Below are 103773 nucleotides of genomic sequence, written 5' to 3'. Positions count from 1 at the left end.
ATACTGCATTTACCTTCCAACCTTAAAGATAAAATATATGACAAAACTTTTTTTTCATCAACCGAATTGATTTTTGAAGGGGCTTTATTAAAAATAATGGAGAGTACTGATTTCAAGCTGTTAATTGCATCATAAATAAATGTACGAGATACATTAAATTGTCTGGAAAGATTTGTAATCAAACCATATTGCGAATTTTGCATGGCTAAAAAACCGCTAACGGCAATATGGCCTCGGATAGCTTCAGTTATTTCTTTACGGCGTAAAAATTTCTTTCCTGTAAAAACAAATTCTGGTAAATTATTTATATCTGTGAGCAGCATATTTCCTCCTGTGTCTTTGTTTTTTTGTTCAATTCTAAAGTACACTAAAGGAACGTGCTGTTCACAGTATTTTTTTTAAAAAATAATTTTCAGCATCTCAAAAACACATTTTGATTTTACGAAGTGTCAAACGGAAAATGAAGGATGCCCATTTTTTTAACAACTTTTCAGGCGTACATCAAATGGGGAAGAAACAAAATAATGGCGGGAAAGGCAATAAGAATGATAACCCCGATAATCAGGGCAATCAGAAACGGGGTAATGCCCTTGAATATTTTTTCCAGGGCCACGTTATGGGACAGCACGTTTTTGGCCACCCCATACACAACATAGACATTGATGCCCACAGGCGGTGTGATAACCCCCATCTCCGTGACCATGACAATGATAATGCCAAACCATATGGGGTCATACCCCAGCTCCATGACCACCGGAAAAAATATGGGAACCGTGAGCGTAACAAAGGCCAGGGCATCCATAAAACAGCCGCCTATAAAATAGATAAAAATAATCACGGCAATGACCAGGGCCGGCGCCATACTTAGCCCGCTCACCCAGGATGCAATCTCAAAGGGAATCCGGGTAACGGCCAGGAATTTGCCGAAGATAACGGCCCCTGTGATCAGCATTAAAACCATGCAGGAGGTGGTCAATGTTTCCATTAAGGATTTTACGAACCCCTTCCAGGTGAGTTGACGTTTGATCACCGCAATGAGCAGTACACCAAAAGCGCCTACGGAAGCAGCTTCCGTGGGGGTAAACAGTCCGTAGAAAATGCCGCCCACCACCAGGGCAAAAATCATCAGGGTTTCGCTAAGGCCCAAAAGCGCTTTAAGCCGCTCTGTCCAGGAGAATGTTTCCCCGGCAGGCCCGGCGTTTCTGTCCATAAGACAGGTAAAAAAAACAGCGCTGATAAAAAGCATGGTAACAAGGAGCGCCGGAAATATACCGGCCACAAAAAGCTGGCCAATGGACTGCTCCGTTAAAATGCCGTAGATGATCAGCACCACGGACGGGGGCATGATCATGCCGATGCCGCCGCCCGAGGCCACAGAGCCCGTGGCCAGGGCATCATCATAGTTGAACCGTTTCATCTCGGGCAATCCCACTGTTGCCATGGTGGCGGCCGTGGCCGGACTTGAGCCGCATACGGCCCCGAATGCCGTGCAGGCGGTTACCGTTGCCATGGCAAGCCCCCCGCGCACGCTGCCCAGAAATTTATAACCCGCGGAATAGAGCCGCTTGGATATACCGGAGTTGAATCCAAGCTGCCCCATGAGAATAAACAGCGGGATAGTGGTCAGATCATAGGAGGCAAAGGTTTCATAGATATTCCTGGATAACAGCACAAGCCCGGCATCCGGGCTTGTCATGATTGAAAATCCCAAAAACCCCACCAGGGCCATAACAAACGCAACCGGCATCTGGGTCATGAACATGATAATCATGGCGGCAATGCCGACGATTCCTGCAACAACGGGGCTCATGTGGGTGTACCTTTTCTTAACTGGTTGACGGTGTCAACAATCTGCTGAAGGATGGTGCCTGAAAAAAAAGCAAGGCTCACGGCCAGGACAAGGACAATATAATGCAGCGGGAATTCCAGGTTCATGGAAACTTCGCCGGCCTGCCGCATGTCTTTGGCATAAACAAACATCTGCCAGGCAACCACTGAAAAAAGAATCAACGTCAAGGTCCGGGTAAACAGGTCCAGGAGCAGGCGCATCCTGCGGGGCAAAAACCGGGTGACGATCTCCACCCCCACATGTCCACCAACTTTATAGGTATGCGGCAGGGCTGCCGCAGCAACCGCAACGGCCAGAAATCCCACAATCTCCACAGATCCGAAAATGGGGTGTTTGAAAAAACGACCTGCCACATCAACCACGGTAATGAGCATCATCAGCGTCAATGCAAGGGCGCCGGCAGATTTGAGCAGGTTGGAAACAAGGTTTAAAAAACGGTCCAGCAACTTCATACAACGGCCTGTTATTATTGTAAGCGTATTAACAAAAAATTAGGAAGAATCCGCCAGGTAGACGGATTCTTCCATAAATAATTTCTACCGTGCCCATGGGCGCAGTTTATTTAAATTCAGATCCAGATATTACATGTTGGATTTAATAAAATCCACAACCGCCTTTCCATCTACACCCTTTTTAGAAACTTTTTTAATGTAGTTGTCAAGAACCGGCCGCGCAGCTTCACGCCATTTTTCAGCTTCTTCTTCTGACTGGGGAATGACAACCCCGCCTTTTTCCTTGAAAAACGCCATGCCGGCTTTGTCGGATTCGTCCCAGGCCTCTCCGTGTTTCACTGCCCACGCCAGACTGATTTCCGTAATGGCATTCTGCTGTTCCGGGGTAAGCCTGTTCCACTTATTTTTGTTCATAAAGACACCAAAGGTGGTGGTATAAGCGGTGGAAAAATTCTGAATCATGTAATGGACCACTTCGCCCAGTTTCCAGCCTTTGTTGGATTCCATGGGATGGCAGGAGCCGTCCACCACGCCTTTTTGCAGCATCTGGTAGCATTCCCGCATGCTTTTACCCACCGGCGACGCACCCAGGGCATCCATGACCAGGCCGCTGGTGCCTGTGCTCCTGATCTTAAGGCCCTTTAAGTCTTCGAGGGTGTTTATTTCCTTATCCCGGGTGTGGATCAGGCCCGGACCATGGGCATGGAAGAACAGGATATGGGTCTCCTTGAATTCTTCAGGTTTGAACTTTTCGTACATGGCATTGGCCACGGCCGTGGCCTGGACCCCGGAGGTGTACCCCATGGGCAGGTCAATGGCCTCTGCCACCGGAAACCGGCCCCGGGAATATCCCAAAGCGGTCATACCGATATCGGCAATCCCCTGGACGACCCCGTCGTAGGTCTGGGGGGCTTTGGTCAGGGTAGAGGCCGGGAAATACTGAATAACCACTTCCCCATGGGTTCTTTTTTCAACTTCCTTGCACCAGCTTTCAGCAAGTTGGCTTTGGATGTGTGTGGGCGGAAAGAAATTGGCGTATCGAAGAGTGGTTTTGGCTGAAGCATGGGATGCCCAGGACAGGCACAGTAAAAGCACGACGAACACAGACCATTTTTTCATGTTACCTCACAATTTAAAAGTGATTATTAATGTAACTATCAATAAGCTAAAGATATCGGCCTATACTATCCGAGCAACCCGGGAGTCAAGTAAAAAACCGCCCGAACGGCGGGCGTATCGCCCAAAGTTGGTTGCATCGTCAACCATCTCCTCTTTGAAAAAGCACAACAACAGACGTGCTTTAGGCTTGATTCTGTTGCCGGCCGTTTTTCGTAGGGGCAATTCCTCTGTGGTTGCCCTCGTTAGGGCAGGCAAGGTGGCCTTCACCTAACAGCGGCCGAGGTTAGAACCAATCCCTGTGCATTTATGAATGTTAAAAATCCAGCTTAATCGAAGCGGTTTTTTAACTTGAGATCTGATGGATAAATCCCTGGAAAAACGAATACATTTTTTTTAGCCAAAGCCATTATTCATTGCATCGTCAACAATAAGAAATCCATTATCGGCAAGCTATAAAATAAATAAAATATCTGATGGTCAGGCAAGGGTCGGACAATTTCAATTCTGAAATAATTCATTATGGCGTTGAATTATTTTTCACGAATAAGCGTTTGTGTCCGGCCAACATTCAAAACAAGGCCCTGGGGGGTCTCTTTTAGAAACGATGTCATCCGGGCCAGGGCTTTCTGGGTAAATTTAATCAAATGGGCGTCAGTTTCCATGTTTATGGTCTGGCATAAAAAATATCCCTGGTCGTCTTTTTGAATGGATTGATTGAAATAGTTTATAATTTTAGGATGTTCCAGTTTTCCGTGTTCATTGTGCCAGGCACCGTCTTTGTCCATCCGGAAAACAGCCTGCTCTTTGGGGATGATATTCTGTTTTATTGTCCGGGCCATGGGTTATCCTCCAAAAATTATTTGATTTTGATAATTTCCCGGACCAATTCCACTAAATCGGTTTTGTATAAATCCGCCGGGAAATAATAGGGATTGAATATTTCTTTTTTGCGTTCAATGCAGGCGGTCTTAAGTCCGGCTTTTTTCGCCCCGAACAGATCCCAGTCATGGCTGGCAACCATAACCACATTTTCAGTGGGAATATTTTCTTCCCGGGCTGCATACTGATAGATTTCCTTAAAGGGCTTATATTTTTGAACGGCGTCTACCGAGTAATAGGCGTGGAACAGGTCAATGATGCCTGCATTGGTAAGCTGCTCTTTTATCATTTCCCGTGAAGAATTTGAGACCGCAACCGTCCTGATGTTATTCTGATTCAGCAGCTTAAGTGCATCTGCAACATCTGAATAAGGGGGCATTTTCCTGAATGAGGTCAGGATTTCAGTTTTTGTTTCACTTGTCAGTATTTTGCCGTTTTCATAAAATAAACTCTCCAGCACAACACCGGCCAGTTCTCCAAAATTCTTATATTCATCCATCACACCCGTTACCGTGGATGTATGAAGTAGCTTGACGAACCAGTACTTCAGTGCATAGCTGTCTTCAAAATGTTTGTCAAAGTGCTCTTTGAGTACACTCAAATTGAGCAGCGTCTCATTCATGTCAAAAAAAACAGCCTTTATCATTATCTATTCCTCCGTTATTTGTTTTTTCAGATCCTGTTCCTTTCTTCTTACTCATTCTTACCCGTCGAGTATGAATGATGAGAAATTCCTGCTTCATAGAGTGTGCCCGAACAAACTGCTTAGGTCTCATTTCCTCTCCACAGGCTTAAAATTCCGTAGAACCTACGGTATTTACTACTTACTACTTTTTTGTGATGCACAACACAAAGCTTGGTTTTCGCGGTTGTTTTATGCACATAGCCCAAAAGATTTTACATGCTTCAGGTCTGTAAAGCATAACCCTATATCTTTTCAAAGAACTTAAGGAATTATAGCAGAGAGAATGATATTGTGAAAGTGAAAAATTAGTTGCTCAAAATGAAAAATAACAATCAAGTTTTAAAAAGAAAATGACTATAGTTGACCGCTCCCATCACTATTTACCCGGAAGAGACTTCAGTTTTAATTCCATATCCCACAATACACAATCCCCAAAAAAAATTGAGTAATAATTACTGCATGTTAAAAAAATCAAACAAAGTCGTTAATTTTCTTTTTATCGAATCGGATTTTCGGATTCAGAATACAAACAAAAAATAAAACCCCAATTGCCCTGACGGTCAAATCATGTACATACCAAAAGATAAACGGAAAACACAGAACGGATTGTTGGCAGCCACACAGGTGAGTGCGGGAATAGTGGCCGTGGTCATGCTATTAACGATTTAATATAGGGAGGTGATCATTTCATGACGTATGGTGTTGCAGAAACAGCCCGAATATTTGGAGTCGATATCCAGCAGCTTAAAACATGGGCATACCAATTCCGCGACAACCTTTCAGCTTCAACAGATCCCCAAAAGGGAATGCCACGTATTTTTACTGAGGAGGATGTGCTGACACTACTTTATGTAAATCATTTTTGGGAAGACGAACCAGATGTCGGAGCTATTGTTGCCGGACTTAATTCAGGCTGTCATTTTGAAGCCATCTATGTTCATACGCTTTGGAACCATACCGGTTTCGCCTCTAATAAAAGAATGGATCATGACCCTGCACCAGATGGATGAAACAGGGTGGCATTTCCGATACGAGCCTGAGACCGAAGGATTGATGGATGGTCAATGGCTTGATTGGTCACATTTTCGATATGCCATGGACACTCTTTTTAACACGCTTGATTCCGCATGGTTGAACATGCAGGAATCCTGTTAATTTTTCATACTGATTTAAACAAATTCTTATCATTAAATTTGCTGTAAGCATCAGCAAGGAAGAGTCTTGACCATTTCGTCTATTAACTGCTAAAAACGGATAATATCATTCACTCTAATGCAGGACGTATGATGACAGAAAATCAGGACAATGTGCTCACTATAGAAGAGTTGGCGGTCTATCTGAAAATCTCCAAGTCCTCCTTGTATAAACTGGCCCAGAAAGGCGAGGTTCCCGGCCAGAAGGTGGGCAAGCACTGGCGGTTCAGGCGGGATATTATCGACCAGTGGCTGGCGGACAGTCAAACTCCAAGTAAAAGGAAATAAAATCCATGCCGGATAAGGAACAAAGATTTCTCGATGCCCTGGATAAGAAGTTATGGAATGCGGCGGACAAGCTGCGCTCCACTCTTGATGCTGCCCAGTATAAACATGCGGTGCTGGGGTTGTTGTTTGTTAAATATGTGTCGGACGCCTTTGATATTCGGCGACAGGAGTTGATTGAGCAGTTCAAGGATTCGGAGCATGACTATTTTCTTGATCCCGGGGATTATGACTCCGAGGACGAATACCAGGCCGAGATTGCTGACGAGTTGGAGATTCGGGATTATTACACTGAAAAGAACGTCTTCTGGGTGCCGCAGCTGGCCCGCTGGCAGACCCTGCGCGACAATGCCACCCTTGCACCGGGCACCGAGATCGAGATCAAGAACGGCAAGACCCGCACCTACACCTTCCGCAGCGTGGGGCGGCTCATCGACGATGCCCTGGAGGCCATTGAAAAGGACAACCCCAAATTAAAAGGGGTGCTGAATAAATCATACGGACGCTTGCAGATCGACCAGTCCAAGCTCATCGAGCTGATCAACCTGCTTTCCGAAATTCCTTTTGCCCACGAAACCCTGCAGTCTAAGGACATCCTCGGCCATGTCTATGAATATTTCCTTGGGCAGTTCGCCTTGGCCGAAGGAAAGAAGGGGGGCCAGTTCTACACCCCGAAGTCCATTGTTTCGCTGATTGTTGAAATGCTGCAGCCCTTCGCCGGAAGAGTCTATGATCCGGCCATGGGATCAGGCGGTTTTTTTGTGCAGAGTGAACGGTTTATCAAGGCGCATGGCGGCAAGCTCGGTAATGTCTCCATCTACGGCCAGGAGTACAACCACACCACCTGGCAGCTAGCAGCCATGAACATGGCGATCCGGGGTCTGGACTTCAACTTCGGCAAGGAGCCGGCCAATACCTTTACCAATGACCAGCACCCTGACCTGCGGGCCGACACCATCATGGCCAACCCGCCTTTTAATATGAAAGAGTGGGACACCGGCGTCAGCGATGATGATCCGCGCTGGCAATACGGCAGGCCGCCGACGGGCAACGCCAATTTTGCCTGGCTCCAGCACATGCTTTATCATCTGGCACCCAATGGTTCCATGGGGTTGCTTTTGGCCAACGGCTCCATGAGTTCCAACACCAACACCGAGGGACAGATCAGAAAGGCCCTGATTGAAAACGATCTTGTGGAGTGCATGGTGGCTTTGCCCGGCCAGCTCTTCACCAATACCCAGATTCCGGCCTGTATCTGGTTTCTGACCCGCAACAAAAAAGAACGTAACGGCTTCCGGGACCGCTCCGGGAAAGTATTGTTTATTGATGCCCGCAACCTTGGCTATATGAAGGATCGGGTGTTGCGGGATTTCAAAAAGGAGGACATTGACAAAATTGCCGAAACCTTCCATGCCTGGCGGAAGGGTGAGGGATACGAAGACGAGGCCGGATTCTGCATGTCTGCCACTCTGGATGAAATCACCAAGCATGGCCATGTGCTAACTCCAGGCCGTTATGTGGGGGCTGCGGAAGAGGAGGACGACGGCGAACCTTTTACCGAGAAAATGGCTCGTTTGACAATTCAGCTTTCAGAACAGTTTGAGGAGAGTGGCCAGTTGGAAGAGCAGATTAAACAAAATCTGGCGGGGTTAGGTTATGAGTGCTGATTGGTCTTTTATCCCTCTAACAGAGCTTTATGAAATCAGATCTGGACTATCTAAATCCTCAAAAGACTTTGGTTCTGGTTATCCTTTTCTCTCTTTCAAAGATGTATTTTATAATTTTTTTGTCCCAGAAACTTTGACAGGGCTTGTGCAGACAAATGAGCGGGAAAGAGAGTCTTGCTCGATACAAAGAGGAGATGTCTTCCTTACACGGACCAGCGAAACGATTAATGAACTGGGAATGAGTTGCGTTGCCTTGAAAGATTATGAGCATGCTACGTTTAATGGATTTGCAAAACGTTTAAGGCCAAAAAGTGAGGTTGAATTACTACCAGAATATGTCGGATATTATTTGAGAAGTCCATCCTTTAGAAAATCAATGATGGCTTTTTCTACCCTAATGTCTACACGTGCCAGCTTAAACAACGAAATTATAGGCCGGTTAAAGCTACTTGTTCCACCTCGAAAGGAGCAAGAAAAAATTGCTCATGTTCTTAAAACTCTCGACGATAAAATTCAACTAAACAGCCAGATAAATCGGACCTTGGAGGAGATGGTTCAGGCCATTTTTAAATCCTGGTTTGTGGATTTCGGGCCGGTCAAGGCCAAAATCGAGGCCAAAGCCAACTGTCAGGACCCGGAACGCGCCGCCATGTGCGCCATCAGCTGCAAAACCGACGATGAGCTTGACCAGCTATCTCCAAATCAGCGAGAACAACTTGCTGCAACTGCTGCTCTCTTCCCCGATGAACTCTCCGAATCTGAGTTGGGTTTGATCCCGTGGGGGTGGGAGGTCAGAAAAATTGAAGACATTATAAAACGATTTCCAGTTGGCAAAAAATACTCTAAAAAAACTGCGTCAGAGCAAGGAGATGTCCCTATACTGGACCAAGGGAAGTCAGGCATTATTGGATACCATAATGATAAACCTGGGGTAACAGCCTCCCCTGATGAGCCAATCATAGTATTTGCGAACCATACCTGTTACATGCGTCTGATAATGCATAATTTTTCAGCAATTCAAAACGTGCTTCCGCTCAAAGGAATTGATTTCGACATTTATTGGGTTTATGGCGCAACATACGGCAAACAGGAATTCATTGAGTATAAAGGCCACTGGCCCGATTTTGTTATAAAAAAGGTTGTCGTACCGAATAATCAACTTAATAGCAAATATGGAGAGTATATTGGCACATTCTACAAGGCTATTTTTCAGAACGATCTTCAATCGTTAAGTTTGACAGAGTTAAGAGACACCCTTCTTCCTAAACTCCTTTCCGGCGAAATAGATCTGAGCCAGGTGCCCTAGTGGTGAATCATGAATAATAAATATTGGGAAAGCATACCAGTCTGGAAAGGAGATGGAAAATGTTTCGAGATTATGGCTGACCGTCTTAGCGGGCGTATTCCTGCAACCAGACTTGAACGCTGGCAGGATTTTTCCGAATTGCTGGAAAGTGACCTCTTCAACACCAACGGTGTTCAGTTTACTTTTCGTGGGCATCGGCGCTATGACTGGAGTCTGCTCCCCACCCTTGGCCGCTTGACGGAAAATGGCATTGTCAGTGCCGAATTGGCAGAAAAACAACTTGATCTTTTCAGAAGGGCGGTGCGCGGCAGATTGAAAGACACCTCTCTACTTGTTGAGTCTGAGCAGGAGGATGAACTCTGGTCCGTCGGCCAGCATCATGGTCTGATGACGCCATTGCTGGATTGGACCTATTCCCCCTATGTTGCCCTGTTTTTTGCCTTTGCCAAAGAGGATCAACAGGGAGAAGAAGATAATCCCTATCGTGCTGTATACGTCCTTAACAAATCCTTTGTGGCCGATGATGACCAGTGCCCGGACATTCGGCTGCTTGAACCCCGCAAAGATGATCATGGCCGCCTGGTGAACCAGGCCGGACTTTTTACTTTTTCCCCCACCGACGCGACCATTGAAAACAAACTTATCGAAACCATCTCTGACTTTGATGAATTCAAAGAGGCGGCGGAAGAGTCAGAAGCGGATGTGTTGGCCCGCTATATATGCAAAATTTACATCAGGAACGAAGACCGGGAAGGTTGCCTACGGAGTCTGAGACGCATGAATGTGCATCATGCAAGTCTCTTTCCTGATCTCATTGGGGCATCTGACTATTGCAATCTTCTAATGGAGGAGGCGCATCGGCAACAGGCCATTGAAGAAGGAGCAATAGAGAAAGAGGTTTCGGATACAGTTAAATTAGGTGACGAGGTAACCGCAGAAATTATTCCAGCAGAAGTCCCCGAAGACTTGAATGAAGTGGAAAGATTAACAGCTCTTTTGAATGGACCTGAGAAAAGCTCCCAGGTCGAACCCGGCCGTATACAACTCATTGCAAAACAGCTCAGCAAGGAATTTGAAAAACACAAGGTTGTGGATTGGGAAAGCCGGGATGCTATCCAGGCTAAGCTCCGTAATATTGCGCGGGTTATTTTGCGGAAATATAGCTATCCGGTTGCTTTACGAGATCCAGTGACTGAGAAAATATTAGCCGCTTTGTCGGAAGCCCAAAAAGATGAAAGCGAAGGAGTGCAAGAAGAGTGAGTGTCACCATAACCCAATTCGAAAAATGGCTGGACATCCCATCCGAGGACGAACACCTGGAATTCAAGGAAGCTAAAAATCGATTTGATTTTGAGAAACTGGTTGGCTATTGCGTTGCCCTTGCCAATGAGGGGGGCGGCCATATGGTGTTTGGGGTGACAGACAAGCCGCCCCGGCAGGTTGTAGGGACTGCTGCCTTTGAGAATCTGGAACGGACCAAGGCCGGTCTGCTGGAACGACTGCGCCTGCGAATTTTTGTCGAAGAAATTCTGCACTCCCAGGGACGGGTGCTGGTATTCGAGATCCCTTCGCGCCCCATCGGCATGCCTGTCCAGTATAAGGGGACCTACTGGATGCGTGGCGGGGAAGACCTGGTGCCCATGACTCCAGATATGCTCAAACGAATTTTTGACGAGTCCGGCCCGGACTTCTCGGCTGAGATATGCCCCAAAGCAACGCTTGCTGACCTTGCCCCCGAAGCAATTGAGAGGTTCCGCGCCGTGTGGGCGAGACGTTCAGGAAACGAATCCCTGCGGGAACTGCCGGCAGAACAGCTTCTTGAGGATGCGGAATTTGTTGTTGATCGCAGTATTACCATCGCTGCCTTGATCCTCCTGGGAACCACTAGGGCGCTTTCCAGGCATCTGGCCCAGGCGGAAATCATTTATGAGTACCGGTCCAATGAGGCCTCCATCCCCTACCAGCAGCGCAAGGAGTTCCGGGAAGGTTTTTTTCTGATTCATGACAAGCTATGGGAAACCATAAACCTCAGAAATGATCTGTTCCACTACCAGGATGGTCTCTTCCGGCAGGAAATCCCCACCTTTAACGAAGCCGTGGTGCGGGAGGCCATTCTGAACGCCATAAGCCACCGGGACTATCGGCTCGGCGGATCGGTGTTTATCCGCCAATATCCGACCCGGCTTGAAATTGTCAGTCCCGGCGGGTTTCCAGCCGGAATTACGGTGGACAATATTCTGTGGCGGCAATTTCCTCGCAACAGGCGGATCGCGGAAATTTTTGCCAAATGCGGCCTGGTTGAACGATCCGGCCAGGGAGCCAACCGGATGTTCGAGGAGTGCATAAAGGAAAGCAAGCCCATGCCGGACTTCAATGATACCGATGACTATCAAGTATCATTGACCCTGCACGGCGAAGTGCAGGACCCGCTCTTTCTTCATTTTCTGGAAAAAGTTGGTAAAGAGGTCTTAGCTTCGTTTACAACCAGGGATTTTTTGCTGCTCGATTTTATCCACAGGGAAGAATCTCTGCCTCCGGACTATTCAGATAGGATTCATCGCTTGTTGGACCTGGGTGTTATTGTCCGGGCAGGAAAAGGGAAATATATCCTGTCAAAGCGATTTTATGCCATGGCCGGGAAAAAGGGCGTCTATACCCGAAAGAAGGGACTGGACCGTGATACCAACAAGGCGTTGCTGTTGAAGCATATCATGGGCAACAAAAAGACAGGCACCCGACTTGATGAATTACTGCAGGTGCTCCCGGCTTTGAGCTATAACCAGGTGCAGACTTTGATGCGGGAATTAAAAAACGAAGGCGCTGCGCACGTGGTTGGGAAAACCAGAGGGGCTTTATGGTATCCCGGAGGCGAATGATTTTTTTTATGTTCAAAAATTTTTTGCAAACATAATTTACACGTAATTAAACATAATTTGGCGGCAAAAAAATCTTTGATATCAAAATGTTAACTATTATGTGGAATTGCGTTTTTTTTAAGCGTTAAAAATATCAGAAGATTTTATGGGGTATAAATGATCACCGAAGACCAGCTCGAAAAAATTTGCCTGGGGTGGTTTCGCGAAAGCTGCTATGAAACCGCATTTGGCCCGGACATCGCCCATGACGGAGAGATGCCGGAGCGGGTGGACTACCAGCAGGTGGTGCTAACAGATCGTCTGCTTGCGGCCATGCAGACGATCAATCCCCATGTTCCCACGCACGTTCTTGAAGAGGCTGTTCTTACCGTTATCAAGCCGGAATCGCCGGTCCTTATCCATAACAACCGCATCTTCCACAGGCTGCTGCTGGAAGGCGTGCCGGTGGCGTACAGTGATGGCGACGACACCAGGCATGACCACGCCCAGCTCATCGATTTCAACAATTTCCGCAACAATCAGTTCCTGGTGGTCAACCAGTTTACCATCCAGGGCACCAGGATGAATCGCAGGCCGGATGTGGTGGTGTTTGTCAACGGCCTGCCCATGGCGGTGATTGAGTTGAAAAACCCGAGCAACGAGCAGACCGATGTTTGGGATGCTTTCAATCAGCTGCAGACCTACAAGGAAGAAATTTCAGACCTGTTTGTTTTTAACGAGGCCCTGGTGGTGAGCGACGGCTGGACGGCCCGGATCGGTTCTCTGACCGCCAACAAGGAGCGGTTCATGCCCTGGCGCACTCTGAAACATGAAGATGACAAACCGCTCCTGGAATATGAGCTGGAAAAGATGGTCAAGGGTTTTTTCGATCCGGAACTGCTGCTGGACTATATCCGTTATTTTATCATCTTTGAACAGGAAGGCGATACCGTTATTAAAAAGATCGCCGGATACCACCAGTTCCACGCGGTGCGGGAGGCGGTGCGGGTAACGGTGATCGCATCAAAGCAGCCGGAAGACGGTCAGATTGCCGAGAATAGAGCCGGTTATGGGCAGGAAGTGGTGCCGGGATCGCGTAAGGCCGGTGTGGTCTGGCATACGCAGGGCTCCGGAAAAAGTATCTCCATGTGCTGTTATGCAGGCAAACTCCTGCAACAGCCGGAGATGAACAACCCGACCATCGTGGTGGTGACAGACCGGAATGATCTGGACGGCCAGCTTTTCAATACCTTTACAAATGCACGGGAACTGCTGCGGCAGACCCCGGTGCAGGCAGGCAGCCGGGATGATTTGCGGGAGATGCTGGCAGCTCGGCAGGCGGGCGGCATCATCTTTACCACAGTGCAGAAGTTCTCTTTGCTAAACGGTGAAGAGACCCACCCGGTGTTGAGCATCCGCAGCAACATCGTGGTGATCAGCGATGAGGCCCACCGTAGCCAGTATGGCCTGACGGCCCGGCTTGACACCAGGACCGGCAAATATATTTACGGTTTTGCCAAGCACATGCGGGATGCCATCCCCAATGCTTCGTTCATCGGTTTTACAGGTACACCGATCTCCATGGAAGACAAGGACACCCGCGCAGTGTTCGGGGATTATATTTCCATCTACGACATCCAGGACGCGGTGGACGACGGGGCCACGGTTCCGATATATTACGAATCCCGGCTGGCCAGACTCGACATCAACCGTGACGCCATTGAAGAGCTGAACGAGGAGGTGGAAGAGGTCATTGAGGATGAGGAAGACATTGCCGCACGAGAACGGACCAAGGGTAAATGGGCAGCACTGGAAAAACTGGTGGGGGCTGAACCGCGGCTGAAAGAGGTGGCCGAGGATCTGGTGACTCATTTTAAGGCCCGGATCGAGGTGACCCCCGGCAAGGCGTTAATCGTCTGCATGAGCCGGGAAATCTGCGTGCATCTTTATAATGCCGTTACCGCCCTGCAGCCGGTCTGGCATGATCCAGACCCTGAGAAAGGCGCAATTAAAATTATCATGACCGGGTCTGCCTCGGACCGTGAATTGTTGCGACCGCATGTGTACAGCCAGAAGATCAAAAAGCGGCTGGAGAAACGGTTCAAAGATGCGGACGACCCTCTGCAGTTGGTGATTGTCCGGGATATGTGGCTGACCGGCTTTGACGCCCCATGCTGCCATACCATGTATGTTGACAAGCCCATGCGGGGCCATAATCTGATGCAGGCCATTGCACGGGTGAATCGGGTATTTAAAGACAAACCGGGCGGTCTGGTGGTGGATTATATCGGTATCGGAAATGAGCTGAAACAGGCATTGAAGGATTACACCGATTCCAAGGGCAGGGGCACGCCGACTCTATTGGCCGAAGAGGCTTATGCTCTGCTGCTTGAAAAGCTGGAAGTCGTCCGGGCCATGTTCCATGGTTTTGATTACAGTGATTATAAGACCAATGCAGTCATGCTGCTCCCCATGGCTGCCAACCATATTTTGGGCCTTGATGACGGCAAGAAGCGTTTTCTTGATGCCATGGCCGCTATCACCAAAGCTTTTTCTTTGTGCAGTACCCTGGATGCGGCAGCATCACTAAGAAAGGAAATTGCCTTTTTTTCAGCGATCAAGGCGGCAATCATCAAACACACCACGGTTGATAAGAAACGAACCGAAGAGGAAAAGAATTCCGTTCTCAAGCAGATCCTTGATAATGCGGTGGTGGCTCACGGGGTGGCTGATATTTTTGCCCTGGCCGGATTGGACAAGCCCAATATCAGTCTCCTGTCCGACGAATTTCTGGAGGATGTACGACAGATGCCCGGCAGAAACCTGGCGGTTGAACTGCTTGAGAAACTGCTGCGTGACGCCATCAAAGCCCGCACCCGCAATAATGTGGTTCAGGAAATGAAATACGGTGAACGACTGCTGGAAACCCTGCGGAAATATCACAATCGGGCGATTGAAACCGCCCAGGTTATTGAAGAGTTGATCCGGATGGCCAAGGATTTCCAGAAGGCCATGAAACGGGATGAAGAGCTGGGGTTGTCTCCTGACGAAATTGCTTTCTACGATGCCCTGGCAAACAACGAAAGTGCGGTGCGGGAACTTGGCAATGAGATCCTCAAAAAGATTGCCCATGAACTGACTGAAAAGCTGCGCGCCGGCACAACAGTGGACTGGCAGGTGCGTGACAGCGTGCGGGCCAAAATGAGAAACATGATCCGGCGGCTGTTGAAGAAATACAAGTATCCCCCGGATAAAAGGGATGACGCTATTGAATTGGTGTTGAGACAGGCTGAAAAATTGTCGCATAACCGGACTTTTTAATCACACATAATCTGGGAGGCAAGCTGTGCCGGTGTTTTTTGGAAAAGAGCAACATGTGTTAATCCAGTTGGGAACCTGTAATGACTTACTGTGGACTACATCACAAATAAATGGAAAATGGAATCAAGACGACCACAGATGTCGTAAGAAGCATCATTGAAGCGGACCTGAACTCATAATTTTTTTTATTTACTTGGGTGCATATAATCTGCAAGAGATGTACCATTAAATCTCACTGATTCTTAAAAGGAGGTAAACATGCCACACTTACAATTTGAAATTAATCAACAGGTTGAAAACAGCATTAAAAATACGTTTGCTAATGAGATACGTGCCGCCTTTGCTGAAATAATGGATACCGGAACTGACCATATCGCCATATCAATCAGAGAATACAGTAAATACAATTTAACGATCGGTCGGGCCAATCCGGAAGATGAGATCTGTCTGATGAATCTTGATATCAGGGAAGGCCGTACCATAGCGCAACGAAGAGAACTGGCACTTCGATATATGAATATTGTTAAAAATAATTTCAATGTAGAGACTGAAAATCAATATATCACCTTCACCCAGCATCCGGGTGAAGATTTTCATCTGGTTGAAAAGTATCTGGCCGGCTGGGAGACTGGTGAAGACCCGTTAGCTGATTAAGGAATGAGTCCGAAAGAACCTGCTATGACCCGCCATGTGGAAAACGGCCTTTCAATGCTGCCACGCAAGGTAAAAGAGTTTCCCGGTATTTCAGATCTGCCCGTGGTGTCGGTGCTGGGGCAGATGGACAACGCCCTGGAAGAGAAACGTTATGCCCTGCTGGCAGCCCCGCCGGGGGCCGGAAAGACGACCCTTGTGCCCCTGGCTTTGATGGCTCGTCCCTGGTTGAAAAATAAAAAAATCATCATGCTGGAGCCCAGGCGGCTGGCGGCCCGGGCCTGTGCCGCCCATATGGCTGAACTTCTTGGGGAACCTGTGGGCCGGCGTATTGGATACCAGGTCCGCATGGAAACATGCATTGGCCCCAAAACCCGGGTACAGATTGTCACCGAAGGAATCCTTACCCGCCGGCTGCAGTCTGATCCGGGGCTGGAAGGGGTGGGGCTTGTTATTTTTGATGAATTCCATGAACGCCATATCCATGGGGATCTGGCCCTGGCCTTAAGCCTTGATGCGGCGGAAGGCTTTGCCGAAGACCTGCGCATTGCGGTCATGTCCGCCACCATGGACACCCGGGCATTGTCCGGTCTTTTGGGAAATGCCCCGGTGATTTCGTCCCAGGGCAAAACCTGGCCTGTGGAAACCATATATGTGGATCCGCACAATCAAAAGGGGGCTTCCGGTTCCAAGCCTGGATGGGCCGGTATTCTGCCCACCTGTCTGAATACCGTGGTCAAGGCCATGGCCTGCCATGACGGAGATATTCTGGTTTTTCTGCCCGGTGCCGCAGCCATCCGGCGTCTTGTCGGCAAATTAAATGAAAAATTTAAGCAGGATGCCGCTGTAAAAGTGATCCCTTTGTTCGGCAGCCTCTCTTTCAAGGATCAAAAAGCGGCCATTGAGCCGTCAGCACCAGGAAACAGGAAAATCGTTCTGGCCACCCCCATTGCCGAGACATCCCTGACGATCCAGGGTATCCGGGTGGTGGTGGATGCAGGCCTGGTCAACCAGCCTGAATTTTCACCGGGCCGGGGCATGACCCGGCTTGAAACCCGGCCTGTGTCCAAAGCGTCTGCAGACCAGCGCAGGGGCCGTGCCGGCCGCACCGCTCCAGGCATCTGCTACCGCCTGTGGCCCCAATATGTGCACCAGGGCCTTGTACCGTTCAACCGTCCTGAAATCCTCAACGCGGATCTGGCACACCTGGTCCTCGAGCTTGCCCTTTGGGGGGTGCGTGATCCATCCGAACTCAAGTGGCTGGACATCCCTTCGCCCCAGGCGGTTGCAGCGGCAAAAGACCTGCTTGTTTCCCTGGGCGCCCTGGACCATGGGGGCGCAATCACGGCCCATGGCCGGGAGATGCTGACGGCGGGTATCCATCCCCGGCTGGCCCATATGGTTCTGCGGGCCAAAAAGATGGGCCACGGCTTTTTAGGATGCTGCCTGTGTGCACTGGTTGAGGAAAAAGATATTGTTACCGCTGAATATGGCCACCGGGACCCCGATATCGTACTGCGCCTGGAGATGCTGGCCAAACTATCGCATGCCAGAACGCATAAAAGAGAGTTCCCCCATCGGGAGAGGGCCTTATCCATCCTGGCCCAATCCCGGCGGCTTGCCGGCCTGTTTAATATTCAAGGCCGGGGCATGGATATGAATGCGGCCGGAAGGCTTCTGGCCCAGGCCTTCCCGGACCGGGTGGCGGTAAGGCGCAGTGCCGGATCGTTGTCCTTTTTAACCGCCAAAGGCAGTGGTGTGTTTTTTGACACGAAGAATTCCTTGTCTGCCCGTGATTTTATTGTGGCTGTTGAGGTGGACGGCCAGGCAAAGAATGCGCGTATTTTTCTGGCCGCAGGACTGGACCGGGCAGATTTGGAAAATGACTTCCCAAGGGAACTGGCAACCCAGGACGTCGTGGACTGGGACCCGGGGACCGATTCTGTAAAGGCGGTCAGGCAAACCCTGTTCGGCCGGATTGTTGTCAGCCAAACGCCGTTGCCGGCACCGGACCCGGAAGCGGTGAAATCCGCCCTGATCAGGGGAATCAGGGAAACCGGTCTTCAGATACTTGACTGGCGGAAAAAAACCATGAATTTCAGGGACAGGGTGATTTTTCTGAAAGGTCTTGCCAAGGCCTTTCCGGATTTTGCCCGGTTGCCCGATGTGGGAGATAAGGCCCTGACAGAGACGCTGGCAGACTGGCTTGGTCCCTTTCTTTGCTGCGGGGTGACCTCTGCTGCCGGACTCAAGCGCGTGGACCTGGATGCTGCCGTAAAAGCGCTTTTTACCTGGGATCAGTTAAAAACAGTAGACCGGCATGCCCCCACCCATATCCGGGTACCGTCCGGATCAACCATTCCCATCCGGTACGCCGATAAAAACGGGCCTTTGGCATCTCCGGTGCTTGCGGTCAGAATCCAGGAAGTGTTCGGCATGGCTGCCACCCCTGTGATTGCCGCAGACCAGGTACCATTAACCCTTCACCTGCTATCCCCGGCATCCCGGCCGGTTCAGATCACAACCGACCTGGCTCATTTCTGGGCACATACCTACCAGGAGGTAAAAAAAGATCTCATGGGACGTTATCCCAAGCATTTCTGGCCCCGGAACCCACATACCGCTCAAGCTACGGCCAGGGTCAAACCCCCAGGGTCGCCCCGGAGGGGCGGTTCTCGTAAAAGCAGAACGGGTCACGGTCGGTGAAGACATTGAGTCCCATACCGTAGGCGACGGCCTGGCATCCCCGGCACACAGGGGAGAGGCGGCATCCCTTGCAGGCGGAACTGCCGTCCCTGTATTGTCTGGCCCTGGCAGATGTGTATATTTCATCCAGTGAATTTTCATTGATACTGCCGATATATGAGGGAAATTTTCGACAGGCATGGACTTCACCGTCCGGCAGGAGGGCGACAAAATTAAACGCCGCGCCGCAGCCGAATCCGGTACAACCGCCAAACAGATCCCGGCCTGTGTCCTCCTTTACGATGTTGATCAAGTTGTCTTTCATTCTGATAACCGGATTTGATGCGGCAGCCCGTACAAATTTTTGTAAGAACCGGCGGTAATCTTCGGGCTCCGGCAGGGTTAAGGCGGCACCCTCCCCGACCATGGCCAGCCGGTTAAAGGTAAAAGAATCGGTTTTTTCCCTCAAAATTTCAGCCAGGGGGAGCACCTGGTTCATATTGTCGCTGTTCAGGGTGAGCATGACCATGGAATAAACGTCCTGTTCCCGGAGAAGGTCCAGAAAATCAAGGGATCTTTTGAAATGGCCCTTACCCCGGATATAGTCGTTGTATGCTTCCAGGCCTTCCAGGCTGATTTGATAGTGGGTCAGGGGTTGGATCTCTTGAAGCCGTGTAATGGGTTCTTTTTGTGCGGGATTCCCAAGTATGGCAAGGGAGAATCCCCTTTGGGAGGCCTCGTAATAAAGTTTTTCAAAATCAGGATAGAGCAAGGGATTTCCACCAGTGAAGGTAATATGGCCTCTTACGTGTGCGGCAAGGGTGAAATCGAAGAAATCATCCAGTATCTCCATGGCCTTGGAAAAGGGGATCGAATGCCTGCTGCTCCTGTCGTAGCAATGCCTGCAATGAAGATCGCAGGCCTGGGTGATGTGCCATTGAAGGGTAAAACTGTCCGACACCATATAAGACTCAAACCCTGGGTTATCCGTTAATAGTTCAGGGTTCCGGCGGATAAGGGACTTAGGATTGATAAGAATGCCCTCATTGACGGCATGGTGGAAGACGGCCAGAATTTTGGCCCTTGACGTCTTGCCCCGGCGGGCAGCGGTGTCAAAATCAATTTCCTCGACCATTAGCTTTAAAGCCAGCAGGTCATCGTCGGTTGCATCCCGGCACATCAAGTGACAGGTTACAGGCTCCCGCCATATAAGGACATGGCCTTCTCCCGGCTCCGGCTTTTGCGGGGGCTTGTTACCATATCCGGCCATGGCATCGGGCAGGTGCTTCCATGACACGGGGACCAGCATCAGGTCGGGATTGACAAACACCGTTTCGCGCGGGGATAAATCGGATGGCTCTTTGTCGGAGAGTTTGAAAATTCCCTGCTCAATGCAGGCCAGATCGTAAATATAAGGCGCAATATCTTTGATTTGCGCCGTTGGATCAAGTTCGGAGGCATCCAGGAAGTGGATGAATGATTCCGGACTTGGTTTGCCCAATGCCGCAAGAATTCCGTCCCAGGTGATGTTGCCCAGAATCCTGCGGCAATTGGGGAAATGCTGTGTTAAAACGTCACAGGTTGAAAGATGGTTGTTAATTTTCACGGTTAACCGTCGCTTGGGTTCCTTGTTTTTACCGGCACTTCATGGGGCCGGTCGCCACGCGTAATGCATGCAGCCTGCATGCTTGATGTTTAGCCTCAGCCGCTTGTGCTTTTTTTCTCATCGGTGCCACCTGCACCGCTGTTATCATTACTTGAGTCACTCTGGGAACTACCTGTTCCCGAATTTTTGTCTCCTCAGCCACTTCCGTTCGTACAGCCGGACAGGGTGGCCGTAGACCCGGTGAGCAGCCCGGCAATGCATAAGCCGGCCAGCAGCTTTTTCAGTTCTTTACTGTCCATATCTTACCTCCGGAAAAGATGTGATACACATTTGCGGTTTTCTACCTGGGAAAAAAACCAACGCCCTTTGCCACAGCCAGAGCAGAGAGATTGTCGTTGGATAGATCGTGACTATAGATGCCGTGACATATTATAGATTTTATCAAATAGGGACCGTATTGCATAGATTTAATTTGGGCTCTTTTGTAATATTGTTAAAATTCATCCATCATGCTACATTTGGTTTTTGATTAAACAAACATGGAAACAATATGCGAATCGCCGTTATTTCAGACATTCATGGTAATATTGAGGCATTTAAAACAGTACTGAAAGATATGGCACTTCAGGCAGTCAATAAAATTATTTCCCTGGGGGATAATATCGGATACGGCGCTGATTCCGAGGCGGTTATCCAACAGATCATCGCAAGCAGGATACCATCGATTATCGGCAATCATGAACTGGCCTGTGTAAATAAAAAAGTGTATAAGTGGTATACTAGGGATGTAAAAAAATCTATAGATTACACCTTATCCAAATTGTCACCATCATCTATTGACTATATAAAAGGATTACCCGTCAATCTTTCTCGGTATCAGGCTTTTTTTGTCCATGGGTTCTGGCCGGATTCTGTTCGACATTATCTTCATCAAATCCCCGACGCTGAATTGCGCCATGCGTTTGGGCAGATAAAAGAATCCATCTGTTTTTTAGGGCATACCCACAGATTAACCCTTATTTTCCCTGAAGATGGCGAGATTCAGGTTCAACCATTGAATCCGGGGTTGACTCAGCTTGAAAAAAATAAAAAATATATGGTGAATGCCGGCAGTGTCGGCCAGCCCCGTGGCGGCGACCCCAGAGCCAAATATGTGATCTGGGATACGGAAAGATATTGTCTGGACATCCGGTATATAGACTATGACAATCAAACAGCCGCCCGAAAAATAGTGGCCGCAGGCCTGCCGTTTAAATATGCCCAGGCGGTAGATCCGGACATAAAAAAATAAGCCTCCCTCTTTTCTTTATTTTACACGCGATCATGAACTTAGCGCCCTTTGGGCGGGCTGTTAGGTGCTGGGTGCTGGGTACTGGGAAATGGAAATTCCTATACTCTCAAGTTACAGAACAGACCGCTTTGACAAAATTATAATCAAAAAGATCGCTGCAGGTCACAAATCCCATTTGAGCATCCACGGTCCAGACAGATTTTTTTGAACGGGTATCACTGCTCCAGAGCCACTTTTGATCGGGTGAGAATACAGGCTCCATGCAGAAATCGTCATCATGCATCGGGTTTACCAGGGAAAGTATTTCGTTAATGGTGGGCATGCGCCAGTTTCGATATCCGCCGAATCCGGATTCGGACAGCATCCGGATATAGCGTTGGGCCTGATCCCACATCATGGGATAGCGGGAACCGGATTGCTGCCAGACCAGGTTAGTGGCATGGTCTATCACCGTGGTATCATTTATTTTCTGAAACGCATTTTCAACAAAGACCGCCGGCTGGTGCAGATCATCCAGGTTGAAAACCGCCCTGGCATCTTTTGCAAGTATTCTGGACGATTCGGATCTGATGGGGAGCGTGGGTTTGATCTGCGTGGGTTTATTCTGGGAAGCCGTCTTTTTTTCCTGAACAATATCATCCGGCGCAACACATTCCCTTTGCCTGGCATTCTTATATTGCACCCAAAACGCCTTTAATCCTGCTGACATTGTGTCCGCTGTCTGAAACCGGTCATCCGGATGCGGGGCAATCGCCTTGAGAATGAACCGGTCACAGTTGCGATCCAATTGTGCATTTAATTCACTGGGCAGGGCTGGAATTTTATCGGGCAGATGACCTGTTAGCATCCGGTAAAGGATCACCCCGGCAGAATACAGATCTGCTCTTTGATCCACGGTTTCAGGAGAATCAATCTGTTCCGGAGCACTATAAAACGGTGTGCCGATGGTCAGTTTTTCTGCACCAAGAAATTGTTTGTCACCCCTTCGTCTGGAAAGACCAAAATCAACAATCTTCACCGTTCCTGTATCTGCAATCATAATATTAAAGGGTTTTATATCCCGGTGAATGATATCCGCCTCGTGCAGACGGCAAAGCCCTTCAATAATCTGGGCCAGGTAATGGCAGGCTTTCTCAACAGACACCGTTCTGGAGGGCCTGTCCGCCCAATAGGATTCGCCAATGAGTTGTCCCAGATTCCGGCAGTAATAGTCCATCAGGTAAAACAATTCCGCTGCTGTCTCTTCAAGACTCCAGATGCTCATCACATTGGGGTGCCGGATATTTGCAATCACCGCTGCCTCATGAATAAACTGCGCTCTGAGGCTTGTTAAACCAACCTTTTTAATCAACGACCGGCTGGGGGTGAACAATTTTAAAGCTGCCGTTTTTTCAAGCACCGGGATGGTGACGCGATAAACCCGGCCCATGGAGCCACTGCCGAGAAATGCGTTAATCTGATATTTGCCGATATATTTGCTGTTTTTACTGGTCATGATTCGATATGAGGTTAACGCAGGGCTTTCATGGCCCCCATATATCCACGCAGTTTTTTGCCCACGATTTCCACAGGATGGTTCCGGATGGCATCATTAACCTGGATCAGGCGAATGTTGTCCACACTGTTGTCTTCAAGGGCCAGGCCTTTGCCGATCACATCGGTATCAAGGCCTGCCATGAAATCTTTAAGCAGGGGGACTGCAGTATGGGCAAACAGATAACAGCCGTATTCCGCAGTATCTGAAATCACCACGTTCATTTCATACAGTTTTTTCCTGGCAATGAGGTTGGAGATCAGGGGCACCTCATGCAGGGATTCATAATAAGCGGACTCCGCAATAATGCCGGCGGAGACCATGGTATCAAAGGCCAACTCCACGCCTGCCTTGATCATGGCCACCATGAGAATGCCGTTGTCAAAATATTCCTGCTCCGGGATGTCTGCGTCCTGGGACGTCGATTTTTCAAACGCCGTATCCTGGGTCTGGTCCCGCCATTTGAGCAGATTGGCGTCATCATTGGCCCAGTCTTCCATCATGGTCTTTGAAAAATAACCTGTCATGATGTCGTCCATGTGCTTGTTGTACAACGGTGTCCAGAGTTCTTTAAGCTGCTCGCTTAATTCAAAGGCCTTGATCTTAGCCGGATTGGACAGCCTGTCCATCATGTTGGTGACACCACCGTGTTTCAGGGCTTCGGTGACGGTCTCCCAGCCATACTGAACCAGTTTGGATGCGTATCCTTCATCCATGCCGCCTTCAATCATCTTGTCATAGCACAGCAGCGCGCCGGTCTGCAGCACCCCGCATAAAATGGTCTGTTCGCCCATGAGATCCGATTTCACTTCAGCCACAAATGAGGATTGCAACACACCGGCCTTGTGACCGCCGGTACCGGCTGCATAGGCTTTGGCAAGTTCAAAGCCCTCTCCTCTGGGATCGTTTTCCCGGTGCACGGCAATCAGGGTAGGCACGCCAAAGCCTCTTTTGTACTCTTCTCTTACTTCGGTGCCCGGGGATTTGGGTGCCACCATGATAACGGTGAGGTCTTCTCTGATCTGCATGCCCTCTTCCACAATATTGAACCCATGGGAATAGGAAAGGCAGGCATTTTTTTTGATCAGCGGCATAATGGATTCAATGACATTGGTGTGCTGTTTGTCCGGGGTCAGGTTGATGACCAGATCGGCTGTGGGCAGCATCTGTTCATAGGAACCTACGGCAAAGCCGTTCTCCGTGGCATTTTTCCAGGATTGCCGCTTCCCGGAAATAGCGGCTTCCCTTAACGTATAGGATACATCCAGGCCGCTGTCCCTTAAATTCAGGCCCTGGTGCAGGCCCTGGGACCCGCATCCCACAATCACAATTTTTTTTCCCTTGAGTGCCTCAACCCCGTTAAATTCTGAAGGGTCCATGAACCGGCACTGGGACAGTTCTTCAAGTTGCAGCCGTAATGGCAACGTATTAAAATAATTGGTACCCATATCGTATCTCCTTTGTGTGTGAATAATGTTGTGAATAAAATGGCTTAAAACCACTGTTGCGTCAAATGAATCATTTGCAATTTCACATTGCAGATAATGAAATACTCTTTTAAAATACGCCAAACTGCGATCATTGACCACGTTAAGGCTGAAAAATATAAATGGATATACGCACCCTTAAATTATTTTACCACCTGGCCGGGTCCCTGCATTTTTCCCGGACAAGCCAGGCGTGCAATATTTCGCCGTCTGCCCTGACCCGGGTGATTCAACGCCTGGAAACAGATATGGGAAAACAGCTTCTTGTACGCGGCAACCGTTGTGTGGAGCTGACCTATGCCGGACAGGCCTTTAAAAAATATGCCGAGGATGTCATCGGCCGTTTTGAACGGCTCCAGGGGGAATTATCAAAGGATGCGATCCTGTCCGGTCAGCTTTCCCTTTACTGCTCGGTGACCGCCGCTTACAGTATCCTGCCCGGATTTATTCCCCGCTACCGGGCCATGCACCCCGGAGTGCAGATCCACCTTGAAACAGGAGACCCTGCCCAGGCCATGGATCGACTGATGAACCGGGATGCAGATGTGGTCATTGCAGCCCTGCCGGAAAAACCCGGTGTTCAGATCAGTTTTCTAAACATGGCCCTCAGTCCCCTGATTTTTATCGGAGCCAAAGATTATCCCGATGTCCTGGTCACAGACGGCAAAGGGAGACCGGACTGGAAAAAATTCCCTTTGATTCTTGCAGACAAAGGTCTAAGCCGGGAGCGTATTGATACGTGGTTTATTGAAAATGCCGTGGTCCCGCACATTTATTCCCAGGTTACAGGCCATGAAGCCATTATCGCCCTGGTGAACCTGGGATTCGGAATCGGCCTTGTACCCCGGCTGGTTCTTGAAAAAAGCCCGCTTTACCGGAATATTGTTGTCCTGGACAACATGCCGGAACTGCCTCCTTATGAAATAGCCCTTTGCACACGGAATGCAAATCTTTCCAACCCCCGGGTCCGGGCCCTGTGGGATATCGTTGCAGGGGCGTCTTCCCTTCCCCTTGGTAAGCCAGGTCCATGAATATATTAAAAACGTGGAAAGGTTTATTTTCGTTTAAACGAAAGAAAGATTGCCATGGGATTTACCGTCTCATAATAAATCAGGGTGGCCGGGTCCCTGGCTGTCTGCGCCTCAATGGAAAAAGCAGCTGCGTTTTCAATATTCAAAGGTGCCTTATCCGGAAAATAGATATCGGAATAGTATTCCGGATCATAGGGCGATAACACGACCTGCTTGGGCGTATCCACGGCAGTGACATGACAGGGGATGAAAAATTCATAACACACGGTTCCATTATCAAGCCATGCATTAAACGATTTGATGAACTTCACCTCAAAGGGCTTTCCGTCTATTCTGACATGGATGTAATAATTATACGGGGCAATATAACCAAAGGCTTTTTCCTTAATCACCGCCACCTCTGTGGCATCCAGGGCCTGATTATGGTCTGAGTCAAAATCCTCGCTGATCATGACGGAAAACATCTCGTCAAAGGTCCAGTTCACCCTGAAACCGGCCAGGCCCTTATCATCAAAAACAAAACCGGTGCGCTGGGAAATGAAGACATGGGGATGAGGTATCCCGGAAAGGGGAACCAGAATAATTAAAAAAACAAGCTGAAGCTGAAAAAGTAAATTGGGTCGGGGCATGACAGATCTTTCAACTTTTATAAAAAACCGGCAAGAAAACCCCTAAGTCTTTAGCTTCGGGGATGAATTGACGGATTGTGATGTGCTTTTTAGCCTATGCATTTCTGAAAAGCACTCAATTTAGGACAGTAGCATAGGTCTTTTGTCAACATGCCTTCAGTTGAAGGCAGTAGAGTTTTTGTAATAGAGACTCTCAGGCTCTATTCTGGAACTCTACAATAAACCAGTGATCCACTTTGCCAATGTTATCCGTAGGTTTAAAGTTTGCATCACTTCTCCTACCCTCAGAGATGTTTAAACACAAACCGCAGACTTTGGAACGAGTGGAGTATTCCAAGCCGCCTACAATATATTCTACAGTAACGTAGTTTTCAAAGAACTTAGGCTAATCAACTTGGCTTGAAAGTTGCCTCTCAAGCCACTCGGTCTTTAGCCGAGGGGTTGTTGACTGTGGACTGAATCACCGTGAAAAACCAGGTCATTCTGTGATTGTTATATATGTATCCGTCTATCTTTTCAAGGCGGGCTTCAGGACAATCGCAGAGTCCTTGCCGGCAGTTCAAGAGTATAGGAATTTCCATTTCCCAGCACCCAGTACCCAGTACCCAGTACCCAGTACCCAGCACCTACCAGCCCGCCCAAAGGGCGCTAATTTAATCTTGACATAGTTCGTTTCTCCTTATAAAAACGACAGGATTGTTTCTTTTCAAAGAAACATATTTATGCAACTAAAATTGATATCTATACCCTGAATAGAAAATGGAGTCGAATTATATGTCCACTAAAATTTTTTTAAGCGAAGATGAAATTCCCCGTCAATGGTATAACCTGGCAGCAGACCTGCCCGGTACCATTAACCCGCCCCTGGGACAGGACGGCAACCCCATCAGTCCGGATATGCTGGCCGCGGTATTTCCCATGAATCTGATTGAACAGGAAATGTCCCAAGAGCGCTGGATCGATATCCCCGAGGGAATTCTGGATCTACTTTACCGGTGGCGGCCCTCTCCCTTGCACCGGGCGATACATCTGGAAAAAGCGCTGGGTACACCGGCAAAGATTTTTTATAAAAATGAAAGTGTTTCCCCGGCCGGCAGCCATAAACCCAATACTGCCGTGGCCCAGGCCTGGTACAACAAGGAGTTCGGCATCAAACGTTTGACCACGGAGACCGGTGCCGGCCAGTGGGGGTCTGCGCTCTCCTATTCCTGCGCCCTGCTCGGTATGGAGTGCAAGGTGTTCATGGTCAGGATCAGTTTTGACCAGAAGCCGTTCAGGAAATCACTCATGCAGACCTGGGGCGGAGAATGTATTGCCAGTCCCTCAAATGAAACCCAGGTAGGCCGGGATATCCTGGCAGAAATGCCGGATACGCCGGGTTCTCTTGGCATTGCCATTTCAGAGGCCATTGAAGCGGCCGTTGCTGATGAAACCGGCAAAACCCGGTACTCGTTAGGATCAGTGCTCAACCATGTCATGCTGCACCAGACCATTATCGGACTGGAAGCAAAAAAACAGCTGGACAAGTTCGGCATAAAAAAGGTAGACACCGTGATCGGCTGTGCCGGCGGTGGTTCCAATTTTGCGGGTCTGGCCTTCCCCTTTGTCCTGGATAAAATCAACGGCGCAGATATTGAAATCATTCCCGTGGAGCCGGCTTCCTGCCCGACCCTGACGGCAACCCCGTTTTCCTATGACTATGGGGATGTGGCCCAGATGACCCCCATGCTGCCCATGCACTCTTTAGGGCACAAATTCATCCCGGCCCCCATCCATGCCGGCGGCTTAAGATACCACGGCATGGCACCCCTGGTGTCCCATGCCGTTGAAGCCGGGCTGATGAGCCCCATGGCCATCAAACAGCTGGAATGTTATGAGGCGGGCCTGATGTTTGCCCGCACCGAAGGCCTGGTTGTGGCCCCTGAAACCTGTCATGCCGTGGCCTGTGCCATCCGCTCTGCAAAACAGGCCAAAGAAGAAGGAAAGGAAAAAACCATTATATTCAACCTGTCAGGCCATGGGCTCATGGACCTGGCCGGGTATGAAAAATTCATGAAAGGGGAACTCCAGGATATTGTCATGTCTGCTCAGGATGTGAAAGAATCCGTAGGTATCAGCACTGCCGGGAATCCGGTCCCCAAAATTTAATCTGCTGTCCCCCCCAATTTACCCCGGCACCACCACTGTGATGTTACTGCGTAGTATGATCTGTCGCAACATCCTGATGCGCCGGGGTATATTTATGATTGAGTTTAAGGAAAACAGGTAATTATTTCCCTTATCCTTTTCTTTTATAGGAAGTTCCTGCCTCGTCAACCGTGATATTTTTAATTTCACGCATAGTTATATCTATCATAACAAATTGAAAATATTGGATATAAATCTATATATAGATTAAGTGGCATGATGGTTGCTTCTTTGACGGTAAAACCTATGAAAAAGGCCAATACGTCGATCATCGAGAATAAAGTAAAGGGGAGTCATGTTATCCAATGTTTCAGAGATCAATGCGTTACTGTCAGGAACTTCTTCAGGCGCCCTCGTGAATGCAACCGATAGCAGCGCTGTTTCCAAAGACAGTGGTTTTGCGGTATCCGCATTTCAGGCACAACTGGACAAAACCATGCAGCAGACTCCAAGCATGGCTCCAAGCATGGAACGCACAAATGAGATGAGAGGCGTTGTGGACGACACAAAGGGCGGCCTTTCAAAAATCTCAAAAGATCATAATATGCAAACGGAAGCCTCATTGCTGAACACTGCGCAAAAGCGCAATCTATCCATGGGGGAGCAGAACATTGAAATCGCTACCCTGGAAAACGCTCATTTTGCTGTCCGAACGACTAAACAGAAGGGGGCTGACACTGAAACCGAAATCTCACCCCAAGACATGGCGCAAGACCCCAATCCGGCCATAGGCGGGCGGAACATTGAAATCGCCACCCCGGAAAACGCTCATTTTGCTGTCCGAACGACCAAACAGAAGGGGGCTGACACTGAAACCGAAATCTCACCCCAAGATATGGCGCAAGACCCCAATCCGGCCATAGGCAGGCGGAACATTGAAATTCCCACCCCGGAAAATGCTCATTTTGCTGTCCGAACGACCAAACAGAAGGTTTCAAACATTGAAGAGGCGCTGGAAAATGGCGGCGGCACTGAATTCCTCACGCAATTAAAAAGTCTGCTTTTATCCCTTTCCGATTCCGATCTGGACAATCTATCCATAGATAAAGAGGGACTTGAAGCCCTTGGACATCTGCTTGTTCAGGCAGGTTTTGACCAGACTTCTGTTGAGGAACTGATGTCGAATTTAACCCTTACCCTCGAAGAGAAGAACGGCCTGATATCCGTGTCCGATTTCATGGGTGAATTGTTTGAACTGCCCCTTGCTGAAGATGAGGATATCACCCAGGCAGAGACGCTCATGCCCACCTCGGATCTGCCCTATATCAAATCACTTTTGTCAATGATGGGGGTGGATGCGCATAAAATCACCGCAATCATGGATGACGTCTCCGAAGGAACCCGGGGATTTGATTTTGATGGGTTTATTGAACAGCTTGAGCAGCTTTTGAATACAGCCGGTGAATCCGGCCTGACCTATCAGACAGATGGTGAGGATGACGCATATACCACCCTTTTAAAACAACTTGATCTGGATTCTTTTATTATTATTAAAGAATCCGGCGAGCCGTTGACCCTGACCACAGTAATTGATGCGTTGGGGCAAAAACTTGATTCTATAAAAGACGGCCGGGCTGACCGGCCTGAACAATCCGTATCAACAATGTTTACAACGGATTCCATTGACGCACTTGCAACCCCGTCCGGCCGTCATGGATTGCTTAATCAGCTTTTTTCCGGACTGAATATTCAAGAAAATAGTGAACAGGGTATTAATTCCACCCTAGCGCTTAGCGCAAGTTCAAATGCCATAGTCAAAGAAATTGAGGATCGGTTCCAGGTTCAGTTCATGGATCAAATCAGCAGGGATGACGTGAATACAACAAAAAAGACTGTCGATACTCCGGCATTTGGCAATACGAGATTCGCTGATATTCAAACAGAGAATACCGACTCTGATCGTGCATTTAAAATAGCCAATAATTTTTCAGGCACGGCTGGAACAAGCAAAGAATCGGTATCACAGGCTTCCATTAAAGCAGCCCAGGCCGATGCCGCTGCTCTGGAAAAGGCGGCGTCCAGCACCAATTTCCAGTCAGGGGACACAACGTCTAAAATATCAGAAACCCAACCCCTTGTCTTTGGTGTGGAAAAATCAATTACAACAACGACGGTGGGAGCGTCAAACACACAAAGAAGCGAGCAGGCCTTTTCTACACTGCCTGACTTTGTCACCCGACAGGTGGAAAAAAGCATTGTCCGGTCCATTAACACCGGTGACGACACCATCCGGATGCAACTGAAACCCGCTGAGTTAGGCCGGGTGTACATGAGTATTGAGCATACGGAGAGCACCATGAAAGTCAGCGTAATTACCGAAAATCAGTCAGCAAAAGATATTCTGGCAGCCAATGTTAATGAAATCAAAACCATGCTCTCTTCCTCGGGGATCAGTCTTGAAAGCTTTGAAGTTGATATGAGCAGCGATTTCCAGCAGTCCATGGCCGATTCCCGGGCCCAGGATCAGTCCGCCGGAAAAAAGCGGCTAAAACGCAGGGCCGGTGACGATGCCCAGGAAGATGGGGCAGATAATTTAACAGTTCAGCGCACTGTTAAAAATAACAGCGGAGCGCTGCACTTTGTTGCATAAGGCCCATAATCAAAATAATCAAAATAAACGCTCCCATATGGTTTGCCTTTTCATCCGTCTTCTTCGTTGTGACAATGAGTACATATTTCAATATGCATATGCTCCCATTGCCACGCCTTGAATACGAATGAAAATTCTAAACCATATTTGGGAAGATTTTATTCCGATCATGGGCCTAAGAGCCTGTCAAAACCTTGACACATTAATGGTAAACGTGACGGTTTTTTACCAGAATACTGTATGCGGATGACATCCTTTTTTTATATATAAAAATCAAAATAATTTATTGAATTAATTTCACATCTCGCCTTGGATTAAGTGTGCGTATCAATTAAATCAGGTTACACCCATAGCTGTTATTCAGCCTCCCCCCAATAAATAATTTTGCAAATATCTCTTCTTTCCTATAATCTTTATCACAATTTTTTAAATCCGCACGATTTAGGTAAAAAATAAAAGCAGGCTGGCATAAGGCTTGCTGTCATTTTTTTTACCTGTATACTTGTAACCTGAATTATTACAGTATTACAGGTATTGGCAATACAGCCTGCAAGAGCGGGGGCTGGGAAAAGAAACGACCAAATTATTTTGGGAGGTATTGTGGCTGAAGATCTGCGGGAAGAAATCGAAGGCGGGGAGCCGGCTGAATCCGTAGACAATGATAGCGGAGATTCAGATGAAAAATCGGTTAAAAAAGGGGTTATCGGCAGACTGCTGTCAGGGAAAAAAAAGCGGATCATGATTCTCCTGTTGTTTTTCCTTTTCTTGATCGGGATTGGTGCCGGTGTATTCTTTTTCCTGTTCAGCAGCAAGAAAGAAAACATTCCTGAACAGCCGGTTGCTGAAGATGTCGTGACCGAAGAACGCATTCAGGCAGCACTGAGAAAGCAGAGCCAAGCGATATTTGAGGATATTGTACAGCTTGAGCCTTTTGAGCAAATTTTATTAAAACAAGATTCACACATGCAGTACATATCCTTTGGTATTGCCCTTGAAATGATGGACCCCGGACTTCGAAGAGAAGTGTATACCATGGAACCCAGGATAAGAAAAATAATTGAAAGCCAGGTGCGACAGATGAGATGGATGGAACTGCGAAGTCCCCAGGGTAAACTTAAACTGAAATTTGCGCTTCTCACCCGAATTAATCAAATTTTTTCCAAAGTTGTCATAAGGCATATTTATTTTACTAATTTTTTAATGCAGTGATGGTATTATGAGTGAAATTCTATCCCAGGACGAGGTTGACAGTCTATTAGACGGACTGGATTCCGGAGAAGTAGAAACAGAAACCGATATTTCGCAGATTGATGAAGAGGCGGTTGAAGGGGGTATTAGCTATGATTTCACCAGCCAGGACAAGGTGGTCAGGGCAAGAATGCCTACCTTTGACGTTATTAATGAACGTCTGTCCAGAGAACTTCGGGCCACATTGTCTTCACTGCTCCAAACCAATGTCGATGTATCGGCCAATCCTTTTGATACCCTGAAGTTTTCTGAATTTGTGCGCAGTCTTCCTGTGCCTACAAGCCTTCACGTATTCAGGATGGAGCCATTAAGGGGACATGGTCTGGTGGTGTTTGAAAGCCAGTTGGTTTATAATCTCATTGATACTTTTTTTGGCGGCGCAGCCTTGGGAAGAGCAAGGGTGGAAGGCCGGGAATTTACCCGTATTGAAGAGGTGATAATTAAAAAAGCAGTGCTGGCCGTCCTGAAAAATATTGAAGCGTCATGGGCGCCCATAGAGCCGGTAAAGGCATCTTTGATCCGTTCGGAAATGAACCCGCAGTTCACGGCCATTGTGCTGCCCACAGATCTTGTCATCGTTACCCGGTTTGAAATCGAATTGGAGCAGGCCGCAGGTAATCTTGTGGTCTGCTATCCCTATTCCATGATCGAACCCATGCGGCATAAACTGTCGGCATCCGGTGTCCAGGCGGAAATTGAAGAAATCGATTATAACTGGCGGCGGATAATTAAAGAGGTTATTCTCAACTCCCAGGTGGATTTAAGAATTCTTTTGGGCAAGACCGAAATCACCGGTGAACGGCTTTTGTATATGCAGCCCGGTGATGTCATCCAGCTGGATAACGATGCATCTGCGCCGTTATCCTGCTTTGTCGGGGGGCTTGTGAAACTGACAGGTTTCGTTGGTGTTCAGCGGGGATTCCAGGCATTTAAAATCAACGATAAAATTACAACCGACTGTGAGGGATAAAGATGGTTGATAAAAACAACACCATAAATGATGAAAATCTTGACGAAGAATCCGGATATGACGAAGAGCATGGCGCAAGGGAACTGGATTTTATCCTGGATATCCCTTTGGAACTTTCCGTGGAACTGGGCAAAACCAAAATGCTGGTCAACGATCTCTTACAGCTGTCCCAGGGATCCATTATTGAGTTGAACAAGCTTGCCGGCGAGCCTTTGGAGGTCTATATCAACCGTAAACTCATTGCCCGGGGAGAAGTGGTGGTGGTTAATGAGAAATTCGGCGTTCGCCTTACCGACGTAATCACGCCCATTGACCGCGTCAAATCCCTGGCTGCGGAAAATCAGTGAATACGCAACCGGATATGTGGATGGAATTTGCCAAAAGTTTCGGCATGCTGTTTGTCGTTCTGGCTTTTTTCCTGATAGCCCTTTATCTTGTTCGCAGGTTCTCGGGCCGCTTCAGAACCAGAGGTTCGGTGGAACTGATAAAGGTGTTATCCGTCCATCATTTATCCCCCAAAGACAAACTGGTACTCCTGTCCGTCCAGGATGAATCGATTCTCATCGGGGTTTCACCGGCCGGCATATCGTCTCTGGCCCGTTTTGACGAGCCCCCCGGAACATCATTGGAACCTGCGGAAACCGACACGGGATTTCAGACCCTTCTCAAAAAAAAATTTGCTAAAAGCAACGGGTTGCACAAAATGCCTTCGAAAAATGATTCTGCCAATCCCCGTGCCGATTCCGGCAACGGAGACGTGTCATGATCAGATATGCACGACTGACCGGATGGTCCGGGTTGATTGTGGTTGCAGCCATGATGATCGCTGTCTTTGCGGATACGGCAAGTGCCGTCACCTTCCCGATTCCTTCCCTTGAACTCAATGTCGGCACGGCCCAGGAACCCGAAGAAGTCGCCGTGGTCCTTGAAATCATAGCCCTTTTAACCATTATCGCCCTGTCCCCGGCCATTCTGATTCTAATGACCCCCTTTACCCGTATAGTGGTGGTATTTCATTTTTTGCGCCAGGCCATCGGTACCCAGTCAAGTCCGCCAAACCAGGTAATTATAGGACTTTCACTTTTCATGACGTTTTTTATTATCAAACCCGTGGCTTTAGAGGTATACGACAAAGCCTTAAATCCCTATCTCGAACGTGAAATCTCTTATGAAACAGCCTTTGAGGAAGCCCAGAAACCCATACGAAAATTTTTACTGCGCAACACCCGGGAAGCCGACATTGCCCTGTTTGTCAAAGAGGCCGGCATGAAAAAGCCTGAAACCCGCGAAGATGTGTCACTTCTGGCAATGATTCCGGCCTTTGTGATTTCCGAACTTAAAACAGCATTTATTGTAGGCTTTATTCTGTACGTTCCCTTTCTTGTCATTGATATGGTCGTGGCCTCGGTACTGCTGGCCATGGGCATGATGATGCTGCCCCCGGTAATGATTTCCCTGCCTTTCAAGTTGATGCTCTTTGTCCTTGTGGACGGCTGGAACTTGATTGCAGGTTCAATGATCAAAAGTTTTGGAGTATAAAATGACCCCTGAATTTGTTGTAGCACTTGCCAAACAGGCTATCATCCTGACTATTATGTTATCCATGCCCATGCTGGGCTTAGGCCTGATTGCAGGTCTTGCCATCAGTGTGTTTCAGGCGGTTACCCAGATCCAGGAGATGACCCTGACCTTTGTACCCAAAATCATTGCCGTTTTTCTCGGACTTTTGTTTACTGCCCCATGGATGATGGAAAAAATGATGGCTTTCACCACCAATATTATTACCAATATACCCATGTATATCCGGTGATCGACAGGCTGTTACAGAATGCTGATTTTCCCAATTTCTGTGTTGGAATATTATCTATTCCGTAATAACCTGTCGAAAGGCAAACCCCGCTGTGGAATTGCTTGATCTTATTGATCCCATCCGCTTCAGAACCTTTATGCTGGTTCTGGCACGGGTGTCGGTTTTTTTATTTTTGTTCCCTATCTTTACGTCTTCCGCAATTCCAACCCGGGTGAAAGCAGCACTCTCGCTGGTTCTAACTTTAGTGTTTTATACCGTGGTGCCTGTGGATCCGGCCCGTTTCCCACGGGACATCCCCACCTTTGGCCTGATGCTGGGGGCAGAACTCCTGGTCGGCTTTACCCTGGGGCTTTGCCTGCGTATCTTTTTTGCAGGGGTTCAGATGGCCGGTCAGCTCATCGGCTTTGAAATCGGGTTTGCCATGATTAATGTCATGGATCCCCAAAGCGGTGAAAATGTATCCATCATGGATCAAATCGGCTACTGGGTCTGCCTGGTCATTTTCCTTGTACTCAACGGACACCATGTCATTATTATGTCCATGATTGACAGCTTTGAACTCGTGCCTGTGGGCGGATTTGTCATGCATCCTGCGATAGCTCCACGGGTTATGGATGTGGCAGCCGGACTGTTTGTCAATGCCGTTAAAATCAGTGCTCCGGTCATTGCCACCCTGACCTTTGTTAATGCGGGGTTTGGGTTGATTGCAAAATTTTCACCCCAGACCAATGTCATGATTGTGGCGTTCCCGGTGAAGATCGCAGTGGGTCTGATCTTTTTCTCCATGACCCTGCCCATCATCGTCATCGTCACCCGGGACTACATTGAACCGTGCAGAAAACTGTTTCTGGCATTATTATTTTATATGGGCGGAGGATAATATATGGCTGAAGATCCCGAGAGTGGCGGCGAGAAAACCGAGGACGCATCATCGCGAAAGCTCGACAAGGCAAGGGAAGAAGGCCAGGTTGCTAAAAGCATGGAAATTCCTTCGGTGTTTGTCTTGTTGGGCGGCGTTATCGCATTGTATGCCACAGCACTTTTTTTCTACCGGAACTGTGTAGACGTATTTCATTATAATTTTATGTTTGAAAGGGTACCGGAACTAAGCCCGGCAGATTTGACTGTGTTGCTGATCTATCACGCCAAAAAGATGTTTCTGATGTGCCTGCCCGTTTTTGCAGCGGTTTTCGTTGTGGCGCTGCTATCAAACATTGCCCAGGTCGGTTTTCATGTGTCCTGGAAAGCCATAGAGCCCAAACTAAGCAAACTTAATCCTATTAACGGGGTTAAACAAAAATTTACCTCCCGGGCGCTAATTGAATTTGTGAAATCACTGCTTAAGATTGCCGTGATTTCACTGGTCTGCTATCTGGCCACAAAAAATGAAATTTCAAATGTACTTACGCTGTACGATCAATCCACTGCTCAAATTCTTTTATTTTTTCTTATTAAATCGTTTTGGATTTTCATAAAAGTCTGTATCATAATGGCTTTGGTTGCCATTTTGGACTATGCGTTTCAAAAGTGGAAATTTTTAGAAGACCAGAAAATGACCCAAAAGGAAGTTAAGGATGAGCGTAAGCAAACAGAAGGCGATCCAGCGGTTAAATCCAAAATTCGCCAGCTCCAGATGGCTGCCGCCAGGAAGCGCATGATGGCTGAAGTGCCTGAGGCGGATGTGGTTGTAACCAACCCCACGCATCTTGCCGTGGCATTGCAGTATGACAAAAAAAAGATGGATGCCCCCACGGTTGTGGCCAAGGGCGCCGGGGCCGTGGCGGCAAATATAAAAAAAATTGCCCGGGAAAATGATGTGCCCATTGTAGAAGACAAACCTTTGGCCCGGAATTTGTATAGAGACGTAGATATTGATGGGCAAGTTCCCTTTGAATATTACCAGGCTGTGGCTGAACTGCTCGCCTATGTTTACGGGCTTAAAAACGGTTAAACACTAAAATAGTCAAATTCTTGGCACCAGGTGTCAAACATCCATTTACTAAGGAGGATAAATGGCGGCGGAAAACGTCGGAATCATGGCCATAATGAAAAAAGAGTCATCAGATATTTTGATGGTTCTGGCCTTTATCGGCATCCTTATGGCGATGATTCTGCCCTTGCACCCCATTATCCTTGATTTCTTTCTGGCCCTGAATATTTCCCTTGCCGTGGTGGTACTGATCACCACCATGTATACCCAGAGGCCGCTTGACTTCAGTATCTTTCCCTCGCTGCTTCTGATGCTGACCCTTTTCCGGCTCTCGTTAAACGTAGCATCCACCCGATTGATTCTTTTGCATGGCAGTGAGGGGCCCGAGGCTGCCGGGGCGATCATCATGTCATTCGGGGCCTTTGTGGTGGGCGGCAACTATGTGGTGGGCCTGATTATTTTCATTATTCTGGTACTTATCAATTTCATGGTAATCACCAAGGGTGCCGGTCGTATTGCAGAGGTGGCCGCCCGTTTCACCTTAGACGCCATGCCCGGCAAACAAATGGCCATTGATGCGGATCTCAATGCCGGTATGATCGACGAAATAGAGGCAGGCGAACGAAGGGCCGCCATTGCCAGGGAGTCGGAATTTCATGGCGCCATGGACGGCGCTTCCAAATTTGTCCGTGGTGACGCCATTGCCGGTATTGTGATCACTTTAATTAATATCGGCGCAGGCTTTATCATCGGTGTAGTACAGCAGGGTATGCCGCTTAGCGAGGCTTTGACCAATTACACCTTGCTGACCGTGGGTGACGGGCTTGTCTCCCAGATTCCGGCGCTTTTAATCTCTGCGGCCGCAGGTCTTCTGGTATCCCGTTCCGGCGCAGATAGTAAGATGGGAAAAGCCTTTGCCGAACATCTGTTTTCCAGTGCCACCCCGGTCATGGTGGGCGCTGTGGTTGTGTTTCTCATGGGTGCGATTCCGGGCCTTCCCACCATCCCCTTTATGACGTTAGGGATTACCATGGGAACCATTGCCTGGTATTTTTTAAGACAAGGAGAAAAAGCAGAAGACGAACAGCAGGCCGTGGAAAAAGCCCAAACCCAGGACGAGGATCAGGGCGACACGCCCGGAAAGCCCGAAGATGTAGATCATCTGCTGCGTCTGGATACCATGGAACTGGAAGTGGGATACGGCTTGATTCCCCTGGTGGATAAACAGCAGGACGGCACGCTTCTGGGCCGGATCAAGGCCATCCGCCGGCAGTTTGCCACGGAGATGGGTATTATCGTGCCGCCCATTCATATCCGGGATAACCTGAATTTAAGCCCGGCCCAATACCGCCTTATGATCAAGGGCGTTGAGGCTGCCGGTTCAGAGCTTATGGTCAATCACTATCTGGCCATGGATCCTGGTGGTGCGGCTCAAAAAATTGACGGAATTGAAACGGTTGAACCGGCCTTTAACCTGCCGGCTCTGTGGATACCCATGTCCAGGGAAGAGGAAGCCAAATTTGCCGGATACACCGTGGTGGATAACTCCACGGTTATTGCCACCCATTTAACGGAAATCATCAGAAACAATGCCCATAACCTGCTGAGCCGACAGGATGTCCAGCATCTTCTAGATAACCTGGCCAAGACCAGTCCCAAAGTGGTGGAGGAGCTGATACCCAACCTGTTAAGCATTGGCGCAGTTCAAAAGGTACTCCAGAATCTGTTACGGGAACGTATTTCCATAAGGGATCTGTTAACCATTGTGGAGGCCCTGGCAGATTTTGCCCCGGCAGGCAAGGATCCGGACCTGCTAACCGAATATGTCCGCCAACGGGTTGCTAAAGGCATGCTGGCGCCCTATCTGCAGCCCGGCAAAAAGTTGCAAGTTATGACATTGGACCGCAAGCTTGAAGAAATTTTAACAAAAAATATTAAACGGACCGATCACGGGACGTATCTGGCTTTAGAACCTGTATTGATCACAGAATTTGTCGGCGCTGTATCAAAACAGGTAGAAAAGGTCATTACGCTGAATACCCAGCCGGTACTCATGACCTCGCCCGCATTGCGCCGTCATGTCCGTCGTTTAATTGAGCCGTCTCTTCCCAATGTATTTGTGGTGTCCCACGCAGAGATCGTGGATGATATAAATCTGCAGGCTGTCGGAAAGGTAAATTTAAAGAATGGATAAAAAAATTTTCAAGGCATCGAATATACAAACGGCCATCGCCCGCATCAAAGAGGAGTTAGGGCCTGATGCCATGATTCTTTCCACCCGAAAGGAGCCGAAATCACCAAAAGATCCTTACGGAGAAATCATGTTCGAGGTTGAGGCCGGCATCCCTTCGACCGGTGAAGACAAACCTGAAACGCCTGTTCTGCAAGATGTGGAATCTCTTAAGTCAGATATTGCGGAGATAAAGGACATCCTTTCCGTGGCCGGTTTTGGTTCCGGGGTGCAGTCCATTTTGTGCAACCATTTTGAATCCGTGGGCGTGCTGGCCTCCCTGCTTCGCTGCGGTGTCAGCGAGCGCCTGGCGGTTGAAATTGTCCAAAAAGCGGCCGCAGAGCTGGATCAAAATCTTGATACGGTAACACAAATGAAGCAGTTGAAAAAAAAAGTTATGAACCTTTGCCTGGATCAACTTCGCATCAAGGATTTTTTCACCCGGCGGAACTCTTCGGGGCTTCCCCAGGTAGCGGCCTTTGTCGGGCCGACCGGTGTGGGAAAAACCACCACCATTGCCAAATTGGCCGCCTATTTAAGCTTCACCCGGAAGATGAAGGTCGGGTTGGTCTCCATAGACAATTACAGGATCGGGGCCTTTGAGCAGCTCAAAGCCTATGCCGGCATCATGGGGCTTGTCTGTGTGCCGGCCTTTTCACGCCAGGATTTGGCATTCGCCCTGGACCGGATGAAATCCATGGATATGATACTTATTGATACGGCCGGGCACAGCCATTATGACAAGGAAAAAATTGATAAAATCCTTGAGCTGATCAGAAATGATTTCCAGATCAGCGTTCATTTAACCTTGAGTGTTACCTCTGAATTGATTAATATGAAGGAAGCGGCAGATGCTTTTTCCGTATTTAATCCAGATACCTATATATTTACAAAAATAGATGAGATAAAAAGATGCGGGAAAATCCTTGATCAGGTGGCAGGCTATGACCTGCCCGTGTCATTGATAACCAACGGCCAGAAGGTGCCCGAGGATTTGATTATTCCGGACAACCAGGAACTTTTGAAAATAATTCTAAAAAAAGTGCCCAAAGGAGACTAGGTGGATCAGGCAAAAGGACTGCGGCAGATGGCCAGGACAAGTGCTATGAAAAAACGGGAACGGAACGGGGCTTCCAATGGCAGTTCATACCCCAGGGTGATTGCGGTGACCAGCGGGAAAGGCGGGGTGGGCAAAACCAATATTGTAGGGAACCTGGCCGTGGCCATGACACGGCTTGGAAAACGCGTGGTGATCATAGATGCGGATGTGGGGTTAGCCAACATTGATATCGTATTTAACCTAAAACCCAAGTATAATATCCGCCACCTGGTATCCGGAGAAAAAACATTGTCTCAGGTGATAGTGACAACGGATCATGGCATCGGCATTTTACCCGGCGGATCCGGATTTGCCGATTTGACCCGTTTCAGTGAAGGTGAAAAACTGACACTGCTGTCTGAGTTTGAGGCATTTTCCGATATGGCAGACATCATTTTGCTGGATACCGGGGCCGGCATTTCATCCAATGTGCTTTATTTTAATGCATCTGCAGACCAGTGTCTGGTGGTGGCGACCACGGAACCGACTTCCATTACCGATGCCTATGCCCTGATGAAAGTCATGTCCCAGGACTACGGGATAAAGTATTTCAAACTGCTGGTAAATATGACGGACAACCGGACCGGGGCCAAAAAAGTTTACGAATCCTTGAGCAATGCCATGGATAAATTTTTAAAAAATGTGGTTTTGGAATACTGCGGTGAGGTCCCCTTTGATCCGGCCCTGCAAAAGGCTGTTCGAAATCGCAGTATCCTTTTAGATACTGTAAAACAAAGTCCTGCAGCGAACGCCATGTCCGATCTTGCAAAAACACTGCTTAATGACAACAGAACAAACCAGAACCAGGGAAATTTAACCTTTTTTATGAACCGGGTGTTTGCGGCGGCCCAATGAAGGTCAATTTCCAATAATTTTGATTTTGATTGCGTGCCCGTGTTCGTGAACGTCGTTAAAAATTATTCCCTTTACGAGCAGGAAAAAGGCAAAAAAGCAAAAATATATATTTTATAAATTTAGAATTGTCGGAAGGAAATAAGAACATTTCCATGAAATACCCGAGTAAAAAAAATCAGGCGGCGTGGAAAGTCTGGCGGCAGGAAAGCATTGTCAATTATGCGTATCTAGTCCGACATATTGCCTCCCGATTTGCCATGCGTCTACCCGCCAGTGTGCTTTTTGACGAACTGATGTCAGCAGGTTCACTGGGACTCATTGATGCGGTGGATAAATTTGATCCAGGCAAACATGTCAGCCTTGAAACCTATGCCCGGTATCGTATCAAGGGTGCTATTCTGGATGAACTGCGCAGCATGGACACCTACTCAAGATCCATGCGGAAAAAAATACAGGACATCTCCCGGGCGGCAAAAACAATTGAAAATGAAAAGGGACGACCGGCTGATGACGATGAAATCTGTGCCGCTTTAGGCGTAGACCTGGAAACTTACCAGAATATGCTGACCGATATCCATGGGGCTGCTGTTCTCAGTCTGGATGATTTCATCAAAACAAAAAAAAATGATATCTCTTCCCAGACCCGTTTTAGCGCCGGCCTCAACAGTGACGAAAATCCCGAAGCGGACTTCTACCGTGCAGAACTAAAATCCATTTTGGTGAAAACCATCAAAAAATTAACGAAAAAAGAACAAATTGTTATCTCCCTTTACTATTATGACGAACTGACCTTGAAAGAAATTGGTGAAGTTTTGTCTTTGACGGAATCCAGAATCTGTCAGATCCATACCGCTGTGCTGATGAAATTGCACGCCGGCCTGGATAGTTATGGGACATAATTTGATTTTAGGGGGCGGTTATGTCAGACCCGAATTTAAAAGAAGAAGACGACGATCTAATTTCCCAGGATGATATTGATAAGCTGCTGAATATTTCCTCAGGAGATGACGCTGCCGGCGAGTTGTCCCAGGATGATATAGACAACCTGCTTAACGCGTCCGGCCCGGATGCAGATGGTTCAGGCGCGGGGCAAGAAGATGCAGAGGAACTTTCCCAGGACGACATTGACCGCATGATGGCGGGCAATGCCCTGGATGAAGATGCCCCCCCCCAAGATGACGACAGTGAATTATCCCAGGATGATATTGACGCATTCATAGATGATTCCCAGGATGCCGATGCCGGGGATGACGAGTTGATTTCACTGGAAGACATTCAAGGTGTAATGGCTGACCATACCCAGGAGAATGATGCAGCCGATTCTGAATCCGGACCGGATCCAATCCTGGAAGTGGGATCAAACCAAGAGGACGAGACGGTACAAAAGGCGGAAGATGCGACCGTTGACGATGCCCTGGTTATGGAAGCACCGGGACAGGAAAAAGACCCGTTTGATGAGCCCATAGATGAAAGCCAGGCCACAGATATAGCCGATTGTATGATCACCCAGGAGGCCATGGATGCCCTGATCCAAGCCGGTCTACCGACACCGGATATTTCGGAAGAAGATAATGTCACCCAGGAAGATATTGATACCCTTCTTCAACAGTCAGATGAGACAGATGAATTGCGGGATGACGATGAGGACATCCTTATATCCCAGGAAGACATTAATACCTTGCTCATGGCCACAGATCAGGAAGATGATGACTTGCTCGGCGATATTGACGGAGAAGATGATGCGTCTGATCTGGAGGATCAGCCCGATAAGGCGCTCGACGACCAGGAGTCCGATTCGAGTCAAGTACTCCTGGAAGGTGTTGAAGGTGCCGAGATCTCCGATAAAAAAGAATCTACGCCGGCGGAATCGTCTAAAAAAGGCGGAAAGATAAAAGCCCTTCTCAAGTCAAAGGTTCTACTTGCTGCCGCTTCCATCTTGCTGTTCATGGGTATATCCGTTCCTTTAATTTATTTTTTATTTTTTTCAGGTCAATCCATGCCACTGCTGGAAAGACAGACCGCCGCCTTGACTGAAATTGATCTGATCCGGGACGTGCAAAAAAATGTGTTTGCAGATAAGCCGGTTCCGCCGCCCAGCCGCAAGTCAGGAACAATTTTGTTAACGGATTTTATAATTCTTGCATCCGATCAAAGCCGGACCATGACCTATGTGTCTGCAGATGTCGCTATTGATTATTCCGATCAAAGGGCTTATGATGAAATAAACAATAATCTTGCCTTTTACCGGGATTTGATTTATGAAGCGATTCAGACTCGGCTGGTGTCGAAAAAGAACAATGAGGTGACCGAAGCTGATTTGATGTGGGGCGTAGAAGCCTCACTAAAGAAAGTATTGCCGCCCCAATATATTGACAAAATCAGTTTTAAATCTTTTAAGGCAACTTAGGCCCATGATCGAAATAAAATCTTCCAAAATATGGTTTAGAATTTTCATTCGTATTCAAGGCGTGGCAATGGGAGCATATTGAAATATGTGCTCATTGTCACAACGAAGAAAACGAATGAAAAGGCAAACCATATGGGATGGTTTATTTTGATCATGGGCCTTAAGGGCCATGGCCCCAATACAGGAAATAAATGACCACAGTTCATGGACACAACCAGATTTTTCAGCAATTCGGTATTGCCCAGGATTTGAGCCAACAGGTCCAGTCCCCCAAACCGGATCCGGATCAGGCGGCAGTACAACACCAAAATCAGCAGGTGCTGGAAAATACAACTGTTCAGGAAAGTGAAGAAACATTCTCTTTGACCCATGAAAAAGAGAAGGAAAAGCGGCAACGAAAGGCCCGTAAAGCCAAACGTGTAAAAAAACAGAATCTCCAAAATGACCTGTCGCCGGACCCGGACGGACCGGGCCGGCTTATAGATACCAAGGCATGATAAGGTATGATGTTGCAGGTTCCCACTGAATTTCTTGTTATCCTTTCACTTATTATTGATCTATTTTTAATGTTTTTGCTGCTTCTTTTTATCCGGCGAGCCAACCGACTCCAACGCAACCTGACCCCTACGCCGGAAACGGACCTTGGCGATATTACCGCCCAGACCCGTAAAAAAGCCCAGGTTGTGGCCATGGAGGTTCTGACTGAAACGTCTGAAATGATTGAACCTCTTTTGGAAGCCTCAAAAGATGCAGCCAAGGAATTTGAGCGACTCGTACAGGAGAAACAGACATTGACCCGAAAACTTGATCAGTCCCTGGACTCAAAAATGATCAGCATCAATCTGCTTTTATCCCGGGCCAACACCTTGTACACGCAACTTGAAAATCAGCATAATTCCCTGCTTAACACCCTGCCCAAGGGTGGGCATGCCTTATTTCACCAAGAGACCGATGCCCTTGATCAGCAGCAACGAATCATAGATCTTTACTATCAGAAGGTGGATATTGATACCATTGCAGAAAGGCTTTCCATACCCAGGGGGGAGGTTGCCCTTGTCATTGACCTTAAGGAAAAGTTTCTTGCCATGGAGAAATCCAGATGATACTCAACCGGTCTCCGACTTCCTTGAAAATTACCGGCGACAATCTGAAACAAACCGAATTGTCAGATATCATGAAGTTAAAACCCGGCCGGATTGTCAATGCAAAAGTCCTTGATGTTACCTCGGAAAACCGAATCCAATTACTTGTGAACGGTCGGAAACTGACTGTTTCCTCACAGGTTCCCTTGACCCGGGGCATGGATATTCCCATGAAGGTTGTTCGTTCCCAGGACGGTATTGTACTCATGCCGGTTCCAACATCGTCTGCACCTAAATCCATCGATACGGCAGAGACTACAATCAATATGGGGAGACCAATCTCTTCGGTTCCAGCCGGTTTAGCGGATTCAAACTCACCGCCCGGGCCGGAAAAATTCTCCCAGAACAACACGTTTCAATCCGTTTCCCCGGTAAAAATTTTACAAGGTTTGAACGCGCTTAGCCGGACCCGGGAACCACTTCTGAATGATATCCTCATGGGACTTTCTCTGAAATCCGATGTACGGGATGATCAGTTTTTACCCCAAATCATAAAGAATATGGGATTAACTTTTGAAAAAAAACTGGCGGCCGGTCTTGAAGACGGCCCGGATAAGAAAACGATTGCGCATGGGATCAAACAGCTGGCAGGCCAGGATCTGAAAGCAGCCGCGTTGTCCCTTGCCGGCATGGAAAACGACCCGGGCAAAACCACTGTATTAAAACATATCTCAGATGCATTGGACAATTTTGCCCAGTTAAACGTCAAATCAGGGGATGGTGGACAAAATCAGGATGGTACACGATTTCTGCTGCCGTTTCCTGTCTGGCAGGAAGATGGCTTTGATTTCGGCCAACTCATGATAGACACGGGAAACGCAAGCACAGCAAATACAGAGAAAAAAATGCTCAGTATTTCTTTTTTATTGAATATGACGGCCCTTGGCCCTTTACGGGCGGATTTTTCAATTCTGGATAAAACCATTGCCGGCCGATTCTTATTGGAAAATCAGGCCACCTGTGATTATCTGACCCCAAAAATTTTAACGTTGAGACAGCATCTGTCCGGAATCGGATATCAGGCCGGAAACATTGACTGCCGGGTGGCCCGGCCCGAACAGATTGCCCCGACCAGTTTAATGCATGCCATGAAAGCGCCCGATGACATGCAGGGACTGAATATTGTGGTTTAACCATGGCACCTGAAGACAAAAGAAAAAAAGCCGTCGCCCTGAAATATGACAGGATAGCGGACACGGCACCGAAAGTAACGGCTAAGGGGCAGGGAAAAGTGGCTGAAAATATCATTGCCCTGGCCCTGGCCCATGGGGTACCGGTAAAAGACGATCCTGACCTGGTGGAGGTTCTGGCATCCCTGGACATCAGCCAGGAAATTCCGGCTGAAATATATGTGGCCGTGGCCGAACTGCTTGCGTTTGTTTATGGGGCCAATGCCGAGAGACGCTAGCGTCTGTTAAAACTTGAGAGTATAGGAATTTCCATTTCCCAGTACCCAGTACCCAGTACCCAGCACCCACCACCTAACAGCCCACCCAAAGGGCGCTAATTTAATAGTCGAGTAAAAAAAATACAGATGTCGTTATTCTTCAAGTTTTTTACTGTCAACAAACCGGTTACATGTCTGGCAGACCACTTTATAATCCCGGACCTGCCCCCGAAATAATTTATAACCGCAAAACGGGCAGAAATAATCTTTAAACGATTTCTGCATGTGCGTCACCGGGTCGTTCCTCCGGCTGGACAGGTCTTGTTGCGGGGATGTTGTTTGTAAAGTCTCTTTTCCCGCAGGGTCCTCAGAGGAGAGATGCGTTAGATCAGGATAATAGCCGTCGTCGATCATAAATTTCCTTTTTACTGGATGACCAAATTTTATTTTCTTACATCGTCAATGGATACGATTTCTGCTTTAACACTTGTTTAAAAATTAAAGAATTGATTCTCATGTGATTGCAGTCGATTCATCTATTTTTAAATAGGCTCTTATAATTAAACGGATCAAGATGCAAGGGAATTTTTTTAAACCAATCCAAAAACGGTGGGAAAAAATTTCTGGGTGCGTCAAATTCAGTGGGCTCAGATGTCGGTCTTTTGGCACATTATTTCTAAAGTCAGAGGGTTTCCCTTTGATCATAAGCCTTAACAGCCTGTTTAAAACATAAAGATTCTTTTGAAAAAAGTGCTGTTCAGGGTCTGAAATTAATTTAAAAAAAATATGGCATCCCAATTGCATGAAATGTGGTCAAAGTAAAAATAAACCAATCCATGCCGTATAAATACCGGCAAACCATGCAAAGGAATAAACGGCTCTATGATTCTTGAAATGACGCGGCCGACCCAGGGCGGGTTGAGGCAGGAACGCAAACTTGAAGCAGTCTCCAACAACCTGGCCAATGCCTCCAGCATTGGGTTTAAAAAAGATGTCGTCAGTTTTGACAAGGCGTTCAGGGCCCGGGTGGACCAGGATTTCACCCAGGGTGATGTTATAAAAACCGATAATCCCCTGGATGTGGCTTTAGGCCCCCAGGGTCTTTTCAAAGTGGAAACCCCGGACGGCATCAAGTACACGCGGAACGGCAATTTTTCTTTGAGCAGTGAAGGTATTCTTGTGGATAAAAGCGGTAATCCCGTCATGGGTCAGGGCGGTGCCGTTTTCATTGATACTTTGGGCCCGAATACAAGTGTGAATATCGATGAATACGGGCAGATCTTTTTAAATAATGAGATTCTGGATACCCTTGATGTGGTTTCTTTTGAAAATATGGAACGACTTGAAAAAACAGGAAATAATTTGTTTGTCTATGCCGGAGATACCGCAGATGAAATAACCCTTGAAAATGTCAAGGTTGAAGCCGGTTCGCTTGAACAGGCCAATGTTCAAGTCGTAGAGGAAATGGCAAAAATGATTGATTATCAGCGGATGTTTGAAACATACACCAAGTCTATAAAAACATTTGATGAAATCGATTCAAAGGCAATAAATGAAGTCGGGCTTTTTACATAGTTTCTGAAGGAGTAAATTTATGATACGGGCACTTTGGTCAGCAGCGACGGGAATGATGGCCCAGGATATGCAAATCGGCGTTACCTCAAATAACCTGGCAAACTCTTCCACCACCGGGTTTAAAAAATCCCGGGCCGCATTTGAGGATTTAATGTATATGACCCAGCGGGTGGCGGGACAGACAACCCCCGGCGGGGGACAGGTACCAACGGGAATTCAGGTGGGCATGGGCGTGAATACGGCAGGTGTCCAGAAAATATTTACCCAGGGCGATTATCTCCAGACGGATAATCAGCTGGATTTTGCCATCCAGGGCGAGGGTTTTTTCAGGGTGCTGCACGGGGATGAAGATATGTATACCCGGGCCGGGGATTTTTCCCTGGACAGCGAGGGATACATCACTTCCCAGGCCGGGGACCGTCTTCAACCCGAGATTGCCATTGATTCGGAGGCTGTTACGATTACCCTGGACAATGACGGAACCCTGACCGTATTTGCCGACGATGATACCATTCTGGCGACAGAGCAGGTCCTTGTAACGACGTTTGTAAATCCCGCCGGACTATATGCGGTGGGCGGCAACCTGTTCAGGGAAACCGAAGGGTCGGGCGCACCTCAGGAAAATACGCCGGGAGAAAACGGGGCTGGAACAGTGTTGAACTACTATATTGAAAGTTCCAACGTAGATGTTGTGGAGGAAATGATCAGTTTAATTTCAGGCCAGCGCACCTATGAGGCCAATTCAAAATCCATCACCACCGCCGATGATATGCTGGCAACGGCCGTCCAGCTGAAATCTTAAAAAACGTTGAATGGATAACGCCATGATAGAAACTGGAAACAAGAGACAAAAAACAAGAGGACGAAGCGCCGGCGGCGCCCATTTTAGTCCGGCATTATTGGTGTTTTTCGTTTCATTGCTTATGTTCAGCAGGCCGGTACCGGCCGCCACACCGGGGAAAATTCTTATTGAGGTTGCCCGGACAGCAGAAGTGACAAACGCTGTCATCTATTTAGGAGAGGTGGCAAATATAACAGCGCCTGATTTTTTCAAGGAAGAACTGACACGCATTGATCTTGGAAAATCACCCCGGGCCGGACAGATGAAACAACTTTCAGGCGCAAGGGTTACAGCGTCCATAAATGCCATGGGGCTTAATGATAATGACATTCATATTCAAGTGCCTGAACGGGTATTTATCAAACGCGCCAGCCAGGAGCTTGTCCCGTCCGACGTGAAAAAAGCGCTTGAACAATTTCTATCCGGATTTTTGCCAAAGGAAAAATTCAAGCTAAAGGCCTTCAGAGTCCGGGGACTTGAACCCTATCCCCAGGGCGATTTATCTCTGGTATTTGATAAACGTTATACCCCGTCAAGCAATGACCGCCTGTCCATTCATGCCGAAGTCTGGGTGGACGGCGTCAAAGTGGACCGGTTGACTGTCAGGGGGCGCCTTTCACAGATTAAACCCGTAATTGTTGCGGCAACACGCCTGCAAAGGGGAGATATCATTACCCCGGCGGACGTGACCTTGCGGGATATGGAGGTGTTCGGGCGGAAGTCGGATATCATGACATCCGTTGAACAGGTCGACGGCATGGTGATAACCCGGACCATTGATAAAGGGGAATGTGTGAGCCGGGGTGAATTCAAACAGGCGCCGGCCATTAAAAAAGGGGCGGTAATAAAACTGGTGGCCCAAAAGAATCGTTTATCCATTGTTACGTTGGGAATCAGTAAGGAAGACGGCTACCCGGGCCGGCCTGTGACAGTGCAAAATTTAACATCCGGGAAACTGGTGCGCGGTCTTGTTACAGCAGACGGCACTGTGGAAGTGCTTTTTTAGCCGGGAGGTTTGATATGTGGCCGATTCAAAAAAAATTAATACCAGGGGCGATGGCATTTTTGCTGATTTTTATGGCCGGGATGTTTACCGGCTGTATGTCCAATGGCGGAGACCCGAACTTACGGGCTATGCCCCAGGATACAATGCCCGCACCCGCCTTGCAACCTCAATACACCATGGCAAAACCTGCGGAAGGCTCTCTTTGGACAGCGCAGAACAGATTCCTGCTGGATGACACCAAGGCCGCTTATATTGGGGACACGGTGATCGTGGATATTGTGGAAAATTCCTCATCTGAAATGGAGGTGAATTCCGAAGGTGGGCGGACAACCAGTATGAAAGTGGGCGTACCAACGCTCAATGCCTTCGGAAAAGTGACGCATCTTGGCGGTGCTGTTGGTGACAGCCTCATTGACACCAGTTTTGAAAATTCCACCAAAGGTGAAGCCACAAGCGATAGATCCGGTCAGGTAACCGCCTCTATTGCGGCCCGGGTTACGGAAGTAATGCCCAATGGGAATTTAAGCATCTTCGGACGCAGGGCCATGAAAGTGGATAATGAAGTTCAGTACATCATGGTTTCAGGAATTGTGAGACCCGGTGATATTGATTCGGACAACCGGGTGGCGTCAACGTCTTTAGCTGACTCACGCATTGAATATTACGGCAAAGGGGCCCTTGCCGACAAACAGAAACCAGGCTGGGGAACACGGATAATTGATAATATCTGGCCTTGGTAAGTATTGGCGGATAAAGGAGCGGACATAAGGAGCGGACATAATGAACAATATTTTTAAAAAGATAAGCATCGCTATAGGGGCCGTGCTGTGTCTAATTTCTCTTTCGGTGCCTGCCCTGGCCACCCGAATCAAGGACATGGCCGCCATCCAGGGGGTCCGGTCCAATCAACTCACCGGGTACGGCCTGGTGGTGGGGCTGAACGGCACAGGAGATAAGAACAATATTCTATTCACCCGCCAGTCCTTGACCAACATGCTTAAAAAAATGAATCTTCATTTTGACAAGAGCCAGATCAAAGTAAAGAATGTGGCAGCCGTTATGGCCACGGCAAATATTCCGCCGTTTGCCCGGATCGGAGATCGCATTGACATCACGGTTTCATCGTTAGGTGATGCCACAAGCCTTAAGGGCGGGACGCTTTTAATGATGCCCTTGAAAGGGGTCGACGGCAATGTGTATGCCATTGCCCAGGGCGCAGTCAGTCTTGCAATTCCCGCCGGCATGAATGACCGTAACAGTCATCTTCTCACGGCCCGGATCATTAACGGGGCCACGGTGGAACGTGAGATACCCTTTCATCTGAAAGGAAAAGAACAATTGACCCTGTCCCTGTTCCGGCCCGATTTCACCACGGCCCGGCGGGTGGGGGATACCATCAATGCCGCGTTAGGCGAAGGCATTGCAAAAATTATCGATGCCGGTTCCATCTGCCTGTATGTGCCCGAATCCATGCAACAGGAACATGTGGCGGAATTTATTGCCGATGTGGAAGGGTTGTCTGTGGTTCCGGATAGCGTTGCCAAGGTTGTAATCAATGAAAAAACCGGTACTGTGGTTATCGGCAATGAGGTGACCATTTCAAGTGTGGCCGTGGCCCATGGGGATCTAAACGTGATGATTCAGGGGCAAGGCCCCGAGTATATTATGGAACTGCCCGGCACCTCTACCATCGGAGAACTGGTTAGTGGACTGAACTCTTTGGGGGTCCGGCCCAGGGACTTGATCAGTATTCTGGAAAGTATCAAGGCTGCCGGTGCCTTGCAGGCTAGTATCGAGATACTTTAAAGGGTTGCAATAAAAGAAAGGGATAAAATTATGTCTATTCAAATGCCGGGGATGATGACGCCGGTTACAGATACCCAGGATACCACAAATACCGCCCGGCAGCTCCAGCGGGAAAAAGATCTTGAAAAAGCCTGCCAGGGGTTTGAGGCATTAATGCTTGATACCTTGATGCAACGTATGCGGGATACCCTGCCCGGAGACACTCTTTTTCCTGAAAGTAATGCATCTGACATTTACCAGTCCCTGCATGACCAGTATCTTACGGAAAATTTATCCCAGGGCCGCCGTGTAACCGGCTTCAAGGAGTTCTTATACCGGCAGCTTCAAGTTTAACAGAACTTAGCGCCCTTCGGGCGGATTGTCAGGTGGTGGGTGCTGGGTGCTGGGTGCTGGAAATTCCTGTACTATTGAATTAAGATAAGGAGAAGGGATATGGAAAAAGCTATCGATAATATTCAAACGTTGCTTAAGGAAAAACTTGCCTGTTACCAACAATTGCACCTGGTATTAAAGGCTGAAAAAAAGGCAATCGGAACCATTGACCTTGGCATGATCTGGGAGACCACCAGAGCCAAAAAAAATCTTATCGGCAAAATCGAAGACCTGCGAAATAATATTCTTGCTGTCTGCCAAAATCACTTTTCCGGTATGGATAAAATAACGGAGCCCTTTTCCCTGGGCGCATTGATACATGCCCTGCCCCTGCCCAATAGGCGCAAAAACGATATAAGACAACTCAAGCGCACCATTGATAAAGAAAAAGACATCGTGGCTCATTTTATAGAATATAATCATATTCAGGTTAAAAAGCAGATGTCTATCGTGGACAGCATAATGAATTTGTTCGGAAATAACGTCGCCCGGAATCAATACACCGGCAAAGGGATGATGACCCGGAGAAGAAAGAACAACTGCCTGTTCATGGCCCAGGTGTAGCAGAATGACTTTTAAGCTGCAAAGGTTGACTCTGATGAGACATATGATTATAACAATGGCACGATCAGTTATGAATTTAAGAACCAATTCATACCGCTATATTAATGTCAGCCTGGTGGATTAATTTATTACGTCTATGCTTATTCTAACACGAAAAGTTGGTGAGAGTATCGTCATCGCTAATGATATCATCGTAAAGGTGCTTGAAACCGGCAAAAACAGCATTCGAATAGGTATTGATGCGCCCCGGGAAATATCGATTCTGCGGCAGGAGGTATTTGACGCCATTCAAAAGGAAAACATCCTTTCCTCTCGGAAGACGGATAACATTGATATTGCAAAAGCAGCCAGACTGATAGGTAATAAGGGATTCGAAAAAAAAGAGAATGAAGATTAATACAAGACAATTCGGTGAAATGAATATTGATCATGATAAAATTATCAATATACCGGATGGCATTCCCGGATTCAGGCAGCATAAACGATATGTTCTTCTTGAAAAAAAGGAGACCTCACCTTTTTATCTGTTTCAATGCGTGGATGACCCGAATCTGGCATTTGTGGTTATGGACCCCCTTCGTTTCTATCCTGATTACACACTGTCTGTTAAAGATTTTGACAAGACCATTAAATGGGAATTTGGAAAGGAAGAACTATCCTGTTTTGTCATCATAACCATCCCCAAGGGCAAACCCGAAGATATGACGGCAAACTTTATGGCGCCGATTGTGATTAACAATGAAAGAAAAGAAGGAATGCAGTTGATCCTCCAAGGCAGTCCTTACTCACACCAGCAGCTGCTTTTAAAATAAGATAAAGAATCCAATCAAACATTCGTACTGAAAAGAAGGCCGCTTAAGTCCTGCATTTTTTCACGAAGCTCAAGAATTTCTTCGGCAGGGAACTGCTTGATCACTTCATTGGTTTCTTTGTCCATAATTTTGACCACCATATCCTCGGTATCTTCGTCGATGGTAAAATTCAGCCTTGTCTGCACAGTGTTGGCAAAATCCTCAAAGGCGTCCACCATATCCTCGACATCTTTTCTGGTCAGTTTGGCCTGGTTGCCGCGATCCTCACTTTTTTGTTCAGAAGCCTGGCTTTGGCTTTCATCACGTTTGATGCTTGCCGAAGAAGATGCAGCCTGTTTTAACTCAGACAGTGTCGCCATGTCAGCATTTACTGACGCGGCAGCAGTTTCCTTAACCTTAATGCTGGTGTCAGGTCTGTCTGTATTGGTTATTGCATTTCCTGTTACATTCATATCTTTTGTCGTCCTGTGATAAACAATTCCTACCGCCTGATACGAATACGTCTCGGGCTGTCCTTTGACGGCCGATAGCTCTCTATCGTTGTTTTTCTGTGCTTGATATATTTAAGGCTTTTTTTCCAATTGACTCTTATATCTTTGTATCTCAAGCCCGATGGTTTCGTCAACCTTTAGAATTAGCCCAATCTGATTTAAGCAAATATAGATGTCGGTTCTGAAAATTTTCATAATTAAATCCGGGCGACGATTTCTTTTAATGCCTGGAATGATTTTGAATTTTTTTTCTTCTTGGCTATATCTTTATCGGCATTTCTGATCAGCTGCCTTAGGCGCTGACGGTCTACGTCGGGGGCCGTTGACAGAATTCTTTCCATGGCGTCATCATCCCAGGCCAGTAGTCTGTTTAAAAACACCTGGATGTTCTTATCTGTTTGTGGGTCAATTTCGGACTTGGGGCTGTAAAGACCGCTTGGGGATGCTTTTAATCGTTCCAGTGCGGTCAAAATGGGTTCAGGGTCCACCTGTCTCATGAGGGTGCCGATGTACTGTCTGTGACGTCTGGCCGCCACATTAGCGGTGATGGCTTTTGCCTCAACCAGGGCCTTGAACAGGTCAGGATCAAGATCAAGCAATCTAAGCTGATTGACGGAAAGCAGGCTTAAATCCTCTCCAAGTTTCTGAAGTTTTTCGGCTATCTTTTTCTTTTGTGTTTTACTTAGGGGGCGTGGCGCATCTATATTATCGTCTGTGGGTAAAGTCATTGGTCTGATTTTTTTTAAAGATTAAATTCATCCGCCCAGGCGGCAAATCTTTCTACATGCCCCGGACCAAGTTTGGCAAGGGATTTTTCAATCTGTTTCCGGGTCATGACTTTATCTCGCTTTTTCGGGCTTTTTGAATAGAATTTATCTGCGCAGCAGATGATTTTTTCTTCCAGGGTGACAGGCACCATGTCCCTGTGGGGCAGAGGCAAATCCGCCTCGATAATATTTTTAAGGGTTATGCCGGCTCCGGTATGACGTTCGGATACAAGTCCAAATTCCCGGGGTAGACCCAATCCGTCTAGCAGCTCACGTCCAAGGTAGCCATGACATACATAGGGGTATTTACCTGTACAGCCGATTTTCAAAGAATGGGTTTTAAAAATACCGATGTCATGGAGCATGGCTGCTTTTTCTATGAAGTCCATGTCCGGATTCAGGTGCGCAACGCCCGTTGCAATCTCCAGGCTTTTTAAGGCCACATGCCTGCTATGTTCAACCAAAAGGGCAAAAAGCGTTGAATCAGGATCATAAAATTGTCTGATAATTTCCACTGGGTCTATTGACATAAAAACATCAAAAGCCTTTTGTTACTCGATCATCGAGTGTTAATTATTCAGGGCGCCGGACATCAACACCCCCTCAATAAACGGATCAAGATCTCCATCCAGCACCCGGTCCACATCCCCGATTTCAAGATCGATACGATGGTCTTTTACCATTCTGTAGGGATGCAGCACGTAGGAGCGAATCTGACTGCCCCAGGCATTATCATCCTTGCCGTCATACAGGTTCTGCCTTTTTTGCTCCTGTTTCTGCTTTTCCAGCTGATAGAGCCGGGATTTAAGCACTTTCAAGGCAATCTCCCTGTTCCGGTGCTGGGAAGATTCCTGCTGGCACTGAACCACCACCCCTGTGGGCGCATGGGTGATACGTACGGCGGAACTGGTTTTGTTGACGTGCTGGCCGCCTGCCCCGCTGGCCCGGTACACATCAACGCGCAGATCCCCTTCATCAATGTCGATATTGATTTCATCCTTGACCTCCGGATAGACAAAGACGGCTGCAAAAGAGGTCTGGCGTTTGCCGCTGGCATTGAAAGGTGAAATCCGAACCAGGCGGTGCACCCCGGATTCGGCTTTCATGAATCCGTAACAGTTTGGGCCGGCAACATGGAGGGTTGCGCCCTTGATACCGGCTTCGTCTCCCTCCTGAAAGTCAATGACCCGGCACTTGTATCCCTTTTTATCGATCCACCGGGTATACATCCTGAACAGCATCTCCGCCCAGTCCTGGGAATCCGTTCCCCCGGCACCGGCATTGATGGAGACAATCGCGTCCCTGGCATCATCCTCCCCGTCAAGGGTAATCTCCAGGGAAAACCGCTTTACCTTTTTCTCAAGATGGGCCAGCATCTGAGCGGCTTCCTGCTCGGCCGCCTTGTCCGACTCCTCCCTTGCCAGTTCCAGCATCACCTCCACATCCTCAATCTCTGAAAATATGGCATTGCAGGTGTCAATAAGGCCGGCGATAAAGGTTCGTTCTTTTAACATCTCGGTCGCTTTGTCCGCATCATTCCAGAAATCTTCCCTGGCAATGAGCAGCTCAAGTTCCCGAAGCCGTTTTTCCTTTACAGGGAGGTCAAAGATACTCCTTAAGCCGGTTGGCTTTAGCCGTAATGGAAGAGATGACCTGTTTGTATTCTACACTCATTATAAAATTCTCCTAAATTTTTTTCTCATGGATTTTATCACACAAATCAGAAAAAATGCAACCAGGCAGGCTTTAGCCGCAAGATCCCCATGGCGGGTATAAAATGTTTTGCCGGACATAACCGGCACTTGACGGGTAAGGGCACAGGCCGTAAAAATATCTGTTTTTTCCAGAATGGTTCCGGCAGGATCAATGAACCCGGAGATACCTGTGTTTGCCGCCCGGACAACGCTGCGCCGATTCTCAACAGCCCTGAACACGGCAATGGAAAAGTGCTGGCGTGCCGCCTGGGTCCGGCCGAACCAGGCATCATTGGTCATGGTGGTTAAAATATCCGCCCCATTGAGAACAAATTTTCTGGCAATATCGGGAAAAAGAATCTCAAAGCAGATTAATACCCCGGTTGTTCCCGTGCCGAATTTTAACGGCACCGGCCCGGTTTGCCCCTTTGAAAAATCACCGGCCCCGGCGGTCAGTTTTTCCGCAAACCGCAGCAGGCTTTTGAAAGGCACATACTCCCCAAAGGGCACCAGGTGGTGTTTGTCATAATAGCCCGTTGGCAGGGCAAGGGGGCTGAGCATGCAAGCCCGGTTGTAGTACAGGAGCCCCTGCTCCGAAGACTGGACCGCAGGGATGCCGATGAGAAAAAAGGTACCTGCCTGTCTCACGATGGCATCCACCCGGTTCGAGGGCACAGGGTCCATGCCGTAATAGAAAGGCAAAGCAGTTTCCGGCCACACCACAAGATCGCAGGGGATCGTCTGGAGGGATAAGCGGGAATACCGGTCTATGGTTTCACTAATAAATTCCTTATCCCATTTCCGGTCCTGGGGAATATTGGCCTGGATAACCGAAATTTTTCGAGAAGGTACCCTGTTGATCTGCGCTCGAATCTCTGCCCGTTTAAAATGGCCGTAAATAAAAGCCGAACAAATCAGAATCACGGCAAGGGTTAAGCCTGCCATATTTATTTTTTTAGGCCATGCCTTTTGGGAAAACGCCTTAAAGGCAATGACCAGAGTTCCGTTGGCCAGCACCAGCAGAAAGGAAATGCCCAGAACCCCGAAGGTGTCTGCCGCCTGAATCAAAACAAGGTTGGGGTACTGGCTGTAACCCAGTACGCCCCAGGGAAAGCCGGAAAACAAATATGTCCTGATATATTCCAGGGCGACCCAGACCACCGCCCCCCAGAATGGAATAAGGCCGTCAGGCACAGGTACCCGCTTCAAGACCAGGGCAAAAGCGCCCGTGTAAAGAGACAGGTACAGCACCAGAAGCAACAGGCAGGAAATGGCAACGAACGAATTTAAACCGCCGTATTCGATCAGGGTGGGCGAAATCCAGTAGATTAAGGGCAGATAAAAGCCGATCCCTGTGCCGATACCTGCATAAAAAGCCTGTGTTGAATCAAGCCGGTCAATGGAAAGCCATAACGGAACCAGTGCAAAAAAGGCTGCCGGATAAAAACCGGGTCCCGGAAATGCTGAAAAAAGCATTAGACCGGCGACCCATGCAGGCACAAGGGGTAATAAAGTGCCGTATATAAGTTTGAAGTGCATTTGGGGTGACCTTAATTAAAAATTCTGGTATATTTATCAGATAATCTAAGCGCTCGTCAATTTTTGGAGGGCAGTGTTTTATGACCCAGGCACATGATCGCACATCGCTTGATTCAATTTTTATTCAACAGGGCGAATCTGACCAGGCGCCTCCTTGTTTAACGGAGGCAGATTTTTTTTCCCAAAAAAATATAAAAAATGTATTAATCCATTCCCCTGTGGGGATCTGTATTCTTCACCGCACGACCATCTACTGGGCAAACCCCGCCTGTCACGCCATGACCGGCCATGAATACCGCTGCCTGGAAGGCAGATCCGCCCGGAACCTTTTTCCCACGGATAAAGAATTTAAGCGTGTGTACCATATTGTTATTGCAGGCATTAACCAGACAGGAACAGCGACAGTTGACTCCCGGTTATCAAGAGTGGACGACAGCGCTTTTGACTCCCGGCTCCGGGCCTGCTGGCTTGACCCTGGTGACCATTCCCAGGGCGTGTTAATCACCGTGTCGGATATTACGGAAATCAACTCCGAACAGATCAGGGAAAATCAGGCTCGAAAAATGGAGGCCATTGGTGTGCTGGCCGGCGGGGTTTCCCATGATTTTAACAATCTGCTTATGGCCCTTCAGGGGCATTTATCCCTGATGGGGATTCATGTAAACCGGCCGGAAAAAATCAAGGATCATATCCGGCAAATGAAGCGGCTGATTGAAACTGCCGCTGAAGTTACCGCTAATCTTTTAGGGTTTGCCCGCGGAGGAAAGTATCAGGTTGACATTCTGGATCTTAACCAGGTCGTAGACATGGCCCTCACTGTTTTCCAGCCGGAAAAAAAAGAGATTGTCATTGAAAAAAAGTCGGCACCGAATCTTTACAAGGTAAACGGAGACCGCTCTCAGCTTGAGCAGGTGTTGCTGAATCTTTTGGTCAATGGCTCCCAGGCCATGGTCGATGGCGGCACGCTTACCATAGAGACCCGAAATATAACAATCAAGGATACCAACTGCTTTCATTTTGACGTGGTACCCGGTACTTACGTGGAAATCACTGTCCAGGATACCGGAATCGGCATGGATGATGCTATTCAGAAAAAGATTTTTGACCCCTTTTTCTCCACCAAGATGGCCGGGAATATAAAAAGACGGGGGTTAGGGTTATCAATGGTATTCGGCATTGTAAAAAATCACGGCGGTTTTATCACCGTGGAAAGCAAAAAAAATGCCGGCGCCCTGTTCAGGGTGGCATTGCCCGGATTGGAGCCTGTGGATTTTCAACGCGTTGAAGAGGAGAGCAACGGGTTTGATCTGATGCCCAGAGGTAAGGAAACCATTCTTATTGTGGATGACGAGAATGAAGTCCTTGACGTGGGGGTAAGCCTTCTTGAAGCTTTAGGATACCAGGTTCTCCAGGCCCGCAATGGCAGGGAATGTATAGATTTGTTAGCAACGCATCCGGGGGGAATTGTGCTGGTAATCCTTGATCTGATCATGCCCGTCATGGACGGCAAGGAGACGTTTTATGCCATTCAAAAACTGGACCCGGGCATAAAGATATTGATTTCCAGTGGCATCCGCATGGATGAAGAGATAAAATATATGCTTCGTGACGGATGCCACGGCTTTTTACAAAAACCCTTTTCCATGGACAGGTTTTCAAGGGTTATTCGCGAGATACTTGACAGACCTGTTTGACAGTCTGCTGATACCCATTTAACTTAATTTTTATAGTGCTTTACAACAATTCTGCCAAATGGTAATCTGATAAATTAGCGCCCTTTGGGCGGGCTGTTAGGTACTGGGTACTGGGTACTGGGTACTGGGAAATGGAAATTCCTATACTCTTAAATTATTATCAGGAGTATTTTATGGAACAGATAAAAATTCGATTTGGGAATGATATTGAAACACCAGCTACAGAAGAGAAGTCTTTTGAAGATATGTTTCAATCCGTTAATCCCATGTTCTGCTTTTCGAAACGGATCTGGAGACCCCAGATGGATATTTTTGAAACCAGGGATGAAATTATTATCCAGGCTGAAATCGCAGGGGTTTGCCGGGAAAACATGATGATTGAAATTTCGGATAAAGCTGTAAAAATTTCCGGGGTGCGTAACAGCAGCCAACCGGATCCCACGGCCACTTACAGGCTTGCGGAAATACAGTTCGGCCGGTTTGAACGGGTGCTTTATCTGCCCAATATCATTGACATGGAAAAAGTATCTGCTTCATATGCCAACGGGTTTCTTGAGCTGAAATTAGGAAAACAGCCTAAGACGAATTATGCTTCGGAACAGAAAATGCCCATTGATTTTTTATAAACCTAGGCCCTTAGGCGATTGTATATAAAAAGGAAAACGAATGGATGAATTAAACCATCCCTCCGTCCCCATCACCACTGACGATATCCCTGACGAACTGCCCATTCTTCCCATCGTGGATACCAATCTGTTTCCTAAAATGGTGTTGCCCCTGGTTTTGATCCGGAAAGAGGCCATTGATCTGATTGATGATGCCATGTCCGGCAACCGTATGCTTGGCCTTTTGCTGTCAAAGCGCTCGGACATTGATTCCAGGCACACGGCCGACGACCTGTGCCGCATTGGTACCGTCGCCGTAATTCTTAAAATGTCCAAGATGGAAGATGAAAAGGCCCAGCTGCTTATCCAGGGTCTGAACAGGTTCAAGGTACTGGAATACCAGGAAAACCGCGATTATATGCATGCCGATATTTCCGTTCTCGAAAGCCGCAACAATGAAAGGAACAAAGAAAATCGGGCACTGATGGCCAATATTGTTGAACAGTACGAAAAAATAGTGGCCCTTTCGCCGGGGCTGCCGGCGGAAATAAGCCAGATGGTCAAGACCCTGCAGGAACCCAGCGCACTGGCCGACATGGTGGCTTCCACCATTAATGCCCCTGTTAATGAAAAGCAGAAGGTCCTTGAGCTGATTGATGTGAACCGCCGCCTGAAAAAGGTCACCCGTCTGGTCAATGATCAGCTTGATATTCTTGAAATGGGCTCTAAAATTCAAAATCAGGTCCGGGAAGACATGGACAAGCGCCAGCGCGAATATTACCTGCGCCAGCAGCTCAAAACCATTAAAGAAGAGCTTGGGGAAACCGACCAGGAAGCAATTGAAATCCGGGAATACAGAACCCTGATCAGGGATAATCCCATGCCGGCAGAGGCCGCAAAAGAAGCACAACGGGAACTGGAACGTCTCGCCAAAATGCACCCGTCATCCTCCGAATATGTTGTCTCATCCACCTATCTTGACTGGCTGACCGCCCTGCCCTGGAATGCATATACCGAAAATGGGCTGGATATTGCCAAGGCCAGAAAAATTTTGGATCAGGATCATTACGGCCTTGAAAAACCTAAAAAACGGATATTGGAATTTCTGGCCGTGCGCAAACTCAAAAAAGACGCCAAAGGCCCGATACTATGCTTTGCAGGTCCCCCAGGCACAGGAAAAACCTCCCTGGGACAATCCATTGCCAGGGCCCTGGGCCGGGAATTTGTCCGCATTGCCCTGGGCGGCATCAAAGATGAAGCTGAAATCCGGGGACATCGGCGGACCTATGTGGGGGCCATGCCGGGCCGGATCATCCAGCATTTAAGAACCGCCGGTAAAAAAAATCCCGTCTTCATGCTGGATGAGATTGATAAGGTTAGCGCCTCCTACCACGGAGATCCGTCATCCGCCCTGCTTGAAGTCCTTGATCCGGAGCAGAACCGGAATTTTGTTGACCACTACCTGGATGTCCCCTTTGATTTGTCCGATGTCATGTTTTTGACCACAGCCAACGTGCTACACACCATTCCACCCCCCCTGCGGGACAGAATGGAGATTCTGGAGCTTACCGGGTATACCCAGGAGGAAAAGCTTAAAATTGCCACCCGGTATATTATCCCCAAACAGCGGGAGGCCAACGGTATCAATTCCGGCCAGATAAAAATAACCCCGGGCGCGATCAAACAGATTATTTCCGGGTATACCAAGGAATCCGGTTTACGCAACCTGGAACGCCAAATTGGTGCCATATGCCGGGGCGTTGCCGCTAAAATCGCCGAACATCAGGTGGAAAATCTGACCATTGGACGCAAAGAAATTCCCGAATATTTAGGCCCCATCCAACACATGCCTGAGATGGCCACCCGGATAAACGTGCCGGGCGTGGCAATGGGGCTCGCCTGGACCCCGGTGGGGGGTGAAGTGCTTTTTGTGGAAGCCGTGGCCATGAAGGGCGGCAAAAAGGGCTTGATGCTCACCGGACAGCTTGGGGATATCATGAAGGAATCTGCGTCTACCGCATTAAGCTTCATCCGGTCCAATGCAGACCGGCTGGCTGTGGATAAGACCTTCTTTGATACCCATGATATCCACATTCATGTGCCCGAAGGGGCTATCCCAAAGGACGGCCCCTCTGCCGGGGTAACCATGCTTACAACCCTTGCCTCCTTGATCACCAAAAGGAAAGTAAAATCCCGTCTGGCCATGACCGGAGAGATCACCCTCAGGGGTGAGGTTCTGCCCGTAGGGGGCATCAAGGATAAGGTGATTGCGGGGCACAGGGCCGGTATCCGGTCTGTGATTCTGCCCCTTTGGAATAAAAAAGATATGGAAGATGTTCCTGAGCATATTAAATCCACCATGACCTTCTATTTTACCGATAAAATGAAAGATGTTATCCATAAGGCCCTGGAGGAAAAAAAATGATATTCCGTATCAATTATACGATCCGATCATTGATGCCGGCTTTTATTCTCTGCTTTGCGGTTACCGTGGCCGGATGCGGTGCCGGAAAGTATAATTCCGGCCACAACAAATGTGCGAACAAACAATACAGCGGCACCGAAGCCACCCAGCGCCCCTATCGCATTGCAGGAAAAGACTATTATCCCATGGCTTCGGCAAACGGGTATGTGGAAAAAGGATACGCTTCCTGGTACGGCAGAAAGTTCCACGGTCGAAAAACATCCAACGGCGAAACCTACAACATGTACGCCATGACCGCAGCCCACAAAACCCTTCCCATGAACACATGGGTCAAGGTTGAAAACCTGAACAACGGCAGAAAGATCACGGTGCGCATCAATGACCGGGGCCCTTTTGTGTCCGGCAGGATCATAGACCTGTCCTATAAAGCAGCCCAACGCATCGATATAGTGGGACCCGGCACGGGCCGGGTAAAGGTAACCGCCCTTGGCAAGGCAACCGCCTATTCCAAGAAAGACCACGCCCCGGTAAACTTTACCCCCGTCAATTACTGGCAAGGCAATTTTACGGTGCAGGTAGGGGCATTCAAAGTGAAAACCAATGCCGATCAGTACCGGATCAAATTGTCTAAAGATTATCTTAATGCCCATATTGTTCCCTATGCAGATCACCGGGGGCAATTTCACCGGGTGCGGATCGGTAAATTCAACAACCTCAATGATGCCGTAACGTTCAGCCAAAGACTGATGGCCAGGGAAGGGTTTGCGCATGCCTTTGCCGTAGCCGATTAATTGGTGTTTGAACGAAAAGTCACCCACCTGCGGCGTTGCAGAAAAATTTAAAATCCTCACAACCATGAGGTTGCTCCGGTTTTAAATTTTTCTGCGCCTTGCATCTGGGCAACTTTTCGTCCAAACACGCGTTAGGAGAAAAGCTAAAAAAAAACGATGACGTATACTGTTTTTCTGGACCGGGACGGTGTGATCAACCATGATTCCGACGCCTATATCAAACATCCGGACGAATTCCATTTCATTCCCAAAAGTCCGGAAGCCATTGCCCTTTTGAGTGCCGGCGGTTTCCAGGTGATTCTGATTACCAACCAATCGGCGGTGGGCCGGGGTATGATATCCGGCCGGACCCTTGATGCCATTTTAAAAAAAATGACCCACGGGGTGGAACAGGCCGGTGGCCGGATCAAGGATATATTTTTTTGTCCGCATACCCCGGATCAGGGATGCGATTGTCGAAAACCCAAGCCCGGAATGATTCTTCAGGCCGTGGCACGCCATGGCATTGATTTAAACAAATCTTTGATGGTGGGAGATTCGGCCAAAGATATTGAGTGCGGCAAGCATGCCGGATGTGCCAAAACCATCCTGGTTAAGACCGGCAACGGAGAAAAGGCGCTGGCCGCTTTGACAAAAAAAGGGATTGTCCCCGATTTTATTGCCAAAGATCTTTACGAGGCCGCCTGTTGGATAACTGCTAATTTTTCATCCGGTAATAGGGCGTCATGATTACCATCAGCGGTACCCTGTCCCGGGTTACATTTCAGAACCCTGAAAATCATTACACCGTATGTCGTGTGTCAGTGCCCAAGGTGGCCGATGCCATTACCGTGGTGGGGCATCTGCCCGGGGTGGCCCAGGGAGAGCGACTTAAACTCAAGGGCACATGGACCAGCCATCCTAAATACGGAGAGCAGTTTAAGGCCGCCTCGTTTGAGGTCACCCTGCCCGCCTCCACGACAGGTATTCGAAAATATCTCAGCTCCGGTATCATTCCCGGCATTAACCAGGAGCTGGCCGACAGAATCGTGGATACCTTTGGGGAACAGACCCTGGAGATCATTGAAAATGAACCGAAACAGCTTCTTGATGTATATGGGATCGGCAAGGCCAAACGAAAAATGATTGAAACGGCCTGGAATACCCACCATTCCGTGCGGCGGGTCATGGCGATGCTACAGGAGACCCGCATTGATTCGGCCAAGGCCGCAGTCATCCTTAAAACATATGGAAACAACGCCCTGGAGGTATTGACCCAGGATCCTTTTCGCATTGCCCGGGAAATTCCCGGTATTGGTTTTGCTGCTGTAGATGAACTGGCTAGGGCGCTTGGTACGGAAAGGGAGGACAAAGAAAGACTTAAAGCCTGTCTGGTCTGCCGGTTGCTGGATCTTGAGCAGGACGGCCATGTGTTTGAAAAAAAAGAGAATCTGATCCGGACTTGTATTCAAACGGCGGGGGTATCTGAGGGACAACTTTTAGACGTGCTTGGAAATCTGGATGCGGATAACGAGGTGGTGATTGAAACGGAACGGGTGTATCTTGCACCCTTACACGAGGCGGAAACCGGTATTTCCCGGCGGATCAAGGCGCTTTTATCCATGCCCGATCCTGATTTCAACGTTAATGAAGAGTTAATCCAGGGCCAGGTGCTCTCTGCCATGGCGGTTCAGTTATCCCAGGAGCAACTGGATGTGGTGACCCGGATTATGGGCTGCAAAATTTCCATTATCACCGGCGGGCCCGGGACAGGGAAAACCACATTGATAAAGGCACTGTGCGTTGTATTTAAAACCCTTCGCCTGAAGGTGATGCTTTGTGCCCCCACGGGGCGGGCCGCCCGGCGTCTATCCGAAGTGACCGGGCGAGGGGCCAAAACCCTTCATAAACTTTTGGGCTTTAATCATAACACCGGGACCTTTGAACATGACTTCACCAATCCTTTGGACCTGGACCTTCTGGTGGTGGATGAGGTTTCCATGGTGGACACCCATCTCATGTACCGTCTGGTCGAGGCCCTGCCGGCCGGAGCCGCTCTGATTCTGGTGGGGGACACGTTTCAACTGCCTTCCGTAGGGCCGGGGAATGTGTTGTCGGATATTATTGATTCGGCACAGGTAACGGTGTTTGCTTTAACCCGGATTTTCCGCCAGGCCCAAAAAAGCCCCATTGTCATGCATGCCCACAGTATCAGAAACGGACAGATGCCGGACATAAAATCGGCACCCCCGGATCAGCCCTCCCAATTTTATTTTATTGAAACCAGCACCCCGGCCCGGGTGGCCGACACCATCTGTGAGCTGTGTGCCCGAAGAATTCCCAAGGCTTTTCCCCACATCCGGGAAACCCAGGTACTCACCCCCATGCATAAAGGAGAGGCCGGTACCATCAGCCTGAACCAGCGGCTGCAGGCGGTTTTAAATGACGCGCCCGGCGGGATTGAGTCCCATGGCCACATCTTTAAAACCGGTGATAAGGTTATGCATCTGAAAAATAATTATGACAAAGAGGTGTTCAACGGGGATATCGGACGGGTGATCGAGGCGGATAAATCCACGGGCCGGGTGCTTGTGGATTATGAGGGCAGAACCGTTATCTATGATCTGCCGGAACTGGACGAACTGACCCTGGCCTACGCGGTTTCGGTTCATAAATCCCAGGGCTCGGAATATGATGCGGTGGTTATTGCCCTGACCACGGCCCATTTCCCGCTTCTGCAGAGAAATCTGCTGTATACGGCCATGACCCGTGGAAAATGCCTTGTCATTATTGTGGGATCCACCCGGGCCTTTAAAACGGCCTTTGACAATAACAGGACCGCATTGCGACGGTCCGGACTGAAAGACCGTTTGAGGGAAATTTTATGAAAAAATTATTGATCAGTTTAATCTGCCTGGCGGTTGTCTGTGCTGTCGGCCTGCCCATTGCCAACGGCATCGTCATGGAACGTACGATTAAATCAACGATTGAAGAACATAACAGCCAAGCAGGCAAAACCGGAACAGGTTTTCGGATGAAACTCCTGGAATATGACCGGGATCTGTTTTCTTCCCGTATCAAGTGGTGCATTGAGAATCCCAATGGTTTTCCCGGAAGCGAGACGGCGCAACTGGTGCTGGTAGACCAGGGAACACACGGTTTTTTCAGTGTAACGTCACAAACAACTCTTGAAGAAAATCCCTGGTACATGCAATGGGTGAACACCCGTCTGAACGGCAAAGATCCGTTGTCCATCCAAAACCGGTTTTCCCTTACAGGTGCCACTGGCTCCACCATACACATGAACGCTTTTTCTATTAAAGAGAAGGAAAAAATGGTTCATGTTCATGCCCTGAATCTGGACGTTTCTACAGGAAATGGATTTGAGACCCTGGATACAAAAGGCCGGTGGGAAGGATTGTCCCAGGGCAGTGAATTGCTGATGGGACCGGTCACGTTTACATCTGAGCTGGAACAGCTCACAGACATCATCTGGGCCGGAAAAAATACATTTTCCCTGGAACGGCTGAAAATAGATGACGGAAAATCAGATCCCGTTGATTTTTCAGGCCTCACCGTCAACTTTGACGCAAGTGCGTCCGAAGATAAAAAATCAATAACCATGACCACGGATTTTCATCTGGACCGCATTGAACTGGGCGGCAAGCCGTTGACGGACTGGACCGCCACCTTTAAGCTCAAACAGATGGATACGGCATCTGTTGAACAGTTCATGCGCCTGTATTCAAACGTGATGACCCAGGCAGGCCAACGCCTTGAAATAACAGGCGGCAATCCCGGTGATTTCCAGAACATTTTAAAGAATGAAATGGCCCGGAACACCCCGCAACTCATGTCCGTACTCAATGGTTTGCTTAAAAAAAGTCTGGGCATGGAAATTACAGACCTGGATATCGAACTGCCCGAAGGAGAAGTAGCTGGAAGCCTGGACCTCAGTCTGAAAAAAGATCTGGATCCTTCTAATATTTTTGTTTTTGCCATGCAGCCGGACATGATGTTTTCATTTTTTGACCTGGATGCTCAACTGAGCCTGCCCTATGCTTTTGCAGGCGGTATCCCGAATCTGACTGAACCGCTGTTGCCGGGAATGGTCACCGGATTGTTCGTTATTAAAGGCGACCTTTTGTCCTTTGATATGCACATCAGGGAAGAAAAACTGTTTCTCAACGGACACCAGGTGGTACTGAATCAGTAGTGGAGTGTCTAAATGCCCGGATTCAGTTTGCTCATGATTTGGTCCCTTAACCCTTAGGGCCATGGGAATAATAAAATTTACTACATGGCCCTAAAATGTAGTTCACGCTTGTGCCTCTAAGTATTGCTCCGCCGCTTCTGCCAATAATTGAGATCGCTTCATCCCCGCACCGGCTCTATATTCATCTACCCGCACCAATAAATCTTCAGGGAAAATTACATTGAACCGTTTTGTTTTTGCATATTTTTTTCTAATGGATTCATCCACCGGAATGGGTACGATTTCAGATTCAGGATTTTTTTTCTGTAATGCTTCGCGGGTTGACTTGGGATGAACGATTGTTTCCGGTTCAGACAAACACGCGGCCAAGGCATCTACGCCCATTTTATAGGCTTCATCCCATGTTTTCCCGAAGGTTTCGCAAATTTCTACATCAGGAATTGAAACCAAAATATTATCCTCTTCTTTTGTGAAAATCGCGTAAAAAAATTCCATTTTTTTTACCTCCATGTTAAGTGTATGTTTTCAAAACGGGATGCCCCAAAGGAGCATGTTTTTACTTTTTGAGCCCAATCCCTACCGCCGGGATAACTATTTCAACGGCGGCACTGTCTACGAAGTACCAATGTGGTCTTCTGGGTCTTTTGTTGAGCTGATAGCCTGCTTCTTTTTGTACCGGCTTTGGAAAAGATTTCAGGTCGTTTAAACTATTACCGACAAATTTTAGTGGTTTCATGGACGTAGTGTATAAAATTATATACATATAGTCGATTTAAAAGTAATAAATCCTATTACTTATAAAATAATATTTGAATAGTTACTATATAATTTTCATTCCAGCGCTTATGATAAAAGACGGCAAAAACGTATTGACGGCATGATAAAAAACAGCAAAGCTGAACTTGAAAAAAAAATCAAAGAGATAAATCATCAGCCCTTCAAATGCCTTCCTGATGCCGAAGTGGCGGCCAGTGAATTAGCCAAATCGGCAGAGAAAAGCCTTCATAACATAAATGTGGATATTACCGAAGTTCCCCGATACGGTAGAGGTCGTCCTAAAAAAGGAGAAATCAAACAACCTAAGTCTATTGAATATAAGTTAGGTGTAAATATTGAAGAGGCTGCTGAAAAAATAGAAAAACTTAGATTAGAAGCCGGTTGCTTTGTTCTCATTACCAATGTCCCAACCCAGAATAAAGATCAAAACTGGACGGGAGAAGACTTGCTACGACTATACAAAGAGCAAGATGGGATTGAAAAAAATTTTGGATTTCTTAAGGATCCCGCTATCGTTAATGCCATATTCTTGAAAAAGCCGGAGCGTATAGAAGCTTTGGGGCTGATTCTTCTTCTTGCCCTCCTTCTTTGGCGCTTGGTAGAAAGAGATTTAAAGCTATACGTGAAAGAAACCGATACGCCTCTACCAGGATGGAAAAAACAGCTAACGAAAAATCCTACCTCTTTCATGATGACCACAAAATTTCTCAGCATTTTAGTCATCACTAGTGGTAAAAAGCGGAAATTGGCAAAACCTCTCACCAAAGTTCAACTTCAGTATCTTAAGGCTTTGGATATAAAACCAGAATGCTTTATCTCACCGTAACGGATACTGAAAAATTATCAAAGAGTGATCGAAAGGGGTGCTGAATGTACGATATAAGTGCTAACATATTATTCAGCTCTTTGAAAAGGTGTTGGCGGTTGCACTCAAAAAGCTGAGTGTGTAAAACCTTAAGCTATAAGCAGAACTTATGTCCGACATACGGGACAAGAGAAGTTCAAGTAGTTAAAAGAAGTTCCTGAATCTTTAAACTTACAAAGATAAGGAATAGAGGCTGCGGGTTTCAGCCACTTAAGGTGTTTACATTTTAATAAAAAACTCTAATTGAATCGTAAATTAAATACTTTTGATTACTATTTAATTAGATTTTATAACCTGACCAGAAAAATCATTAAAATCCAACCCCAGTTGAATTCCGACATCGCTTTATCCCTTATATGGGCGCCGCAGGCGCGTCACCCCTTGTTTCTTGTATCTTGTCTCTAGTTTCTTACAATTTACCCATCATCGTTACCGGTTTCAGGGTAAACCATTTTTCCGGTCATGGACAGGTCGTATCCACCCAGTTCATCGGCGGTTCTTTGAATCACCTTACCTTTGAGCATGGCCAGAAACAATTGGACGCCCTGTTCAAAAAAGCTCTCTTTATTGACAAAAAGATCAAACCGCTCCCAGCACAGGGCAATGAAATCCAATCCCAGAAGGTTGGCCACAGCTCTGATGCCGGGTGCGGCATGGGCGTTTCCATTAAGTATGGCCAGGCCTGCATCCATATGCCGGGATACACAGTTCTCATATCCGTTAATGGCATCACTATCCATTCCAAACCGTTCTATCTCCCGGTCCAGAAGCTGCCGGGCCCCGGTACCCAGACGGCGATTGACCAGGGCAACCCCCTTTCGGGACAAGTCTTTTACAGATGAGATCCCCAGGGGATTGTTTTTTTGAACGATCAGTCCCTGCTCTCTATGGCACAGGTTGACAACCGCCGGGGCCTGGGCAATCTCTTCGTCCATGAACGGGAAAGCGGTATCGCTGTCGTCATCTGCCGACCGGCAGCCGGCAATGTGACACAGATTTTTTCTTAAGGCCTTGAGCCCGCCCAGGCTGCCGGCCAGACCGAACAGCGCCATGTGCTCACTGTGTTTCAAATTGAATGTGGCGACCAGGGTATCCAGCAGCAGATCGTTGGCGCCGGATATAAGAACCAGTCCATGATATGGGGGCAGCTTAGCCTGTTCGGGAAAATTCCGGGTACCGTTTTCAACCCATTGGCGGACAAGATCAAGGGGAAACAACCATTTCCCCGTTATTTTAGACGCCGGCAGGCCCTTGTCGGCGATCAGGGAATAGACCATTTTCTCGTTTACATTCAGATACTTTGCCACCTGTCGCGTGCTAAGCATTTCGTCCATATTGTGATGCCTTTTCAGTTCTCCGATATGCTGTGAACTGTTCCGGGGATAAAACGCCATATTTTTTCAACCCCCAGGGTGACCAGGAATACCGTGCCGGCCACCATGATAATGGCAGCCCCCGAGGTCAGGTCAAACCGGTAGGACAGATAGAGGCCCGCCATGGTAAAACAGGCGCCCAGCAAGCTTGAACCGGCCATCATGGTGCCCAGGGACCGGGCATATTTTTCCATCATAAACGGTGGAATGGTGAGCAGCGCAATCACCATGATCAGCCCCACCACCTGGATTACCATGACCACGGTAAGTCCAAGCATGGCAATCAGGAAAAAGTAGATGCCATGTACCGGAAGTCCCCGCAAGCCTGAAAATTCCTCGTCATAGGAAATGGCCATCAGTTCATTATAAAAAAACACAACCAGAAACAGAATCAGGGTGCCGATGACACCCATAATGATCAGGTCTGACCCGGGTACGGTGAGAATACTGCCGAAAAGATAACTCATCAGGTCCACATTATACCCCGGGGTCAGGTCCACCAGAATTATACCGAATGCCATGCCCACGGCCCAGATCACACCAATAACCGTGTCGGCCCGTTGCCGGTTGTTCAGGGTGACGGCCGCCATGACCAGGGAAGCGACCAGGGAAAACCCCATGGTGGAAGGGATCACCGGCCAGTTAAAATAAAATGCCATGCCGATCCCGCCATAGGCGGCATGGGCAATGCCGCCGGATAAAAATACGATACGGTTCACCACCACCAGGGTGCCCATGATGCCGCAAATGATGCTGGTCAGCAGTCCTGCGGCCAAAGCATGGCGCATGAATTCGTAGTTAAGGATTTCCATCGGCATCTCCGCTTCTTTTCAGCCCGGCCCCGGGAAGTCCCTGGGCCAGCACCTGGACCCGGCACACGTCTTCCACCGAGCAGTCATACATGGTTTCAAGCGACTGCCCTTGAATCTCTTCCTGGGAGTGGTAATGCAGCCGATGGTTCACACAGGCCACGGATTTGACATAACCGGACACGGCAAACAGGTCATGGGTGACCACCACAATGGCCACATCCTTATTCAGGGTTTCAAGCAGGTTTAAAAAATCCCTCCGGCCCCCGGAGTCAATACCGGCCGTGGGTTCGTCCAGAAGCAACAGGCGCGGCCGGGTCATCAGCGCCCGGGCAATAAACACCCGCTGGCGCTGTCCCCCGGAAAGTTCCCCGATCTTTTTGCGGGCATGTTTGGCCATGCCCAGGCGCTCCAGGGTGGCCAATCCCTTTTTTTCACACGCTTTTCGAGGCAGTCCGGACCGCCCGAAATGCCGTCCCGTACCCAGACAGCCCATGAGTACCACATCCAGGGCGGTAATGGGAAAATGGTCATTGATATGGACGTTCTGGGGCACATATCCCAGGGCCTGGGTCAGCTTGCCCGGAGGCTCACCCAACACCCGGATTTGACCTTTATCAGGCTTAAGAAGCCCCAGGATCAGCCGGATCAGGGTGGATTTCCCCCCGCCGTTGGGGCCGATAACCGCCATAAAATCATGTTCCCGGATGGTCAGGTTGATGTCGGAAAGAACAAGCGCCTCTCCATTGTAGGAAAAATCCACATGTTCAACCGTGACCAAAGCTTTTTCTAAAGTCTCGATTATTTCAGGACCTCCTTGAATTGTTCAGCTATTTTTTTCATATTATCCAGCCAGTTCAGGGCCAGGGGATTGGCCCGCATGACCCGGCCATTAATCTCCTTGGCCACAAGTTCCGCACTTTGGCTTGAAAACTGGGGCTGGACAAAAATCACATTGATGCCTTTGTTTCCGGCATGCTCGATCAGTGCCTGCAATCTGGCCGGTTTGGGATCCTTACCTTCTATTTCAATGGGGATCATTTTCAGGTGGTAATCCCGGGCAAAATACCCCCATGCCGGATGAAAAACCATAAACTGCATGCCGGCATTGTCCTTTAACATCCGGGTCAGATCCTGGTCAAGGGCATCAATTTTCTTGATAAAGGCATGATAATTGGCCGTGTAGAAGTCCTTGTTTTCAGAATCTGCGGCGGCAAGGGCATCAAGGATGTGGCCGGCCTGGATCTTGACCAGCCTGGGGGAGAGCCAGATATGGGGGTCCAGCCCGGCATGGCCATGATCATCCTCGTGGCCATGATCCGCTTCTGCCCGGGCCGTATCATCATGGTAACCTGCCTGGTCTTCATCGTCGTGATGGTGGGCGCCCATGGGCTGTTTTTCTATGCCTTTGTCCGTGTGGACAATGGTCATGTCCGGATTTGCGGATGCGATTTTATCCAACCAGAACGTTTCAAAGGGCACACCAATGGAAAAATAGAGACGGGTTTTGGATAATTTTACCATCTGTCCCGGTTTGGGTTCATATGTGGCCGGGTTTGCCCCCGGTTGAACCATCACGGAAACATCCACCTTACCTTTGCCGATTTGCTGCACAAAATATTGCTGGGGCACGATGCTGACAAATACGGGAAGCGGTGTTTCAGCCCAAACCGGTCCGTTGAACATGGTGATCATTGAAATAAATGTAAAAAATTTAAGAAATCTTTTCATGACAGACTCCTTTCACATAGGTTTTCTGTCGTTATATCGGGCAGAATAATGAATAACTTACAAATGCAAATGTATTGCATTTCATAAAAACGGCAAATTAGTTAAGATCTTCGTCGTCTTTACTAAAAATTGGCATCTTCATGACCGGCACGCCCTCTTTTTCCAGGGCCTTTTCCTCTTCCTTGGTTGTGGTTCCCCGGATTTGCTTAAACGCCTTGGCCCCGTAATGCATTTCCAACGCTTCTTTGGCAAAGGATGCGCCGACATCCTCGTAATTGTTTTCAACGTACCGGCTCATTTTTTCGGCAAGCTCGGCCATGACCTCCATTTGCGCCTGGGTAGCCATCTCCCGGCCTGAACCGGCAGGGGCCGGGGACGCAGATTTTCGTATGGCCACGGCAGACAGCTTGGGGCTTACGGAAAAACTGTCGCACACCGGACATTGCAGAAGGCCCTGGGCCTGCTGCCGGTCAAGGTCCTCCCGGTCATCAAACCAGCCTTCAAACACATGGCCGTTAATGCATTCCAGATCAAATACTATCATGTGATAGAAATACGTTATTTCACCATTTTTTTCAATTGAGAAATGCGCGCCAGATCCTTTTGCGAACGCACACAGGGGAACAGGCTGTTGTTGGTCAGTGCCGGATGGGCCGTGATATCAAAACGGGCATGTTTGACCGCATCCGCCCACATGGGGGTATGGGGAATGGGGGTGTAATAGGCCGGAACCGGGGTGAGCCCCAGACGTTTCACCAGGGTGATGGACCCTTCCACCTCATCAAGGTTCTGGCCGGGCAGCCCGCATAGAAGATAGGCGCCCAGCTGATCCTTTGCAAATCCTGCTGTGCGCAGGTGGTCCACGGCCATAAGAAATTCATCCCGTTTAACCTTAATATCGTGGCGATGGCTTGAAAAATCCGCGGTTTCAAGCCCCAGACGGATGGTTTTAAAATCCGCCTTGAACATCAGATCGGCTGCTTTTGCCGAGATCTCTTTGATGTGTACGGCATTGGGGGTATGAAAAAAGAGGTCCATTTTTTCATCAATAATACGCTCAAGCAGGGGAAACGCGTATTTTTCAGGCTGTATCAGAAGCGCATCATCGTAAAAGGCAAAATTTTTCACCTGAAAATTATTGTGCCAGTGACAAATCTCCTGAAAGACGTTTTCAGGAGAGCGCCGCCGAAATCGCGGTTCAAGAAAGGAAGACGCGCAGTATTCGCAGGAAAAGGGACACCCCCGGGAGGTAAGAATCGGGGCATAGGCCATGATGCCCTGGAGATCCAGGGCGGCAAAAGGCGTGGTGTCAAGATCTGCCGGGTCCGGTATGTGCGTCAGGCTAAATCCGGTGTATGTTTCCACCAGGTCTGCAAGAACCGGTTCGGCCGGACCGGTGACCACATGGTCCGCCCCGGAATATTTCCGGGCATGGGTCTCACAAAGCGTTGCGTAAATACCCCCCAGCACCACGGGCACACCGGGAAAACGCTTTTTAAGCAGGGCAATGGTTTCAGCCACACCCGTGGCCCAATAGGTCATGAGCGAGGTGACCAGAATCAGGTCAGGCCGATCCATTGCCGGCAGATCCTGTTCAATCCACGCTTTTAAAGCCCCGTACCGGGTAAATTGTTTACGGATATGCCCCAGATGGGGGTCAAGCACCTGGGGTAAAGGAATCGGGGTTTTGTCAAACGGGCCTCTGCCGTCCCAATACACCTTGACACGATTTGTTTTCCGGGGATGAAACCGATTCATGCAATCCAGAAAGGAGACCCGCACACGATTTTGGCGGAGGATGGCGGCAATGGTTAAAAGCCCCAGTGGCCGGGCCCAGAAATCAAAAGCGGCAAAATCGTGGACCCAGGGGTTGACGCAAAGAATGTGAGGCGGATCAGTTTTCAAAGTATTGCATGGACGTTTTTTTCAGCTCCCGGCGGGAAAACAGCAGGGTATAATCTTTTTCACCTGTGGCCTCGGAAAGTTTTGCAGCAATGGCAAAGCATTCGTCTTCGGAGGTCCCGTGAACCATGGTGTATAGATTTTTATCCCACCCAGGCGCAGGATTTCTGCGGTAGCAATGGGTAATTTCACGGAAGGATGCCATAATATTGCCCACCGCTTCCACCCGATCTTCAGGCACTTTCCAGGCCACCATGGCATTGGCCTTGAACCCTGATTTCTGATGTTTGAGTGTGGCACCAAAGCGCCTGATCATATTTCTGTCATGGAGACCGGACAGTACGTCAAGAAACTTGTCCTCTGAAATGCCGATCTGTTCTGCCATGACAAGATAGGGGCGCTTGCAGACCGGGATATCGGTCTGCAGCAATGAAATTACTTTTTTTTCCAGCTCTGTGAGGGATGTTGTCATAATTATTTCTTATCAGTTTTTTTATCAGGAAACAATGCCATAATCTGTTCTTCACCGGCACCGCAAATGCCGCGTTCGGTAATAAATCCGGTCACAAGGCGGGCCGGGGTCACGTCAAATGCGTGGTTGGCGGCCGGACTGTTTTCCGGGGGCACCAGAACCGATGAAATTTTTCCATCGGCAACCCCTTGCACATATTTAATCTCGTCCGGGTCCCGCTCTTCAATGGGAATATCCTTAACACCATCGGTGATGGTCCAGTCAAAGGTGGATGAGGGAAGCGCCACATAAAAAGGTACATTGTTGTCCCGGGCAGCCAGGGCCTTAAGATAGGTACCGATTTTGTTGGCCACATCGCCAGCCCGGGTGGTGCGGTCGGTGCCGACAATCACCAGATCCACCATGCCATGCTGCATAAGATGTCCCCCGGCGTTATCCGTGATCACGGTATGCGGGATGCCATGTTTGCCAAGCTCCCAGGCAGTAAGACGCGATCCCTGGTTCAAAGGCCGTGTTTCATCCACCCAGACATGAATATCAATGCCTGCATCAAAAGCGGTATACATGGGTGCTGTGGCCGTGCCGTACTCGATACAGGCAAGCCACCCGGCATTGCAGTGGGTCAAGATGTTTACGGGCTCACCGTTTTTCTTTTCAGCAATCTCTTTGATGATGGACAGGCCGAATTCACCGATTTTCCGGCAGTTCACTGCCTCTTCTTCCACAATTTCCAAGGCTTCCGTCAAGGCAGCCGCCACCCGGGCTTCATACCCGGATGCGCTGAGGGCTTTTTCCATGACCCGGTCCACACCCCAGGCCAGATTGGTGGCGGTGGGCCGGGCATCACGAAGGCGTGCGCACTCACGCTTAAACCATGCATCGTCCGCGCCCTGGTTATCCTTCTGCACCAGAATGACATAGACCCCCAGCGCCCCGGTGGCACCGATCAACGGGGCGCCTCTGACATACATCTCCTTGATGGCATGAATAACCAGATTATTGTTTGTCAAGTCTTGAACAATCAGTTCATGGGGCAGGCGTCTCTGGTCTATGACCTTGACGATTTTTGACTCATTATCAAACCAGATGGGCCGCATCTGTTTTCCATCCACATTCATGGTGTGTTTCCTTCGGGATTTTAGTTTTCCAAATTCTTATGTCTCAAACAACCAATGTACAATAAAACCCAAACTGCGTCAGGAATCAAGGTGCAATGGTTTTTTAACCAAATGGAAATATAAAAGCCTTATTCTATGAGGCTGCGAATAAACGGCCCTGTGGCATTCACCCCGTTTTGCGCCACCTCCCGGATGGTTTGAGAACCCACCACGGCAATATCGGCTTTGCCCATAAGAAAATCAATGTCGGCTTTTTCCTTTACCCCGAACCCCACGGCCGTGGGCAGCCGGGTGGACTTTTGACACCTTGCCAGGTAATTGCCCATGTCCGATGAAAATTGTGTCTCTTTTCCGGTGACCCCTTTTCTGGCCAGGCAGTAAATAAAGCCGGTGGCATGGGTGTCGATCATCTTCATGCGCTGGTCCGAGGTTTCCGGAGAAAAGATGAACACGGCAGACAGATCATGTTTTTTCATGGCAGACAGATAATCATTGGCCTCTTCCGGGGGAAGATCCGGCACAATGGCGCCCTTTACGCCGATTTCCGACATCCGGGCGGCAAAGGCATCCATGCCGTATTTATAAAGGATATTGCCATAGGTCATGAACAGAAACGGGATGTCAAAGCGGTCTGACACCTTTTGGGCAAACTCAAAACATTTTTCCACGGTGGCCCCGCTGTCAAGGGCGGCCTGGTTGGCCTTGAGGATCACCGGCCCGTCTGCCATGGGCTCTGAAAACGGAATCTGCAGCTCCATTAAGTCCACCCCTGCATCCACCATCTGCCGGACAATTTCAAAACAAGCGTCAAAGGACGGGTACCCCATGACAATATGGGTCATCAACAGGATAGCTTTTTTCTTTCGCTGCTCCCGGATATAGGTTTCCAGAAAGGCGGGGGCAGGTGTCCGGGTGTTTGTTTCAGTCATTTTTATATTCTCCTGCTTTGGCACAGATAAATTCTTTCCATTTGGGATCGCCAAGGGCATCGGCCACGGTAAAGATGTCTTTATCCCCCCGGCCGGACTGGTTGATGATGATGATATCATCCGTTGACATGTTCGCCGCTTCCTTAAAGGCGCCGGCAAAGGCATGGCAAGACTCCAGGGCCGGAATAATGCCTTCCATCCGCATGGTCAGCTTCAGGGCGTCCACCACTTCAGTGTCCGTGGCATATTCAAACCGGGCTTTCTCCTGATCGTGCATATGGGCAAGAATGGGAGAAACACCGACATAGTCCAGCCCTGCGGAGATGGAATGGGTCTCTTTCATCTGGCCGTCACTGTTCTGCAGAAAATAGGTTTTATAGCCTTGGGCAATACCGAAACTGGCATCGTCAGAACAAAGCCGGGAGGCGTGGCGGCCCGAGGCAATCCCTTCGCCCCCGGCTTCCACCCCCACAAGCTCAACCGGATCATCCATGAATCCCTGGAAAAGTCCCATGGCATTGGAACCGCCGCCCACACAGGCAAAGACCTTGGTCGGCAGCCGGCCTTCGGCTTTCATGATCTGGGCACGGGCTTCCTTGCCGATAATGGACTGGAACCAGGAGACCATTTCAGGGAAGGGATGGGGGCCGCAGGCGGTTCCCAGGACATAGTGGGTGGTGTCCATGTTGGTGACCCAGTCCCTGAACGCCTCGTTGATGGCATCCTTGAGAATCCGGGTCCCGTCGGTGACCGGCACCACGGTGGCGCCGAGCTGCTCCATCCAGAACACATTGGGCCGCTGGCGCAACACATCCACCTCACCCATATAGATGGTGCAGTCAAACCCGAACTTGGCCGCCATAGTGGCCGTGGCCACCCCGTGCTGCCCTGCCCCGGTTTCGGCAATCACCCGTTTTTTACCCATTCTTTTGACTAAAAGCCCCTGCCCCATGACGTTGTTGGCCTTATGGGCGCCGGTATGGTTCAAATCTTCCCGTTTAATATAAATCTTTGCCCCGCCAAAATGCCGGGTAAGGTTCTCGGCATAGGTCAACGGCGTGGGACGGCAGGAATATGTTGCCATCAGGGTTTCATATTCTTCCCAGAAATGCTTGTCTGCTTTGGCCTGCCTGAAACGGGCATCCAGCTCCTCAAAGGTAGCCACAAGGATTTCAGGTAAAAAGGCCCCGCCAAAGGGGCCGTAATATCCGCGGTGTTTCATGTATCTGCCTTTCATAAAATGGTTGGCAATTTGTGTCGCATTTATTGTTTCCATGACCCTTACCTTTGATTTTGTATAGTCTGGGTAAAGGCAAAGCGGTCCGTGCGGCAGAACAGCACCGAATAGACCGCCCCGGGTGCATTGGGGAAATTGAGCAGCCGCCGGACCACCAGAATCGGATCAAACGGCGACATGCCCAAAAGGGATGCCCGTTGTTCATTCAAGGGTTCCACCTGGAACTGTTGGGTGCCGTCGGAAGGTGTCAGGTAAAATCGCTCGAACACCACCCGGGACAAGGATTTATTCCCAAGATGCATTTCGTCAATACCCGCAAACAGATCCGGATCCAGAAAAATATCCTCCAGCAAGACAGGTTCATCCCGGGCCATGGTCAAGCGGGACAGGGCAAAGGCGGATTTACCGTGAAACGGATTGGCCACATCGCCTGCAACGGTCTTTTTTTTCAAAGGCACAATCACTCTTTTTTGCGTAGGGACGCCTTGGGCTGAAAATGCCTGGGAAGTTCCGGCAAGGGAGAACAGATCAATTTGTGGCGAAGGTTCCTTCACAAAGGTGCCGGCACCCCGCTTTCTTTGAATCAGGCCCCGTTGCACGAGAACATCCATGGCCTGGCGCACGGTGGGTCTGCCCACCCTATATGATTTTGCCAGTTCCGTTTCAGACGGAATCATATGCCCGGGCGGATAAATCCCCTCCCGGATACGGGATTGGAGTTGCTCACAAATCTGGTGATACAAGGGTATGGGAGAGTCTGGATTCAGCATAACCGGTTTTATTCTCAAGTCTGCAGCCATCCGGAAATTGTATTTCACCTGTTATCCGGCGGGCTGCTCAGTTAATAATACCGGAATGATAATTGACAAAATGTAAAGTTGTCAAGACATTTTATCAAACAAGCTGAAATCAGTTAAAAAAGCCTGTTTAAAAATTAGACGATCGAAACTTTTTTTATAAAATCACGAAGAAATTCGGGCTCTATCTAACTGAGACGGTAAATGTATGAACGCCTTCAATATTTTTTTGAGGCGCAAACTTTAAAACTTCTCGTGTTGTACGATCGTTAAGAAGTTGGCGAATTCTTATTTTAGGAACGCTCTGTTTGGCTGTATCTACTTTTGTCATTTTAATGCTGATTTTATTTTCGTCCTTGCAAAGCCCACCGATAACGACGCCGGACCAACTTGCTGTGACAGGCTTCTGGGGAATACCGTTAACCATAACCTGAGCCTGGTAACCGTAGCTGAAGACATCAAGCAGCGCTGTTGAATACGGTTTTTGAACCAAGGCGGGTGCCGGTTTTACCTTCCCGTCCATCACACAGGCCGGTCGCAGGTCCGACAAATAAAATTGCGTTTTGCAACCATCAGGCCGATACATCGGCTTGTCGCAATTCATGGTGGCGTCCACTTTCCATCCCGATTCATTTACAAATTTAATGGCGGTAAACGTCACTTTAGGGGTTCCATGGGCGTCTTTTTTTTCTGAATCCCTGACATATACAAGCCCTGCATTATCGCCTTTTTCAATCACTCTGGTAAATTCCATTGTAGATATATCAGGACCATATTTTGCAAAACTTTTTATAATTTCAGGGGTTAACGACCGCTGTGCCGAAACGAGTCTATTTTTCAAGGTACAAAGGCTGTAGGAAGACATTGTACGTTGAAGTTCCGACTCATTTCCTGAGCTGCTGGCTTGAAGATGGGCATGCCAGGCATTTTCCAAATCAGACCGCAAAGATTGGGCAAACCCGCAATCAAAACTCAGAACCAAAAAACCCGTAACAATGACCCAAAAAAGCGTGTTTATTCGTAACACCATATTTTAAATCCTCCATTTCCAAATAAATAAGGCACGGATAGAACTGAATACAGAACACCCGCATCTGCGCTTTTACGTTTTGTTCTACATAATTCCTTGATTAGGCTATAAAATAGGAACAACCTTTTTGTCAACCAAAGTATAAAATATTAGCGCCTGTTTAAAAATCAGGACGATAGGAACCGTGGAAGAATTTACAACAGCCCAGGCAGGAAGGTAATAAGCCATGGAAAAACCATAAGCAAAACAATGCAGATCAGGTAAGCCGGCAAAAAAAAGGTTACGCCTTTAAATACCTCATTTAAGGTACTCTCCTTGGCCATACCCGCCACCACATAGGTGGTGGCACCCACAGGGGGCGTGACGGCACCAAGGGTTGTGACCACGGTGATGAGCACTGCAAACCAGATGGGGTCGCATCCCATCTGGGAGGCCACGGGGAAAAAGATAGGAATAGTTATCAGCAACAGGGCCAGGGCATCCATGATGGCACCGCCAATGGCGTACATGCCGAAAATTACGGCCAGGACGACAGGGCCGGGAACATTCAGGTCAGCCACCCACGAGGCCATGTTAAACGGAATGCGGGTGATCGTTAAAAACTTCCCCAGGATCATGGCCCCTGCAATCAGCATGATGACCATGCAGGACACCCGCAGGGTATCCATGACGGCCTTTTTGAAATTTTCCCAGGAGAGCGTCCGCTGGACCAGGCTGATGACCACGGCGAAAAAGGCCCCTGCCCCACCCGCCTCGGACGGGGTAAAGTATCCGGCATACAGCCCGGTCATGATCAGAAAAAACAGAATCAGCATCTCAATGGCGCCGGAAAGAGAGCGGATGCGCTCGCGAAAACTCGACTTTGGGCCGGGCGGCCCCCACTCGGGATTCAAACGACAGACCACAGACACCGTGAGCAGCATCAGCAGGCACAAAAGAAGGCCCGCCCCGATACCGCCGTAAAAAAGCCGTGCAATGGACTGTTCCGTGGAAAGGCCGATGATGATCAGCACCACGGACGGCGGGATGACAACCCCCAGGGTAGAGCCGCAGGCAATGGACCCGCAGGAAAGCATGGGCTTGTACCTGAAATTGGACATCTGGGGAAATGCCACCGTGGTCATGGTGGCTGCTGTGGCGGTATTGGACCCGCAGATGGCGGCAAAGGCGCCGCAGGCCATAATGGTAGCCATGGCAATGCCGCCCCGGATATGGCCGACCCATTTGTACGCCGCCTGATAAAGGCGTTCGTTGACCCCGGAATAAAAGGCAATCTGCCCCATGAACACAAACAGCGGAATTACAGTGAGGCCATAATTGGAAAATACCGACCAGAACTCCTGGCTGACCATGTTTAAACCGGCATTAACGTTAAGAATATAGGAAAAGCCGCCAAAACCCACCAGGGCCATGGCAAAACTAACAGGCATGCCGAACACGAACAGCAGCAGCATCAGGATGGCAATCCCGAGGATACCCACCAGGGCCAGACTCATTTGAAATCCTTTTGAAAAAATAATTTAAGCAAATCAATAAACAGCATGGCCGCCAGCAGAAAACAGCCGAATGCCACGACAAAGGCAAAGGGATAATAAACCATTCTAAGGGTTTCGGATACCTCGCCGGTTTCAAGCAGGGTTATCCCCCGCCGGCACACAAACCAGGCGGCCACAAGAAAAAAAAGGGTACATAATCCATTGTTCACGGCAAATACAGCCCTTTTGACGCTCCGCGGAAACCGGCTGACCAGAATGTCCACATGGATATGCTCTCTTCTTTTCTGGGTAAACCCCATGGCAAGGGCTGTGATCACAGCCCCGGCAAACCCCATAATTTCATAGGTGCCCCGGATGGGCACCCAGACCCTGCGCAGCACAATATTACTCATGGTCAAAAGAATCATGAACACCAGAATGGTCCCGGCAATGATCCCGGCGCATCGATTCAGGATCTCGCTTATTTTTTCAATGATTTCCATGGGTGAATCGCTATTTTGCGGTGCGTTTTACGATTAGGTATTTGATATCTTTGATAATCTGGTCTCCTGGCAGCCCTTTTTCTTCGGCCGTTTTAATCCAGTTTTCCGTAATCGGCGCAAGTGGTGCATGCCACTCGGCCTTTTTCTCAGGTGACAGCGTAATCACTTCAACCTGATGTTCTTTCTTTGACCAGGCAATGGCATCGCTGACATGCCGGTCCATGTATTCGCCGGTCCAGGCAGCCTGTTCCTCGATCATGCCGTCCATGACCTGTTTTACATCGTCGGGCAGCTTGGCCCAGGCATTTTTATTCATGATCACGGCAAAGGGATAGATCACAGTATCGGTGATGGTGATATATTTGCAGATTTCAGCAAATTTGAGATCCTTCATCACCTCCAAAGAGGAGAAAAGTCCCTTGACCACACCTTTTTGCAGGGCTTCAGGGGTGTCGGACATGGGCATCCCCACCTGGTTGGCACCCCAGGATTTAAGAATCTGGGCCGCACCGCCGGAGGCACGCAGATCCAGCCCCTTGAGATCGGAAAGCTCGGTCACTGGCGCTTTGGACATGATATTGGCAGGGGCTGTGACAAACATGGTCAACACCTTGACCTTGTCAAAGGCTTTGGGCTGGTATTTGTTGTACAGGTCCAACAGCACAAGGCTGCCGGTTTTGGCATCGGGGATTTCCAGGGGCAGGCTGGTGGCATTGGTTACGGTGAAACGGCCGGGCTGGTAAGCCATACAGATACAGCCGATGTCGGCCTGACCGTTAATGACCCCGTCCATCATGTCTTTGGCCCCCAAAAGCGTGCCGCCGGGAAAGGTGTTGATGCCAACGGCACCGTCCGTGCGTTTTTCAATTTCGGTTTTCCATCTTTCCATCTGTACGCAGGGAAAGGTGGGCGCAGGGGGGAAATTGGCATAGTTCAGGCGGACTTTTTTAGCCTGAACCGTTACAGGGGCTGTTCCGAAAACAAGGGCAACCGCTGCCAGAACACAAAAAAACAATGATATTTTTTTCATTTTAACTCCTTTTTAGTTTCTAGTATCAAACACCCGTTTGCTCTTTTTTTCCGTCCGGGGCAGATGGCCGTAATCCACAATGTCAACCCGGGATCTGATCATCAGTTTCTTACGGATCTGCTTGGACACCTTGTCGGCCAGTCCGTTATCTTCTGCTGCAGCGGCATCTTTGGTGCGCTCCACCCGGATGGTCATGTAATCCCTGCCGTCGGCATCTTGACGCAGGTGGATCTGGTATTCGCTGCCCACCCCGTCAATGCCGCCTAGAATATGATCAATCTGGCTGGGATAAATGTTTACGGCCCTGAAAATAAACATGTCGTCCGTACGGCCGGAAATCCTGGCATGCCGGGGGAAGGGGTTGCCGCAGGCGCAGGCCCCGGGGATCAGCCGGGTGACATCATGGGTTCGGTAGCGGATTAAAGGGGTGCCCTGTTTTTTCAGGGTGGTGACCACCAGCTCTCCTTCGTCCCCGACGGGAAGCGGTTTCAGGGTCACCGGATCAATCACTTCAAAAATAAAATAGTCGGCCCAGTAATGGATACCGGCGTGTTCCGTGCAGTCAAGACCGGTGCCGGGTCCGTAAAGCTCGGTCATGCCATAGATGTCATGGATATGTTTAACGCCGGTGATCTCCTGGATGCGTTTGCGCATGGACGTACTGTGACGCTCGGCGCCCAGGATAATGGTTTTAAGTTTAAGTTTGTCCATGAGTTTGCGCTTTTCAATCTCTTCGGACATAAGCAGTCCCATGGAAGCGGTCGCGCAGAATACCGTGGATTCAAGATCCAAAAGCATGTCAATGTGCATGTCCACGTTGGCAGGTCCTAAAGGTACGGCCATGGCACCTAACCGCTCACATCCGTTCTGAAAACCGACACCGGCAGTCCAAAGCCCGTAACCCACGGCAATCTGAACCCGGTCCGTTTTGGTGACCCCGGCCAGTTCATAGCACCGGGCAAAAATATTGGCCCAGTTGTCCACATCCGCTTTTGTGTAGCACAAAATTTTTCTTTTACCTGTGGTGCCCGAAGATCCGTGGATTCTTACAATGTCGGACATTGGTGCAGCCCGCAAGGGAAAGGGATAGTCCTCAAGAAAATCTTGCTTGTCCGTAAAGGGCAGGTTTTCGAGATCGTCAAGACCTTTAATGTCTTGGGGCCGGCAGCCTGCATTTTCAAGCTTTTTTTTGTAATAGGGGCTGTTGTTATAGGCGTGGGACACGGTCCACTTCAGCCCCTGCGCCTGGATATCGGCGATCTGTTCGTCGGTTATATTTGAAGGGATAAAACGCATTAATTTACCTTTTTTCGTATAGTTGCATACCTGACGTAAGCAGGCGTAATACATTTGCCGCCACGGCAGGTTTGGCCTGGAATTTTTCCTTGATCATGCGGGAAAGGCTGTCCGGGTTGAATGCACTGGTTTCATCTTTCACGGCGCCCAGGAAAAAGCCGAGCATGGCTACATTTTCGCTGCGTACATTGCCCGCCGCTTCAGCCAGGGCGCCGGCATCTCCGGAAAATACCCGGTATCCGGCATCTTTAACAGGATCGAGGCTGTTTACCACGGCCAGGCCCCCGGGTTTGAGAAAATAGGCATGGTGAGCAAAGCTTTCCGCTTTCAGGGCAATCAGGGCATCTGCCGTGGCAGGCCGGATCAGCGGGCCTGAAAAATCACCGATTTTAAGATAAGAAATGACATTGCCACCCCGCTGGGCCATGCCGTGGGTTTCCGACGTAAGTACGGGAAGATTGTCGGCCATGGCAGCACCTGCAAGCAGTTTTGTTATAAAAAGAACGCCCTGGCCGCCCAGACCTGAAATGATAATCTGCTGATTATTTGACATAATATTTACTCCTGGTTTTCAAGAACAAGTGCGCCCTTGGGGCAGACAAATGAACATACGGCGCATCCGGTGCAAAGGCCGGGGTCAATGCGGACCTGTTCAGTCTCTTGATCCATGCTCAGGGCCGGGCATTCAAACCGGCTTACGCAATATCCGCAGCCGTCACACACATCCCTATTCACAACCACCTTTTTAAAGGATGCCTTGAGTTCGGCCCTGTCCATGTCAAGCAGACAAGGATGTTCGGCAATAACCACGGCGGGGCCGTTTTCTTGGCAATACGCTTTTGCCTCTTTGAGAATGTCGATAAATGCCGGCAGATCATATGGGTCTGCGGTTTTAATAAAGTTCACCCCGCAGCCTTTGACAATGTCCGGGATATTTACGGCAATGCAGGGATCGCCCGCGGCGTCCCGGCCCGATGCCGGTGTTGGCTGGTGCCCGGTCATGGCCGTGGTTCGGTTGTCCAGAATCACCAGGACATAAGGGATTTTTTTGGTGACGGTTTCGATCAATCCGGGAATACCGGAATGGAAAAAGGTAGAATCGCCAATGGTGGAAAAAACGGGCGGCTGCTTCTCGTTTTCAGTATAAGCGATGGTGAAGCCGGCAGCCTGGCTGATGCCTGCCCCCATGCAGGTAACCGTATCCACGGCACCGAGGTTGCAACCCAGTGTATAGCAGCCGATGTCGCTGGTGAAAATACCTTTGGGCGCGACTTTTTTAATGGCATAAAAGCTTGCCCGGTGGGGACAGCCTGCGCACAAAGTGGGCCGCCGCCCCGGCAGCATGGTGATTTGCGGGGCCTGATAATCCAAACCGGCAAAGGCGCAGATCCGTTCTTCCACGTTTTCGGGCAACAGTTCCCCCACCGGGGAGATAAAACCTGTGTTCTTACCCTTAACCCGTTTTTTGTCTGCCAGCTGCATCTCGACGACGCCCCAGGTTTCTTCCAGCACCAGAATGTCGTCGTAGGCGTCCATCTCATCGATAAAAGCCTTGTGAAGGGGGAAGGCCTGGACCACCTGGTACACAGGAATGTCCAGATTTTTTTCCTTGATAATATCCCTGGCATTGGCAGCCGCCACACCGGCGACAACAATGGCCTGCCCGGTACCTGCGGCCGTGCCGGATACCAGCCGGGGGCGGGTGGGTTCGTAGTCTGCGATTTTTGCAAGTTTGGCCTCCAGTTCTTTGTGAAGCTGGAGCCGGAATTTCGGTGTTGCCGCCCATCTGCCCGGATTTTTTTCAAAGGCTGCCTGGCGCAGCGTCATTTCAATCTTTTTTACATCCATGCTCTGGCGGGAGTGACACACCCGGGTGGTGGGTCGCAGCATCACCGGAATTTCAAAGGCTTCGGACAGTTCAAACGCAATACCGGCAAGCTCGGCGGCCTGGCCCGGGGAATCCGGGTCCAGCACCGGCAGTTTGGCCATAACCGCCATCAGGCGTGAATCCTGTTCGGTCTGGGATGAGTGAGGGCCGGGGTCATCGGCACTGATCACTATAAAGCCACCCTTCACGCCCAAGTATACGGAACTCATCAAGGGGTCGGCAGCCACGTTCAGTCCCACCTGTTTCATGGCCACCGCGGTTCTAAGCCCGGCCTGGGCGCCTGCGTAAGCGGTTTCAAATGCCACTTTTTCATTTACGGCCCACTGGGCGTGAATATTAAGATCCATCTCCTTTTTCAGGGAAACAACAGCGGACAAGATTTCCGAAGAAGGGGTGCCGGGGTAGGCGCAGGCCATCTGGCAGCCGTTTTTCAGCAACCCATAAGCCAATGCTTCGTTTCCCAGCATCAGTCGTTTTGTGTTCATTATTATATTTTACCTCAAATGATTTTATCTTGTGTTTCTGCGGACAGCAACATGCCAAATAATCAGATAAAAATCAATTTATTTGTTGGCATTGTTGGAAGTTAAACGCATTTGCACTGGGCCGGGAAAACTGCTGAATCTCGACTATCAAATTTTTAATGAGACATGCAAGACGATTGGATAGCACCATTTCTTGACCTAAATTATTTCCGACTCAATATATCGGCCCCGATGTAGTTTGTTTTTATTTGAAGCAATGTAAAAATCATATATCCGATCAATTAATCCATCATACTAGTATCTTGATTTCATATGAGCAACACGGCGGTCCTACGCTGAATCCACAATGGATACCGATAGTGGCAACCTAAAAAAGAATCTAACACAAATCAAATACATTGAACTCAATACATTTTCCCCTTGACTTTATGTGAAAGAGGCTATAGAGTATGTATCGTTAGCATTTAAGATTAAAAATTTAAAGTTACAATTACGTTGGTTTTATGGGGTTTTTAAACTCCAAATTTGATATAATGGCGGATGAAACAAATAACGCGATCCGCTAACCCGAAATTAAGGAGAAGGTTTTGGCACTACAGGAAACAAAATTAGGTGAAGATAAATGGTTTGCAGAGGGTAGCCAGGCAGCGGATGAAGTTGAAGAATATTACAACAAGTGGGGCAAAGACTACGAAGACTCAGTAAAAAACTGGGATTATGACGCACCGGAAAAAGCCACGGCACTGTTGAAAGAATACAAACAGGTTGACGGCACCGTATGCGATGCGGGCTGCGGCAGCGGACTGACCGGTGAAGCACTGAACGCCGGCGGATTTAAAAGCATCATCGGTTTTGATTTAAGCCCTGATTTTGCGGCCGTTGCCAAGGAAAAGGGCGTGTATGAAGATGTACACATTGTCAACATGAATGAAAAGCCCTTCCGTTATGAGGACAATCAGTTTGCCAATCTGATCTGCATCGGCACACTCACCTACATTGAAGATGTGCCTGAAGCGGTTCGCGAGTTTGCCCGGATTACCAAACCCGGCGGCATGGTGATTTTTACCCATCGTACGGATATGATTGATGATGAATTTACCGGAAAACTTGAAGCCATCAAAGCCGACAAGGTCCTGGAAGAGGTTCTCGTCTCAGACCCAAAACCGTATCTACCTGGAAACAAAGACTTTTCCGACAAAATTAAAATTGTTTACTACGCATACCGCGTATTGTAATCCTCCCGCCTGAATAAGGACCATGACCCTAAGACGTTCCCATAACGTCTTCAGTCCTGGAACCGGCAGTTGCGTTGCCGGTTCCAGGAGCGCCCGTGCGGCCGGCACAGCAGTGCTGCCGATACCGAACAAACAGATTTTGCCAAATTGTTTTACCAAAAGGTTTTCAAATAAATTCCAACCATGAAACCGGGAGGTGGAAATGAAAAGATTTATCACTATTTCATTAAGTATAATAACCGCTGTAATGATCCTTGCACCCTATCCGGTGTGTGCCAAAAAGCCGGTTAAAATCGGCGTACTGGTACCCCTCACCGGAATAGCCGCCCAGGGCGGACTGGAAATGAAGTACGGCATTGAAATGGCTGCCCGGGAAAAAGGAACGGTTCTTGGAAGTCCTATTAAGCTGCTGGTTGAAGATACCCAGGTGAAACCGCCCATTGCGGTTTCAAAGGCGGAAAAACTGGTGTACAGAGATGACTGCAAGGCATTGATCGGTGTGTTATCCAGTGGCGTGGGCCTTGCCCTTGCCAAAAACATTAACAAGCTGAATGTGCCTTTTTTAAGCACCCATGTCATGACCACTAAATTTTATGGTCTGCACCCCATGGTTTTCAGATCCGGACAGTTGGCCAATGACCAGACCGCCGTCGGCAATGTCAAGGGAATCCTGGCACGGCCCGACCTGAAAAACCGAACCTATTATGTGCTTGTCCATGATTATTCCTGGGGACATGATGCCGGGGAAAGATTTATCGCACTGGCCAAAAAGAACGGTATTAAAATTTATAATGAAAATTATGATAAAGCGCCCATCAAGACAAAGGACTGGTCATCTTATATCAGTAAGATCAAGGCGTCCGGCGCAGATGGCATATACATGGCATTTATCACCAACGTGATTCCGGTTTTTGCCAAACAAGCCGCTGATTTCGGCCTCCAGGACAAAGTAAAACTGGTTTCCGCGGCAGCCCCCGGCCCCCTGGAACTGGAAGCCGGCGGAACGGCCTGCCACGGTATTTTCGGTGTATCGGACTGGTCCTGGGATGTTAACAACCCGACCTCTGACGACTGGGAGATGCGGTTTTGGAACGAATATAAAACCATTCCTTCCGATGCGGCCGTTCACAGCTATGTGGGGGCTATGAACCTGTTTAACGCCATTGAGAAAGCCGGGAGTACGGATGCCAAGGCCATTGCGTCAGCGCTTAAGGGCATCAGTTACGACGGTCCCTACGGGACTGTGCGAATTTCGGCAAAAGACAACTGCATGCGCAATGATGCCGTTCTGACGGAAACCATGGCCGCATCGGACAATCCGTTTGGTGCCACGGTATATATGAAAGTGCTGCATACATTCCCGGCCGCCGAACTTGGCCCGCCTGAGTAGAAAGACTGGTGATCTTAAATTATGAGCGGAACACTGGGTATTATAGTTGATATTACATTGAACAGCCTTGTTCTTGGCGGCGTGTTTCTCATCGTCGCCATCGGTTTGAACATTATTTACGGGCTGAGCCGCATAATGAATATGGCCCACGGGGCCTTGTACGCCGTGGGCGCCTACATAGGGTTTTCACTTGTGGCATCGGGATTGAACTTTTTTGCCGCACTTTTGATTGCCCCCCTCATCGTGGGGGTGATCGGGCTGATCATCGAACGAACCATTATTGCCCCCATGCGAAAAAGATCCATGGCATATACCTTGATCCTGACCTATGGGCTGATGTTTTTTCTTGACGGCTCGATCAAGTACATCTGGGGCAACAAACCCCGTTTCATCGAACTGCCGGAATTCATGCAGGGCACCCTGCCCATACTCGGTACGGACTACCCGGTTTTCAGGCTGGTGACACTGTTGCTGATTATACTCATCATGGGCGCTTTAATGCTGTTTTTAAACAAGACAAAAATCGGGATTATTCTCAGGGCATCCAGCACAATCCCTGAAATGGTTTCTTGTCTAGGCGTGAACATGAGCTATGTACATATGGGGGCATTTGTTCTTGGATGCGTCATGGCGGGCCTTGCAGGAATTATTGCAGGCCCGTTGACCACCATTGATCCGCTGATGGGCGGGGAAATGCTGATCAGTTCTTTTGTAGTTATTGTTATCGGCGGCCTTGGAAGCCTTCGCGGCGCAGTCATTGCCGCCCTCCTGGTCGGCGGGGTCCAGACCTTGGCGGAATTTTTTATCACAGACCTGGCAATGGTCATCGTTTACATCCTCATGGCGGTTATCCTTGCCTTTATGCCCCGGGGTCTTCTTGGTGAGGGGAAGTTTGAATAATGAATCGTATGACAACCATACCCGGCATCAGATCAGGGTTTCACCCCATTCACATTGTTTTTATTATTATCCTGCTTTCCGGTCTGGTCGCGTTTCCTTTTGTCTCCGGCAACCGGTTTTACATCAGTCTGATCACTGAAATGATGATATACGGGCTGCTGGCCATGAGCCTGGACGTGCTTTTAGGCTATACCGGCCTGTTGTCGTTCATGCACAACGCCTATCTTGGCATCAGTGCCTATGTGGTGGGATTGTTTTTAATCCATGTATCCCCGGCATCCTTCTGGCTGGCCTGTTTGGCCGGCATTGCCTTTACCTGTGTTGTGGCCCTGCCCGTGGGCTGGGTCCAGGTCAGGACCGGGGGGCTGGCCTTTGCCTTGCTGACCCTGGCCTTCGGCATGATGTTTCATACCATTGTATGGAAATGGTATGACGTGACCGGCGGGGATGACGGATTAATGGGAATGCCCAATCCGGATATCAACCTGTTCGGCATCACCATCGGAAATTCCGGGGACCCGCTGGTGATTTACATGTTCACACTGGTCATTGTCACGCTGTGTTTTTTTATCACCCGGAGAATTATCAATTCACCTTTTGGGGCGGTTCTTGAGGCCATTCGCGAAAATGAGAGCCGGGCCGCCTTTATCGGTATCAATGTTAGAAAATACAAATTGCTGGGCTGGATGCTGGCCTGCTTGCTCGCCGGCATCGCAGGGGCCTTATTTATCCTGTATAAAGGCTATATCGGTCCGTCCACCATGAGCGCCTTTGCCGGGGCCGGTGTGCTTATGATGGTCCTTTTGGGCGGCATGGGGTCACTTTGGGGACCTCTGGCCGGTGCGGTCTTCTTTATTTATATCCAGGACTATATCAGTACGATGACAGAGCATTGGGAGATTTATCTCGGGCTTGTGGTCATCTTTCTTGTCCTGTTCCTGCCGACCGGATTTGCCGGTCTGACCGATCATATTAGACGATTGAGAAAGGAGTAACCATGAGAGGATTACTTTGTACACAGAATTTATGTTGTCAATTCGGCGGCGTAATGGCAACCAACGATGTGTGTTTCAGTGTTGACCACAATGGATTAACCTCGATTATCGGCCCCAACGGTGCCGGAAAGACCACGTTTATCAATATTGTAACCGGCAAAATCGGGGCCAGTTCAGGCAAAGTTTTGTTTAAAGAAAAAGACATTACCAACACCCCTACCCATGAACTGGTAAAGCAGGGGATTTGCAGGACCTTCCAGATCAACAGCCTGTTTGAGAACTTAAGTGTATTTGAAAACTTGAGAATTGCCAGACAGGCCAAAGTCGGGGGCTCTTTTCGCATATTTTCCTTGAAACAAAAATTAAAACCGGTCATTAAAGATACATGGGCCATGCTGGAACGGCTGGGGTTGGAGAAGATGGCTGACCTGCCGGCCAAAAACCTGGCCTATGGTGATCAGCGGGTTCTGGAGGTCGCCATTGCCATGGCCGGAGACCCCAAGATCCTGTTTCTGGATGAACCCACGGCCGGCATGTCACCTTCAGAGACCCATCAGATTGCGGAATTGATCAGAGATCTGGCCAATGATATCAGCGTTGTCCTGGTGGAGCACGATATGGATATGGTTATGCGGATTTCAGACCGGATCACGGTCCTCCAGGACGGCTGCATCATTTCAGAAGGTACGCCCCAGGAAATTCGCAACGATCAGGAAGTCAAAGAGGCATACCTTGGAAAAGCGGCATAAGATCCTTGAAATTGAGAACATGCAGACCTATTACGGCGACAGCCACGTTATCCAGGGGCTTTCCATGCATGTGTACGAACAGGAAGCCGTTTCAATTATCGGGCGTAACGGTGCCGGGAAAACCACAACCTTAAGATCCATTATGGGCCTGACCCCGCCCCGGTCAGGCAATATCTTTATTGACGGCCGGCAAACCACCCGCTGGCAGCCCCACAAAATTTCCCGGCTGGGGGTGGCCTATGTGCCTGCGGAACGTCACATTTTCCCGGGATTGAGTGTTGAGGAAAACCTGCGCCTGGCAGCTAGGCCGGGGAGCGGGGAAGATGCCTGGACATTTGAAAAAGTATGCGAGCATTTTCCGGTGCTGGCCGACAGATCCCATCAGGACGGTGCCACCCTGAGCGGCGGTCAGCAGCAGACGCTGGCCATTGGCAGGGCCCTGATCAGCAACCCCCGGATAATTATCATGGACGAGCCCTCACAGGGCCTGTCACCGATCCTGGTCCAGACCATTACGGATGTGGTTTTAAAATTTTGCGTCCAATCGGGGATCACCCTTTTGATTGTCGAACAAAATTACCAGATGGCGCTCAAGGTTGCCAGCCGCCACTATCTCATGGACACCCGGGGAGAAATTGTCAACAATATGACCACCCGACAGCTTGAGGATAATCCTGAAATCATTCAAGCCCATTTATCGGTTTGAACCCGGGTTCCCCCACAACAAAATTTAATCCTGTAAAAGACTCAGGGCATAATCAATCGCTTTTACATTATTTCCGGAAACTTCAGATTTCAACGATTCGAGTTTGCCCTTTGCATCAGACATATTGGCTTTAGCAATCACATTGGCTGATTGTTCAAGTATGCAAACCCAGCCAGTCGTGTTATCATCCGGGGTGCTAAATATTTGAATAAGCACTTCAAGTGCTTTTTCTTTGATCATTCCTTCGCCTTCATTCAAGATCCTTGATAACACCCTGATCAAAAAACAATTAGCTTCTTCGGCATTTCCACGCTTTCTCCATCCCCTGTCTTTAATAACACGAATAGTCTCGCTCGGTGACTTTATAAGAGGTTTAGCCAACGTTTCTTCATATTGTGGATTATTGTTTTTATAGAGAGTTTCTTCCGCCTTTTTAATCACCTCGATTATTTCTTCTGTTTTGTCAATTTTCTCTTCGGGAGTTTGCAAATTTTTTTCAATTGATTTTTCAGGGGAAACGGTCCTACCGGCTACCTTATTTTTTATTTTTTTTAACCAATGGTCGTTGTTTTTCATTTTAATCCTTGAGTCTGGATGGTTGAAGTTTTCATTGTCTCATTGAATTTTGATAAATAAAGTCAAATTTTGAAGGTGGAACCCAATGAAAGGGATGCACTGCAAAACCATGAAAGAAAGGGGCGTCCACTTGATGGAAATGGATTCATAAGCCAACTATAGGCCAAAACATAAAATCGGGCAACCCAGCTCACATATCATTTTAAACCGTCGACGACCGACCGTTCCTGAAAGCTGAAATACTCTTTCTGATTAAAAATCAAATGGTCCAAGACACGGATACCAAGTATTTTTCCCGCCTCCATGAGCTGCATGGTTATTTGAATGTCGTTGTTGCTTGGCGTCAGATCTCCGGATGGATGATTATGGGCAAAAATCACAGCAGAGGCTCTGTCCATAAGGGGATTCGCAAACACTTCCCTTGGATGGACCTGGGTTGAATTGACCAAGCCAATGGAAACCACCCGAATGTTCATGATTTCATTGGCCCCGTTTATTGAAGTACATAAAAAATACTCCTGTTTCCGGTCTGCATACTGACGGATATGGGGAAAAAGATCTTCTGGTGATTTAATCTTATACCCCTCCGGTTTGATCCGACGCCGGGAGAATTCAATGGCGGATAAAATGGTTGCGGCCTTGGCAGTGCCTACGCCTTTGAAAGAAGTTAAATCATCTGCGGTCAGGCAAAGCCCCTTTTTATCAATGACCGGTATCAATTTCTCGGCCAGGGCAAGGACATCCTGGTCCTTGGTTCCCTTGCCCAGAAGGATCGCCAGCAACTCTTTGTCTTTAAGGAATCCCGGACCTTTTGCAAGCAGTTTTTCCCTGGGCCTGTCCTCGGGGAGCAGATTATGGATGCGCTTTCTGCTCATATTTTATTCCGCGATAACGGCCTGGAGACCGCTTTCAATCACTGTAAACGTCATAATGTCAAAAATCGCCCCGTCATCAATATATTTGGGATCCCATAACGCCTCAAATCTGTTCTTTTTCTCATAGGCTTCCTTGATCCGGCGGTCGATGGTTTCCCTGTAGGTATCCTTGATATATACAACATCCTCCTTATGAATCCGGATGGTGTTAAGAATGGTTTCATCCTTCATCTTTTCCTCGGTTACTTCCCGTATGATCAAGGCTTCTTCGTTTGAAATTCTGAACTTTTCCGTAATGGCATCAATGGCATCCTGAACCGTTACCTTTTTGATTGGGACGCCGGGACCTTTTCCGCCCCCGGCCTTTAACTTTACAGGCCCGGAACTCTTGACGGTGCCCACATATGTTACATTGGCTTTTACCACCCGGGTTTTGCGCATCAATTTTATAAGGTCTGACTCAGATCCTTTTTTTATGAGCTGGGGACCTATCACCTCTGCAAATTCAGCAAATCGACGGACATCATCCGGGTATTGAAAAAATCCGGATAAAAAATAGTAGGATTTTACAAACCGGGCCAGGAGATAAACAAACGACTTGCGTTCATCCGGGTCGGGAATCCGCAACTCGAACACCCCCCGAAGCTCAGCTGCAAAAGACTGTATCAGGGCATCACTGCCCTGGGCCGACAACTCCGAAAAATGATCAGCATGGGCCTGGTCAAACACGCCTTTTGATATGATCTCATCATACTGCGCTGTACAATCCTTTGCATCCGGCTCTTCCGGCTCAAAAGGGGAACCTTTTCTATACTTTTTAAAGGCTTTTAAAATTTTTTTGGCATTATTGGTGAAATCCACAACCACCACTTTATCCTTGCCCCCATGGCACCGGTTCAATCTGGAAACCGTTTGAACCGCATTTCGATCCACCACCGCTTTATCCAGAAACATGCCTGCCAGAAGGGGCTGGTCAAACCCTTCCTGGAACTTATTGGCCACAACCATCAGACGATAGTTATCGCCCTCAAAACGGTCTTCAATAGCTTCGCCGGGATTTAAGCCATTAACGCCCGTTTCACTTAGCGCTTTATTTGTCTCTGGATGGACAAATGGGGAAAACGCAAACAACACCTTATACGGACTTTTGCGCTCCAAAAGTTTTTCCGTCAATATCTCAAAATACCTCAGACCTGCCGGCCGGGAGGTGGCCACGATCATTGCCTTTGCGTTTCCGCCAATAAGAGGCAGGATCTGATCATCAAATATTCTCAGCATGACCTCTGCCTTATACTGAATCAGGCCGTCATCCTGATAGGCTACATTTTTCAGGGCTTTGGCCACCACCCCTGCCGGGTAAACCTTTTCCTGGTCCTCTTTTGAGAGTACCGGGCAGTGCAGATTATATAAAGTACGGTAAGAAATGATATTGGAAGCCACATCCAGAATATACCCTTCCCGGATGGCTTCCTCTTCGGTATACTCGTCAAAAGGCGTGCCGAACAGGCTCAGGGTTGCTTTTGACGGGGTGGCGGTAAAGGCCACAAAAACCTGGTTCCGGTCATGGGCCCGTATAATACCGGCTATCTCTTCTTCCGGGTCCATCCCGTCTGATTCCACATCTTCGACCTCCGGTTCCCTGAACGACACCTTCACACCGGCAGCGGTTTTCCCCTCCTGGGACCGGTGGGCCTCATCAATGAGAAAGGCCACCTTCAGCTGACGCAAGGCCTGATCACCGGCCAGCTTCTCCAGAATATATTTAAACTTCTGCTGGGTGGATACGATAATTCTGGCCGTTCCGCTTCTGATAAGCCGGGCAAGTTGATCAGAATTTTTGGCAAAATCGACCACGTCCGCCAGGTGGACCAGCTTCTCCATATCTTCCCTGATATTTTTATCCAGGGCCTTTCGGTCCGTCAGGATGAAAATCCGGTCTATGATTTTTTCATTGCTTCCGGGTTTGTACAGGCTGTGAATCCGGTCTGCCAGCCAGCATATGGACAGGGTTTTCCCGGAGCCTGCGGAATGGTGAATCAAATATTTTTTTCCCAGTGTCCGGTTTTCGGCGTACCGGGTTTCAAGATCCCGGTACAGATTCTCCACCATCCTGGATTGATGAAACCTTGGAAAAATTGTGCCGGCAGGCAATGCCGGGCGGTCGTTCTCCGCCTCCCTGGCCGGCACATAAACCAGGTAAAAGGAGAGCGCCCTGATAATGGATCCTTTGGACAGGACATCCCGATAGAGAAATTCCACAGGATATTCCCCATCGGTCATGGCCTTGTTTTCCAGGCCGCTGTTGTGCCAGCGGAAATTCTCCGCCTTTGACGGATCCGTGGCAACCATTACATCGGATGTGTCTGCTGCAATATATAAAAAAGGAAGCCTGAAAATCCAATCCCCATGGTCCCGCTTGGCATATTGATCCACAGCATCATGCACTGTCTGATTTTTTTCATGTTTAAGTTCCAGAACAATGACCGGGAGCCCGTTCAAAAAGAGCACGATATCCGGACGCTTTCCCTTTTTTATGACCAGTTCCTCCCGGAAGCTGATCCGGTTTTCCCTGTAAAACCGTTCTGCCGCCCCCTGGCTGGATCTCGGCTCCGGAAAGTAAAGATTAAAGGTCAGTCCCCTGACCATAAGGCCCTGGCGGATCACCGTCCACAAAGGCCTGTGCGTCAGTTCCTTTTTCAGAGCCCTGAAGATTTCATCCCCGGCATCGGAGCCGTAATTTTCAGCAAGTTTGTTAAAGGTTTCCTTCTGGGTCGCCCGGATAAAAGATATCAGGTGATCTTCGACAAAATACCGGTCGGAATCGGTAATGTCCGAGGATTGAAGGGGGATATACCTGTGAACCTTTTCAAGAAAATCGGTGATATGATGCTGAAATTGTTTTTCCGGCCCGTCCGGCATGGGTTACAGCTCCTTTAGATCATCTTCGGTTACCCGTCTCTTACCGGTTACACATTCATGTATGATGGATTTGCGATACAATTCGAGGGTTTCTATCTGTTGGGTGATGTTTTTTTTCAGTTTTTCAATCTGAAAAATTTTTTGATCTAGATAATTTGCAATTTTTATTTGTTCCTTAATTTCAGGCAAATATATCTCTGTATAAGCGAGAAATTTTCTAGAAACCCTTTTTTGACCAGCGGCACCAGTCATATTTAACGCAGCATATGAACGATATTCAGCGTCGTAAGTATAATAATACAAAAACCTACCTTCGATTTTACACCTCGGACGCATCACATGAAACTCGGTGCTTCCAAATCCATATTGCGTCTCAATATTTCTTACATAAGCACCTTTCCCATTTTCCATACAAGGTGTAATCTTGGCAAAAATAATATCTCCATTCTCAAAATGAGTTAATCCTGTAGAAATCTCCTCAAACATTAACTTTTTCTGATTATCGACATCACCTTTAACAGATACAGCTTCCATAGGTACTATAGTGTATATTCCCCCATTAGAGGGTGCGTCTTCCGAAAAGCCTGGTGAGATATCTACCACATCCTTTATTCGAAATTTCTTCCAATTATTGGGGGTTTCGCTAAACCACTCTACGCAAGCAACTTTCATCTCAACGGATTCGTCCAATCCTTTGGTCACGGCTTTGTGGATGATAGATTTTTTTAAGTCTTCCAGAACATCGAACTGATTCTGCTTTATCGATATCGTATCCTCAATTTGGGAGAGGATCTTTTCTAAATATTTTGTTATGCGAATTTGATCAATTATAGGTGGGCAGACACATAAAAGCCTCTCAAGTTTTTCTGCTGTGAGGTGTGCAATAGTGATACGACTGACAATGGCATCTATGTAACCCGCATGCTTAAGCATATACAGCCAGTAATATAGGAATAGGGTGCTGTTATTCTCAGTTTTTGAACGGATACGATTAATCGCATTCTGGATATAGCAGGCTGATAGTTCTTCATCCCAAACAGAGGTCCTTCCGACATCACCTCCTTCACTGACAAGTAAATCTCCTTTTTTCAAGGCCAACTTTTCTTTCTCAAACGGAGAAAACCACATCCTTTTTATGGACGCCAGGTCAACTCCGCCCCATTTAATATTTGCAGATCTCAGGTAATATTCTTCTGTTTCTTCTTCTGATTTTTGCTGTGACTGAATCATCTTTCCGAGAGTAACAGAATAGTCTCTTTTTATGATCTTCCGTTTCCATCCTTCGGGCAACTGATTATCCAACATTTTTTCGATATGATCAGGTGTTCCCATCTATTTTATTCCACCAATCCCTTCAACAACCCCGCAGCCTCTTCTTCCAGATCCCAAAACTCCTTGAGCAACGCATCAGCAGGCTTAGGTGGCACATACTTATAAAAATACCGGTTGGGAAGGATCTCATAACCAAGCTGGGGGCTGTCCGCCCACCGGATCAGAGGTTTTTCAATCTCCCGTTTCAAAAATGCTTCAATATTCTCGCCGTAGGGGATGTATTCGGTGTCAGTCACGTAATGGCGATGGGTGTAGACCACCTCTTTTTTCAGCTCCCTGATAAATTTTTTAACGGCCCGGGTCTTTTCCCCGGCGGTTTTCATCCCTGTTGTCAGCCCTTTGATCTCAAGCTTAAAAGCCTCCTTGACCGCCTTTTCAAACACCTTGGCAAAGGTCTGGTCCGGCGTCAAGGTAAAGTCAATGTCCGCAATCCCTTTCATTGATGCCAGGGCAATGGAAAATTCCAGGTCTGAATCGTAAAATTCCTGCTCTTTCTTCATATTGGCCGGGGTCAGGGCCTTGGAAAAGGGCTCCGTGACATAGGCGGGTTCATCATTATCATCGGTCTGCCAGAAGACCACCGAGACTTTGTGATAAGCAAAATCTTTTGTTTTAAAAATCTTTACCTTTGGATTGTCATCCCCCTGTTCCCAGCCTTTTTGGTAAAAGGACTTTATATCAGCCATATTCTGAATGGTCAGGCGGTTGCGCTTATTGCCAAAGGATTTGGGCTCCTTTTCAAAACAGGACCTGCCGTCGATGAGCATGACCCTGTCTTTGTGGGACTCTGGTTTATTATTGGTCAACAGCCAGATATAGGTAAAAATCCCGGTATTATAAAAAAGCTGGTCCGGCAGCATCACAATGGCATCCAGCCAGTCGTTTTCAAGAATCCACCGCCGGATCTCGCTTTCACCTGAACCGCAGTCCCCATTGCTCAAGGGGGAGCCGTTAAAGATAATGGCCATGCGGCTTCCCCCTTTGTCGGCGGGTTTCATTTTTGCCAGCATGGTCTGGAGAAACAAAAAGGCCCCATCATTGGTCCGAGGCATCCCGGCCCTGTACCGGGTCGTGGATAATTTTCCAGCCTCATCTGCATATCCATCCTTGCCGCCCCAGGTCACGCCAAACGGGGGATTGGAAAGCATATAGTCAAATTTGTGCCCGGGTTTGGCAAGCTGATCCCCAGGTTCCGGGCTGTTGGGGCTGTCCGGTATCAGGGAGTTGCCGAAACAGATGGCGGCATCCTCTTCCTTGATGAGCATATCTGCCTTGCAGATGGCATAATTGCCCGGTGAGAGTTCATGGCCGTGGAGGGTGACAAACTGCCGGACATTGGATTGTTCCGATTCATTACCGGCCCTTTCGTAAAGATACTCTTTTGCAACCGTGAGCATACCGCCGGTGCCGCAGGCCGGATCATAAACAGAAATATGCTTTTCAGGGAGGGGGATTTCAAGAAGTTCGACCATGAGTCGGATGACCTCCCTGGGGGTAAAATGCTCCCCGGCCTCTTCACCGCTCTGCTCTGAAAACCGCCTGAGCAGCTCTTCATATACATATCCCATTTCAAGATTGGACAGCGCTTCCGGGCCAAGGGCCTCATTGGCATACTGGTTCAATATGGGGGAAAGACGGGAGTTTTTCACCATCCTGTCGATCACATCCCTGTAATGAAAATGATCAATGATCTCCTGAACATTTTCCGAGAAACCGTTGAGATATTCCTTGAAATGAGTTTTCCGCAAGGAGGGATCTTCTTCGCATATTTTTTCCAGGGTCCAGTCCGTGGTATTGAATAACGGGGCTTTTTTTGCACGACACTCCAGTTTCTTTACCATATCCAGGATCTCTTCCTCCCTGAGTTCAGGCCGTTTACCGGCAATTTCATCTGCCTGGTCCTGCCGCCACCGAAGCAAAACACATTCCAGACGGCGGATCACAATCATGGGAAGAATAACACTCTGGTACTCATATGCCTTGAACTTGCCCCGGAGCCGCTCGGCGGATTTCCAGATTTCATTGGCCAGGTTGTTGAGTTTGTCTTTGTTGACTATCTTTTGCATTTTCCTTTTTTTAACTCCGGTTTTACCTGCCAATTTTTCTAATGCATTCATATTTGCCAAATATGTCTTATCCTTAAGCTAAGGCACAACAGCGATAAAATGCAAAAACATTGCTTTTTCCATCTAAAAATTGTAAATTTTTTAAATACAATGCATTGCAGGTGATCAAAGATATTGCTTCCAATGTGGCGTATAAGAATAAAAAATGCCTATGCTGAAATTAGCAGGTGACAAAATTGTTGTTTCCTAACAAGGTTAAAGGCATTTTTTAGTTATGGAAATAATATTTTTTCCAATCATATATTTTATTTCTTTTATCATCAAATTCACAGTCTCGCAACAAAACACAAAAAGCCCAGATCATTTACAATAAATGGTCTTGATCATTGTTTGATCCAAACTGTAGAGAATTTAGGGGACATCTATGATAAGTTTTGTCAAGGGGAAAAATATAGATTTCCCTTCACTTTTTAAAGACATTCTCTAAAAGCGTTAAATGGCCCATTGCATTTACTCCCGATCTTTTTAATCTGTTTCATTTAAGTGCCAAAAGGATAAAGATCTTTTGACCAGACACGATACAAAAATATTGCCAATACAAGTATAATTTGAAATAAGTACCAGTATGGCAAGATTAGCAAGAGTAGTGGCTCCGGATTATCCACATCATATTACACAGCGGGGTAACCGCAGGCAGTAGACATTTTTTTCAGATGAAGATTATCAATCCTATATTGATCTGATGGCTGAATGGTGCAAACATTTCAATGTAGAAATCTGGAGTTATTGCCTGATGCCCAATCATACCCACCTGATTGCAGTTCCTGCAACATCGGAAGGACTTGCCTCCGCCATAGGCGAAGCCCATAGAAGATATGCAAGGATGATGAATTTCAGGGAAGGCTGGCGGGGGTATTTCCGGCAAGGACGGTTTGCTTCTTTTATCATGGACGAGCATCACCTGCTTGCCGCTGCCAGGTATATTGAACAAAACCCCGTTCGAGCAGGACTGGTAAAAAGGGCGAGAGAATATCAGTGGAGTTCCTGCAGGGCATATCTGAACCTTGTTAAAAACCCTCTTGTTAATGCAAAACCCTTGTTAGCATATGTGGATAAGTGGAATGATTTTGCAAATCGAATGTTTAACTTGCAATTTGCAAGAATTATATTTATTGTCGTGCCTATGATAAACGGTTTTCAAGACAGATCTATTGAACCGGTGTTAAGGGAACTGGCCCAAAACTACCCTGTTGTCACAGTAACCGGTCCCAGGCAGAGCGGGAAAATCACCTTATGCCGAAAGGTCTTTCCAGATAAATCCTATGTCAATCTTGAAGCACCGGATCTTCGTCAGTATGCCCTGGATGATCCCCGGGGGTTTCTTAATGCCTACCCGGACGGCGCAATACTGGATGAAATCCAGCGCACTCCTGATATGGTCTCCTATATCCAGACCTTTGTGGACGAAGATCCGGTGCCGGGTAAATATATCCTCACCGGAAGTCAGCAGTTCAATGTCCGGGACGCATTGAGCCAGTCCCTTGCGGGCCGGACCGGCATCCTGACCCTGCTGCCTTTTGACTGGAACGAAGTCCGCGCTTTTACAGATAGGGCTGATACGGACAACATGTTACTCAATGGATTCTATCCTAGGCTCTATCAGATGCGCCTGAAGCCTCATCAGGTGCTGGGAGATTATTTTGAAACTTATGTCCAGCGGGATGTCCGGCAGCTTATGCAGATCCGGCATCAAGGCCTGTTTGAAAAGTTTGTGCGTCTTTGTGCCGGCCGCATAGGCCAACTGCTTAATCTAAACAGTCTTGGAAATGAGACCGGTATATCCCATACAACAGCCAGGGAATGGATTTCCATTCTGGAGGCAAGCTAGGTTACAAAATTATATCAAATAGTAATTTAAAGAATTAAACTTACGACTCAAATAGAATTTTTTTATTAAAATGCAAGCACTTTAAATGGCTGAAACCCACAGCCTCTATTCCTTATCCTTATAAGTTCATTAAGGGATTCAGGAACTTCTTTTCGAATGATGTTTAATGCACCGTTCAGATCAGCGTTGATTATGCCCTTCGACCATTTGTACAAACCTCTTTTAATTCTCTTGCCTGTAAAAGATAGTTTGTTTTCCGGTGAATACGCAGGGATCGGATCTTTATCAAGACTACTGGCCTTTGAAGTATACGCTTCTTCTGTAAAGACCACTCGAATTCCGTAATCTTCACCTTTGTAAGCAATCATTTCTTTGAGTCTATCTAAAGGAACAGAAACAAAATTCTGGTTATTCTTTTTACCTATTTTGATCTTTTGTTTCCAGCCTTCGTTCTCTCCAATAATGATTGTTCCCGTTTGAGTCTCAACCGCATAATTAATAATCAAACGACTGGCTTTATGCATGTAATCATTCATTTTACATTCTCTTTTTAAAGAGAGCTTCCCGATTTTGTTTGAACTTCCCTTGTCCCCTATATTGGACATAAGTTCTGCTTTTGTTTTGTTAAAAAATTGATTAATGGACTTAAGTGGCCTGCCGTTTATCAGTATAGGATTTACATCTGACTGATTAGATACTAACGTAGCGAGATTATTAAGCCCTAAATCTATTCCGAATACATTTTCAAAATTGACTTCTTTTTTAATGGGTTCTCTTTCATAAACAACTTCAATCACGAAGTGTTTAAATTTCGGAACTATTCTAACCTGATTAAATTTTTCTACTGTTGTTTTGATTGGATCAATTC

The 103773-nt window shown here is 48.3% G+C and carries 95 protein-coding genes and 2 pseudogenes; 55 read left to right on the top strand and 42 right to left on the bottom strand.

Annotation, left to right across the window (positions count from 1 at the left end; all coding sequences use genetic code 11):
* The 6 genes from HXW94_RS03850 to HXW94_RS03825 all read right to left on the bottom strand — a co-directional run.
* Positions 1 to 323 (bottom strand): hypothetical protein (locus tag HXW94_RS03850; protein WP_178365570.1); only part of this gene is annotated, 323 nt, incomplete at its 3' end.
* 167 nt (positions 324 to 490) lie between these two features.
* Positions 491 to 1810 carry a TRAP transporter large permease gene (locus HXW94_RS03845; protein WP_178365569.1) on the bottom strand — a complete coding sequence of 440 codons (1320 nt, stop codon included), beginning with the start codon at positions 1808 to 1810 and terminating at the stop codon, positions 491 to 493.
* The gene (locus tag HXW94_RS03840; RefSeq protein ID WP_178365568.1) at positions 1807 to 2301 is read right to left on the bottom strand and encodes a TRAP transporter small permease; all 495 of its coding nucleotides are present in this window, start codon (positions 2299 to 2301) and stop codon (positions 1807 to 1809) included. The genes HXW94_RS03845 and HXW94_RS03840 overlap by 4 nt, the downstream gene beginning before the upstream one ends.
* Before the next feature lie 129 nt (positions 2302 to 2430).
* On the bottom strand, positions 2431 to 3420 hold the full coding sequence (locus tag HXW94_RS03835; protein WP_178365567.1) for a TRAP transporter substrate-binding protein: 990 nt from the start codon (positions 3418 to 3420) through the stop codon (positions 2431 to 2433).
* Positions 3421 to 3950: 530 nt separating this feature from the next.
* A complete protein-coding gene (locus HXW94_RS03830) occupies positions 3951 to 4259 on the bottom strand; it encodes a hypothetical protein (RefSeq protein ID WP_178365566.1) in 309 nt (102 codons plus the stop codon).
* 17 nt (positions 4260 to 4276) lie between these two features.
* Positions 4277 to 4945 carry a haloacid dehalogenase type II gene (locus HXW94_RS03825; protein ID WP_178365565.1) on the bottom strand — a complete coding sequence of 223 codons (669 nt, stop codon included), beginning with the start codon at positions 4943 to 4945 and terminating at the stop codon, positions 4277 to 4279.
* A 728-nt stretch (positions 4946 to 5673) separates the two neighbouring features.
* Between HXW94_RS03825 and HXW94_RS03820 the strand changes: the two genes are divergently transcribed.
* The 9 genes from HXW94_RS03820 (at position 5674) to hrpB (ending at position 18968) form a co-directional block, all read left to right on the top strand.
* Positions 5674 to 5994: a MerR family transcriptional regulator gene (locus HXW94_RS03820; RefSeq protein WP_178365564.1), complete on the top strand. Its 321-nt coding sequence runs from the start codon at positions 5674 to 5676 to the stop codon at positions 5992 to 5994.
* Between the two features lie 273 nt (positions 5995 to 6267).
* Complete coding sequence (locus tag HXW94_RS03815; RefSeq protein ID WP_246293720.1) at positions 6268 to 6465, top strand: helix-turn-helix domain-containing protein; 198 nt, start codon at positions 6268 to 6270, stop codon at positions 6463 to 6465.
* A 5-nt stretch (positions 6466 to 6470) separates the two neighbouring features.
* Positions 6471 to 8129, top strand: a complete 1659-nt coding sequence (locus HXW94_RS03810) for a class I SAM-dependent DNA methyltransferase (protein ID WP_178365563.1) — start codon at positions 6471 to 6473, stop codon at positions 8127 to 8129.
* Positions 8119 to 9435 (top strand): restriction endonuclease subunit S, encoded by a 1317-nt coding sequence (locus HXW94_RS19175; RefSeq protein ID WP_218576552.1) that lies wholly within the window; start codon positions 8119 to 8121, stop codon positions 9433 to 9435. Before HXW94_RS03810 ends, HXW94_RS19175 begins: the two co-directional genes overlap by 11 nt.
* A 72-nt stretch (positions 9436 to 9507) precedes the next feature.
* Positions 9508 to 10695: an FRG domain-containing protein gene (locus HXW94_RS03800; protein ID WP_218576551.1), complete on the top strand. Its 1188-nt coding sequence runs from the start codon at positions 9508 to 9510 to the stop codon at positions 10693 to 10695.
* Positions 10692 to 12311: an ATP-binding protein gene (locus HXW94_RS03795; RefSeq protein ID WP_178365562.1), complete on the top strand. Its 1620-nt coding sequence runs from the start codon at positions 10692 to 10694 to the stop codon at positions 12309 to 12311. Before HXW94_RS03800 ends, HXW94_RS03795 begins: the two co-directional genes overlap by 4 nt.
* A 156-nt stretch (positions 12312 to 12467) precedes the next feature.
* Entirely contained in the window at positions 12468 to 15611 is a 3144-nt protein-coding gene (locus tag HXW94_RS03790; RefSeq protein WP_178365561.1) for a type I restriction endonuclease subunit R, read from the top strand.
* Positions 15612 to 15869: 258 nt separating this feature from the next.
* Positions 15870 to 16265: a tautomerase gene (locus tag HXW94_RS03785; RefSeq protein ID WP_178365560.1), complete on the top strand. Its 396-nt coding sequence runs from the start codon at positions 15870 to 15872 to the stop codon at positions 16263 to 16265.
* Positions 16266 to 16268: 3 nt separating this feature from the next.
* On the top strand, positions 16269 to 18968 hold the full coding sequence (hrpB, locus tag HXW94_RS03780; protein WP_246293719.1) for an ATP-dependent helicase HrpB: 2700 nt from the start codon (positions 16269 to 16271) through the stop codon (positions 18966 to 18968).
* On the opposite strand, the gene sbtM is transcribed toward hrpB, so the two are convergent.
* Positions 18904 to 20553, bottom strand: coding sequence for a thio(seleno)oxazole modification radical SAM maturase SbtM (sbtM, locus tag HXW94_RS03775; protein WP_178365559.1), 1650 nt, complete (start codon positions 20551 to 20553; stop codon positions 18904 to 18906). The two genes, hrpB and sbtM, sit on opposite strands and share 65 nt — an antisense overlap.
* 194 nt (positions 20554 to 20747) lie before the next feature.
* On the bottom strand, positions 20748 to 20852 hold the full coding sequence (sbtA, locus tag HXW94_RS03770) for an SbtA family thio(seleno)oxazole RiPP natural product precursor (RefSeq protein ID WP_178365558.1): 105 nt from the start codon (positions 20850 to 20852) through the stop codon (positions 20748 to 20750).
* Between the two features lie 251 nt (positions 20853 to 21103).
* On the opposite strand from sbtA, the gene HXW94_RS03765 reads away from it, so the two are divergent.
* Positions 21104 to 21844 carry a metallophosphoesterase family protein gene (locus HXW94_RS03765; protein WP_178365557.1) on the top strand — a complete coding sequence of 247 codons (741 nt, stop codon included), beginning with the start codon at positions 21104 to 21106 and terminating at the stop codon, positions 21842 to 21844.
* Positions 21845 to 21950: 106 nt separating this feature from the next.
* Here the strand turns inward: HXW94_RS03765 and HXW94_RS03760 are convergent, their stop codons facing one another.
* Together HXW94_RS03760 and ilvC are read right to left on the bottom strand one after the other, a co-directional pair.
* Complete coding sequence (locus tag HXW94_RS03760; protein ID WP_178365556.1) at positions 21951 to 23339, bottom strand: protein kinase domain-containing protein; 1389 nt, start codon at positions 23337 to 23339, stop codon at positions 21951 to 21953.
* Between the two features lie 14 nt (positions 23340 to 23353).
* Positions 23354 to 24826, bottom strand: coding sequence for a ketol-acid reductoisomerase (ilvC, locus tag HXW94_RS03755; protein WP_178365555.1), 1473 nt, complete (start codon positions 24824 to 24826; stop codon positions 23354 to 23356).
* Positions 24827 to 24987: 161 nt separating this feature from the next.
* Between ilvC and ilvY the strand changes: the two genes are divergently transcribed.
* Positions 24988 to 25896 carry an HTH-type transcriptional activator IlvY gene (gene ilvY, locus HXW94_RS03750; protein WP_178365554.1) on the top strand — a complete coding sequence of 303 codons (909 nt, stop codon included), beginning with the start codon at positions 24988 to 24990 and terminating at the stop codon, positions 25894 to 25896.
* Between the two features lie 23 nt (positions 25897 to 25919).
* On the opposite strand, the gene HXW94_RS03745 is transcribed toward ilvY, so the two are convergent.
* The gene (locus HXW94_RS03745) at positions 25920 to 26525 is read right to left on the bottom strand and encodes a DUF1007 family protein (protein WP_178365553.1); all 606 of its coding nucleotides are present in this window, start codon (positions 26523 to 26525) and stop codon (positions 25920 to 25922) included.
* Between the two features lie 774 nt (positions 26526 to 27299).
* Here HXW94_RS03745 and HXW94_RS03740 point away from each other — a divergent pair.
* The 19 genes from HXW94_RS03740 (at position 27300) to HXW94_RS03650 (ending at position 46401) form a co-directional block, all read left to right on the top strand.
* A complete protein-coding gene (locus tag HXW94_RS03740) occupies positions 27300 to 28673 on the top strand; it encodes a TrpB-like pyridoxal phosphate-dependent enzyme (RefSeq protein ID WP_178365552.1) in 1374 nt (457 codons plus the stop codon).
* A 334-nt stretch (positions 28674 to 29007) separates the two neighbouring features.
* Entirely contained in the window at positions 29008 to 31302 is a 2295-nt protein-coding gene (locus HXW94_RS03735) for a flagellar hook-length control protein FliK (RefSeq protein ID WP_246293718.1), read from the top strand.
* Between the two features lie 600 nt (positions 31303 to 31902).
* Complete coding sequence (locus tag HXW94_RS03730) at positions 31903 to 32511, top strand: flagellar basal body-associated FliL family protein (RefSeq protein WP_343054545.1); 609 nt, start codon at positions 31903 to 31905, stop codon at positions 32509 to 32511.
* Between the two features lie 7 nt (positions 32512 to 32518).
* Entirely contained in the window at positions 32519 to 33520 is a 1002-nt protein-coding gene (fliM, locus tag HXW94_RS03725; RefSeq protein WP_178365551.1) for a flagellar motor switch protein FliM, read from the top strand.
* Positions 33521 to 33522: 2 nt separating this feature from the next.
* Positions 33523 to 33867, top strand: a complete 345-nt coding sequence (gene fliN / locus HXW94_RS03720; RefSeq protein ID WP_178365550.1) for a flagellar motor switch protein FliN — start codon at positions 33523 to 33525, stop codon at positions 33865 to 33867.
* Entirely contained in the window at positions 33864 to 34286 is a 423-nt protein-coding gene (locus HXW94_RS03715) for a flagellar biosynthetic protein FliO (RefSeq protein WP_178365549.1), read from the top strand. Before fliN ends, HXW94_RS03715 begins: the two co-directional genes overlap by 4 nt.
* Positions 34283 to 35059 (top strand): flagellar type III secretion system pore protein FliP, encoded by a 777-nt coding sequence (gene fliP / locus HXW94_RS03710; protein WP_178365548.1) that lies wholly within the window; start codon positions 34283 to 34285, stop codon positions 35057 to 35059. The genes HXW94_RS03715 and fliP overlap by 4 nt, the downstream gene beginning before the upstream one ends.
* Before the next feature lies 1 nt (position 35060).
* A complete protein-coding gene (fliQ, locus tag HXW94_RS03705) occupies positions 35061 to 35330 on the top strand; it encodes a flagellar biosynthesis protein FliQ (protein ID WP_178365547.1) in 270 nt (89 codons plus the stop codon).
* 91 nt (positions 35331 to 35421) lie between these two features.
* Complete coding sequence (gene fliR / locus HXW94_RS03700) at positions 35422 to 36210, top strand: flagellar biosynthetic protein FliR (RefSeq protein ID WP_178365546.1); 789 nt, start codon at positions 35422 to 35424, stop codon at positions 36208 to 36210.
* Positions 36211 to 36213: 3 nt separating this feature from the next.
* Positions 36214 to 37281 (top strand): flagellar biosynthesis protein FlhB, encoded by a 1068-nt coding sequence (flhB, locus tag HXW94_RS03695; RefSeq protein WP_178365545.1) that lies wholly within the window; start codon positions 36214 to 36216, stop codon positions 37279 to 37281.
* Between the two features lie 61 nt (positions 37282 to 37342).
* Positions 37343 to 39454: a flagellar biosynthesis protein FlhA gene (gene flhA, locus HXW94_RS03690; protein ID WP_178365544.1), complete on the top strand. Its 2112-nt coding sequence runs from the start codon at positions 37343 to 37345 to the stop codon at positions 39452 to 39454.
* Positions 39447 to 40550 carry a flagellar biosynthesis protein FlhF gene (locus HXW94_RS03685; protein ID WP_178365543.1) on the top strand — a complete coding sequence of 368 codons (1104 nt, stop codon included), beginning with the start codon at positions 39447 to 39449 and terminating at the stop codon, positions 40548 to 40550. Before flhA ends, HXW94_RS03685 begins: the two co-directional genes overlap by 8 nt.
* Positions 40551 to 41444: a P-loop NTPase gene (locus HXW94_RS03680; RefSeq protein WP_178365542.1), complete on the top strand. Its 894-nt coding sequence runs from the start codon at positions 40551 to 40553 to the stop codon at positions 41442 to 41444.
* A 152-nt stretch (positions 41445 to 41596) separates the two neighbouring features.
* Positions 41597 to 42343, top strand: coding sequence for a sigma-70 family RNA polymerase sigma factor (locus HXW94_RS03675; RefSeq protein WP_178365541.1), 747 nt, complete (start codon positions 41597 to 41599; stop codon positions 42341 to 42343).
* A 20-nt stretch (positions 42344 to 42363) separates the two neighbouring features.
* A complete protein-coding gene (locus HXW94_RS03670) occupies positions 42364 to 43851 on the top strand; it encodes a hypothetical protein (RefSeq protein ID WP_178365540.1) in 1488 nt (495 codons plus the stop codon).
* A gap of 191 nt (positions 43852 to 44042) precedes the next feature.
* The gene (locus HXW94_RS03665) at positions 44043 to 44348 is read left to right on the top strand and encodes a hypothetical protein (protein ID WP_178365539.1); all 306 of its coding nucleotides are present in this window, start codon (positions 44043 to 44045) and stop codon (positions 44346 to 44348) included.
* Between the two features lie 6 nt (positions 44349 to 44354).
* Positions 44355 to 44954 carry a hypothetical protein gene (locus HXW94_RS03660; RefSeq protein WP_178365538.1) on the top strand — a complete coding sequence of 200 codons (600 nt, stop codon included), beginning with the start codon at positions 44355 to 44357 and terminating at the stop codon, positions 44952 to 44954.
* Positions 44951 to 46126 carry a flagellar hook-length control protein FliK gene (locus tag HXW94_RS03655; RefSeq protein WP_178365537.1) on the top strand — a complete coding sequence of 392 codons (1176 nt, stop codon included), beginning with the start codon at positions 44951 to 44953 and terminating at the stop codon, positions 46124 to 46126. Before HXW94_RS03660 ends, HXW94_RS03655 begins: the two co-directional genes overlap by 4 nt.
* Positions 46127 to 46128: 2 nt before the next feature.
* Complete coding sequence (locus HXW94_RS03650) at positions 46129 to 46401, top strand: EscU/YscU/HrcU family type III secretion system export apparatus switch protein (RefSeq protein ID WP_178365536.1); 273 nt, start codon at positions 46129 to 46131, stop codon at positions 46399 to 46401.
* A gap of 132 nt (positions 46402 to 46533) precedes the next feature.
* Here HXW94_RS03650 and HXW94_RS03645 read toward each other — a convergent pair whose 3' ends face one another.
* The gene (locus HXW94_RS03645) at positions 46534 to 46794 is read right to left on the bottom strand and encodes a hypothetical protein (protein WP_178365535.1); all 261 of its coding nucleotides are present in this window, start codon (positions 46792 to 46794) and stop codon (positions 46534 to 46536) included.
* Positions 46795 to 47262: 468 nt separating this feature from the next.
* Between HXW94_RS03645 and HXW94_RS03640 the strand changes: the two genes are divergently transcribed.
* The 9 genes from HXW94_RS03640 (at position 47263) to fliW (ending at position 53356) form a co-directional block, all read left to right on the top strand.
* Entirely contained in the window at positions 47263 to 47955 is a 693-nt protein-coding gene (locus tag HXW94_RS03640; RefSeq protein WP_178365534.1) for a flagellar hook-basal body protein, read from the top strand.
* Between the two features lie 19 nt (positions 47956 to 47974).
* Positions 47975 to 48757 (top strand): flagellar basal-body rod protein FlgG, encoded by a 783-nt coding sequence (gene flgG / locus HXW94_RS03635; protein ID WP_178365533.1) that lies wholly within the window; start codon positions 47975 to 47977, stop codon positions 48755 to 48757.
* 22 nt (positions 48758 to 48779) lie between these two features.
* The gene (gene flgA / locus HXW94_RS03630; protein ID WP_178365532.1) at positions 48780 to 49802 is read left to right on the top strand and encodes a flagellar basal body P-ring formation chaperone FlgA; all 1023 of its coding nucleotides are present in this window, start codon (positions 48780 to 48782) and stop codon (positions 49800 to 49802) included.
* Positions 49803 to 49852: 50 nt separating this feature from the next.
* On the top strand, positions 49853 to 50542 hold the full coding sequence (locus HXW94_RS03625) for a flagellar basal body L-ring protein FlgH (protein ID WP_246293721.1): 690 nt from the start codon (positions 49853 to 49855) through the stop codon (positions 50540 to 50542).
* A 40-nt stretch (positions 50543 to 50582) separates the two neighbouring features.
* Positions 50583 to 51608 (top strand): flagellar basal body P-ring protein FlgI, encoded by a 1026-nt coding sequence (locus tag HXW94_RS03620; protein WP_178365530.1) that lies wholly within the window; start codon positions 50583 to 50585, stop codon positions 51606 to 51608.
* 30 nt (positions 51609 to 51638) lie between these two features.
* Positions 51639 to 51941, top strand: coding sequence for a rod-binding protein (locus HXW94_RS03615; protein WP_178365529.1), 303 nt, complete (start codon positions 51639 to 51641; stop codon positions 51939 to 51941).
* Positions 51942 to 52040: 99 nt separating this feature from the next.
* Positions 52041 to 52544, top strand: a complete 504-nt coding sequence (gene flgN / locus HXW94_RS03610; protein WP_178365528.1) for a flagellar export chaperone FlgN — start codon at positions 52041 to 52043, stop codon at positions 52542 to 52544.
* Between the two features lie 136 nt (positions 52545 to 52680).
* Positions 52681 to 52941: a carbon storage regulator CsrA gene (gene csrA / locus HXW94_RS03605; protein ID WP_178365527.1), complete on the top strand. Its 261-nt coding sequence runs from the start codon at positions 52681 to 52683 to the stop codon at positions 52939 to 52941.
* A complete protein-coding gene (fliW, locus tag HXW94_RS03600) occupies positions 52931 to 53356 on the top strand; it encodes a flagellar assembly protein FliW (protein WP_178365526.1) in 426 nt (141 codons plus the stop codon). Before csrA ends, fliW begins: the two co-directional genes overlap by 11 nt.
* A 14-nt stretch (positions 53357 to 53370) precedes the next feature.
* Here fliW and HXW94_RS03595 read toward each other — a convergent pair whose 3' ends face one another.
* The 5 genes from HXW94_RS03595 to lnt all read right to left on the bottom strand — a co-directional run bounded on the left by HXW94_RS03595 (position 53371) and on the right by lnt (position 57847).
* A complete protein-coding gene (locus tag HXW94_RS03595; protein ID WP_178365525.1) occupies positions 53371 to 53808 on the bottom strand; it encodes a flagellar protein FlaG in 438 nt (145 codons plus the stop codon).
* A gap of 236 nt (positions 53809 to 54044) precedes the next feature.
* Positions 54045 to 54575: a ribosome biogenesis factor YjgA gene (gene yjgA / locus HXW94_RS03590; protein WP_178365524.1), complete on the bottom strand. Its 531-nt coding sequence runs from the start codon at positions 54573 to 54575 to the stop codon at positions 54045 to 54047.
* A gap of 14 nt (positions 54576 to 54589) precedes the next feature.
* A complete protein-coding gene (locus tag HXW94_RS03585) occupies positions 54590 to 55144 on the bottom strand; it encodes an HD domain-containing protein (RefSeq protein ID WP_178365523.1) in 555 nt (184 codons plus the stop codon).
* 39 nt (positions 55145 to 55183) lie between these two features.
* A protein-coding gene (gene prfB / locus HXW94_RS03580) for a peptide chain release factor 2 (protein ID WP_178365522.1) occupies positions 55184 to 56288 on the bottom strand; the annotation gives its coding sequence in 2 pieces (ribosomal slippage) (positions 55184 to 56218 and positions 56220 to 56288; 1104 coding nt in all).
* The gene (gene lnt / locus HXW94_RS03575) at positions 56288 to 57847 is read right to left on the bottom strand and encodes an apolipoprotein N-acyltransferase (protein ID WP_178365521.1); all 1560 of its coding nucleotides are present in this window, start codon (positions 57845 to 57847) and stop codon (positions 56288 to 56290) included. The genes prfB and lnt overlap by 1 nt, the downstream gene beginning before the upstream one ends.
* Positions 57848 to 57927: 80 nt before the next feature.
* Between lnt and HXW94_RS03570 the strand changes: the two genes are divergently transcribed.
* The 7 genes from HXW94_RS03570 (at position 57928) to HXW94_RS03540 (ending at position 67557) form a co-directional block, all read left to right on the top strand.
* On the top strand, positions 57928 to 59541 hold the full coding sequence (locus tag HXW94_RS03570; RefSeq protein ID WP_178365520.1) for a hybrid sensor histidine kinase/response regulator: 1614 nt from the start codon (positions 57928 to 57930) through the stop codon (positions 59539 to 59541).
* 173 nt (positions 59542 to 59714) lie between these two features.
* Positions 59715 to 60167, top strand: a complete 453-nt coding sequence (locus HXW94_RS03565; protein WP_178365519.1) for an Hsp20/alpha crystallin family protein — start codon at positions 59715 to 59717, stop codon at positions 60165 to 60167.
* Positions 60168 to 60207: 40 nt separating this feature from the next.
* Positions 60208 to 62571, top strand: a complete 2364-nt coding sequence (lon, locus tag HXW94_RS03560; RefSeq protein ID WP_178365518.1) for an endopeptidase La — start codon at positions 60208 to 60210, stop codon at positions 62569 to 62571.
* Positions 62568 to 63362 (top strand): septal ring lytic transglycosylase RlpA family protein, encoded by a 795-nt coding sequence (locus HXW94_RS03555; protein WP_246293716.1) that lies wholly within the window; start codon positions 62568 to 62570, stop codon positions 63360 to 63362. Before lon ends, HXW94_RS03555 begins: the two co-directional genes overlap by 4 nt.
* A gap of 156 nt (positions 63363 to 63518) precedes the next feature.
* Positions 63519 to 64091: a D-glycero-beta-D-manno-heptose 1,7-bisphosphate 7-phosphatase gene (gene gmhB / locus HXW94_RS03550; RefSeq protein WP_178365517.1), complete on the top strand. Its 573-nt coding sequence runs from the start codon at positions 63519 to 63521 to the stop codon at positions 64089 to 64091.
* Positions 64088 to 66229: an SF1B family DNA helicase RecD2 gene (gene recD2 / locus HXW94_RS03545; protein WP_178365516.1), complete on the top strand. Its 2142-nt coding sequence runs from the start codon at positions 64088 to 64090 to the stop codon at positions 66227 to 66229. The genes gmhB and recD2 overlap by 4 nt, the downstream gene beginning before the upstream one ends.
* Complete coding sequence (locus HXW94_RS03540; RefSeq protein WP_178365515.1) at positions 66226 to 67557, top strand: YdgA family protein; 1332 nt, start codon at positions 66226 to 66228, stop codon at positions 67555 to 67557. Before recD2 ends, HXW94_RS03540 begins: the two co-directional genes overlap by 4 nt.
* Positions 67558 to 67659: 102 nt before the next feature.
* Here HXW94_RS03540 and HXW94_RS03535 read toward each other — a convergent pair whose 3' ends face one another.
* Positions 67660 to 68052, bottom strand: coding sequence for a type II toxin-antitoxin system HicB family antitoxin (locus tag HXW94_RS03535; protein ID WP_218576550.1), 393 nt, complete (start codon positions 68050 to 68052; stop codon positions 67660 to 67662).
* A gap of 346 nt (positions 68053 to 68398) precedes the next feature.
* Between HXW94_RS03535 and HXW94_RS03525 the strand changes: the two are divergent.
* Positions 68399 to 69160, top strand: a pseudogene (locus HXW94_RS03525) (IS1634 family transposase); the annotation flags it as partial.
* Between the two features lie 455 nt (positions 69161 to 69615).
* Here the strand turns inward: HXW94_RS03525 and HXW94_RS03520 are convergent.
* From HXW94_RS03520 to HXW94_RS03435, 18 genes are all read right to left on the bottom strand, one after another.
* Entirely contained in the window at positions 69616 to 70533 is a 918-nt protein-coding gene (locus HXW94_RS03520; protein WP_178365575.1) for a helix-turn-helix transcriptional regulator, read from the bottom strand.
* A gap of 14 nt (positions 70534 to 70547) precedes the next feature.
* Entirely contained in the window at positions 70548 to 71384 is an 837-nt protein-coding gene (locus tag HXW94_RS03515) for a metal ABC transporter permease (protein WP_178365512.1), read from the bottom strand.
* The gene (locus tag HXW94_RS03510; protein WP_218576549.1) at positions 71371 to 72162 is read right to left on the bottom strand and encodes a metal ABC transporter ATP-binding protein; all 792 of its coding nucleotides are present in this window, start codon (positions 72160 to 72162) and stop codon (positions 71371 to 71373) included. The genes HXW94_RS03515 and HXW94_RS03510 overlap by 14 nt, the downstream gene beginning before the upstream one ends.
* Before the next feature lie 20 nt (positions 72163 to 72182).
* Positions 72183 to 73112 (bottom strand): metal ABC transporter solute-binding protein, Zn/Mn family, encoded by a 930-nt coding sequence (locus HXW94_RS03505; RefSeq protein WP_178365511.1) that lies wholly within the window; start codon positions 73110 to 73112, stop codon positions 72183 to 72185.
* A 97-nt stretch (positions 73113 to 73209) separates the two neighbouring features.
* Positions 73210 to 73656, bottom strand: a complete 447-nt coding sequence (locus HXW94_RS03500) for a DUF1178 family protein (protein ID WP_178365510.1) — start codon at positions 73654 to 73656, stop codon at positions 73210 to 73212.
* Positions 73657 to 73670: 14 nt separating this feature from the next.
* Complete coding sequence (locus HXW94_RS03495) at positions 73671 to 75017, bottom strand: B12-binding domain-containing radical SAM protein (RefSeq protein WP_178365509.1); 1347 nt, start codon at positions 75015 to 75017, stop codon at positions 73671 to 73673.
* The gene (gene ahbB, locus HXW94_RS03490) at positions 75007 to 75486 is read right to left on the bottom strand and encodes a siroheme decarboxylase subunit beta (protein WP_178365508.1); all 480 of its coding nucleotides are present in this window, start codon (positions 75484 to 75486) and stop codon (positions 75007 to 75009) included. The genes HXW94_RS03495 and ahbB overlap by 11 nt, the downstream gene beginning before the upstream one ends.
* A 2-nt stretch (positions 75487 to 75488) precedes the next feature.
* Positions 75489 to 76604 carry an S-methyl-5-thioribose-1-phosphate isomerase gene (mtnA, locus tag HXW94_RS03485; protein WP_178365507.1) on the bottom strand — a complete coding sequence of 372 codons (1116 nt, stop codon included), beginning with the start codon at positions 76602 to 76604 and terminating at the stop codon, positions 75489 to 75491.
* A 128-nt stretch (positions 76605 to 76732) separates the two neighbouring features.
* Positions 76733 to 77533: a tryptophan synthase subunit alpha gene (gene trpA, locus HXW94_RS03480; RefSeq protein WP_178365506.1), complete on the bottom strand. Its 801-nt coding sequence runs from the start codon at positions 77531 to 77533 to the stop codon at positions 76733 to 76735.
* Positions 77526 to 78755: a tryptophan synthase subunit beta gene (trpB, locus tag HXW94_RS03475; protein WP_178365573.1), complete on the bottom strand. Its 1230-nt coding sequence runs from the start codon at positions 78753 to 78755 to the stop codon at positions 77526 to 77528. The genes trpA and trpB overlap by 8 nt, the downstream gene beginning before the upstream one ends.
* 59 nt (positions 78756 to 78814) lie before the next feature.
* On the bottom strand, positions 78815 to 79588 hold the full coding sequence (locus HXW94_RS03470) for a GntR family transcriptional regulator (RefSeq protein WP_343054544.1): 774 nt from the start codon (positions 79586 to 79588) through the stop codon (positions 78815 to 78817).
* A gap of 163 nt (positions 79589 to 79751) precedes the next feature.
* Positions 79752 to 80321 (bottom strand): hypothetical protein, encoded by a 570-nt coding sequence (locus HXW94_RS03465; protein WP_246293714.1) that lies wholly within the window; start codon positions 80319 to 80321, stop codon positions 79752 to 79754.
* 470 nt (positions 80322 to 80791) lie between these two features.
* Positions 80792 to 82093: a TRAP transporter large permease gene (locus HXW94_RS03460; protein WP_178365504.1), complete on the bottom strand. Its 1302-nt coding sequence runs from the start codon at positions 82091 to 82093 to the stop codon at positions 80792 to 80794.
* Positions 82090 to 82575, bottom strand: coding sequence for a TRAP transporter small permease (locus HXW94_RS03455; protein WP_178365503.1), 486 nt, complete (start codon positions 82573 to 82575; stop codon positions 82090 to 82092). The genes HXW94_RS03460 and HXW94_RS03455 overlap by 4 nt, the downstream gene beginning before the upstream one ends.
* Positions 82576 to 82585: 10 nt before the next feature.
* Positions 82586 to 83605, bottom strand: coding sequence for a TRAP transporter substrate-binding protein (locus HXW94_RS03450; protein ID WP_178365502.1), 1020 nt, complete (start codon positions 83603 to 83605; stop codon positions 82586 to 82588).
* 12 nt (positions 83606 to 83617) lie between these two features.
* Complete coding sequence (locus HXW94_RS03445) at positions 83618 to 84901, bottom strand: phenylacetate--CoA ligase family protein (RefSeq protein ID WP_178365501.1); 1284 nt, start codon at positions 84899 to 84901, stop codon at positions 83618 to 83620.
* A gap of 4 nt (positions 84902 to 84905) precedes the next feature.
* The gene (locus tag HXW94_RS03440; RefSeq protein ID WP_178365500.1) at positions 84906 to 85454 is read right to left on the bottom strand and encodes a 2-oxoacid:acceptor oxidoreductase family protein; all 549 of its coding nucleotides are present in this window, start codon (positions 85452 to 85454) and stop codon (positions 84906 to 84908) included.
* Positions 85455 to 85459: 5 nt separating this feature from the next.
* Positions 85460 to 87274, bottom strand: coding sequence for a thiamine pyrophosphate-dependent enzyme (locus HXW94_RS03435; protein WP_178365499.1), 1815 nt, complete (start codon positions 87272 to 87274; stop codon positions 85460 to 85462).
* Between the two features lie 587 nt (positions 87275 to 87861).
* On the opposite strand from HXW94_RS03435, the gene HXW94_RS03430 reads away from it, so the two are divergent.
* The 6 genes from HXW94_RS03430 to HXW94_RS03405 all read left to right on the top strand — a co-directional run bounded on the left by HXW94_RS03430 (position 87862) and on the right by HXW94_RS03405 (position 93249).
* Positions 87862 to 88509 (top strand): class I SAM-dependent DNA methyltransferase, encoded by a 648-nt coding sequence (locus HXW94_RS03430; protein WP_178365498.1) that lies wholly within the window; start codon positions 87862 to 87864, stop codon positions 88507 to 88509.
* 202 nt (positions 88510 to 88711) lie between these two features.
* Positions 88712 to 89899: an ABC transporter substrate-binding protein gene (locus tag HXW94_RS03425; RefSeq protein ID WP_178365497.1), complete on the top strand. Its 1188-nt coding sequence runs from the start codon at positions 88712 to 88714 to the stop codon at positions 89897 to 89899.
* 21 nt (positions 89900 to 89920) lie between these two features.
* Positions 89921 to 90799 carry a branched-chain amino acid ABC transporter permease gene (locus tag HXW94_RS03420; RefSeq protein ID WP_178365496.1) on the top strand — a complete coding sequence of 293 codons (879 nt, stop codon included), beginning with the start codon at positions 89921 to 89923 and terminating at the stop codon, positions 90797 to 90799.
* Positions 90799 to 91794 (top strand): branched-chain amino acid ABC transporter permease, encoded by a 996-nt coding sequence (locus HXW94_RS03415; protein ID WP_178365495.1) that lies wholly within the window; start codon positions 90799 to 90801, stop codon positions 91792 to 91794. Before HXW94_RS03420 ends, HXW94_RS03415 begins: the two co-directional genes overlap by 1 nt.
* A gap of 2 nt (positions 91795 to 91796) precedes the next feature.
* Entirely contained in the window at positions 91797 to 92543 is a 747-nt protein-coding gene (locus HXW94_RS03410) for an ABC transporter ATP-binding protein (RefSeq protein ID WP_178365494.1), read from the top strand.
* Positions 92527 to 93249: an ABC transporter ATP-binding protein gene (locus HXW94_RS03405; protein WP_178365493.1), complete on the top strand. Its 723-nt coding sequence runs from the start codon at positions 92527 to 92529 to the stop codon at positions 93247 to 93249. The genes HXW94_RS03410 and HXW94_RS03405 overlap by 17 nt, the downstream gene beginning before the upstream one ends.
* A 24-nt stretch (positions 93250 to 93273) precedes the next feature.
* Here the strand turns inward: HXW94_RS03405 and HXW94_RS03400 are convergent, their stop codons facing one another.
* From HXW94_RS03400 to HXW94_RS03380, 5 genes are all read right to left on the bottom strand, one after another.
* Positions 93274 to 93825 (bottom strand): hypothetical protein, encoded by a 552-nt coding sequence (locus tag HXW94_RS03400; RefSeq protein WP_178365492.1) that lies wholly within the window; start codon positions 93823 to 93825, stop codon positions 93274 to 93276.
* Positions 93826 to 94022: 197 nt separating this feature from the next.
* Entirely contained in the window at positions 94023 to 94700 is a 678-nt protein-coding gene (gene radC, locus HXW94_RS03395) for a RadC family protein (RefSeq protein WP_178365491.1), read from the bottom strand.
* A gap of 3 nt (positions 94701 to 94703) precedes the next feature.
* The gene (locus tag HXW94_RS03390; RefSeq protein ID WP_178365490.1) at positions 94704 to 97619 is read right to left on the bottom strand and encodes a DEAD/DEAH box helicase family protein; all 2916 of its coding nucleotides are present in this window, start codon (positions 97617 to 97619) and stop codon (positions 94704 to 94706) included.
* 3 nt (positions 97620 to 97622) lie between these two features.
* Complete coding sequence (locus HXW94_RS03385) at positions 97623 to 98951, bottom strand: restriction endonuclease subunit S (RefSeq protein WP_178365489.1); 1329 nt, start codon at positions 98949 to 98951, stop codon at positions 97623 to 97625.
* A 5-nt stretch (positions 98952 to 98956) separates the two neighbouring features.
* Complete coding sequence (locus HXW94_RS03380) at positions 98957 to 101017, bottom strand: type I restriction-modification system subunit M (protein ID WP_178365488.1); 2061 nt, start codon at positions 101015 to 101017, stop codon at positions 98957 to 98959.
* A 715-nt stretch (positions 101018 to 101732) separates the two neighbouring features.
* On the opposite strand from HXW94_RS03380, the pseudogene HXW94_RS19790 reads away from it, so the two are divergent.
* Together HXW94_RS19790 and HXW94_RS19785 are read left to right on the top strand one after the other, a co-directional pair.
* Positions 101733 to 101999: pseudogene (locus HXW94_RS19790) on the top strand (transposase); the annotation flags it as partial.
* A 156-nt stretch (positions 102000 to 102155) separates the two neighbouring features.
* The gene (locus HXW94_RS19785) at positions 102156 to 102905 is read left to right on the top strand and encodes an ATP-binding protein (RefSeq protein WP_343054546.1); all 750 of its coding nucleotides are present in this window, start codon (positions 102156 to 102158) and stop codon (positions 102903 to 102905) included.
* A gap of 65 nt (positions 102906 to 102970) precedes the next feature.
* On the opposite strand, the gene HXW94_RS03365 is transcribed toward HXW94_RS19785, so the two are convergent.
* Positions 102971 to 103773 (bottom strand): RNA-guided endonuclease InsQ/TnpB family protein (locus tag HXW94_RS03365; RefSeq protein ID WP_178365487.1); only part of this gene is annotated, 803 nt, incomplete at its 5' end.

It is taken from the genome of Desulfobacter latus, assembly GCF_013389365.1.
GTDB classification, from domain to species: Bacteria; Desulfobacterota; Desulfobacteria; order Desulfobacterales; family Desulfobacteraceae; genus Desulfobacter; species Desulfobacter latus.
The sequence above is the reverse complement of the archived record's forward strand: the minus strand, read 5'-3'. Positions and strand labels throughout refer to the sequence as shown.

Excerpts from the sequence above, each read along its gene's own strand:
- HXW94_RS03845 (WP_178365569.1), bottom strand. The coding sequence starts at position 1,810 with ATGAGCCCCGTTGTTGCAGGAATCGTCGGCATTGCCGCCATGATTATC.
- HXW94_RS03840 (WP_178365568.1), bottom strand. The coding sequence starts at position 2,301 with ATGAAGTTGCTGGACCGTTTTTTAAACCTTGTTTCCAACCTGCTCAAA.
- HXW94_RS03835 (WP_178365567.1), bottom strand. The coding sequence starts at position 3,420 with ATGAAAAAATGGTCTGTGTTCGTCGTGCTTTTACTGTGCCTGTCCTGG.
- HXW94_RS03830 (WP_178365566.1), bottom strand. The coding sequence starts at position 4,259 with ATGGCCCGGACAATAAAACAGAATATCATCCCCAAAGAGCAGGCTGTT.
- HXW94_RS03825 (WP_178365565.1), bottom strand. The coding sequence starts at position 4,945 with ATGATAAAGGCTGTTTTTTTTGACATGAATGAGACGCTGCTCAATTTG.
- HXW94_RS03820 (WP_178365564.1), top strand. The coding sequence starts at position 5,674 with ATGACGTATGGTGTTGCAGAAACAGCCCGAATATTTGGAGTCGATATC.
- HXW94_RS03815 (WP_246293720.1), top strand. The coding sequence starts at position 6,268 with ATGATGACAGAAAATCAGGACAATGTGCTCACTATAGAAGAGTTGGCG.
- HXW94_RS03810 (WP_178365563.1), top strand. The coding sequence starts at position 6,471 with ATGCCGGATAAGGAACAAAGATTTCTCGATGCCCTGGATAAGAAGTTA.
- HXW94_RS19175 (WP_218576552.1), top strand. The coding sequence starts at position 8,119 with ATGAGTGCTGATTGGTCTTTTATCCCTCTAACAGAGCTTTATGAAATC.
- HXW94_RS03800 (WP_218576551.1), top strand. The coding sequence starts at position 9,508 with ATGGCTGACCGTCTTAGCGGGCGTATTCCTGCAACCAGACTTGAACGC.
- HXW94_RS03790 (WP_178365561.1), top strand. The coding sequence starts at position 12,468 with ATGATCACCGAAGACCAGCTCGAAAAAATTTGCCTGGGGTGGTTTCGC.
- HXW94_RS03785 (WP_178365560.1), top strand. The coding sequence starts at position 15,870 with ATGCCACACTTACAATTTGAAATTAATCAACAGGTTGAAAACAGCATT.
- hrpB (WP_246293719.1), top strand. The coding sequence starts at position 16,269 with ATGAGTCCGAAAGAACCTGCTATGACCCGCCATGTGGAAAACGGCCTT.
- sbtA (WP_178365558.1), bottom strand. The coding sequence starts at position 20,852 with ATGGACAGTAAAGAACTGAAAAAGCTGCTGGCCGGCTTATGCATTGCC.
- HXW94_RS03765 (WP_178365557.1), top strand. The coding sequence starts at position 21,104 with ATGCGAATCGCCGTTATTTCAGACATTCATGGTAATATTGAGGCATTT.
- HXW94_RS03760 (WP_178365556.1), bottom strand. The coding sequence starts at position 23,339 with ATGACCAGTAAAAACAGCAAATATATCGGCAAATATCAGATTAACGCA.
- ilvC (WP_178365555.1), bottom strand. The coding sequence starts at position 24,826 with ATGGGTACCAATTATTTTAATACGTTGCCATTACGGCTGCAACTTGAA.
- ilvY (WP_178365554.1), top strand. The coding sequence starts at position 24,988 with ATGGATATACGCACCCTTAAATTATTTTACCACCTGGCCGGGTCCCTG.
- HXW94_RS03745 (WP_178365553.1), bottom strand. The coding sequence starts at position 26,525 with ATGCCCCGACCCAATTTACTTTTTCAGCTTCAGCTTGTTTTTTTAATT.
- HXW94_RS03740 (WP_178365552.1), top strand. The coding sequence starts at position 27,300 with ATGTCCACTAAAATTTTTTTAAGCGAAGATGAAATTCCCCGTCAATGG.
- HXW94_RS03735 (WP_246293718.1), top strand. The coding sequence starts at position 29,008 with ATGTTATCCAATGTTTCAGAGATCAATGCGTTACTGTCAGGAACTTCT.
- fliM (WP_178365551.1), top strand. The coding sequence starts at position 32,519 with ATGAGTGAAATTCTATCCCAGGACGAGGTTGACAGTCTATTAGACGGA.
- fliN (WP_178365550.1), top strand. The coding sequence starts at position 33,523 with ATGGTTGATAAAAACAACACCATAAATGATGAAAATCTTGACGAAGAA.
- fliP (WP_178365548.1), top strand. The coding sequence starts at position 34,283 with ATGATCAGATATGCACGACTGACCGGATGGTCCGGGTTGATTGTGGTT.
- fliQ (WP_178365547.1), top strand. The coding sequence starts at position 35,061 with ATGACCCCTGAATTTGTTGTAGCACTTGCCAAACAGGCTATCATCCTG.
- flhB (WP_178365545.1), top strand. The coding sequence starts at position 36,214 with ATGGCTGAAGATCCCGAGAGTGGCGGCGAGAAAACCGAGGACGCATCA.
- flhA (WP_178365544.1), top strand. The coding sequence starts at position 37,343 with ATGGCGGCGGAAAACGTCGGAATCATGGCCATAATGAAAAAAGAGTCA.
- HXW94_RS03685 (WP_178365543.1), top strand. The coding sequence starts at position 39,447 with ATGGATAAAAAAATTTTCAAGGCATCGAATATACAAACGGCCATCGCC.
- HXW94_RS03675 (WP_178365541.1), top strand. The coding sequence starts at position 41,597 with ATGAAATACCCGAGTAAAAAAAATCAGGCGGCGTGGAAAGTCTGGCGG.
- HXW94_RS03670 (WP_178365540.1), top strand. The coding sequence starts at position 42,364 with ATGTCAGACCCGAATTTAAAAGAAGAAGACGACGATCTAATTTCCCAG.
- HXW94_RS03665 (WP_178365539.1), top strand. The coding sequence starts at position 44,043 with ATGACCACAGTTCATGGACACAACCAGATTTTTCAGCAATTCGGTATT.
- HXW94_RS03660 (WP_178365538.1), top strand. The coding sequence starts at position 44,355 with ATGATGTTGCAGGTTCCCACTGAATTTCTTGTTATCCTTTCACTTATT.
- HXW94_RS03655 (WP_178365537.1), top strand. The coding sequence starts at position 44,951 with ATGATACTCAACCGGTCTCCGACTTCCTTGAAAATTACCGGCGACAAT.
- HXW94_RS03650 (WP_178365536.1), top strand. The coding sequence starts at position 46,129 with ATGGCACCTGAAGACAAAAGAAAAAAAGCCGTCGCCCTGAAATATGAC.
- HXW94_RS03645 (WP_178365535.1), bottom strand. The coding sequence starts at position 46,794 with ATGATCGACGACGGCTATTATCCTGATCTAACGCATCTCTCCTCTGAG.
- HXW94_RS03640 (WP_178365534.1), top strand. The coding sequence starts at position 47,263 with ATGATTCTTGAAATGACGCGGCCGACCCAGGGCGGGTTGAGGCAGGAA.
- flgG (WP_178365533.1), top strand. The coding sequence starts at position 47,975 with ATGATACGGGCACTTTGGTCAGCAGCGACGGGAATGATGGCCCAGGAT.
- flgA (WP_178365532.1), top strand. The coding sequence starts at position 48,780 with ATGATAGAAACTGGAAACAAGAGACAAAAAACAAGAGGACGAAGCGCC.
- HXW94_RS03625 (WP_246293721.1), top strand. The coding sequence starts at position 49,853 with ATGGCATTTTTGCTGATTTTTATGGCCGGGATGTTTACCGGCTGTATG.
- HXW94_RS03620 (WP_178365530.1), top strand. The coding sequence starts at position 50,583 with ATGAACAATATTTTTAAAAAGATAAGCATCGCTATAGGGGCCGTGCTG.
- HXW94_RS03615 (WP_178365529.1), top strand. The coding sequence starts at position 51,639 with ATGTCTATTCAAATGCCGGGGATGATGACGCCGGTTACAGATACCCAG.
- flgN (WP_178365528.1), top strand. The coding sequence starts at position 52,041 with ATGGAAAAAGCTATCGATAATATTCAAACGTTGCTTAAGGAAAAACTT.
- csrA (WP_178365527.1), top strand. The coding sequence starts at position 52,681 with ATGCTTATTCTAACACGAAAAGTTGGTGAGAGTATCGTCATCGCTAAT.
- fliW (WP_178365526.1), top strand. The coding sequence starts at position 52,931 with ATGAAGATTAATACAAGACAATTCGGTGAAATGAATATTGATCATGAT.
- HXW94_RS03595 (WP_178365525.1), bottom strand. The coding sequence starts at position 53,808 with ATGAATGTAACAGGAAATGCAATAACCAATACAGACAGACCTGACACC.
- yjgA (WP_178365524.1), bottom strand. The coding sequence starts at position 54,575 with ATGACTTTACCCACAGACGATAATATAGATGCGCCACGCCCCCTAAGT.
- HXW94_RS03585 (WP_178365523.1), bottom strand. The coding sequence starts at position 55,144 with ATGTCAATAGACCCAGTGGAAATTATCAGACAATTTTATGATCCTGAT.
- lnt (WP_178365521.1), bottom strand. The coding sequence starts at position 57,847 with ATGCACTTCAAACTTATATACGGCACTTTATTACCCCTTGTGCCTGCA.
- HXW94_RS03570 (WP_178365520.1), top strand. The coding sequence starts at position 57,928 with ATGACCCAGGCACATGATCGCACATCGCTTGATTCAATTTTTATTCAA.
- HXW94_RS03565 (WP_178365519.1), top strand. The coding sequence starts at position 59,715 with ATGGAACAGATAAAAATTCGATTTGGGAATGATATTGAAACACCAGCT.
- lon (WP_178365518.1), top strand. The coding sequence starts at position 60,208 with ATGGATGAATTAAACCATCCCTCCGTCCCCATCACCACTGACGATATC.
- HXW94_RS03555 (WP_246293716.1), top strand. The coding sequence starts at position 62,568 with ATGATATTCCGTATCAATTATACGATCCGATCATTGATGCCGGCTTTT.
- gmhB (WP_178365517.1), top strand. The coding sequence starts at position 63,519 with ATGACGTATACTGTTTTTCTGGACCGGGACGGTGTGATCAACCATGAT.
- recD2 (WP_178365516.1), top strand. The coding sequence starts at position 64,088 with ATGATTACCATCAGCGGTACCCTGTCCCGGGTTACATTTCAGAACCCT.
- HXW94_RS03540 (WP_178365515.1), top strand. The coding sequence starts at position 66,226 with ATGAAAAAATTATTGATCAGTTTAATCTGCCTGGCGGTTGTCTGTGCT.
- HXW94_RS03535 (WP_218576550.1), bottom strand. The coding sequence starts at position 68,052 with ATGGAATTTTTTTACGCGATTTTCACAAAAGAAGAGGATAATATTTTG.
- HXW94_RS03520 (WP_178365575.1), bottom strand. The coding sequence starts at position 70,533 with ATGGACGAAATGCTTAGCACGCGACAGGTGGCAAAGTATCTGAATGTA.
- HXW94_RS03515 (WP_178365512.1), bottom strand. The coding sequence starts at position 71,384 with ATGGAAATCCTTAACTACGAATTCATGCGCCATGCTTTGGCCGCAGGA.
- HXW94_RS03505 (WP_178365511.1), bottom strand. The coding sequence starts at position 73,112 with ATGAAAAGATTTCTTAAATTTTTTACATTTATTTCAATGATCACCATG.
- HXW94_RS03500 (WP_178365510.1), bottom strand. The coding sequence starts at position 73,656 with ATGATAGTATTTGATCTGGAATGCATTAACGGCCATGTGTTTGAAGGC.
- ahbB (WP_178365508.1), bottom strand. The coding sequence starts at position 75,486 with ATGACAACATCCCTCACAGAGCTGGAAAAAAAAGTAATTTCATTGCTG.
- mtnA (WP_178365507.1), bottom strand. The coding sequence starts at position 76,604 with ATGAATGTGGATGGAAAACAGATGCGGCCCATCTGGTTTGATAATGAG.
- trpA (WP_178365506.1), bottom strand. The coding sequence starts at position 77,533 with ATGACTGAAACAAACACCCGGACACCTGCCCCCGCCTTTCTGGAAACC.
- trpB (WP_178365573.1), bottom strand. The coding sequence starts at position 78,755 with ATGAAACACCGCGGATATTACGGCCCCTTTGGCGGGGCCTTTTTACCT.
- HXW94_RS03465 (WP_246293714.1), bottom strand. The coding sequence starts at position 80,321 with ATGGAATTTACCAGAGTGATTGAAAAAGGCGATAATGCAGGGCTTGTA.
- HXW94_RS03460 (WP_178365504.1), bottom strand. The coding sequence starts at position 82,093 with ATGAGTCTGGCCCTGGTGGGTATCCTCGGGATTGCCATCCTGATGCTG.
- HXW94_RS03455 (WP_178365503.1), bottom strand. The coding sequence starts at position 82,575 with ATGGAAATCATTGAAAAAATAAGCGAGATCCTGAATCGATGCGCCGGG.
- HXW94_RS03450 (WP_178365502.1), bottom strand. The coding sequence starts at position 83,605 with ATGAAAAAAATATCATTGTTTTTTTGTGTTCTGGCAGCGGTTGCCCTT.
- HXW94_RS03445 (WP_178365501.1), bottom strand. The coding sequence starts at position 84,901 with ATGCGTTTTATCCCTTCAAATATAACCGACGAACAGATCGCCGATATC.
- HXW94_RS03440 (WP_178365500.1), bottom strand. The coding sequence starts at position 85,454 with ATGTCAAATAATCAGCAGATTATCATTTCAGGTCTGGGCGGCCAGGGC.
- HXW94_RS03435 (WP_178365499.1), bottom strand. The coding sequence starts at position 87,274 with ATGAACACAAAACGACTGATGCTGGGAAACGAAGCATTGGCTTATGGG.
- HXW94_RS03425 (WP_178365497.1), top strand. The coding sequence starts at position 88,712 with ATGAAAAGATTTATCACTATTTCATTAAGTATAATAACCGCTGTAATG.
- HXW94_RS03420 (WP_178365496.1), top strand. The coding sequence starts at position 89,921 with ATGAGCGGAACACTGGGTATTATAGTTGATATTACATTGAACAGCCTT.
- HXW94_RS03415 (WP_178365495.1), top strand. The coding sequence starts at position 90,799 with ATGAATCGTATGACAACCATACCCGGCATCAGATCAGGGTTTCACCCC.
- HXW94_RS03410 (WP_178365494.1), top strand. The coding sequence starts at position 91,797 with ATGAGAGGATTACTTTGTACACAGAATTTATGTTGTCAATTCGGCGGC.
- HXW94_RS03400 (WP_178365492.1), bottom strand. The coding sequence starts at position 93,825 with ATGAAAAACAACGACCATTGGTTAAAAAAAATAAAAAATAAGGTAGCC.
- radC (WP_178365491.1), bottom strand. The coding sequence starts at position 94,700 with ATGAGCAGAAAGCGCATCCATAATCTGCTCCCCGAGGACAGGCCCAGG.
- HXW94_RS03390 (WP_178365490.1), bottom strand. The coding sequence starts at position 97,619 with ATGCCGGACGGGCCGGAAAAACAATTTCAGCATCATATCACCGATTTT.
- HXW94_RS03385 (WP_178365489.1), bottom strand. The coding sequence starts at position 98,951 with ATGGGAACACCTGATCATATCGAAAAAATGTTGGATAATCAGTTGCCC.
- HXW94_RS03380 (WP_178365488.1), bottom strand. The coding sequence starts at position 101,017 with ATGCAAAAGATAGTCAACAAAGACAAACTCAACAACCTGGCCAATGAA.
- HXW94_RS19785 (WP_343054546.1), top strand. The coding sequence starts at position 102,156 with ATGTTTAACTTGCAATTTGCAAGAATTATATTTATTGTCGTGCCTATG.